Below are 115343 nucleotides of genomic sequence, written 5' to 3' on the forward strand. Positions count from 1 at the left end.
CCACGTCGGATGGGACGGTGTTCGACCGGTTCGACGGCGACAACCGGCCCATTCACGGGATCGTTGATGGTCAGTTGGTGTCGATCAGTTACGGCACCGACGGTGAGAGCACCTGGACCTTTGGTGACGGGTCTGGCCTCGTGCGGAACGCCGATGGCGATCTGGTGCGGCAGACCACCGCGGATGGGACGGTGTTCGACCGGTTCGACGGTGACAACCGGCCGGTCCACGGGCTGGTCGATGGTCAGCCGGTGTCGATCAGCTACGGCGGCAACGGTGAGAGCACCTGGACCTACAGCGACGGCTCCGCCCTGGTGCGCAACGCCGACGGGAACGCGGTCCGGCAGACCACCCCCGACGGGACGGTGTTCGACCAGTTCGACGGCGACAACCGGCCGACGCATGGCGTGCTCCCGGCCCGGGACGGCCAGCCGGCGCAGGATGTGTCGATAACCTACGGTCCGGACGGTTCGAACACATGGACGTACGGTGACGGCACGGTCATCAAGCGCGACGGTGCGGACAAGCTGACGTCGATGCAGTCAGATGGTTGGACATTCGAAACGTTCGACGACCAGGATCGGCCGACCGCGGGCACTGAGGCCGGCACCGGCAAAACGGTGAAGGTGGTCTACGCGAAGGACGGCAGCAGCGTCTGGACCTACAGCGACGGCAGCATCGTCACCCGTGACGCCAACGGCGAACTGCTGACCATGCAGACGAACGGGTGGACGTACGACGAGTTCGACAGCGAGGGCCGCCCGACGCACGGCTATGACCGCGACGGCAAGACCGTCGACATCAGATACACGGCGGACGGGCTGGTCGAGTCGACGTTCGGCGGCGGCAATGTGATGGTTACCGACTCCGACGGCAACCCGATCTACCAGATCGTCAACGGCGAGAAGGCGGAATACGCCGTCGAGATCCCGAAGCTCGGCGCCGCGATCAAGAAGATCGAGGGCGAGCGGGACCTGATCGAGGGGGAGCTGGACAAGCTGAAGTCGTGGTTCGAGAACGTGGTCGGGGGCGCCTGGATGAGCCCGTCCGGGACCAAATACCAGGAGCTCAGCAAGGACATGGTCAAGCTGACCACCGACACCAGGGCTCTACTGGACGACGCGATCCTCGCCATGCAGAAGTCCTACGACACCTATGTGGGCGCTGAGGGCACGAACCTCAAGAACCTGACGATCGCCAAATAGCGCTGTTGTCCCCCAAAGAGGTCTCTCGCGGCGAACGCGGAGCGCGGGGAGCCTGATGTGCAGGAATCGAGGAAGGAACGGCATGGACCATATTCTCGTAACACCGGAGATGATCTCCGATGCGGCGGCGAGCTGTGACACCACCGCGACGGACATCGACGGTGAATTGGCGGCGCTGCGCTCCTACGTCGTCAACCTTCAGGGGATCTGGCACGGGGTGGCGTCCGACCAGTTCAACATCCTGATGCATGACTTCGATGTGTTCGGCAAGATGCTGCACGACGCGCTCACCGACATCGCGTCCGGTCTGCGCGGCAACTTCGTGAACTACGTCGACGCGGAGCAGGCGAACGTCTCCAGCCTGGTCGCCGTCAACGGTGACATTCCCGGCGCCCGCCTCTAGCGGTCGTGGCACCCGCTTCCATCGTCAGGATCAGGAGTGAACCATGGCAGACCCCACCACCAGTAATCTGCGCGTACCCGCGGAGCTCGAGCTCGCCGGCCAGCAGCTCAACACGAAGGCGGCCGAGATCGTCGGTCAGCTGGATGCCCTGATCGCCAAGCTGGCACCGCTGCAGGACACCTGGGAAGGGCCCGCGCAGTCCTACTACCAGGGCCTGCAGAACGAGTGGAACATCGCCGCGGACGGCCTCTTCGGCCCGACCGGCGTTCTCGGCCGGATCGCCTCGGCGATGAACGTGTCGTGGAACAACTACGCCGACAGCGAGTGGGCGAACGTGCGTACCTGGAAGGTCTGACAGACCCGTGACAAGCCGCCGCCGGATCGCGGCGGCGGCTCCGCCACGTCCCTCTTCGGGGACGTGGCGGCCGATCCCGTGAGCCGTGGGAGCGTTGCGGGACATCTGTGGGAGGAGTGCGCGATGGAGTCGAACGACCTGGACCAGATGCTCGAGCAGGTGCGGCTGGTCTCGGACCAGATGACGGACATGCGGGACCGTCTGATCGCCAGCGAGGTCGTCGGCAGTTCCTACGACGGCGCGGTGACCGTGACGATGACCGCTGACGCCGAGTTCCGGAACTTCCGGCTCGACCCGGAGCTGCTCCGACGCGCCCGCCATGAGGAGATTGAGGACCTGGTGCTGGAGGCGCTGAAGGACGCCGGCGCGCAGCTGCGCCGGATGACCGAGGAGCGGATGAGCCAGGTTACCGAGGCGCTGTCAGCGTACCGTGGCTGAGGCCCGCTTACGCGTCGTCAGATCGTTCACGCTGGCCGGTGGGCCCGAAGTCGAAGCCGCGGCTGACGAGCGCCTCTCGCATGGCCCGCAGGGCATAGAAGGTGCGTGACTTGACGGTGCCGGCCGGCACGTCGAGAGCGTCGGCGGCCTCGGATACCGACCGTTCGCGGAAGAAGATCTCGACCAGCGTGATACGCAGCCGCTCGGGCAGGGAATCGAGCGCGGCCCGGACCTCACGTGCGTCGAGGAGGCGCTCGATGGCGTCGTCCGGCTGCGCGTGATCATCGATGTAATCGACCGGCAGCTCGGCCGGCCGGACGTCGGCGGAGCGCACCTGATCGATCAGGATGCGTTTGGCAACGGTGAACAGCCAGGCCCGGTTCCAGTGTCCCTCGGCGTTGCGGGCCTCTGGATTGCGCCACGCCCGCACCAGCGTCTCCTGCACGATGTCCTCGGCGCGGTGAACGTCACCCCTCGTCAGTCGGGTCAGGAAGCTCAGCAGCACGGGCGCGTGGACCTGCTGCAGATGCCGTAGGGCGGCGACGTCTTCGGGACGGTCCCTGCTCGGACTCAGGCCATCCGCAGGGGGCTGCGGGTCAGCCGCCGTGTCACGGGCACCGCTGACGTCTGGGGAGGGTCGCACGCGGCAAAGACTTACACCCGGGATCATCAATTGTCTACCCAGGACATTCGACGGGGGGCGGCGGGTCTCCGGGGCACCCGGAGCTGCCCATTGATGGCGATGCGGTCGGTGCGCGGTCAAACGGGACCACCGTGGTCCGGTTGAGACTGGACCACCTCAAGCCGCACCATCGCGCCTCAAGAGCCGAATCTCTGGCAAGGCCATGGACTGCTCGGCGACGACCAGGGTCCGCCGATCGCCGACGGTGGCTGGAACGGCTACCGTGTCGAGCAGTACGACAGGCAGGACCGCGCCCGCGACCAGCGTTGGATGCTCATCAAGTAGTCATGGGACCAGTGATGACCGACCACATCGGCGACACACACGTCGAGGAGGCGACCCTCGGGTCGCACTTCCTCGGTGAGCTCAGCCCGGCAGAGAGCGACGCCATCCATCGGCACCTGCGGGAATGCGACTCCTGCCGGACGCAGGCGGACGCCGTCGTCGACGCCATCGCCCTCCTGGAGCTGGCTGATCTGGCCGCGAAGCTCGGAGTCATCACCGAGCCTCCCACGCGAGACAGCCATCCGGCGCCTGTCCTCAGTAGCCGTCCCCCCGGACGGACCGATAAGACCGGGCCGGTCCGATCCCGTACGCGCGGCAAGCGCACCCGTCTCGTACGCCTGGGTTCCCTGCTGGCCATCGCCCTGGTCGTCGCCGGCCTCGGGCTCAGCGCGCTCGTGCGCGGGCCTGGCACGCCGGACGCCTCGGTCACCACAGTGACCGTGAACGCCACCGCGAAGGACGACAGGTCGGGCGCCACCGTCTCGGTCTTCCTGACCGGGCTGGACGACGGCGGCACGCGGGTGCGCGCCACCGTCGCCGGCCTCAAGGAAGGTGACAAGTACGTCCTCTACGCGGTGACGGCCAGTGGCACGACCCACCGCGTCGTGCAATGGCTCGGGCAGCGAGGTGTGCAGGACGTCACCGGCGGCCTCGCGGGGGTGCCCGTTGGCGACCTGTCCTACTTCACCGTCTCGCGCGATCCTTCCGGCACGGTCGTCTCGGTGCACCTGACGAGCACGGCCGGCACACCGCGCAGATAGCGCTGGCCCACGTCCGAGGCGCCGGCCCAGCCGGCTGTCCCTGCGGGCGTGGGGCGCCGCGCACTGCGCTGAGCCGGCGATCCCTTCAGCTCGTCAGGCGGCCGAGGCGGACCGCCAGCCCTTCGAGTAGTGACCAAGCTCGATCGCCACGCGGGTCAGGTCAGCCTTGTTGTTGACGTTGAGCTTCGCCCGGATCCGCTTCGCGTACGTGTTCACGGTCGCCTGCGACAGGCCCATCCGGGTCGCGATCTGCGAGTGGGTGAACCCCGACGCGATCAGGCGCAGCGTCTCGATCTCCCGCGGCGCCAGGCTGGCGGTGTCCTCGTCTTCGGCGTTGGTCAACTCCAGTTGGAACCGACCGACCATCTTCGGGCACACGTAGAAGCCGCCCTGCACGATCACCCGCATCGCCTCACGCACGTCGGCCTGCTCCGCGAACCGGCTGATACAGCCGCGCGCGCCGGCCCGGATCGTGGCCAGCAACGTCGCCGAGCCGGTCCACGCCGAGCTGACCAGCGGCCGCCCCACAGCGGCCACCTTCGCGATCTGCGCCACCGTCGCCACGTCGATCTGCGGAAGATCCAACACCACCACGTCGTACGAGTCGGCTGTCGGGTCGAGTTCCGCCACCGACCCGACAGCGGCCGCCACCCGCATGCTGGCGTCGTCGGACGCCAACTTCTCCATGCCCGCGCGGGAGATCGGATGCTCCGCGACGATCGCAACTGTGAACACGTGCTCCTCCAGGCTTCTGCTACCACCCCGGCAAGGTGAGGGCAGCCATCAAACGGCGTGCGGCCGTCCCCCGTTCACGGTTTCGCGGAAATCTACGATTTCCGTCGAGGACCTACCCCCTCGAAGAGGGGGTCGCGCCCGGCACCTGCGAGGGTGACCTGGGTAGCGAGCCCTCGGGCGGCCCGGAGGTGGTGCGTCGGCGCAGCATGCGGGGGACATGGTCGCGAGCCCCTTCTGTAGGACTACAGCGTCTTGAGCGCCCGGTGGCAGGCTGACCCGTGGGGACGCACGCGAAGGAATGAGGGGTGCGGGGGCCGGCGGGGAAGAGCTCGAGGACGCGGTGCCGGTGGCGCTACGCGACGTGACGGTGCGACTCGGTGGGATCGGGGAACGCCGCCTGTTCGACCTGCAGGATCACGTCAACAGCAGTGCTCTGGGGCGTGTTGCCGCCCACGTGAACGGTGCCGGCAGGGCGTACCTTGAGCGATGATCGTCGAAAAGTCGGTAAACTGAGGGTCTGATGCGGGTGGAAGACGTCGTTGCTACGGGCGCCCATGTGGTGGACCTGCTGGCCCTCTATCACCTCGACGCGCTCGACCGGCGTAGTAGGGAGCAGGTCGGCGACCATCTCCAGTCGTGCCAGCTGTGCCGGGCGGCGGCGACCGAGGTGTGCGAGACGCTCGCCGCGCTGGCCCTGCTCAGCGACGACGGGGATGACCTGCTCAACCACTACGGAGCGCTCGGGACTGCGGTGCCGCCGGCCTTTCCGGCGCGGTTCGCGCCGCAGGAGTTGGCAGGCCCGGCGGGACAAGACACACCGGAGACCGACATACGCCGGTTCCGGCATCGGCGCGGCCGCACGGGTCCAGCGGCGGCAGCCCGGGAGGCGCCTGCCGCCGCTGGACCCGACCTCGGGCGGAGGAAGCCCCCGCGGCAGAGGGTGGCGCCCCCGCCGGTCGCACCGGTCCTGGAGCCTCCGCGGGAGCGGGTGGCACCCGCGCCGGTCGCACCGGTCCCAAAGCACCCGCCCATCCAGGAGCGGGCCGCGCTGCCGGCCGTACCGGTGCAGGAGCCGGCGGCTCGACGGCCCGTTGCGCACCCCACCCGACCCGGCGTCGACCGTCCGGCGGACATCCCACATTCGGGCGGCGGCCAGCGTGTCGAGCCCCCACGGGGGAAGCGCTTCTTCTCCGGGCGTTCCGCTACCCTCGTGGGCCTGAGCGCCCTGCTCCTGCTCACCCTCACGGTGGCCGGGATCTCCGCGCGGGCCCTGCTCGATCCGCCGACCCTGCAAGGGCAGCCGGTCACCGTCCCTACCGCCGTCGCCTCCGCGACGGACCGGAACTCCGGCGCGAACCTGTCGGTCCTGCTCACCGAGGGACGCGACAGGGTCACGGTGCAGGCCACACTGAGCGGACTGGACGAGGGCACCGGCTACCGGCTCTACGGTTACACCTTCGACGGCCGGCAGTGGCCGCTGGTCAACTGGACCGGCCGGACCGGCGTGCAGGAGGTCGCCGGTGAACTGCCGGTCGGCATCGCCGATCTTTCCCACATCGCCGTCACCCACGGCCCCCGGGCCGTCGTCACGGTGTTCCTGGCCCGCGACGCGGGTACGACGCCCACTCCCGGTCGATGAGCCGGGCCGCGTGCTGCTTCCCGGCCGGGCTGTGGGACGAGGACACCATCGACTGGTCTTCGTTCGGCCGAGGTGGCAGGACGCGGTCTAGTAACGGTGGGCAGCCCTCAACTCCCGGCCCCGGTCCCATCGGTTGCCATGGGCGGATCATCACACCGCCGGGCGAGAGAGATGAAGGTCCCCGTTCTGGGGACAGGCACCATTGTCTTGTCCTGGCTTAATCTTCAACCTGCGCGTCGTGGCCGCGGGCTACTCGAGGCTACTGACCAGGATCGCCGGAAACACCGTTGGTGAGACAGCCCTATTCCGCTCATCTACACGGCGACGACCCTGGTGCTGAAGGCCCTGAACAACGCCGGAGCGCACCCGTACAGCTGACCGACGAGCGCATGAGTCACGTCGCGGAGGCACTGTAGACATTCGGCGACTGACGCCGGAGGTGTGGGTCGGAGGGGAATGGATGGGTCTGCTCGAGAATTGTCTTGAATTCCTGAGCCTCGCCGGAGCGGGCAAGGTGGAGTTCCGGACCGGTTCGGCGGCCGAGCCGCTCGACGAGCGGTTGTCGATTCTGATCGAGACGACGAACGTCCCTGCCGACGTGGCTGTTTTCGTGCTCACCCCGGACGCCGCGTCCGAGGGCCTGCGCGACCATCTGCGTAGCCTGACCGAACAGGGCCTGGACCTGGTCGTCAACCTGGTCGATCCCGCGACGATGCGACTCGTCGAGGGCCTCGGGACGCTCAAGGCCGCACAGCTGTCACTGGGCGGGGTGCCCGTCACGGTCCCGACCAGTCAGCATGACCCGCGGGTCGTCGCGGTGCCGGACCGGGCCTCGGGCGGGTCGGAGCGCAGGCCCGACGCCTACCGTCTGCTCCCCGCCGCCCAGCTCGCCAACCGTGACCATCTGCGGGCGCTCCCGACCAAGGACCTCGGGGAGTGGTTGAAGTTCGCGCCCGAGCCCGTTCCCGATCAGCCCGTCACCGACCTCTCGCTGCTGCTCGGCGTCCCCCATGCCCTGTTCGGCCGCCTGCCGGCGGGTGACCTCGGGACGCTGCGCGACAGCCCGGTGCCGCTGTCCCTGCGGCTGGTAGAGGAGGCGCTCGACGGCACCCTCACCCACGTCGGGATCGACGTCCTCGGCACCGAGCTGACCTCCGGGAACGCGTCCGCCGCACTGGTGCGCGGCTGGGCGACGGGCTCCGCGGAGCCACGCACGTTCTGGCTGCTGCGGGACCCGGAGGTGGGTCTGCGATGGGCCGACCCCCTGGCGTCGGGCGAGCGGACGCGGGCCGCCGAGCTCGACGGCGCGGTCGACGAGCGTGCCGCGATCGCCGAGCAGCAGCGCAGCACATCGCTGCTGCTGGACGCCCACGGCCGGCCCTACGCACCGGTCGCGGATCCCGTTCAATCGGACGAGTCCGCCGAAGTCACGAGGGTCGGCCAGTGGTCGGAAGCCGGCCGTACCGCCGCTCTGCGGCAGCTGATCCTCGACGTCGCCGAAGCCGCCGGCGTGCCCGTCGTCGTGGTGGACGTACGCCGGGGTCCGCTTGTCGCCGGGACGTCCACACTCGATCCTGTCCTCTCCGTCGAGCTGGCCCAGGCGCTGCGCGCACAACCCGGTCGCCCCCTGGTCGTGGCGACCGAACGCAACGACCAGCTGGAATGGCTGGTGCGCGAGCAGTTCAGCGGCGCTACGGTCGTACCCGAATTCACCGGCCTGGACGACACGCCTGGCTGGCTCGCGCAGTCCGGCACCGGCCTGGCCGAGCCCTTCAAGCAGTTGACCGTCGACTCGTTGGTCCGGGTCGCGCCCGCCCCCGCCGCGAACCCGCTGCCGGCGGTGCTGGGGAAGTGGTTACGATCGCCGACCTGGGCGGCCGCCGACACGTACTTCCAGGAGAACGCCGCGGCTTTGCAGGCCCCGGAGGTCGTAACGGCGCTCGGCGAGCGGGCCGACCTGATCGCCGGCCAGGGCGAGGCGCTCGCCGCCGACGGCACGCAGATCAAGGACAGTCCGTTCTTCCAACCGGACCGGACGCTGCCGGCCTTCCGCAGCATCCTCGACGTCGCGGCCCGCGCCGCTGACGGGCCGGGGGCCAGGTCGTACGCGCCGAGCACCCAGCTGCTGATCGACGAGATCCCGCGGCACACCGCGCAGTCCGACGAGAACCTGCTGCTGGGCTACCTCGCCGCCCGGCCGCTGACCCACCTGGATCCGGCACCGCCGCCGTACACCACGGGTCTGCTGTGGATGCGCGAGCTCATGCAGGCGCTGGTCGACAAGCAGGTCACCGGGCTACGCGTCGTCGAGATCCTCGCCGTGATGGCGGCCCGGGGCGAACTCTTCAAGGAGCGCGCCGGACGCACACCGAACGCCAAGGAGGTCTTCCGTAGCAACGCGACGTTGGCCCAGGCGCTCATCAACATCATCTTCTCGGAGCACAGCAGCGGCCTGGCCGCCCGCTCGGCGTACGACGTCGACTTCCTGAAGAAGATCGGTACGGCGATCGACTGCCTTCCCGGCGCGGACCGTACCGCGTGGAACTACATCTACGAGTACACGGTCCTGCCGCGCTTCACCGCCGAGCGGGAGCCGCTCAATCTGCTCCTCGAGCGCATCGCGAGCTGTTGAACCCGTTGCGGAGAAAGGCCCTGTGATGGCTTCCACGGTCAATTTGGCGCTCTGCCTCGAAGGCCTCGTGCCGGTCCCCTCCGGGCTCGCGGTGACGCTCGACGGGGGCCCCGTCCCCAGGCACGTCCGCGACTCGCGGGCCCCTGAGGGCGTGGTCCACATCCACCTGGGCAGCGGCACGTTGGGCGCGTCGCGGGTGACCGAGGCGCTGCTGCGGCAGCACCCGGCGACGATCTCGCGCATGGTCGAGATCCTGTCGCCCGAGCGGACGCGGAGCATCACCCGCGGCGAGGTCGACGACCGAGGCAGGGCGCACGGCCTGCCTGTCGACCTGCCCGGCCGAGCGGACCTGCTCGTGCCCGGCGACGACCGGATCCTGCCCATGGACGATGCCGGCCGGGTCACCACGGCCGGAGCGGCGACCGGCGTTCGGGTGCTGCCCGAGCGCCACCTCCTCGACAGCTCGCCTCTGCTCACGACCACCTCCGCAGCCCCGCGTCTGCCCGCGATGCACGGCCAGGTCCGGCTGTCGGGCGACACGATGGCGATCGGTCTGCCCTCGGCGCTCGTGGCCGCCCGGCACGGCGATCTCGTCGACGTCCGGCCGACGGGCGGCGGCACCGTCACCGTGACCGGCCCGGCCGAACTGATCAGGCAGCTGGACCTGTTGACGCCGGGCCAGCGCGCGGTCGTCGACGTCCGGCGCACCGAGGGCGCCCAGTCCGAGACGTTCCACATCCTTCGGGACCCGGACGGACTCGGCGTGCTCACGTTCGCCGGTGGGACCCCGACGGCGGTGACCCTGCCCCGCGCCGCCTTCTCGATCGAGGTGTCCTTGCCGCCGATGCCGGCCGAGGTCGCGGCGAACGCCACCATCCAGGAGCTGGACCCCGCCTTCGTGGCGGAGGATGCGGATTACGTGGGTGCGCCTCAGCCGGGGCAGGTGGCGGTGGGGGTGGAGCCGGTTGCGTGGGGCGATTTGGATGTGGTGAAAGAGGTGGTGGGGGAGAAGCTGAGGCCGGAGTCTCGGTGGCTACCGGTGAAGAACGCGGTGCGGGCCTATGGGAGTATCCCTGCGTCGAAGGTCGGTGACCGGGAGATGCAGCTGAATGTGATCGCCGGTTCGTTGCGTAACTGGCGTGAGCACCATCGTTGGTCGGCAACGAACTTAACGAATTATCGGACGGCCAATTGGCCCCGGATCAGCCGGCTGCGTGGTCTCGCTGACGCTCTCGATGGTCTGATAGGGGTCGAACGAACCGATATCGAGGCGCGGCGGGCGGCGGCTCCGGCTGTCCGTGGGGCGGTGCCGATGACGATCGCGGCGAGGTCGGGGCAGGGGTCGAGGGAGGTGTTCACCCCGTTCGGGACGCCGTCGCCGGTGAACCTGCCGCGGTTGGGGCGACATTTCGAAGAGTCGCCGCGGCTGCCGAATGGCGTGCAGGTGCAGATGCACACGACCACCAGATCGAATTATCCCGCGATTGCCCAGCAGGGCCTCCATCCGGGTCGGGGCACCGGGGTGGGCCTGCCGACGGGTGGGTCCGACCGCACCTATGTCTACACGTTGACGGGGTCGGTTCCACAGACGACGACCTACGTGATGCAGGATGCCCGAGCCTCGGCGCCGGTCGGGGTGCTGACCACGGGCCGGGATTCCGTCCGGGACGTGAACTACCGTTCGGGTGGCGCGCGCATGTACGGGGGTGCCATCGCACCGGTGCGCGACTTCTCGGCGGAGGACGTCGCGGCATCGTACAGTTTCACGTTTCCAGTCAGTCCGCCCACGGCGCGGGGTATGACGGATTTCGTCAATTATCAGCGGTCCGCGCAGGGGGAGGCGCCGTTGACGCAGGCTGACGTGCTGCAACGGGTCCGGGGAGACATGTTCCGTCTCTTCGGCATCTACGTCGCGGACTACCTTTTCTTGGAGGAGGTTCCGAGGCCGGCGCAGGTGAGGGCCGCCGCGCCGCTCGCCCGGTACGCCCCGAGCACACCTGCCGCGCCGGTCGGCTACCCGGTGTCCTACGCCCCGTCCAGGTACGGTTCGTCCAGTCGGCAGTCCGCATCCGACGTGGCCCCGGCACCGCAACGGGTGCCCTCATCTCAGGACCGACCGTCGTCCGGCCGGCGGCACCGGTCGGCGCGTACCTCCCCTCCCTCACGTCGCGGTCGCCACGGCGGTTCCTACCTCGCCGACGAGGACCTGTTCGACTTCGACGACTACGGTCGCGCGCCCGCCTCCGGCGAGGGCAAGGCCCCCCGTACCGATGGACGGTCCGGGGCACGGGAGACGCCGCGGGTGTCCCGGCAGGACATCGACGGGCTTCGCGAGCAGGTGTCGCCGCGGGTTCTCAAGGCGACGACGGTCATTGACGTGGCGGAGCGGATGCGTCCGCCGGAGCCGGTGATCCCGTGGACCGTGGCCGACTCCTACCGCCGGGCGGGTCTGGAGCTGGCGGCCTTCGTTCCGGTGAAGCCGAATCTCAAGGCCCGGCTGCGTGACATGGCCTACGACCATCGGACGCTGGTGACCGCCGACGGCGGACGCGTCCAGGACTTCGTGTTGCGACTGCATCCGCGGCCGAGCAACCTCGAGGCGGCGGCAGCGTTTCCGCCGGACCGGCTGCGCCGCATCGAGCAGGCCGTCGACGACTTCTACAACCAGAAGTACCGGATCGGTCCGGACGATGACCAGTTCAACGTCACGCTGCGGTTCGCCGCGACCGCCGCCGACGCGCACCGGCAGATCGCGTTGGTCGGTGACGCCCGGGGCACGACGCAGGTCGTCTGGTCGCCGGAGACCTCGGACCTCGACATCGTCCACGAGGTCGCGCACTTCCTGGGACTGTTCGACGAGTATTCCCTGACGGGCGCGAACAGTTTCGTGGACCACGACGGTGTTTCGCTGAGGTGGGTGTTGCGGCGACACGACGCCGCCCACGACAACTCGATCATGCGGACCACCGATCCGGCGGACCGCCCGGAGCTGAAACCGCGAAACCTCGATCACATCGCGGCGGTGCCCGCCGCGGCCTTCCAGCCGGATCGCGACGGACCCGCCACCGCCGGAACGGCACAGGTTGCCCAGGCGCCGAGGCCCCGGTTCAGGCCGTCCAGGGAAACCGCGGAAGGCATCGAGCTCGGCGACAGGATCTATGAGCGTCCTGAGGCCGCGCCGTCCTGGCGGGGATCCGACCGCCGGCTGGCCGTCGACAGCGGTCATGATCTCGCCGATCCGGCGGACGCCACCGGGGTCGGGGCAACTCCGCAGAACGATGCGCCTGGTCGCACGGTCGACGCGCTGCTGGGCTCGGTGGACCCGGACGCCGGGGCGCATCTGTTCGTCATCTCCACGGCCGCGGACGGCGCCGTCGACCACGGCGGCGCGCCGGCCCTGGACGACGGTCTGGTCGATCAGCTCATCAGCGGTCTCCGCCAGCAGTATCCCGATGCGGAGATCCAGCTGATGGGCCCGGATCCGGACGGGCGACTCAGCCGGGTCCACCCGGAGGCGATGGTGTTCACCGACGCGTTGCGGGTCGGGGCCGTCACCGATCGGGATGCCTTGCTCGACCGGCTCGGCGCGGCGGGCGCGACGGTGATCGGCGTGACCCCGGACGTGCTCTCGCTGCCCGCCGCCCACGGGCTGCGGACGCTGTGGCTGGGTGGTCAGGCCCAGCCCGACGATCCTGTCGAAACCGGTAACGCCCGCTCGCAGCGGCTCGATCTGCCGGTCGGTTGGGATGCGCTACGTGACGCGGCGGACCGGGCGAGTGCCGGGCTTCCCCAGGCGCCGGATGTCCTGCGGGACGCGTTGGACAGGTGGCGAGAGTCGGTGCGGCGGTATCAGCGGTCGATGGCCGGTGATCAGTCCCGTCCCGGTGAGGTCGGATGGCAGCGGTCGTACCGACACGACATCGCCCGCCGGCTCGGCGACCTGCTGGACCAACAGCTCGCCGGTCTGGACCGCGACCCGCGCGGGGCAGCCGCTCGCTGGAACGAGTTCCGGCCGCGGGCGGACGTCCACGTGGCGGATCTCTCGGTGCTCACCTCGACCGAGATGTTCGGGTTCCTGCGCCGCGCCGTGGACGACCACGCGGCCTTCGGGGCGCCCGTCGTGCCGGAGAAGATCAAGAACGTGGAGATCTTCCCGCCCGGCCAGGAGGACGTGGTGAGTCCCGGAACGATCGGCAGGCCGACGCGGATGAATCCGCTGTGGACGTCGCTGGCCGACCTGACCGCCGAGCACTTCACTCTGCGGTCGGGCGCCACCTGGCAGTTCATCGTCACTCCCGGAAACGCGCTACCCCGATTCGGTAGCGAGTCGGTCTCCAAGGTGGTCTCCGAGCGGCAATGGGCACAGCTGAGGGACTTCCGGGCCGAGGCCGCACGTCGGGCGGTCACCGCCGAGTTGACCGGAGCACCCCGGCCGGTCAACCTGGCCGGCGTCGGTGAGCTGGGCGGGCCCACCACACCGGCTCCGCTCGACGACGCGCAGATCGCCCAGCTTTCGCAGCAGCTGGACATCGCCGGGCTCGCCCGGGACAACGGCGTGCCGGTCCCGTCACCGGCCAGAGCGCGGCAGATCCTGGAGTTGCCGGAAGTGCGGCGCGTCCTTACGAGCCCCGAGTCGGCCTACGACGGGCTGGGGCATCCCACCGACGGTGGCGCCTTCGCCGAGGACGGCGCGTTCGTGTCCCAGGAGCTGCAGGTCGGCGGCGAAGTCACCTGGAACGCTGAAGCCGGTCTCCTGGTCTTCAACGACATGTCCGGCCGATCGATGAGCCCGAAGGTCCGCCCGACGGAACCGGAGAGATTCAAGATCTGGGTCGGTAATGTCGCCCGCATGGTGCAGGCACAGACCGGCCTGGCCTGGGACTTCGGGCTTTCCAAGCAGGCGGCGAAGGGCGCGCTCAAGACGAATCCGAGGGACATCGAAGCGCTCGCCAAGGTGTCGATCGTCAAGGCCGGACTTCCCGATCGCGCCGTCGTCGAACGATTCCGCCAGGAGGCGGACCGACTGCGGTCGAGAGTGGACGCGTTTCTCACCCGCGTACCGCCGTCGGAGGTCAGGACCGCGGCGACGAGCGCCTGGCATCGTCTGCTGGAGGGACTCGGCCAGGCCGGCGGATCACCCATCACGACCGCCGAGGAAGCCGTCAGGGCATACGCGGACGCGGTCCAGACGACAAGAGCCGCCGCTGGTCGCCGCGTGTTGCCCGACCCGGCGTACTTCTTCCCCACCCGGAGGGAGGATCTGCCCTCCGGCTGGTGGATCGGCCCCAAGGCCGCGCCGGACACCGCGAGATCAGCTGCGGCCCGCGCGGGAGTCGTCGAGGTTCGCTTCCGCGACAGGCCGGACACCGGAGACCTCGGTCTGCTTCGCGTCGCCCTGCTCAACCAGCCGCTGGACGAACTACGGCGCGCGGTGTACGTCCCCGCTGACCGGGACCTGGGGGAGCGGGACTTCGACGCGCAGCGGCGGGCCGACGAGGTCGGTCTGCCCGTCGACATCCCCGTCACCAAGGAACGTCTGCTTGCCGCGCCGCCCGACGTCAAGGTGTGGCTCGATCGCCACGGCCGCGAGGTGCCTGACCGCGACCGGGCGCACCACCTTCGCGTCAGGCCGAGAACGCACCTCGCCGAAGAGCATCTCGACCGCGGCGTGGTCGAGCCCGGCCCGGTGGATGCCCCGGTCGCCGCGCCGCTCTCGACGAGGGACGCACCGCCGGTGCGGCTACTACGCTCGGATCTCACCGAGGACGAACGTGAGACGATCCTCAGCAGCCTGAGGAACCTGGGCTCTCGCCACGACACCCCTGTGCACGACTGGCTGCAACGGCTTAACCCACCGGCCGACCTCCTGAACGACACCACCCAGCTGTGGGAACACTTCGTCCGACCGGGCGATCTGGCCCGCCCGACCACCGTGCAGGACCTCGTCCTCACCTACGAACGGGTTCACCACCGGATCGGCCTGGTGGCACAGACCTCCCGACCCGGGAGCAGCCACCCACTGCCGTCCCTGCGGGAAATCCTCCCCGATGCGCTGTTCCGAACCGAACCGGTGACCCGCCCCGACATCACCGCGTTCCCCCTTCGACTGGGCATCCCGGACCGGCTCGCGGCAGCGGCTTCCGTCCTGCGCGCGACGAAGGCACGCGAGAGCAGGTTGTCCGACCATCTCGGGGTGCGAATCGGTTCCGTCGCCGAGGGGTCGAAGGCGTTCGATCATTCCGTACTGGACCGCGTCGAGGGGACCCTGGCCGCGCTTCCTTCCGCACACGTCCGGGATAATCCTCAGCTCGCAGGGGTGCGCCGGGTCGACGGCTCGCAGGAGAACAGCGCCAGCGAGTACTCGCGGGCCGACCAGTTCATCGACATCGTGTATCCGGCCGTGGGCGGCGTGCCGATGCCCGGAGCGCTCTACTCCCGGTTGGACCGGGGCGTTTCCTGGCAGCGCCGCAGGATGGACGCTGCCGTGCTGGCCTCCCTTCCCGGGGTCAGCCCGGACGGCGACCGGTCGCTCGGTGTCGACCCGCATGGTCGCGAGGTGATGGCCGGTGTCTCGGCGGTGCTGGCCCACGGCAACCTGGTGGAGTGGACGGTCCGGCACGAGACCGGGCACGCTGTGGACGCGCGCGCCGGATGGCTGGAGCGATTCTCCGGTGAGCAGCGGTTCGGCGGCTGGCGGCGGCACGGCAACAGCGATGGCTTCCGGGTCGTCGCCACCGCGATGCTGGCCCAGCTGAACGTCGACCCCACCGCCCACGGACACGATGACCTGCTCATCGTGCTCGCCGACATGCTGGACCTCCCGCACTACAGCCCCCGCTACGATGACCTTTCCAGGGACCTGGACTGGTCGCTGGGCCTCGAACGCCGGATGGCGGCGCTCAGCACCTGGTTCCCGATCCTCGATCCGGCCCGGGCACACCAGCTCGGTGAGTTCATCAGGCAGGCGCTGACACCGGATCTGGTCACCCTGAACGGCCGCAGGTACGGCTTCGGGCCGTACTCCGGATGGTTCAGCTACCGCGTCCGGCCGAACGACGTCCTCGATTCCCGGACGAACTACCGCACCAACACCGTTCCGGACCTCGCACGTGACCTGGTGGCGGCGGCCGGCGTCGCGCAGGCCCCGTACGCCGCGAACCTGCGGGAGTATCTCGACGGCTGGCTGTGGCGGGCGGCCCGCACCCACGACGTGTCCTTCCTCGACGCCCTGCGCGAGCGGTTCCCAGACCTGCCTGCGGCAGCCCGTCGACGGATCGACGACTTCGTCAGGCTCGGCCTGGCACAACCCTGGACCCTGCGGGACGCCGGCGGCGACGTCCTGCGCCTCGGCGACCGCATGTACCACGTGAGCCCGAGTGGCGGCTGGGTCAGCTACCTGGAGACCGAACGAACCCGCCACGGCCTCTCGAACTATCAGTTCTCCGACCCCGGAGAGTGGTTCGCCGAGGCGTACGCGGCCATGTACGACACCGTCGACGCGCCTCGGGAGCGGCTCAACCCGGCGGTGCGCGAGTGGTTCACCGGCGAGCTGCCGCGCCTTCTGGAAGGAATCGGTGGTGGGCCCGAGCCGGAGTGGCTGCGGACAGCGCTGGAGCGGCAGCTCAACCGGCCCGCGCCGAACCTGGTGACGAACGCCGGGACGACGGCCGGGGTGCCGGAGACGCTCATCAAGGCGGCGAAGGGGGCGAAGGATAAGCCGGGTGTGAGGATCTACTTCCACGAGGCGAAGCGCGGCGCTGCGCTGGGTGCGGGAGACCGTGCGGCCATCCACCAGCGCCTGGAGCAGTTCGCGCAGGCCGGAATCCGGCTCCTGGTGGTCACGCCGGGCCGGCCGTCGCTCGACGTGCTGTCGGTGCTGGACACCTACGGCGCCACGCTGGTCAGCGAGGTCCCCGCCGGGCTGGGATTCGCCTGGAGGGCGACGGCTCGCAACCGTACCGGCGCGGCGATCGAGTCCCCGGAGATCACCTCGGACCTGCTGCGCTCGGCGGCGGAGGCGAGCGGTGCGGCCCCGAAGGTCAACCGGGTGTTGGAGTCCTTCGGCTCACTCGTGTGGGCCAGCGCCGGCCTGTGGGACCAACATCGCAAGATCGCGGACGCGCCGTCGGAGTACCACACCGACGAGAACCTGCGAGCCGCCGACGAGATGGCCGAACGGATGCCGGACAGTGCCGAGGCGCACCTGATCAAATCACTGCTGCAATTCGGGCGCAGCGACATCGTGCCCCGTTTCGTGGAGGCACCCAAAGAAGATCGCCCGAGCCTGCTCCTGAAGGAGTTGCGGAAGCTCGAACTGTCCGGGCACCCCGTCTACGAGACCGGGAAGAACACCACGGCCCTGGTATCCCTGGTCGAGGCGACCGGCAAGGGCATCAACGACAAGGCGGCACTCAATGAGATCCGATTCACCACCGCCATCCTCAAAACCCTGAACGCGATCAGCGCAGGCCAGTGGGACGACGCGGAAAAATTCATCAGCGAACACACGGGCCTGACCGACGCCCGACAGAGGAAGAAGTGGGCCGAGGCGATCGAAGCCAGGCAGAAGAACATCACTGATCACGGCGAACGCCTTCACCTGCAGAACCTGATCATCGCGGTCTTCAAGTGTTGACCGGCGACGGCCGACGAGGGCGGCCCCACCTCCGGGGCCGCCCTCGCCCCGTCACTACCGTGTGTGGCGTGGCGTCGCACTGCGGCCGGTTGGCCCCGGGGTAAGTGCCGGCCCCGTCTTTCGGGTACGCCACCAGATGATCGCGGTGATGACGACGACCGCGAAGGCGGGGACGAGCTGGTACGGCGTGCCCACTCCGGCTGAGCGGTCCTGCAGTGCGGTACCGAGGTTCACCCGCATCACCTCGGCCAGGATGAGGCTGAACGTGTTGAGCACGGCGTGCAGCATGATGGGGATCTCGAGGCCGCCGGTGCGCCAGGTGATGATGGCCAGTCCGGTCCAGAGCACGAAGTACCAGATGATGATGTACGGATCCGTCGAACCGTGGATGGCCGTAAACAGTGCGCTGGAGACCAGCACCCCGGCGATCAGTCCCGCCCGTGGGCTGCGGGTCCAGCTTCCGATCACGCGGAAGATCAGCCCACGCACGCCGTATTCCTCGCCGGCTGACTGGAGTGGGGTGAGGAGCATCGTGGCGAGGAAGATGGCGATGAGGTCGGTCTGCGACCAGGGGAACTCCTCGACGGGCGTGAGGGCTCCGAGGGCGTTGACCACCAGCCAGGCGGGACCGAAGACGAGCAGCGACTTGCCGAGCAGGTCGAAGCGGAACCGCGACGTCACGGAGTGCAGGGACGCACCGGGCACCCCGTAGAGCCACCGCTGGATGAGCATGCTCCAGGGAATGAGCAGGCCGAGGGCGAGCATCGAACCGGCGTGGTAGAGCGGGGTGTAGTCGGTGCCGCCCAGGATCGGCGGGGTGTTGCCATTCCGTACGTCGATCGGCGCAAGCGCTCTGCCGATGACCGTCGGGAAGACGACGAGTCCTGCCAGCAGGAGGATGATGGCGAGAACGCCGCGACCGATCCGGCGTTTGTCGCCGGCGAGTACCCGGTGGTACTCCACGCCGGTGGGGACTGACGGCCCGTTGCGGGGCTCGGCCGGAGTGAGTAGTGAGTTCGGTCTGTTCATGGTGGTCATGGTTTCCTCCGGTGGATGTGGTTACTTCCCGGCCTGGTCGAGCACGCTGTGACGCACGCGGAGCGCCCGCTCGGTGCTGGCCAGGATGGCCCCGACGGCGAGGGCGAAGTTGAGCCAGATCGGTAGGTGCAGGGGCGATTCGAAGGTTCCGACGCGTTCGGCGACCGGGGGGATCCGGGAGATCGGTTCGGCGAGTTGCAGCAGGTTCAGGCCCACACCGACGAGGAGGACCAGCACCGACAGGAAGCTGATCGCGCGGCTCAGCGTCGGGTGTTCGCGTTCGACGCGGGCGCGGCGTCCTTCGGCGGACCTCGGATCCGGAATGAGCCGGTGCTCCGCGCCGGACGTGGTGACGTAGTGGCAGCGCTTGAGCCCGAACGCACTGATCGCCACGTCGATTCTGCCGCCCTCGACGGGAAAGGCCGCCGGGAGCTTGGACTCGGCGTGGTGTCTGCCGTCCAGATACAGGTGCGCTCTCGCCTTGCCGCCACCCGAGTCGGTCCGGCGTGGGATGTCGACGGCGTACACCGTCTGCCGACCGTTCCCGGTGGGTAGCGGCAGGTAGAACAGTGCCCGGAAGGGCAGCTGCCACCAGCGCAGGCGGGTCAACGCCCGCCCGTCTCCGCTTCTGATGCGTTTGGCTGCCCGCCGTTGCCGCCAGTCCTCGATCACGTTTCTTCCCTCGCCGTCGACCGCCGCTTTCCACTAACACGCTGTACTAGTGGCAACGCTAGCATGGTGTGCTAGTACGCTGTACCAGGAGGTGGCGGATGGCACTGGACGACGGCAGCGGCGGCTCACGGGAACGGATCCTCGCCGCTGCGGCGGCGATGATCGCGGAGGACCTGACCACCCGGTTGAGCGTGCGCGCGGTCGCGGCGCGGGCCGGGGTGAGCACAGGCTCCCTCAGGTTCCACTTCCCGACCCAGCGCGCGCTGCAGGACGCCGTGCTCGCCAGGATCTACGACCACATGGTCCCGGAGGACCCGATCCACGACCGGTCGCTACCCGCCCGGGATCGACTGGTCAGCTGTCTGCGGCAGGTGCTCGCCCCCACCGGCGTAGGGGAGCAGGCGCGTGCGGCGTGGGGCGCGGCGTACCGGACATTCATCGCCCCCGAACCCACCGAGGACGTACGCGCGGCGTATCGCGCCGTGGAGCGGCAAGGGTGGCGCCGGATCGAGTACTGGCTGACGGTTCTCACTGACGAAGGCGCGCTCCCCAGGGAGGACCACGCACGCCAAGTGAGATTCCTGCTCACCGTCCTGCAGGGACTCTCCATCGATCGAGCCCTACCCGCCGAGGACTCGATCCTGAAATCCGAGACCGAAACCCTCTACCTGGCCGCTGACTGCGTCCTCAACGCCCCAACCGCCTAGAGGGGTGTCACCCCGTCTCGCGATTGAAGCGGTCCCGGCTGGCCAGGACCGTGTCGAGATGCCGGCGACTCCAGTCACACAGTTGGTACACGGTGCCGTGCGCGGCCCGGCCGGCTTCGGTCAGGGCGTAGTCCACCTGCGGTGGCACGGTGGCGTGCACCCGCCGGGTAACCAGGCCGTCCCGCTCCAGGGCGCGGAGTGTCTGCGTGAGAACCTTGTGGCTCACGCCGGGTACGGCCGCCCGCACCGCGGTGAAGCGCAGCGTCCGGTCGCCGATCGCGTCGAGCACCGGCAGCACCCACTTACCGCCGAGCGTGGTGAACACCTCACGGGCGATGTCGTGCACGCGCGCCGTGGCGTCGGCCTCCTGGGTCACCTTGAGGTTCCTTCCGATCTTTGAGGTGCGTTCTTACGCTATCCGGCGGAGCTGCCTACCGTCGTTGGGCGTGACCATTCTCAAGACGTACGCCCGGCTCTGGGCCGACGACCTCGATGCCACCCTTCCGCTGCTGCGCCGGCTGACCGGACGGGAGCCCGATCTGCGCTTCGCCTTCGAGTCGGTGGAGCTGGCCGCCATCGGCGACTTCCTGGTCATCGCGGGATCCCCGACGGCCCGGGCACCGTACGCGCACGCCTCAGCCACCGTGGTGGTCTCCGACCTCGACGAGGCCCGCCGCCTGATCGTGACCGACGGGGGAGTGGTCACCACGGATGAAGCGGTCAGCGAGACCGGTCGGTTCCTGTACGCCCGGCACGCCGGCGGAGCGGAGGTCGAGTACGTGCAGTGGAATTCCGACCTGCTCGATCGCGTGCTCGGCGCGTGAGCGGAACCGGAATCCGTACCACCAGGGTCCCGCCGCAGAGTCTCGATGGAGTCTGCGGCGCGAGGCGTGCGGCAGACTCCGGTGCTGGCCCCACTCGGCGGGATGGTGGTCCTCGCTCCGGCCAGGGCAGCCGGCGAACCACCGGGACCACGCCCGCATCAGGGTGTGAACCGTGGCACCACATCGGCGAGCGCACGGTCGAGGATTTCCAGGCCCAGGTCCAGCTCGGCGTGGGTGGAGGTGAGCGCCGGCGCGATGCGCAAGACGCCGCCCATGCCGGGCAGCTGCACCACGTTCATGTGCAGGCCCAGCTCCAGGCAACGCCCGGTCACCGCGGCGCCCAGCGCGTCGGCCGGTCGTTTCGACTCCCGGTCGCCGACCAGCTCGAGCCCGACCAGCAGCCCGCGGCCGCGCACGTCGCCGACCACCGGGTGTCGCCGGCCGATCTCCAGCAGACCCTTGCGCAGGTACGCGCCCAGGTGCGTCGCCTGGTCGTCGAGCCGGTCGGCCTCCAGCACGTCCAGGACCGTGTTGCCGACCGCGGCCACCAGCGGGTCCGAGACGTGCGTGGTGAAGAAGAGGAAACCACGCTCGTGCGCCGTCTGCTCGATCTCCGGGCTGGTCACCACGGCAGCCAGCGGCAGGCCGGCGCCGAGCGTCTTGGACAGGGTCAGGATGTCCGGCACGACGCCGTCACGCTGGAACGCGTACCACTCGCCGGTGCGGCACAGACCGGTCTGCGCCTCGTCGAGGATCAACAACCCGCCGCGCTCGTGCACCTTGTCGCGCAGTGCGGCGAGGTATCCCGGCGGCAGGTCGATCACCCCGCCGGAGCTGAGGATCGGCTCGACGACGCACGCCGCCAGGCTGCCCACCGACTGGGCGTCGAACAGCTCGAACGAGAACTCCAGCTGCCGCCGCCAGTCCAGCTCGCCGCCGGGAAGGGTGAAGTCGGGCCGGTACGCGTTCGGCGTGGGGATCGCGAAGTTGCCGGGCGCCGCGGGCCCGTACCCCTTGCGCCCCGAGCTGTAGGTGGCGCTCGCCGCGGCCTGTGTCATTCCGTGCCACGACCGGGCGAACGAGATGATCTCGTGCCGGCCGGTGACCAGCTTCGCCATCCGAATCGCCGCCTCGTTGGACTCCGCGCCGGTGGTGAGCAGCAGGACCTTCTCCAGCGGCGCGGGCAGCGAGCCGGCGAGGCGGCGGGCCAGCTCCACCACGGGCCGGCTCAGCATGCCGCTGAACAGGTGGTCGAGAGTGGCTGCCTGCCGTTGGATCGTGGCTACGACGGCCGGGTGGGAATGGCCGAGGATCGCGCTCATCTGCCCCGACGTGAAGTCGAGCAGGCGGCGGCCGTCGGCGGTGAAGACGAAGCTGCCCTCGGCGCGGTCGATGATCTCACGTACGAAGCTGCCCGCGCCGATGTATCGCACCAGGTGGCGGTCGGCGTCGGACCAGAACGAATCAGCCATGGACCGACGCTAGGCAGTCCCGGACAGGCACGTCCATCGCAGATCTCCGCTGTCGCTGTTAAGCAGAGCCGTACAGTCCGGGGCATGACGCTGAATCCGTGGCGGCTGCGCCTGCTCGCCGACCTGGCGACCCTGGGCACCGTCCGGGCCGTCGCGCAGCGCGGCAACCTGAGCCCGTCGGCGGTGTCGCAGCAGCTGACCACGCTGGAACGGGAGACCCGGACCGCGCTGCTGGAACGCGCCGGACGGCGGGTGCGCCTCACCCCGGCCGGAATGCTGCTCGCCGGCCGGGCTCGGGAGATCCTCGCGGCCATGGACGCGGCCGAGGCGGAGCTGCGCCGCCTCGCCGACGAGCCGGCCGGCACGGTCACCGTGGCCGCGTTCCAGAGTGCCGTGCAGGCCCTCGTCGAACCGGCGCTCGCCCGTCTCGCGGTGCGGCACCCGGACGTCAGCGTCGTGCTGCTGGAGCTGGAGCCGCACGACAGCATGCCGGCGCTGCGTCGCGGCGACGTCGATCTGATCATCACGACGACCGACTTCGCCGGCGCCGAGCTCTCCCCGGAGATCCACCTGGTGCCGCTCGCCACCGACCCGGTCGTGCTCGTGCTGCCCCCGGACCATCCGCTGACCAGCGCCGAGTCGGTCGCGCTGGAGGCGTGCGCGCAGCAGCGCTGGACGTTCGACGTCGCCGGCTCGTACATGTCCGAGCTGGCCACCCGGCTGTGCCGGGAGGCCAGCTTCGAGCCCATGGTGATCAGTCGGTTCAACAACTACATGCTGGCGCTCCAGCAGGTGGAGAACGGCCGCTCGATCACCATGCTGCCGAAGCTGGCGGTGGACCCGCGGTACCGGGTGGTGACCCGACCGCTTGATCCGCCGCTGACCCGGCGCATCACCGCCGGGGCCCGGCGACCGGCCGCGTCACGCCCCGAGGTGACGGCCGTGCTCGATGCCCTGAGAACAGGTGACTGACGGCCCGGCGCACCCGCTCCGCGTCGTCGCGGTTCGGTCCGCACGCCGGGCCTGCCCTGAGCGTTACACCCGGGCCGGGGCGAGCTCACCGCCGGTAGTGGCCCGAACGGTTCGCGGCCAGGTCCACGCGGCGCGCAGGATGAAGGCCAGGAGCAGCAGCTCGAGCCCGATGGACAAGCCGTAGAAGTAGCCGTAGCTCCAGGGCTCGCCGTCGGCGTTGTACACCGAGACGGGGATGTAGAGCGTCGCCACGACGAGGTTGGCGGCGCGGTTGACCCGGGCGGGAAGGGTCGTGGAGAGCAGGATCATCAGGATCGGGACGGCCATGAGCGTGAGCGCCAGGGCGACGAAGGTGGGGCCGGTGTCGAACTCGTGCACGACGCCGGCCCTGATGTCGTCGATGAAGCCGGGCTTGTACAGGGCGAGGTAGTCGACGTAGATGTAGAGGAACATGAAGCTGGCCCAGGCCGCGGCGAGCTTCGCCCGGACCGGGACGGGCGACTGCTGGAGCGCGTCGGCTGGTTTGTCGGTTCTGGTCATCACGTCTCCCGTGTGCTGGTGTCAGCCAGGTCGGCTCACTCGATGTCCTCACTATGAGCAGCGCTGACGGGGTGCCACATCCGCTCGCGGGCTCGCGCTGTCCCGGTCCCCGGCACGGGAAAGCCGCCGTACTTTCGGCTGATTCGCCCGAGCGGCGGCCCCCCTACCTTGTCGGGGAGGGGAGGGGGAAGCATGGTTTCTGGGATCTGGGCCGAGCCCCGCCCCGCCCGCCCGCCGGTGCGGGTCTGGCGGGACTGGGCGCTGTCCTCGGCTCTTGTCGCGATCTCGCTCGTCGAGCTGCTGCTGCGCGACGATCGGTCATGGGCGCCGCTGCTGGTCGGGGTCAGCGTCGTGGTCGCGGCGAGCCTGCTGTGGCGACGCACGCGGCCGCTGGTCGCGGTCACCGTTGCCTTCGGCACCGTTCTCGCGTTCGACCTGGCGCGAATCGCGGTCATCGATGCCACAGGCCTGCTGGGCATCGCGGGGCTGCTGGTGCTGCCCTACGCCCTGCTGCGCTGGGGGTCAGGTCGAGAGGCTGCCATCGGACTCGGCGTCATCCTCGTCTGGCTTCCCGTCACCCTCGTCGCGGAACCGACCTCACCCGCGGAGAAGGTCGCCGGTTACGGGTTCTTCCTGTTCTCGGCCGCGCTCGGCGCGGCGGTGCGCTACCGCACCAGGAGCCGCGACCGCGACATCGAGCAGGTACGGCTTCGCCAGCGCAACGACCTCGCCCGCGAGCTGCACGACACGGTAGGCCACCGCGTCCTTGCCATCGCCGTCCAGGCACAGGCAGGCCGTGCGCTGTCCGCCGCGGATCCGGAGCGCGCGCTGGCCACCCTGGTCACCATCGAGGAAGAGGCGTCCCGGACGCTCAAGGAGATGCGAGCCCTCGTGGGCGTGCTACGCGACGGCACGGACGCCGACCTCGCCCCCCGGCGCGGGGTGGGGGACGTCGCACGACTCGCTCGTCCCGGCGGCGAGGTGCCGGGCGTCCGCGTGCGGGTCTGCGGTGACGTCGAGGCCGTCGACCCGGCAGTCGGCACCGCCCTCTACCTGATCGCCGCCGAGGCGGTCACCAACGCGACCCGCCACGCCCGCGGCGCCACCGGAGTCACCGTCGACGTCACCGCATCCCGCAGCCGGGTGCGCCTGCGGGTGCGCGACGACGGCGAGGCGAGCACGACCAGCTCCCCGCACACCGGCTACGGGCTGCGCGGCATGGCCGAGCGGGCGAGCCTGCTCGGCGGCATCCTGCGGGCGGGGCCCGACCCGGACGGTGGCTGGAGCGTCGACGCCTCGCTGCCGCTGACCGTGCGGGCGTCATGACCATCCGCGTGCTGGTCGCCGACGACCAGGACATCGTCCGGGCCGGGCTCTGCATGATCCTGGACGCCCAACCGGGCATCACGGTCGTCGGCGAGGCCGCCGACGGGCGCCGGGCTATCACCATGGCCCGTTCGCTGCGTCCCGATGTGTGCCTGCTGGACATCCGGATGCCCGAGGTCGACGGGATCGAAGCCACCCGCCAACTCGCCGGGGCCGACGTGCCCGATCCGCTTGCGGTCGTCGTCATCACCACCTTCGACCTCGACGAGTACGTCCACGGCGCGCTGAAGGCGGGCGCCCGAGGTTTCCTCCTCAAGGACGCCGGCGCCGAGATGCTCACCCAGGCCGTCCACGCCGCCGCCCGCGGCGACGCCCTGATCGCACCGAACATCACCGCCAGGCTCCTGTCCTCCTTCGCGAACAGCCGCTCGCGCCCGGTGCCACCCGAGCCCGTCGAGCCGCTGACCGCGCGCGAGGAACAGGTCCTGCTGGCCGCCGCTCGCGGGCGGACCAACAGCGAGATCGGCGACGAACTGTCCATCAGCCTCAGCACCGTCAAGACCCACATCGCCGCCCTGATGCGCAAACTCAACGCCCGCAACCGCGTCGAGATCGTCATGTGGGCGTACGAGACACGCCGCGTCGGCACCTGACGACGATCAGCAGCCGGCCCGGCGTAGGCGTTGGTCCGCCCTGGCGCGGCTTAGGCCCGGGTAACCGTCGCGGTGCCACTTCTTGACGTTGAAGGCCCGTGTCCACAGCCCGGCGGCCCAGGCCACCTCGCTCTCCTGCGTGCTGAACCGCCGTCCGGCCGCGTGCTGGTACGCGTCCAGGAAGTCCTGGGAACGGACGACGTCCGGCTCACCGGCATCCGAACCGATGCTCCAGACCGCGGCGGCGTGGCCGACCAGGGCCGCCTCTGGCAGGGTGGCGACGCTGTCCCAGTCGTGCACCGCCCACGGTCGCCCGTCGCGCCATCGCATGTAGCGGACCGGTGTGGCCCCTCGGACGCGACCCATAGGCAGACGGTGTGCGCTGAGATCGGTTACAGCGTGAACCGTTGGCGCTTCCGGGTGGAATGTGAGCCGCAGGTCGAGCTGGCGGTAGACCTCGGCTTCGTCCTCGGGGTCCGCGTCGCGGAGCGCGGTGATGATGTTCCCGATGGCCTGGACCCGCCGTGGTGATCCCCGACCAGGTCATCCGGCGTGGCGCGGCCGAGGCCCGGGCCTGTAGCTCGCTCTCTGCTCGAATCCGTTCGGTTGTCAGGTCGATTGGTGGCCTTGGAGGCGGGAGCACGCGAATGGTGACGCAGCTTGCTACGTGTCCGGGTGGACAACCTGCCCGGAAGAGCACTCTCTTCACACAACTGCACTCAACGGCACCGAACAGCAGTCAACAGCACTCTATGTCGCTTGGTAGGGGTATATCCGCAGGTCAGGGCGGTAAGGACTCTACGAGCGTCCATGCCTTGCAGGTGGGTGCATATTGGGTGCGGCGTGGCAAACGGCGCGGAGCGGGCTGTTCAGGCTGCGTTGCGGACCGCCGGTGCCGGTCGGATGCAGGCCTTGCGGTGCGCACTAGGTGTCAAGAGTACGTTGACGGACTGCCACCCTGGACCACCTCAGATACCGTCGATATATCTATCCTCGTGTGGCGGGAGGCGGCAGGTCGACATGGACGAACAACTGGTGATGTTGGCCGATGTGGCGGGGTCCACGGTCGTCGCGCTGCTCGCCACCGACGCATGGCAGACTGCCCGGTCCGCCATGGGAAGCCTATGGCGGCGGGTGCATCCGGACCGTGGCGACGCGACCGAGGCAGAGCTCACCGAGGCGCGTGCCGAACTCGTTGATGCCCACCGGCACAGCGAAAAGGCACTGGCAGACGCCCTCACGATCGAGTGGCAGCAACGGATTCGCCGGTTGCTGGCCACGGAGCCGGGCATCGAGGCCGAACTGCGCCGGCTTCTGCGAGACGAATTGGAGCCCGCGCTGGGGCCGGGCGCGGGCACCTGGCACGGCTCGGTGACCCAGCGGGCCAGCGCCCACGACCAGGGACGCATCTACCAGGTCGCTCAGGGCGAGATGACCATCCGGCACGATGACTGACGAGAACGCGGTCCGGCCGACCGGCGCCGTTGAGATGACTGCTGCCGCCAGCGGCGACGCTGCGGTGTACCAGGTCGGACAGGGCACCATGTACGTGACCGTCGGTCAGGTCCGGTCGGCGGCCGCGCGCCTGTCTGCGATGCCGGTGCGTGCGGCCGGTGCGGAGCTCATCTCGATGCACGCCGAGGACGCCCGTTCCGTCTTGGCGGAGATGGGGGTTCTAGCTGCTGCACGCCGGCTCGCCGCCATGCCCGTGCACGTCTGCGCCGACCTGCTGGCAGAGATGGACGAGCAGATGGTCCTCGACCGGATGCGGCAGCTGACCGCTCCGTTCGCCGCCGCCATCCTGCTGCACATGCCACCGGAGCGCGCCGGGCAGCTCATCGCCGAACTGGAGACGGAGCGGGCGCACGCCCTCGTCGCCGTCATGCCGCTCGACGATCGGGCCACGGCGATACTCGGGCGTCTGCCAGACGAGAGGCTCACGGCCCTGCTGCACGCGTTCGCGCCGCCGCACAGCTCCGAGCTGTTGAGGCGTTTACCGCCGGACAGGGCGGCGGTGACGGTTGTCGAGGGGCAGCTGCACCTGACCGCTGGGGCGATGAAGTCGATGACTGTGGACGAGGTGGCAGCGGTGTTGGCCGAGGTGACGGAGCCCAGCTGCAGAGCGGTCGTCGCGCGGCTGGGACAAGAGCAAGGGGTGGCGGTGCTCTCGGCGCTGCCCATCGGCCGACTGGGTGTCGCATTCACGTCCGGACTGAACCAGGTAGACGAGCCACCGGTCGAGGTGGCAACCGCCTATTTTAGGATGTGGTTCGCGGCAATGCTGTGTGCGCTACCGCGTGACCGGGCCGCGGCGGTGCTGACGGAGTGCTCACCGGCGGAGGCGGCGGAGCTCGTCTGTCGCATGCAGCTTGAGCAAGCGGTGTACGTTTTGGCGCAGGTGCCACCCATCGCCCTGGCGGCGATCCTGGCGCAGCCCGTCAAGATGGAATTCGGCCGATCAACCCTGCTCCTTCGCCTGCCCGCCGAGCAGACCGCGCTGGTTCAGACAGCGATGCCCGATACCTATCCTCAGTGGGCAATGGTTGAGGGGATGCGGTTAGCGTCCATGCCGGCCGCGCAGGCGGCCACGCGTTTGAGCGAATTCTCGCCCGTTGAAGCGTTGGCGGTCGTCAGGGAATTGGGCTCGGACGACGCGCTTGCGGTGCAGCGTGCGATGGAACCGGCGCCCTTGGCGACACTGCTGACGATCCAAGACGCGGGCAGTGCGGCTCTTGTGCTGCATCGCCTGCCCATCGCCCGACAGGCAGTCGTGCTGGCCTGGATGCATCCTGTGAACGCAGCAGCCGTGGTAGCCCAGATGGCGGACGAGGACGTCGTCAAGCTGCTACTCGAGATGCCGCAGAGGTGGGGTGCGCCGCTCGCGGCCAGCCTGCCGGCGCAACGTCAACTGGCCGTGCTCGCGATCATGCCGCTCGCAGCGGTAGCGCACCTGCTGCGCTGGATGAGCCCCGAACAGGCGGCGCCGCTAGCCGACGCCGCTATCGAAGAAATGCCTCGATTCCTGATCGCGGTGCTGTCTCAACTGCCCCCTCGCCATGCAGCCGCCATCCTGGCTCTGAGTGCAAGTCGACGCGGCGTCTCCTACCTTGAGGCGCGGACGATGGCGCACGTCGCTGACGACCTGGCCTCCGGGCGCTTCCTCGACACCGAGGGGCTCTCGCCATCGTTGGGTGAACGAGCTAAGGCTCTTGGGGACTTCTGGCCATAGACGGATCTCGAACTACGACACGAGCCGGACCACCCGCACCGACCCACGCCGTCGCCAACCTGTCCTCGATGCCTACGTCCAGGCTCTCGCCGACCGCGACGTCAGCCAACCGTCCCCGCTGAGAAAACGTCGGCCTCGGTGCTGTTCCTTGAAGACGTGCCGAAGCGGAGCGCCAGGGCGGCGGGCGATGCTGCGGTCGCGCGGGTCGGGGAGCACGTGAGGAGCAGTTGGGTGCCCCTAACGGCGTTGAACTGGATCCAACAGCGCGTAACGGCGCTCAACTGCACCCGCCCCATGTGCGGCTTCTCGTTTTTGCAGGTCAGAGCCGGTGCGGCGTCCGCATTCACACAACTGCACTCAACGGCACTGAACAGCAGTCAACGGGACTCTATGTCGCCTGGTAGGGGAGTGTCCGCAAGTCAGGGCAGTAAGGACCATGCGAGTGTTCATGCCTTGCAGGTGGGTGCAGATTGGGTGCAGCTTGGCGAAGTGGTCACCGCGTCCGAAGTGCTCACTTGCGGTGGGCGGAGAGGGGTGCCGTGACCTGCGACGATGCTGGCGAGCGAGTGGGTGTGGCCTCCCAGAGAACGCCGAACTGGTCAGATCCCCGAGACGATCGGCTTTACACGGCTAGATAGGTACAGAGGCACCAGCGTCCCGTAGGTGGAGGCTCGGTACCCCAGGGGCCACGGCGAACTGAGCTTTGACGTTCCCCGACGCGGCTTGCTCTGGCAGGGCCCCCAGGTTGGACTCTGACGGCGAGGGGAAGATCGTCGTGACGGGTCCACCGAAAGGCGGCGGCCAGCGCGCGGGGATCCAGATTCAGGGCCTCGGCTATCGCCCAGTGCTGCTGTTCCGCGAGCCCCCGGCCAGTTCCGTTCAGCTCGCCTTGCAGGATGGCACCAAGGCGCTCCAGGTCGACCTCGCCGGCGCCGAGGGGCGCGAACACCCGCGGGTCGGCTCCCAGGGCCCGTCTGGGTAGTCGGCGTCAGCGGGATAGGTGACGCCGTTGACCTGGAATTTGGTCTCACCGTCGTCATCGATGAACCAGTCAACGAATACCGACTGCTCGATAGGTGCGCTCCAGGATGGTCCTCGGGATACCGGCCGGCGCCTCGCCCAGAACGAGTCAGCGGCCCGGCGCCGCGTAACGAGTCCGCCAGCCCGTAACACGCCATGCACGGGTCGACATAAGTCGATACAATGAGTCGCCGAGAGTGACGAGGGAGTTGCCGTGCAGGGTGCCGACTTCTACGACGAGACCTACTTCGATCGGCCGGGCAAGAGCCACTACGACGAGTACACCCCGCTGACAGCCCCCTTCGACGAACACGCCGAGGGCATCATCGACCTGATGCGCGGCAACGGCGTCGAGGGTCGGGTGCTCGACATCGGTTGCGCCAAGGGATACCTCGTCGCCGCGCTCCGCCGACGCGGGATCGAGGCCTACGGTGTTGACTGGTCGGAATACGCGGTCTCGAAGGCCGATCCGGAGATCCGCACGTACCTCACCCTGGCACCCGCCTGGGAACTGCCGTTCAGCGACGGCTGGTTCGCCGCCTCGGCCTCCTTCGACGTGCTCGAACACATGGACCACGAGCACGCGGTGCGCGCGCTGCGTGAGAGCGCCCGTGTCTCGACCGTGCAGCTGCACCAGGTGAACACTGGACGCGTTCCCGAGTTGCAGTACGAAGGCGACGACAGCCACTGTCTGAAGTACCCGATCGATCGATGGCGGGAGATCGCGGGTGACATGGGCCTGACCGGCATGGACCTGCGCGAGGTCGTGGCCCGCTGACGCGGCTACCCGGTGACCGGCCCCTCCCATGGGCGGGAGACGAACGAGAACAGATAGGAACCCCGCTCTCCCACCGCGAGCAGCCGCTCGCCGCCGGGAAGCCAGCAGCAGCGCCACAGGCCGTACTCCACGCGCATGGCGGTCGCCGGTTCCGGATCCGGAGCCTCAGCCGACCAGACGCGCAGTACACCGTCGACCCCGGTGGAGGCCAGCCAGCGACCGTCCGGCGAGATCGCGCAGTCGGTAACCGGCCCGTCGTGGCCACGTAGCACGCGACGGACGGCGCGGGCGGCCACATCCCACACCCGGATCGTGCCGTCCGCACCGCAGGAGGCCAGCCAGGTCCCGTCGGGGGCGATCGCGCATCCGGCGACCGCCGACTCGTGTCCCCGAAGGACCTGGCTCGGCGCACCGGACTCGACGTCCCAGATCCGCAACGTACGGTCGTCGGCCGCGGAGACCAACCAGGCACCGTCCGGGGCGATCGCACACGCCCGCACCGGCCCGTCGTGCCCGCGCAGGACGGCCCGGACCCGTCCGGTCCCGGCATCCCAGATCCGCACCGTCCGGTCGTGCGAACCCGACGCGACCGACCCGCCGTCCGGGCTGATCGCGCAGGCATTGACCAGGCTGTCGTGACCGACGAGAACGCGGTGGACGCTACCGGTCTGCGCGTCCCAGAGCCGCACGGTCCGATCGTGGCTGGCGGAGACGACGCGCGTACCGTCCGCAGCGACGGCGACGGCGTGTACCCGCCGGCGATGGCCGTCGAACACCCGTCGCCGGTACGGGTCGGCGACGTCGCGGAGCACCACCGACGTGCCCTCGGCCGAGACCACGAACGCGCCGTCGGATGCGGCGGCGCAGGCCAGCGCCTGCCGATCGTGCGACAGCGTCCTCGACCCCGCGGCGCCACCGCCGGTCTCCCAGAGTCGCACCGTGCCGTCGGCCGACGCGGACAGCATCAGATCCGACGACGGCGCGGTCGCGCACGCCCGGACCGCCTCCGCATGCCCCTCGAAGTCACCGAGGAGCTCGCCGTCCACGGTCGCGTACATCCGAAGCCGGTGGTCGGCGTCGGCGGTCACCAACCACGACCCGTCCGTCGACACCGCGCAGCCGCGGATAGGGCCGGCACGTCCACCGAGGACCGCCCGGCTGACGCCGGTGCCCAGGTCCCACAGTCGGGCGGTCTGGTCGCCGCTGGTCGTCACCATCGCGCTCGCGCCGACGAAGATCGCGGCAGACACCCAGTCGGTGTGGCCCTCGAGGATCCGTTGAGTCGTGCCGGTAGCGACGTCCCAGATCCGAGCGGTGCGGTCGTGGCTCGCGGTCGCCAGCCTGGTGCCGTCCGCGGAGATCGAACACGAGTTGACCCAGCGGGTGTGGCCCCGCAGCGTCGTCCGGTGCGCGCCGGTGCGCGAGTCCCAGATCCCGACGTCGCCGTCCTCTCCCGTCGTTGCGAACCAGGTGCCGTCCGGGTCGATCGCGCAACCGCGCAGGGCGCTCGCGTGGCCCACCACGACGAGAATCGTCTGACCGGTACGCGAGTCCCACATCCGACAGGTGTGGTCGTCACTGGCACTGAGGATCCACGTGCCATCCGGGGCGATGGCACAGCCTCGGACCGCTGCCGAGTGACCGTCCAGCGTGTTGTCGCAGCGCCCGGTACGCAGGTCCCACACCCGGACCGTGCCGTCGTCACCGCCGGAGACCGCCCAGGTGCCGTCCGGCGCGACCGCGCAGCTGTGCACCGGCCCGTGGTGGCCGGTGAGCACCCGGCGCAGGGCCTGGCTGCGTTGGTCGGGAAGCGGCCAGTCGTTGAGCAGCCGCGGATACTCACCCCAGTCCGCCAGGAAGGCGTCCACCATGGCCCGGGCCTGCGGAGTCTCGGACAGCCGGCTGAGCAGGACGCCGGTCAGGGCCCGCTCCGGACGCAGCGGAGCGAGAAGGTGGGCGACCTGACCCAGGGTCGTCTTCACGGCCGCTACGCCGGCGTCTCCGCTGAGCGCCAGATCAGGTTCCACCGAGACCGGGCCGAAGAGCCGGATCTTGGCGTCCAGCCATTTGAGGTTGCGTACCAGCGTGGTGATCTCCGCGCTGCGGCCGGCCTCCGCCAGGTGGTAGCAGAGCCGCAGCCAGAGGTATTCCGCCGACGGCGGCAGCAGCCACCAGGCCGCGGGCGTGTCCCGGCCGACCAGCGTCGCCGCCGCGTCGACCAGCGTGCCGTTGAGTTCGGCGATGCGCCGCTCACCCAGGTCCATGCGAAGGTAGGAACGCAGCACATCGTGGATCTGGCAGCCGGGCTGCCCACGGCGGGTGGACACCAGCGAGAGGCCGGTGAGCTCCTTGGTCAACCGATCGGCTGCGCGCCGGTCGAGGCCGGCGGTGTGGTGCCACAGCAGCCGAACGACGTCCTGGGGTATGACCGCGTCCTCGGGGAAGATGCCGAGTTGCCGGTAGCAGTCCCGCTCGACCTCAGTGAGCTGCGCGAGGCTCACCGTCAGGGTGGCATGAACGGCCTTGGCCCGATCCTGGTCACTGCCGATGTCGAGCGTGGTCGGTCCCTCCTCGCGCAGGCGCGCGATGATCTCTACCGCGGCCTCGTCGGCGGGTGCCCCGTCGCGAACCGCTCGGCGGATGGCCCCGTTGGTCAGCGCCATGAGCAGCGGCCACCGTCCGGTGAGGTCGAGAAGCTGGCCGACGACCGGCACGCCGAGCGGTGGCAGTCCGTTCGTGACCAGTTCCCGGGCCTCCGCCTGCCCCATCTCGTCCACCAGGATCAGCGAGGCCTCGTCGGGCAGCAGGGTCGGCACCCGGGTGGTGACCAGCCTGCGGCAGCCAACACCCCCCAGCAGGAACGGGCGTAGCTGGGCCCGCTTCCAGACGTCGTCGACGACGAGCAGGGTGGCCGGCCGCTCGTCGAGCAACGCACCCAACCGGTAACCCGCCTGGTCCACGCCGGACAGCGTCGGCCGCTGCCCCGACAACTGCTCCGAGAGGTCGTTGACGATGCCCGCGAGCTGCTCGTCCCCCGCTTCCTCGCCGATCGTCGCCCACAGCAGTCCGCCCGGATAACGACTCCTGATCTCCGGCAGCAGACACACCTCCGCCGCGAGCGTCGTCTTGCCGAAGCCACCCGTGCCGTGCAAAGCGGTGGTCAGCGCGATCGGGCCGTGCGGCTCCGCCTCGTCGAGCAGCAGCGTAGTCACCGCCCGCACCAGATCCGGCCGCGAGACGATCGCGTTCTCGGGAGTGGGCACGTTCCACGGAACGGCGGAGACACGCCTGCCCCCACCCGCCCCGCGCAGCTCCGCCAGCGCCTGGTAGACGCTGGTCTCCAGGTCGTGGGGTGTTCGGAAGCCGACGGTGACGAGCCCGTCCTGCTTCAGCCGCCGTCGAAAGGACTGCTGCCGATCCCAGAACCGGAAGTCGGCGAAGGCGATGACGGGCAACTCAGCGTCCTCGTCCAGCAGGAAGACCAGGCGGGGCTTCCCGCTGCGGCTCGCGGCCTCGTACTCCAGTTCGGTGTAGGACACCTCAGGCCGGTCGCGCACCGGTGAGCCGTACCGCAGCCCGATCAGCCCCACATACACGTCGGCCTGGTCAATGACCTCCACACAGAACGCCGCAGGCCGAACGTCCCGCGCGGCAAAGTAGGACATGTCCACGATCGCGTGACCGGCTCGGGAGATGGCGCGCTCGGCAGCGGCAACGAACGACCCGGCCACCGGATAGGTGCGCAGCTCGGTGGTGTGCGACAGGAAGACGCGCCACGGCGAGTTGGAAGACATGGGTACGATCCTCCATCCATTGCCATGATGGTTTCATACTGCGGCGATCGGGAGACGTCCGTTCGACGCTACGGCGTTCGGGAGGTGTGGTGGCTACCTGGAAGTCCCTCGGCGGGACATGGATCGAGGGCCCCCAGTCGGTGCGGTTGCGCGACGGCTCGCTCGGCGTCTTCGTCCGTGGCGCGGACCACGCTATCCACGTGCGCTGGCTTAGTGGAGCAGACTGGGAGCCGTGGCACTCCCTCGGGGGCCGGATGCTGTACGGACCCACGGTGGTCGAGGACCACGGCCGGGTCGACGTTTTCGCGGTCAACCAGGAACTCTTCGTCTGCCACTCGGCGCTGGAGGACGGCCGGTGGTCGCCGTGGCTGTCCCTGCACCACCAAGACGTGGGCAGCAGCATGGCGGCGCCGGCGGCCGTCCGCTCCGCTCAGGGCCAGCTCGATCTCCTGGTACAGGGGCTGGACCGGCTGATCTACCGTCGCTCCCAGCGCGACGGCCGTTGGGGGCCCTGGGCCCCTCCGCTCCCAGGGCTGTCGCTCGGCATGCCTCATGTGATCGCTGCCGGGAACGGCGGGCTGGAACTGTTCGCGCTGGGCGCCGACCGGCGACTGCAGCACCTCGCGTGCGGTGCTCCGGAGGCGACCGACTGGCAGTGCCTCGACGACGGCCTCGCCGCCGCCGTCCCCCACCTCGCGGCCGGACCGGGCCGGCGCCTGGACCTCGTGGCGCTCGCGCCGGATCGAACGCTCCTGCACATGAGACGCCAGGACGGGGAGTGGACGGACCCCACCCCACTGGGCGGCAAGATCGCCCATCCGCCGCGGGTGGCGGCGCTTCCCGACGGTTCCATCTGCGCCCTGGTCGTCGGAGACGAGGGTGCGGTGTGGTACCGCACCCTACGCCGGGACGACTGGAGTTGGTGGGAGTGCCTCGGCGGCAGCCTCGTCGGGTCGATCAGCGCGGTGCCCGGCTCGGACGGCACGCTGGACCTGCTGCTGATCGGCGAGGACAGTGCGCTCTGGCACACCACCATGACAGTCTCCTGATCAGGTCTCCTCCCCAGCCATCTTCGCCATCCACCCGTCGTTCTGGATGGAGATGAGACGTTCGCAATCCGCCACGAACGCATCGTCCCGGGCAGGACCCGGTGGCGTGACCTCGTACTGGTCGAGCAGGTGCTGCAGACCGGCGGCCGTCCTCGCGAACTCGACCTGCTGGTACTCGTAACGCTCGGCGGCCGCGTGCGCCACCAGGGCGGTCCCGATCGTGGTCACCACGCCGACCCAGCCGGCGACACCGATGCCGGGGACGACCCCGGACACAGCGGCGAGCCCGGCGGCGAGATAGGAGAGCGCAGCCTCGGCCCTCCGCGTCCTGGCCGAGTAGCGCCGCATCGCGGCGGCGTTCCGTCGGTAGTAGTCGTTCTTCTGCCCCTCCACCCGCAGATCGATGTACGTGGCCACGTCCCGCACCGCCGGAAGCTCACGCGATTCAGCGGCGATGCCGGCCGTGTGCCCTGCGAGGTCCCGCGCGGCCTCGACGATCTCCCCCACCCGGTCCAGGAGGATTCGAGCGCGATCGTCACCCCGGAACGGGGAGACGCCCGCCAGATAGGCGTAGACCTCGGCCTTCAACGACTCGGAGACCGACCTGAGCCGGGTCCAGTCCGAGGTTGCGGCCGCCGAGGCGGCCCGCCCCACCAGCGGCACCAATACCAACGCGACCGCGGCGGCCAGCCCGACCGCCACCGCGAGACGGTGTGCGGCCGAAGTGATCTGCGCGGCGACCGCCGTCAGGACCGCCCCGGCGATGGTCAGCCCCAGAACGCGCCGCCGGGCCCGCCGTATCAGGGCCTTCACCTCGTTGGCCGCCTGGGACCAGACGCTCTGCTCGTCCCACTTCGAAGACAGCACTTTCGATTCTACGGTGGATGCCATGCCGGAATTCTCGCCGCAACTTCTCGAGGCTCTCGCCGCAGGCTTCCGTCCGAAGCCGGCTGAGCCTTCCCACCGCCCGACTGGGTGAGTGATGGAAGGGGCCGAAGCTGTGGAGACCGACCTCGCTGTGCTCGGCACGAGGCTGGCGTACGTGCCGGACCTCATCGCCGCGAAACGGGAACCCGAGCACGGGACCGCTCCCCGCAGGTGCCGTGGAGCGACTCGCCGTCGATGTGCTGCGGCTGCGCGCCGAACTGGAGACCGCCCGGGACACCTCGACGCTGCCGGAACGCGCCGACCCGATGGCCGTGGACGCGCTGCACGACCTGGCGGTGCGCGCCCGACTGAGCTGACGCGCTTGCATTCCGGCCGAATCTGACCCAGACGATGAACAGGTCCTGCAGGGTCATGAAGGGAGGCGGAAGACATGGCCGGGTGCAGCGCCGACGACCTGAGAGGAATCATGAACGCCCTCGAGGCTCAGCCTGGCAATTGGCGTTGCGTAGCCGCTGGCCCCCGCGGTTAAACTGTGGGCATGATCAGCTCGCACGCGTTCCCGACGACGTCCTCCGACGTCTTGGTCGGCGCGCTGCGACGCCGACGGTCCACCGACCGCCTGCGCTGAGCGACCTTCTCTGCGACCGGCGGATCGAGCCGCCGGTCATCGCCGATCGTCCTCGGTCCGCCCGCATTCTCATCCGATAATCCGCGCTGCGGATCCGAGCGAGATCGGCGTACCCATGGATCTGGAGAAGCTTCTGACCGACCGGCTGGCGCCAGCGTTCGCGACGGTGGCGAGCGAGCCGGTGGATCCGGCCGTGCGTCGTTCCCACAGGGCTGACTTCCAGTCCGAGGCGGCCCTGGCGCTGGCCCGGCGGCTCGGCCGGTCGCCGCACGCCATCGCCACCGAGGTGCTGCAGCACGCCGAGCTGGCCGACCTGTGCAGCGTGGCGGAGGTGTCCGGTCCAGGCTTCCTCAATCTGACCGTCGCTGACGACGCCCTGGCCGGCCTGGTATCCGCGCTGGCCGCCAGCCGGCGGCTGGGTGTGCCGGTGGTCGCCGCGCCGGAGACCGTAGTGGTCGACTACTCGGCGCCCAACGTGGCGAAGGAGATGCACGTCGGGCACCTACGGTCGACGGTGATCGGCGACGCGGCGGCCCGGCTGCTGGAGTGGCTGGGGCACCGGGTGCTGCGGGCCAACCACCTGGGCGACTGGGGCACCCCCTTCGGCATGCTGATCGAGCACCTGGTCGACCTGGGCGAGGCCGAGGCGACGCACGATCTGTCGATGGGCGACCTCGACGCGTTCTACAAGGCAGCCCGGGCCAAGTTCGACGCCGACGAGGCGTTCCGGGAACGGTCCCGGCGGCGGGTGGTGGCGTTGCAGAGCGGCGACGAGGCAACCCTGCGGCTGTGGCGGTTGCTGGTGAAGCAATCCGAGCGGTACTTCCTGACCGTGTACGACCTGCTCGACGTGACCCTCACCGAGCAGGACTTCCACGGTGAGAGCAGCTACAACGACCTGCTCGGCCCGGTGGTCGAGGACTTGGACCGCCTCGGGCTGGTGCGGGAGAGCGAGGGAGCGACCTGCGTGTTCCCGCCCGGCTTCGTCGGGCGAGACGGGGCACCGCTGCCCTTGATCGTGCGTAAGTCCGACGGCGGATACGGCTACCCGGCGACCGACCTGGCGGCGACCCGGCACCGGACCGGCACGCTGGGCGCGACCCGGCTGCTCTACGTGGTCGGGCTACCCCAGCGGCAGCACTTCGAGATGGTGTACGCCGCCGCCGCGCAGGCCGGATGGCTGGCCCCGCCGGCCCGGGCCGAGCACCTCGGGTTCGGCTCGATCCTCGGGTCGGACGGCCGGATGCTGCGCAGCCGGGCCGGCGGGTCGGTGAAGCTGGTCGGGCTCCTGGAGGAGGCAATCGCTCGGGCCACCGCAATGGCTCGGCAGCGCAACCCTCAGTTGAGCAAGGCCGAGGCGGCCGAGGTGGGCCGGGCGGTCGGCATCGGCGCGGTCAAGTACGCCGACCTGTCCAGTGACCGGCACAAGGACTACGTGCTCGACTGGGAGCGGATGCTCTCGCTCGACGGCAACACCGCGCCCTACCTTCAGTACGCGTACGCGCGGATCCGGTCCATCTTCCGGCGGGCCGGGGCAGCGGCCCGGCCCGAAGCGGGAATCTCACTGGCCGAACCCGCCGAACGCGCACTCGCCTTCGAACTCGTCGGCTTCGGCAAAGTGATCGACGAGGTGGCGGTGAACCTGGAATTTCACCACCTCACCGGGTACCTGTACCGGCTGGCCGCCACGTTCAGCGCGTTCTACGAGCGGTGCCCCGTGCTGCGGGCCGACGCACCGGTCCGCGACAGCCGGCTGGTGCTGTGCGACCTGACCGCCCGAGTGCTGCAGCAAGGCCTCCACGTACTCGGCATCCGGACTCTCGAACAGATGTGATCGGGGCTGTCTCGCTAACGGTGTTTCCGGCGATCTTGGTAAGCAGCGCTTCCTGCGCGGTGACCTCTTCGGCGAATTCGAAGAGGTCACCGATGCGACTACCCTTGCGAGAGGTTCAACGTCTTGCTCATGGTCATCGGCCGTGGGGTTCTGGTTCGTGTCATCCCACCGACACGAACCCCCACGCCTGCGGTAGGTGGGCGGCGATGGGTACGGGCACTTCGTTCTCTTAGTCATCGCTGAACGAAGTGCCGCCCACGGCCATAGCTTGGTCGGCTCCACGGGCAAGCGACCCTGTGCCGACCAGGTCCAGAGGAGCCGGCGAGTCACCCGACCCGTCGACAAACTACGCCGACGGGTCGGGTGACTCGAGCCGGTGGAGTCGTTCCTGGCTTTCCCGGGCCCCGGCCTCGTCGCCGATCTCCTGTTGAATGACCGTCGCGCGACGCAGGTCTTCGGCGGCGGCCGCCCGGTCGGCGAGACCGACGAATGCCTCGGCGCGGTTGACCAGGACGTCGATCTCGATCTTCTTGTGCGCGAGCTGCTGGCTGAGCGCCAACGCGTCGTCGAGCAGCGCCTTCATCGGTCCCCACTGCCCGCGCCGACGGTGCAGCTTCGCGATCGAGCGGGTGGCCGACAGATCCGCCATCCGCGCGATGCGCTCCGGCGGTGCGGTTTCCGGGTCCCGGACGACGGTGCTGACCGCGCCGAACGCGGCGACGGCCTCCTCGTAGCGGTCCAACCCCCCGAGACACTGACCGACAGCGATGAGGGCCTGGGGGAGCCCTTCCCTGTCCCGGGCTCGCTGGAAGTTGTCGGCGGCCTCACGGGCGTACCGGAGTGCTTCCGCGTAGCGTTCCGCGTTCAGCAGCGCCCAGGTGCAGTAGAAGCGTGCCCAGCCCTGCTGGCCGAGGTCCGCCGCGCGGATGGCGAATTCGACGGCCCGTTCGGCGTGCTGGAACCCCGTGTCGGGCTCGTCCAGGCAGTAGATGTAGGCCCAGGCGAGATAGCCGAGATGGACGGCCCGGAGACGATCGTCGTCGAGTTGGTCTGCTGCCGCCACGGAGAGCGCGAACACGTCATGCCACCGGCCCCAGTGTGCCCACATGTCGGAGAACCAGTGCAGCGACTCGGCGACGTCGATCACTCGCTGGTGCTCGCCGTCCGCAGCGGCGCCCATCAGTGCGGGCAGCCAGTTCTCGGCCTCGGTCTGCAGCCACTCGCGGGCCGTGTCGGCGGTGTCGAGGTCGACGTACCGGGTGGCGCCGGGGGGCGGGGCGCCGTAGCCGGGTTCGTACCAGCGCCCGGCGACGATGGCGGTGTCCAGCAGCCAGTCGACGGCGCGGCGTTGCACGGCGCGCCGGTCCGCGGCGGATTCCTCCTGGCGCAGCTCCAGGTCGGCGTAGAGCCGCAGCAGGTCGTGGAACGAGTACCGGTCGTCGGAACCGTGCTGGAGCAGGCCGAGGTCGATCAGCTCGGCCAGGGCGTCCTCGGCGCCGTACAGCGGCTCGTCGGCCAGCACGGCGGCCAGTTCGGCCCCGGTGGAGGGGCCCGGGACGAGGGCGAGCCGGCGGAACAGCCGCCGGCCGACCCCGGACAACTGGTCGTACGACAGCTGGAATGCCGCCTTGACCTGCAGGTCTCCGATGGTCAGGGCATCCAGCCGACGCTCCTCGGTGCTGAGTCGGTCGGCCAGGTCGGCCGCCGTCCAACCGGGTCGGCTGGCCAGCCGGTTGCCGGCGATGCGCAGGGCGAGCGGCACGTTCGCACAGAGCTGGGCGAGCCGGTCCAGCCCGGCGGCCTGGCCGGGGTGGTCGACGACGAGTCCGGCGAGCAGGTCGACGGCAGCCGCGTCAGGCAAGGGCGCCAACAGCAGCCGATCCACCCCCTCCAACCCGCTGAGGGCTCGGCGGCTGGTCACCAGCACCGTGGCCGGTCCCTCGGCGGGCAGGACGGGCCGCACCTGGCCCTCGTTGGCGGCGTTGTCGAGCACCACGGCTATCCGGCGACCCTGGACGAGGGTGCGCCACAGCGCGGACGCCTCGTCGAGGTCGCGGGGGGTCGTCCCGGTGGCCGGGTCGACGGCGTGGATCAGGCGATCGAGCACGGCTGTCGGGCTCAGCGGTGCGCTGTCCAGGCCCCGCAGGTCGACGAAGTACTGCCCGTCCGGGAACGATGCGGTCAGCCCGGTGACCGCCCGTACCGCGAGGGAGGTCTTGCCGATCCCCGGCGGCCCGCTGATCACCACCACCGGTGCCGGCTGCCCGGAGCGGGCGGCGCCGGCACGGGCGTCGATCAGGTCGAGCTCGTCGCCGCGACCGGCGAAATCGGTGAGCCGCCGGGGCAGCGGGGCTCGACCTCGGGCCACAGGCTGGCCGCGCCGCCGCCCGGCGCGGGCGGCGGAGACCAACCCGTCCCGGTCGTCCGGGTCGAGCCGCAGGGCGTCGGCGATCGCGGCGACGGTACGGGCCTGCGGCCCCTGGCTGACGCCGCGTTCCATGTCGCTGATCGCCCGGTCGCTGACCCCGGAACGCTCGGCGAGCTGTTCCAGGGTCAGATCGGCGGCCAGCCGTAACCGTCGCAGCAGCGGTCCGAACGCGATGTCCTCCGGCATCGGAAACCCCCTGTGACCTGGTCTGTCCGGCCCAGTCTTTCACGGGCGGGCGGCATCGGGTTCGGCGTCGGGCACCGATCACCCTGCCGCCGACGGTCGGCATGCACCGACTGCGGCGACCGGGCCGCCGCGGACCGCCAGGACGGCGAGGTCGTCCCGATTGGTTCCGCCGCCGAAGGCGAGCACCGCTCGCTGAATATGACCCGGCACGGTGGTCACGTCCGATCCGCCCACCCGGGCGAGCAGGTGGGGAAGCCTGCCCGCGTACTCCTCGTCGCCCCGGCGGGCCTCGGTCACTCCGTCGGTGTAGAGCAGCAGGGTGTCACCGGCGCCGAGCAGCACCCGGCTCGCGGCCAACTGGGGCTCGCTGATCACGCCCAACATCGTCCCGCCGCCACCGACCGGATCCACCCGGCTGTCGTGGTGGCGGAGCAGGACCGGCGGATGCCCGGCGGAGCAGAGGGTGATCTCGACGCCCCGCACGGCGGGCCGCAGCAGCAGACAGACCACGGTGAGGAACCGCGTGGTGGCCAGTCCGTCCCGCATGAGCAGCCCGTTCAGCCGGGACAGGATCTGCGCCGGGCGATCGTCCCGGGCCGCGGCGCAGCGGATCATCGCTCGCACGCCGTCGGCGACCGCCGCGGCTGCCGATCCCTTGCCGCAGACGTCCCCGAGCACCGCGACCCAGCGGTCGTCCCCGGTCGGGAACACGTCGACGAAGTCGCCGGACAGGATGGCCCCGCCGGCGGGGAAGCTGCCGGCGGCGACCTGGAAGTACGACGGCGGGATCACATCCAGCAGGACGTCCGGTGGCGGCGGAACCGGGCAGGGGACCGCGCACATCTGTGGGTGCGCGGTCGGTGACGGTCGGGTGGAGATGGTCGAACTCATGAGACTGGGGTGCTTCTTCCTGCCTGGTCGCTACGTGCCCAGCCAATGAACCGCGTCGGCCGCCGCAGCACCATGAAGAAAGCACGCAGAAGCACCTCGTTCTTGGTCGCCGCGCTGCTGGAGGCGTACTTCTGCGTGCTTTCTTCGTGGTGGCCGGCCGTCGCGGCGGGTTGACTCGGTGGTGCGGTGAGGCCGGCTGGTCCGGGGGGCGGTCGGCCTCACCCGATTCCATCGTTCCCAGCTCAGGAGTGCTACCACATGCCCTACGTCAAGGTCGGCGAAGAGAACAGCGGCGACATCGACATCTACTACGAGGACCACGGCACAGGCCAGCCCGTGGTGCTGATCCACGGGTACCCGCTGAACGGGGCGTCCTGGGAGAAGCAGACCCGCGAGCTGCTCGCCGCCGGTCACCGGGTGATCACGTACGACCGGCGCGGGTTCGGCAAGTCGAGCCAGCCGACGGTCGGCTACGACTACGACACCTTCACCGCCGACCTGAACACCCTGCTGGAGCACCTCGACCTGCGCGACATCATCCTGGTCGGCTTCTCGATGGGCACCGGTGAGGTGACCCGCTACCTGGGCCGCTACGGCTCCGACCGGGTCCGCAAGGCGGTGCTGATGGGCGCCATCCAGCCGTTCCTGCTCAAGACCGACGACAACCCGGACGGCGTCGACAAGCAGGTGTTCGAGGACATCAAGGCGGCCGTCGTCGCCGACCGGCCGGCGTACTTCAAGGACTTCCTCGACAACTTCTACAACGTCGACGTGCTGGGCGGCACCCGGATCAGCGAGCAGGCCTGGCAGAACAGCTTCACCACCGCGATCGGCGCCTCGGCGCACGCCGCCTACGCCTGCGTCGACACCTGGCTGACCGACTTCCGCGAGGACGTCGCCAAGATCGACGTGCCGACCCTGCTGCTGCACGGCGACGCCGACCGGATCCTGCCGATCGACGCCACCGCCAACCGGCTGCCCGGCCTGATCGCCGACCTGCGCTACGAGGTCATCCCGGACGGCCCGCACAACATCGCCTGGACCCACCCGGAGCTGGTCAACCGCTACCTGCTGGAATTCATCGCCGCCTGAGCCGGTGATCGACCGGACCGCCGGCTGACCAGGTCCCCTCAGCCGGTACGCGACGCGGCCGGTCCGGCGATCCCGCCGGGCCGGCCGCGTCGATCCCCCCGATCAGCTAGGAGCAATCACCATGGCCGTCGTCGAAGGCATCCTCACCCCGCAGGACCGCGCCACCACCGGCGCAGCCCTGCAACAGGTCCTGACCGACCTGATCAACCTGGGCCTGCAGGCCAAGCAGGCCCACTGGAACCTCACCGGCCCGAACTTCCGCAGCCTGCACCTGCACCTGGACGAGCTCGTCGACCTGGCCCGCGGGCACGCCGACGAGGTCGCCGAACGGGCGGTCAGCATCGGGGTCAACCCCGACGGCCGGCCGCGTACGGTGGCTGACCAGTCCACCCTGCCGACCCTCGACCAGGGCGACGTCGAGGACGGCACCGCCGTCGAGCTGATCACCGACAGCCTGTACGCCCTGATCCGTACGCTGCGGCAGGCCGTCACCGACACCGCGGACAGTGACCCGATCACCCAGGACCTGCTGATCGGCGTCACCGCCGCCGTCGAGAAGCAGCACTGGATGTTCCGCGCCCAACACTGACCCACGCCGAGGAATCCGCGACGCCGCGCAGCAGGGCGAAGGCGTCGGCTCACGTCGACCTGGAGGCGTTCGGCGAGGATCGAGGCAGCGACGTCGGATGGATCGGAGCCCCGAAGGTCGTGTTCAGCCACGTCTGACGCCGCAACCGTCGCCCCGCGGCCACCGCCCAGGTCGACAGCCACGTCAGCCGGCAGCTCGTCACCCGGTCACGGCCCGACCGGATACACCGGTCGGGCCGTGACCATCTCCGGATCAGCGCGCTGCGCCCCCCAGCACGGCATGCGCCCGGTCGCCGTACCTCGCCGCGACGAGAACCTCGAATCGGCGTGGCACGGAGGCATTGCGGGAGACGACGTCGCGACGCCCTCCGGTCAGGCGGTGCCCGGCGGCGATGAACGCTGCCCCGACAGCCTCGGCGTAGCTGGGTGACTGCCCAGGGACACCTGCTCGGTGGCCCTCCGGTCGGGTGTCTCCCCGCCCGCAACCGCCCCGCCGGCCCACCGCCTCATCCCCGGCTCCCGATCTCGTCCTGTTCGGGTCCGACCGACGGCACCACCACGACCGGGCAGGGCGCGTGCTGAACGCAGTGCTGGCTGACCGAACCGAGCAGCATCCCGGCGAAAGCGCCGTGCCCTCGGCTGCCCACCACCAGCAGCTGCGCCCCGTGGGCGACGTCGAGCAGCGCCTGGGACGGATGGCCGTGCACGACCCGGGTCAGGATCTCCGCCGGTGGGCGCCCGGCGGCCTCGTCGCCGACCGCCTCCGCGAGCATCTTCCCGGTGATGGCGGCGAGGTCGACGTCCTCGAACACCGATGGCGACCACCCGTACGCGAACCCGTACACGGGCGGGCCCTGCCACACGCTGACGGCTTCGACCGCCGCGCCGGTCAACTGGCCGTGGCTCAGCGCCCAGCGCAGTGCCGCTCTGGACCCTGTCGACCCGTCGACGCCGACGACGATGCGTCGACCCTGCTCCTCGGCCTGGTTCACCATGTCGTCATCCGCCCGGCCTCTCGAATCGTCGGCACCGCCCGGTCCTACCTGAGCCATGCGGAACGTCGTACCAACGGGACCTCGGCCCATCGCGCGCCCAGGCCCAGGGTGTGGCCGGCGCCCAGGAGGGCGAGGACGACCAGCGCGGCGGCGTAGACGAGGTGGTCGTCCATGAACGGGTTGCTGGCCGGCGGCAGGACCACGGTCCACATCATCACGGTCAGCAGCGCCCCGGCCCCGGCGGCCAGTCGCATGGCCACCCCGAGGACCAGTGCGACACCCACCGCGAGCAGGGCGCCCATGAACAAGGTGTCGGTCAGCCAGCCGCCGGCGATCGAGTGGTAGAAGCCGGTGAACGGGCCGGTGGCCGCCGATCCCAGGAAACCCTTGGTCGGGCTGCCGCCGTTGACCCACGACCTCGCCGCGGTCGTCTCGTGTCCCAGGCCGAACATCTTGTCCAGGAAGGCCCAGAGGAATATCCAGCCCAGCGCGAGTCGGATCCCGGCGAGCAGGTAATGCACCGGTGCACTCAACTGCGGACCGACTCCGGCCCCGGCGGTCGGCGTCGTTCCGCGGTGTACCGCGGTGGGTGCGCCGACCGGTTCCCTCTGCCCGGGTAGGCGTCCGGCGCCATCGGTCGCCGGTCGCGCCAGCCTGACGGTTGGTACGGCGCCGCGCGCCGCGCCGTTGTGGTCCTTGGCGATGTAGGCCATCGCGCTCACATTCCCTCACTGCTCAACTACGGGCCCGCGGCCTGAATGACCATGGGTGGTGCCGGTTGCCAGGAAGGCGATCCAGAGGCCGCGCCGACATGCTCCGCCACGGGTGTGGCGTGGTCGGCGGTGGCGGGGACCGGTCAGCTCCTGGGCGGATCGACGACGGCGGGCGATCAGCCACCGGGGGCCCGAGCGACGCCCTCACTCTACGCCCGGTCGATGGAGAAGGCGCCGCACGCAGCGAGGGTTAATTGCTGAGTGGTACGGCAGGCGTGGCCGTGCTGGTACTTGTCGCTCGGCGTGCGGCGGGGTGGCGATGCCGCCTCGCCCAGCGGGCGAGCTCGTCGACGCCCCAGACCACGATCGGGAAGGGGGCGACGACGGCGAGTTGGGCCCAGCTCAGTGCGGCGGTGCCGAAGATGTGCTGCAGGGCCGGGACGTAGATGACGGCGGCGGTGAAGACGAGCTCGAACAGGATGCCCCAGAGCAGCAGTGGGTTGCTGAGCAGTCCGACGGTGAACAGCGACTCCCGGTCGGTGCGGGCGGCGAAGGCGGTGCCGATCTGACAGGCCACGATCCCGGCGAAGGTGACCGTGGTGGCCTGGAGGTAGGCGTGGTGCAGCGCGGTTCCGGGCCCGGTGGGGTCACCGGGCGACCACCCGGCGCGGCTGAGGGTGTAGAGGTAGCCGCCCATGACCAGGCCCGCGGAGACCCCGCCGAGCAGCAGCCAGGCGCGCAGCAGCAGGGCCCGGTCGATGACCCCGGTGGTACGAGGTCGAGGCGCGCGGTCCATGAGACCGGGTTCGGCGGGTTCGCGGCCGAGGGCCAGGGCGGGCAGGGTCTCCGTGCCGAGGTCGATCGCGAGGATCTGCAGCACCGTGAGCGGTAGCGGGATCGCCCCACCGGAGAGGGCGAAGATCAGGAACGGGACGACCTCGGGTACGGCGTGCGCGAAGATGTAGAGGACGAACTTGCGGACGTTGTCGAAGACCCGCCGACCGGCGGCGACGGCGGTGACGATGGTGGCGAAGTTGTCGTCGGTGAGCACCATGGTGGCGGCCTCGCGGGCGACGTCGGTGCCGGAGCGGCCCATCGCGACGCCGATGTCGGCGTGCCGCAGGGCGGGGGCGTCGTTGACGCCGTCGCCGGTCATCGCGACGACCTGTCCGCCGGCGCGCAGCGCCTCGCAGATCCGGAGCTTCGCCTCGGGTGCCGCCCGGGCGAACACGATCTCCTCGTCCCCGGCGAGTAGTGCGTCGAGGTCGGCGTCGCTGAGCCGGTCCAGGTCGTCGCCGGCGACGATGCGGGCACCGGCGCGGCCGACGCCGACCTGGTGGGCGATCGCGGCCGCGGTGGGGCCGTAGTCGCCGGTGATGACGTGGACGCGGATGCCGGCGCGGTGGGCGCTGGCGACCGCGTCGGCGACGCCGGGTCGGGCCGGGTCGACCATCGCGGCCAGCCCCAGCAGCGTCAGCCCGGTTTCGGCGTCCTCGCGTCGGGTGGGGGCCACCTGCCCGTCGGGAAGGGGCCGCTGGGCGACTGCGAGGACGCGTAGCCCGCCGGCCGCGTACCGGTCCAGGGTGTGTTGCAGCTCGACGCGGGTCTGATCGTCAAGCGGTCGGACGCTGCCGCCGGGGTCGATGAGCCGGGTGCAGCACGGCAGCACCGTCTCCGGTGCCCCCTTGGTGTGGACGGCCAGCGCCCCGGCGGTGTCGTCCACGACGGACATGCGTTTGAGGTGGGCATCGAAGTGGAACACGGCGCGGCGGCCGGCGTCCCGCGCGGCGGGTGTGACGGCCACGCCGAGGCTCGTCGCCAGGCGCAGCAGGGCCAGCTCGGTGGGATCCCCGCTACCGGCCGGCTGGGTGTGGGTCGGCGGCTGGGCGGTGGTGCAGGCCGCGGCGGCGGTGGCGAGAGCGCGGGCGCGGGGGTCGCCGACGCCGGCGGTGGGGTCGAACTCCGCGCCGGGCAGCCACAGGCGGGTGACCGTCATCCGGTTCTCGGTGAGGGTGCCGGTCTTGTCGGTGCAGATGACGGTGGTCGAACCGAGGGTCTCCACGGCGGAGAGCCGCTTGACGACGGCGCCCTTGCGGGCGAGTTCCCGGACGCCGACCGCCAGGGCGAGCGTGATGATCGGCAGCAGCCCTTCGGGGACGTTCGCCACGATCAGGCCGATGGAGAAGTTGATCGCGGCGCTCCAGCCGAGGCCGGCCCACACGCCGACGGGTAGGAACGCCACCCCGACCGCGACGGCGACGACCGCGATGATCCAGGTGGCCCGGCGGACCTGCGTCTCCAGCGGACTTCGTTGGACGGCTCCGCGTTGGGACAGGGCGGCGATGCGGCCCAACTCGGTGTGCATGCCGGTGCGGGTGACGACGGTGGTGGCCGCGCCGCCGGTGCAGGTGGTGCCGCTGAAGACGAGGTCGTGGGCGTCCAGCACCGAGCCGGTGGTCCCGGTGCGGTCGGCCGAGCGGGTGACGGGCATCGATTCGCCGGTCAGCGCGGACAGGTCCACCGTGACGGCGCCGTCGATGATGCGGGCGTCGGCGCAGACCCGGTCGCCCTCGGCGACGAGCAGGATGTCGCCGGGCACCAGGTTCGCGGCGGGAATCTCGGCGTGGGTGTCGTCGCGGACCACCGCGGCGGTCGCCGGCAGGAAAGCGGCGAGGGCGTCGACGGCGTGTTCGGCCTGCATCTCCTGCACGAACGCGAACCCGGCGTTGAGCAGGATCACCGCGGCCACCGCCACCGCCAGCGCCGGGGTGCCACCGGCCCAGGCCAGGACGGCGGCGAGCGTCAGCAGGATCGCCAGCGGCTGGGTGAACTGGGACAGCAGCTCGCCCGGCCAGCGTCTACCGGCCCGCCGGGCCAGCCCGTTCGGCCCGTACACGACCAGCCGGCGGGCGGCCTCGCGGCCGGCCAGTCCGTACGGTGAGGTGCGCAGGTCGCGGAACAACTCGGCGAGCGGCTGCCGGGCGTCCACCTCGCCGCCGGCGGGTCGACCGTCCGATCCGGTGCCCTCGGCCAAGGGAGTGGTGCCTCGCGGCGTGGTCGGTGTCGGTGCGGTCATCGTGGCGTCCTTCAGGTGTCGAGGACAGGCGAGGCAGGGCGGCTGCGGCGCGAAGCGGCCTGGGTGGACAAAGTCGCGCGGCGCTACACACCCTGCGCGAGCCGGTGGTGCGCGAGCGCGCACAGACCTGGCCGAAGGCTGTCAACGGGTGGGCTCCACATCCGCGCCCATGCCGGGTCGAGCGGAGAGGGCCACCGGGGTCCTGAGCGGCGACCTAACCGTACGCGCCATTCGACCGCCCGGCGTTGTCGAACCGTGCCGCGGCTGCGCGGGACGACGGTCGCCGCCGACAGGCGTATGGTCAGGGTGTCGCCCTGGACCCCGGTGGCCGGTAGTTGGCCGTTGCGGGCACGTCGACGTTCTTCGCCTCCGCAGCGATCGGGTGCGTTTCTCGCTGGGCACGGTCTCTCGGGCACGAAGATCCGGCTACGGCCGAAGTCAGGAACCTGTCATGTCGTACGTGTGGCTCGTCGTCGTTCTGGTACTGGTTCTCTTCCTCTTGTCGCTGGCGTTGAAGGTGGTCAAGCAGTACGAGCAGGGTGTGCTGTTCCGGCTCGGCAGGGTGATCGGGGTCCGCCGTGCGGGCCTGACCGTGATCATTCCGTTCATCGACGTGCTGAACCGCGTCAGCCTGCGGATCATCACCATGCCGATCCAGTCGCAGGGCATCATCACCAGGGACAACGTCAGCGTCGACGTCTCCGCGGTCGCGTACTTCCGGGTCGTCGACGCGGTGAAGTCCGTCGTCGCGATCGAGAACGTCGGGGCCGCCATCAACCAGATCGCGCAGACCACCCTGCGCAAGGTCGTCGGGCAGCACACCCTCGACGAGACGCTGTCCGAGACGGACCGGATCAACATCGACATCAAGACGATCCTGGACGTGGCCACCGAGGACTGGGGCGTCGAGGTGACGCTCGTCGAGCTGAAGGACATTCAGTTGCCGGACAGCATGAAGCGCGCCATGGCCCGCCAGGCCGAGGCGGAGCGGGAGAAGCGCGCGAAGATCATCGCGGCGGAGGGTGAGGCGCTCGCCGCGGACGCGCTCGGTGCCGCCGCGGACATCATGATGGCCCACCCCCTGGCGTTGCAGCTGCGTAACCTGCAGAGCCTGGTCGAGCTCGGAGTGGACAAGAACACCACCGTGGTGTTCCCGGCGCCGCTGATGAGCACGATCGGCGAGCTCGGTGCCTTCCTCGCCCGGGAGGCCGGTGCGGCGAGCGTCGTTCCGGCGCCGCGCGGCTCCGTCGTGGACGCCGCCCCGCCGGTCAACGGCGCGGCCCGACCGGTGCCCGCCGCCTGAGGCTGACCGCCGTAGCTGCCGACCCGTCTGCCCTGCCGCCGCTGCTGCCGGAGCACGGCAAGCCACGGCTGCTCAGACACTGGGGTACGACGCCCGGCCTGAACCTGCTCCACGCGCACCTGTCGCGGATCGTCGCGGCCCGGTCCCAGGAGGTCGTCCACCTGACCGGACCGGGTCACGGCGGCCCCGGCTGGTCACGAACCCTTGGTTGGAGGGCACATACTCCGAGGCGGTAACCGTACCGACGGTCTCCGCATGGGGCCGTCGGGGTTGGGTGACGTGATAACCACGTCGATGGCGTACCCGCTCAGCTCGGTCAGCGGCGCACCCGGTAGCGCAGGTGAAGCACCCGATCGGCCTGGATCGCCACGTCGGGACCCGCCAACAGCTGCTGCGCCCGGACCGACCCGAAGTAACGCTTGCCCGACCCGAACACCACGGGTACGACGTCCATGCGTACCTCGTCGACCAGGCCGGCGGCGAGCACCTGGCCGCCGACGTCGCCAGCGGCGACCTCGACCACGCGGTCACCCGCGAGCTCCTGCGCCCTGGCCACGGCCGCCTTGACGCCGTCGACGAAGTGGAATGGCGCCTCCGGGTCCCAGCCCTCGGGCGCCGGCCGGTGCGTCACGACGACCACGTGGTCGATCCCGCTCGGCGGCTTGCCGTCCCAGCCGTCCGTCAGGTCGAAGACGTGGCGGCCGACGATCGTCACCCCGATCTGGTCCCAGTACGGGCGGGTGTAGTCGTAGGACGTCTGCGACACCGTGACGAAGCCGTCGGTGTCCAACGGGACGTCACCGCTGGACAACCACTCGAACAGCGGCCCGGGCTGGTCGTTCTCGTCGGCGATGAAGCCGTCCACCGACACCGAGGCGTACATGACGACCGTGCCCACTGCGCTCTCCTCTGCTCCGGGATCGGCTCAAACTAGCGTGTCGTGAGCTGTCGTTCTTGTAGGAAATCAATCGGTCGGCAGCGGCCAGCCGTCCAGCGTGTGGCCGGGATGTTCGCGCAGGAACCGCCGCCGGACCTCGACGTACCGGGTCGGTGTGAGGCCGGTGAACGCCCGGAACTCGTGGCCGAAGTGGGATTGGTCGAAGTAGCCCGCGCGGCTGGCGAGGTCGCCCCAGTCGATCGGCTCGGCGGGGTCGATCGACAACACGGTGGCGGCGAAGCGGTGGGTGCGGGCCAGCCGCTTCGGCGTGACGCCGACGAGCTCCTTGAACCGCTGTGCCAGATGGGTGCCGCTGACACCGGCTGCCGCGCTCAGGTCGCCGATCGCCACCGCGCCGCTGGTCGCCGCGATGACGCTGCTCGTGTGGCGGACCAGCCCCAGGCCGGTGGTCTCACGCAGCCGTCGCATCAGCTCCTCCTCGAGCAGCGTCAGCATCTCGTGCGGCCCGTCCGCCGTGGCCAGCCGGTCGCGCAGCTCGGCGACGGCGGGTCGGCCCCACACCTGCTCCACCGTCACCGGCCGGTCGCGCAGCTCGGACGCGGGCATCGGCAGGAACGGCGCCAGCCCCCACGGCTTGACGTGCACGCCGACGGACCGGGTCCAGGGTGGGTAGCCGAACTCCACCGCCCGGGTGGGCGTGGTGAGCACGCAGCCGTCGGTGTACTCGGCCGTCTCGATGTCGGTGCCGGCGCGGATGCGGAACGGCGCCCCGAGGTTGACGATGAGCAGCGCCGCCGGCATCGGCGGCAGCGTCAGCCGGGCGTACGGCGACGAACCCTCCAGGTAGTAAAGGTCGTCGATCAGCCCGTCCAGCGGCGGTCGCGGCACTCTCGACACGTACTCCACGCCCACAGCATCGCCGACACCCCGCCGGCGCCGCGCGCCGAAACACCACGGAGCGACGACCGACATCCCGCTACGCCCCGCCGGGCACCTCCCTCAACCGGCCGCCGTCGGTCCCGTCGGGGCGGTGGCGGCCTCCTGTGACGCGGCCCAGGTGGCGAGCAGTTCGAGGCCGTCGCCGGAGGGCGTGCCCGGTTCGGCGGAGTAGGTCAGGACCGTCAGCGTCTCCTCGCCGGCCAGCTCAAGTGCCTCGTAGGCCAGTTCCAGCTGGCCGACGGCGGGATGGCGGAAATGCTTCGTGCCGTGCCGGTGCACGTAGACGTCCTGGGCGGCCCACCAGCCGCGGAAGGGCTCGCTGCGCATGGAGAGCTCGCCGATCAGCCGCATCAGCTGCTGGTCGTCCGGGTTCCGGGCGGCGGTGAACTGCAGCGCGGCGACCGCGGAGCGGGCGACCTGCGCCCAGTCCGGGTAGAACGCCTGGGCGTGCGGGTCGAGGAAGGTGAACCGTATCGAGTTCGCCGGCGCGGTGGCGCCGGCGGCGAACATCGGTGCGTACAGGGCCGTGCCCAAGGGGTTCGCGGCCAGGATGTCGAACCGGTGGTTACGCAGGAAAGCGGGCACCCCGGTCATCGAGTCGAGGACCCGGCGGATCGCCGGGCGGATCTCGGGCGCCCGGTCGCGGCGGGCGCGGACGCGGGCCGGCCGGGGCCCCGCCGCGCGGGCCAGGTGGTGCAGGTGCGCGGTCTCCGTCTCGTCGAGCCGCAGCGCGCGGGCGATGGCCTCCAGGACGCTGTCGGACACCCCGCCGAGGTTGCCGCGCTCCAGGCGGGTGTAGTACTCGACGCTGACCCCGGCGAGTGCGGCGACCTCACCGCGACGCAGTCCGGCGACCCGGCGGCTGCCGTACGCGGGGATGCCGGCCTGCTCGGGGCTGACCTTCGCCCGGCGGGAGGTGAGGAACGCGCGTACCTCGTCACGGTTGTCCACAAACCCAGGCTAAGCCCCTCTTCCGGCCGGAAGGGTGCCCTGCTGGTACCCCTCACAGCGGTGACTCCCCGGCACGCGTCGACCGATGTTTGCTGGTGGTGGACCGGGTAGGACTTCCGGACGGCCCGCGGTCGAGCCGGAAGGAGAGCCCGCGCGAATCGTCGCTTCCCGGAACTGAGAGGAAACCCTTTCCATGCCCACCGTTCCGCACCTGACACTGAACAACGGCGTCGAGATTCCCGCCCTCGGCCTGGGCGTCTTCCAGACACCGCCGGACGAGACCCGCTCGGCCGTCGAGGCGGCCCTGTCCGCCGGCTACCGGCACATCGACACCGCCGCCGCCTACGGCAACGAGCGGGAGGTCGGCCAGGCCGTCGCCGGGTCGGGCATCGACCGCTCGCAGGTGTTCGTCGAAACCAAGATCTGGATCAACGACTACGGGTACGACGAGACCCTGCACGGCTTCGCCAAGAGCGCCGCCAAGCTGGGCGTCGACCAGATCGACCTGTTGATCCTGCACCAGGCCCTGCCGTCGCAGTTCGACCGGACCCGGGGCGCCTACCGCGCGCTGGAAACCCTGCTGAACGACGGCAGGGTCCGCGCCATCGGCGTCAGCAACTTCATGGTCGACCACCTGACCGCGCTGCTGGACCACGCGACGGTGGTGCCCGCGGTGAACCAGATCGAGGTGCACCCGTACTTCCAGCAGCGTGAGGTGCAGGCCTTCGGCGCGCGGCACGGCATCCTCTCGCAGGCGTGGGCGCCGATCGGCGGCATCACCTTCTACCGCGACAGCGGACACACCAGCACGCTGGAGGATCCGGTGATCGGCGGCATCGCCGAGGCGCACGGCAGGTCACCGGCGCAGGTGATGCTGCGCTGGCACCTGCAGCAGGGCCGCCAGGTGATCCCGAAGTCCACCAGGCCGGCGCGGATCGCGGAGAATGTCGACGTGTTCGACTTCGAGCTCACCGGCGAGCAGCTCGCCGCGATCGACGGGCTGGAGACCGGCAAGCGCGGCGGCCCGGAGCCCGCCGAGATCACCATGGAGACCTTCGGCCGCGACATCCCCGAGGCCTGATCCGCTCGGCCCCGGTTGTCCCACCCGGGACAGCGGGCACAACGATCACGTGGAGGAAACAACATGCGTACCGCGAAGCTCGGTCAACTCGAGGTAGGTCGGATCGGCCTGGGTGCGATGGGGATGTCGCACGGCTACAGCGGGGCGGGCAGCGACGACGCCGAGTCGATCCGCACCATCCACCGGGCCATCGAGCTCGGCGTCACCCTGATCGACACCGCGGAGATCTACGGCCCGTACGTCAACGAGGAGCTGGTCGGCAAGGCGCTGAAGGGCCGGCGCGACCAGGTGGTGCTGGCGACCAAGTTCGGCCTGATCTCGCACACCGGCCGTGGTGCGGGCAAGCCCGACAGCAGCCCGGACAGCATCCGCACCGCGGTCGACGGCTCGCTGAAGCGGCTCGGCACCGACCACATCGACCTGTACTACCAGCACCGCGTCGACCCGGACACGCCGATCGAGGAGACCATGGGCGCCCTCGCCCAGCTGGTGCGGGACGGCAAGATCCGCCACGTCGGTCTCTCCGAGGCCTGGGTCGACACCATCCGCCGCGCCCACGCCGTGCACCCGGTCACCGCGCTGCAGTCGGAGTACTCGCTGTGGACCCGCGACCAGGAGGAGATCCTGCCGCTGCTGCGCGAGCTCGGCATCGGCCTGGTCGCGTACTCCCCGCTCGGCCGGGGTTTCCTCACCGGCGCCCTGCGCACCCAGGCCGACATCGCGGCGCTGGACGACAGCGACTTCCGCAAGACCAGTCCGCGTTTCACCGGCGAGAACCTGCAGCGCAACCTGCGCCTCGCCGAGCAGGTCCAGGCGGCCGCCGCCCAGGTGGGCGCCACCCCGGCGCAGGTGGCGCTGGCCTGGTTGCTCGCCCACGGCGACGACATCGTGCCGATCCCCGGCACCAAGCAGGTCAGCCGGGTCGAGGAGAACGTCGCCGCGGACGCCGTCACGCTCACCCCCGAGCAGCTCTCCACCCTCACCGCGTTGCCCGTCGCCGAGGGCGGCCACCACACCGACGAGCAGATGCAGATGATCGAGCGCTGAGGCCGGTGGCCGGCTGGCCGTGCCCGACCGGCGTCGGCCCGGTGACCCACCCGGTCACCGGGCCGAGCGGCCGGCCTCGCCGGGTCACCCCACCGGCACCGCGGCGGTGGTGCCACCCTCGTTGTCCCACACCGCGTCCGCGTCCGAGCGGGTCGCCGGAGCGGCCCGGCGCCCGACCGGCGCGTCGGCCAGGATGTCGGGCGCGTGCCTGAGGTTGGTCGGGTCGGCGGCGGTCGTCATCGCCCACTCGGCTGCCGCCCGGGGCGTGGCGGGCGGGACCACCAGGAGATCGACCTGGAGGTCGCGGCCGGTCGTGGCGACCAGGAGGGCGGGGTCGAGGGTGTCGAACCAGCCGATCCGGACCACGTCCGGTCCGACGACCAGCCGGTGGATTCGGCCCTCCCAGGCGTGGAGGTTGAGCATGAGGTGCCGGATCCGGCCGTGGCGTTCGGTCAGCGCGAGGACGAGACCGGGGAGTTCGGCGGCCGGGTCCCGGGACCGTGGCCACCATCCGCCGTCCAGGACCGCCCGGTCCCGGGCGGGGGCGAGGACGAGCCGGGGCGCGGACGGCGCCGACGCGGGGGTCGGGGGAGCGTGTCGCGGAGGGACGGTCACGGCTCATCCGTCCTCGCGGGGCGGCAGCGGGACGTCGGTCGTCGATGGGGGAGTGGGGGCGGACCCGGGCCGGCCGCCCGGCCGCGGGCCGGGACGGCGGTCGAGCATCCTCAGCTGCACGATCCGGGCGGTGCCGGGCAGGGCGACGAGCAGGACCCCGACAACCGCGGCCAGCAGCAGCGCCACCCCCATCGGCAGGGCGCCGTGCGCGCCGAGGAACGACACCTCGGCCCGTTGCCCGTTCTGCAGCACGAAGATCAGGAGCAGCAGGAGCACGAACGCGAACACCACGGCGGCGACCCACACGCCGCCGACCCGCGAGCGCCCGACCGCCTGCCTCCGGGGCGCCGGGCGGGAAGCATCGGACCCCACCCGGCCATGGCGTGGGAGGGATCGAACCTGGCTGTTACGGGGTGCGGTCATCGCGAACCGCCGCCTTTCCGGTGGAGGGCGTCCGCCAACGGCGAACTGTCGGCCACCGGGGTCTTGAGCGACACCGCAAGCGTACGCGTCCGCGCCCTCCGCGGCGACCGGCTCGTCAGCCGCCGGAACCGTTACCATCCGGCGAGCCCTCGTCGCGCGGTGGCGACCCACCTGGGTGAACAATCGATCGGCGCCAGGACGGTGCGGGACGGGACCATCGCGTCGGGCGACCGGCGGGACCACTGATTGACGAGGCGACCGACATGGCCGAGACCCAGCTTGCCGATGTATTCGTGGAGATGGCCGACACTCTCGTCGACGACTTCGACGTGATCGAGTTCCTGCACGTGCTGACCGTGAGGTGCGTCGAGCTGCTGGGTGTGTCGGCGGCCGGGCTGCTCCTGACCGACCAGCGGGGCACGCTGCAGGTGGTCGCCGCCTCCTCCGAACGTACCCGACTGCTGGAGCTGTTCCAGCTGCAGACCGACCAGGGGCCCTGCCTCGACTGCTTCCGTTCCGGCCAACCGGTGTCGGTCGCCGATCTGACCCGGACCACCACCCGGTGGCCGAGGTTCACCGCCGCGGCGGCGGAGGTCGGCTTCGCCGCGGTGCACGCGCTGCCCATGCGCCTGCGCTCGGAGGTCGTGGGCGCGCTGAACCTCTTCGACGTCCGGCCGGGGGCGCTCGACGAGGACAAGCTCCGGATCGGTCAGGCGCTCGCCGACGTGGCGACCATCGGACTGCTGCAGCACCGCGCCATCCACCGGCGTGACATCCTCGCCGAACAGCTGCAGAACGCGCTGAACAGCCGGGTCCTGATCGAGCAGGCCAAGGGCGTCCTGGCCGAACGCCTCCAGGTGGACGTGGGCCAAGCCTTCGCGATGCTGCGCGACGGCGCGCGCAGCCGCAACCGACGGCTGTCCGAGCTGGCCCAGGCGATCGTCGACGGCTCCGAGCAGCTCGCGCCGGGACCGGTGGCCAACCGGCCCGGCTGACGACCGGCTCGGTGATTGACCGTTCCGGCACGTCAGGGCGTATGGTGACCGTGTCGCCCGGGCCCCCGGTGGCCGCCGCTTCCGCCGCCACCTGCCCGTGAGGGGCGTTGACCAATGGTCACTCCATCGTGACACCGCCGGCCGATTCGTCCCCCTCTTCAGTCAACCCGGCGATGATGAACAGCGAACGGCTGTTGCGCCGAGGCCGCGGAGAGCCTTCCTCGGCCCTGGGTCAGGTCGGCGCGCTCGGCCTGAGCGCGGCGGTCGCCGAACGTGACCGCATCGGGGCCCACCGCGCGCCGGTGACGCCATCCGCCCTCTCGACGCTCGAAGGGCGGCTCAGGCGGGCCCTGGCCGTCCGCGCACCTCGCCTGCGGGTGTTCCTCCTGGCGGCCGTCCTGCTGCTGCCACTGATGCTCGTCACCACGTTCGCCGACCGCTGACCGCCCGCTCGGGTCTCCACCGCATCGGCGCGGCACGGCGTCGTTCGCCGGCCGCCCGACGGCGGTGACGGGATTCGGGCGGCCCCCACACCGCCACCGATGACCATGATCGTCCCGAACGGCCAATCGAGGGGGTAGACGATGAGGATCGCCAGACACCGGATCGTCACGGCTCTGCGCGAGCGCGGGCAGCAGGCCAGGGCCGACTGGGTCGAGCGGGAACTTCCGGAGCAGGTGGACCCCGGCAAGCACGTCGGACTGCTCGCCACCCTGCGTCTCGACCCGGCCGACCTGGCCGACGCGCCGTCACCGTGAGGGTCGCCCTGCTCGGACCGGTCGCCTGGCGGACACCCCCGCACCATTACGGCCCCTGGGAACAGGTGACCGGGCTGCTCGCCGAGGGGCTGGTCACCCGTGGCGTCGACGTGACCCTCTTCGCGACGCTGGACTCGGTCACCTCCGCCGGTCTCGACGGCGTGTGCCCCCGCGGGTACGCCGACGACCCCAGCATGGACGGCCGGGTGTGGGAGGCGCTGCACGTCTCCCACGCGATGGCCCGCTCCGCGCAGTTCGACCTGGTGCACAACCACCTCGACTGGCTGCCGCTGGCCTTCGCCGAGCACTGCCGCGCTCCGCTGCTCACCACCGTGCACGGCTTCTCCGGCGCGGGGATCGTCCCCGCGTACGCCCGGGCCCGATCGTCCTACGTGTCGATCTCCGACGCGGACCGCAGCGCCGACCTCGACTACGTCGCCACGGTGCACCACGGCGTCGATCTCACCGGCCTGCCGTTCACCCGCGACGCCGGCCCCGGACTGGCCGCCTTCGGCCGGATCCACCCGGACAAGGGCACCCACACCGCCATCGAGATCGCCCGCCGCGCCGGCCGGCCGCTGACCATCTGCGGCATCGTGCAGGACGAGCGGTACTTCGCCGAACAGGTGGCCCCGCACATCGACGGCGACCAGGTCGTGTTCCTCGGATCGGTGGGCCCACGACGGCGTGCGGAGGTGCTGGGCGCCAGCACCGCCCTGCTGCACCCGATCGCCTTCGACGAGCCGTTCGGCCTGTCGGTGGTGGAGGCGATGGTCTGCGGCACGCCGGTCGTCGCCTACGCGCGGGGGTCCATGCCGGAAGTCGTCGACGACGGGGTGACGGGCTTCGTCGTACACGGCGTCGAGCAGGCCGTCGACGCCGTCACCCGCGTCAAGGGCCTCGACCGGGCCGGCTGTCGGACGCGGGCCCGACAGCGCTTCGGCGCGGACCGGATGGTCACCGACTACCTGGCCGTCTACGAACGCCTCGCCGGCCGGCCGCAGCGTTGAGCTCGGTGAACGACCGCCGATTCCCGACGGACGGGGACCCGCTCGATCCCGACAACCGGAAGGCCCGACCCGCATGCCCAGCTACGGATTCCTCAGCACCCACCCGCCGACCCGGTGCGGCCTGGCCACCTTCAACTCCGCCCTCGCCGCCAACCTGACCGCCGACGGCACCCCCGGCGGCATCGTCCGGGTCACCGACCGCGGGGACGACCTGCACGCCGGACCGGAGGTCGTGCACACCTGGTCGACGCGTACCCAGGCCGGGTGGCGGGACGCCGCGACGGCCCTGAACGCCTTCGACGTGGCCGTGGTGCAGCACGAGTACGGCATCTATCCCGGCACCGACGGCGAGGACGTGTTACCGCTGCTGCGCCGGCTCACCGTGCCGAGCATCGTGGTCCTGCACACCGTGCTCCGTCGGCCCACCGCCCGGCAGAAGTCCCTGCTGGAACAGATCGTCACCGCCGCCGGGGCGGTCGTCACGATGACCGACACGGCGCGCGACCGGCTGCTCGTCGGGTACGCCGTGCGGCCGGAGAAGGTGTCGGTCATCCCGCACGGCGCCGTCGAACACGTCCGCGTACCCGCCGACCGCCGGACCCGCCCACACCTGCTGACCTGGGGCCTGCTCGGCCCGGGCAAGGGGATCGAGTGGTCGCTGCGGGCCCTCGCGCGGTTGCAGGACCTCGAGCCCACCCCCACCTACACCGTCGCCGGCCGCACCCACCCGAAGGTGATCGAGCACCAGGGGGAGGCGTACCGGTCGGGGCTGCACCGGCTCGGCGCGCAGCTGGGCGTCGCCCACGCCGTGGACTACCAGGACGGCTACCTGGATCAGCAGACCCTCGGCCGGTTGATCCGCTCCGCCGACGTGGTCGTGCTGCCCTACGACTCCCGCGAACAGGTCACCTCCGGCGTGCTGATCGAGGCGGTGGCCGCCGGAGTGCCGGTCGTGGCCACCGCGTTCCCGCACGCCGTCGAGCTGCTCACCGGCGGGCCCGGTCTGGTCGTACCCCATCAGGATCCGGCGGCGCTGGCCGCGGCGATCCGGCGGATCCTGACCGAACCGGGCCTGGCGGCCCGGCTGGCCGGCCGCGTCCGGCCGCTGGCCGCGGACCTTCGCTGGCCGGCGGTGGCGGCCCGGTACGGCGCCCTCGCCGGCCGGCTCGTCGCCGCCCGCACCTCCGTGGTGAGCGCGGGGTCGGCGTGACCGCGACCACCGGCCGCCCCACCAGGCCGGACCACGATCGTCGTGGGACCGTGCCCGAACCGAACTTCGCCCACCTGGCCCGGTTGAGCGACGACACCGGCCTGTTCGAGCACGCCCGGCACGCCATCGTCCGCCGCGAGCACGGCTACTGCACCGACGACGTCGCGCGCGGCCTGGTCGTCACCAGCCGCGAACCGGCGCCGACCGAGCAGGTGCTCCGGCTCGCCGAGCGCTACCTCGCCTTCCTGACCCACGCGCAGGACGCCGGCGGCGCCTTCCACAACCGGCTCGGGCACGACCGGCGCTGGACCGACCAGCCCGGCGTCGGCGACTGGTGGGGCCGGGCGCTGTGGGGGCTGGGCACCGCCGCCGCGCGCAGCCCCGCAGCCTGGATCCGGGAGGAGGCGCTGGTCGCGTTCAGCCGGGGCGCCGCGCGACGCTCCCCGGCCCCGCACGCGATGGCCTTCGCCGGGCTCGGCGCGGTCGAGGTGCTGCGCCGCCACCCGACCCACGCTGCGGCGGCCGCGCTGCTGACCGACGCCGCCACGACGATCGGCGGCCCCGGACCGGACCCGCGCTGGCCGTGGCCGCAGCAGCGGCTGAGCTACGCCAACGCGGCCCTCGCCGAGGTTGTCATCGCCGCCAGCCAGTTACGCCACGGCGGTCCACCCCTCGCCGACGGGCTGCGGATGCTGGCCTGGCTGCGTGACGTCCAGCTTCGCGACGGGCAGCTGTCGGTCGTACCCGCCGGCGGGTGGCAGCGTGGCGCGGCGCGGCCGCGCCACGACCAGCAACCGATCGAGGTCGCCGCCTTCGCCGACGCCTGCGCCACCGCCGCCACCGTCACCGGCGACCCCGGCTGGGAGACCGGAGTGCGGCAGGCGGTCGGCTGGTTCCTCGGCGACAACGACGTCGGCACGGCGATGTGGGATCCGGCGACCGGCGGCGGCTACGACGGGTTGACCGCGCACGGACCGAACCTCAACCAGGGCGCCGAGTCCACCCTCGCCCTCATCTCCACCCTGCAGCACGCTCGGCGATGGCCGTGACCGGCACCCTGGCCGTTCGGCATGACCTCACCCTCGCGCCGGATCCACGCCGGGTCGTCGTCAAGCTCTTCGTCCCGGGTGAGGACGGCCCCCTGGTACGCACCCGCGCGCAGTCGCTCATCGACCGCGTCGCCCACCTCGACGACGAGGAGACCGGCCGGCTGCTGCGGGACACCTTCGACCGCTTCGGCGACCGGCACCGCGATCTGGAAGGCACGTTCCACCACCACTACGACCTCGTCCGGCACCGCATCACCCGGCGCCGGGACCTTTCCCCCACCACCCGGCTGCTGGTCGGCGCCTTTTTCAGCCACGAGTACGCGGTCGAGGCCGCCGCGCTGTGCAACCCGTCGATGGTGGCCCACCCCGACCAGAACGGGCTGGCCGCCGGGCAGTTGCGCGTCGCGGTCAGCCTGCGCCAGATCGGCGAGGGCCACCTGTCATCCATCGGGTTCGCCACCGCCGTTCTCGGACCGGGACGCCGGCTCGCCGTCGCCGACCGGTCCGGCCCTCTGGTCCTCGGGCAGCGGATGGGCGTACGGCACCGTCGGGACCTGCTCGCCGCCGGCCTGGCGGAGGAGCACTGCGACAACGAGATCACCGCCACCGTGCTGGACGCCCTGCCCGACCGGTACGACGAGACCGCGTTCGAGCTGGCGCTCGGCACCCTGCCCCCGGATCTGCTTTCCCGCAGCACCGGTCCGCGCACCCTCGAACAGCTGCGCCGCACCGACGCCGCCAGCTACGCCACCACCTTCCCCGCCGCCACCGCCCTGCACCAACGGGTGCTCTGGCCCGCCACCCCGGCGGAGAGCAACGGCCTGGAGGACGCCCGCTTCGTCAGGTTCACCGACGAGACCGGATCCGTGTACCGGGCCACCTACACCGCCTTCGACGGACGGCGCATCGCCACCCGCGCGCTGGCCAGCGGCGACCTGCGCCGTTTCGAGATCACCCCGATGCGCGGACCGGGCGCCCGCAACAAGGGCGTCGCGCTCTTCCCCCGTACGGTCGGCGGCCGGCACCTCGCCCTGTGCCGCACCGACGGTGAGACCATCGGCCTGACCTGCCTGGACGGCGAGAACCGGTGGCAGGAACCGCTGCCGCTGCACCGCCCCCGCGACAGCTGGGAGCTGATCCAGGTCGGCAACTGCGGATCACCGATCGAGACCGACGACGGCTGGCTCGTCCTCACCCACGGGGTCGGCCCGATGCGCCGGTACGCGATCGGCGCGCTCCTGCTCGACCTGCACCGGCCGGAACGGGTCGTCGCCACGCTGCCCGGCGCCCTCCTGTCACCCGACGACGCCGACCGGGACGGATACGTCCCCAACGTCGTCTACTCCTGCGGCGGACTCGTGCACGACGGAGAGCTGTGGCTGCCGTACGGGGCCAGCGACGCCCGGGTCCGGTTCGCCACCGTGCCGATGGCCGCCCTCATCGCCGCCATGGTGGAATAGCATCCGCCCGTGGCGATCAACCTCGACGATCTATCCGGTTACGTCGAGCGCGACCTCGATGCCGATCTCGCCCGATGGTTCTCCGACCGGTCGCGTGCCCCGGTGCCCGAGGAGACCCGGCCGGTGGCGCCGATGCTCGACCGCCTGCCGCCAACGAGCGCGGCCGCGCTGGCGGCGGTCGAGGCGGACTTCCGCTCGCTGGGCCAGGCCGGTGCGCTCGCGCCGGATCTCGGCCCACTCGCCGCCATGAACCGGCGATCGAACGCCTGAGCTGCCCGACGGGGCCCGTGAACCGGGCCGGCCGGTCCGGCGCGTCGCCGGGCCCGGGTCGGGCCCGGTCCGCAATCCGGCCGCGATCACCGTTGAACCGACGGCGGCTCGGTCCGTAGTGAGCCGGGACGGCAGGATGACGGTGGCGAAGGACAGGGAGGGCGAAGCGTGCGGATGCGGCTGGCCGTTCAGGCGGTGCTGGTGCTGGTCGGGATCTGCCTGCTGCCAACCGGTCCGGCGCACGCCGCGCCGGCGGAGACCGGCCGGTACTACGTGGTCGGTCCACCGGTGGACGGGCAGCGGGAATACCTTTACGCCATCGCGCTGCGCACGCTCGGCAACGGCAACCGGTACCGGGAGATCGTCGACCTGAACACCGGCCGGGCCCAGCCGGACGGCGAGACCTTCACCGACGGGCTGGTGCTGAACCCGGGCTGGATGCTCGTCCTGCCCCCGGACGCGAAGGGGCAGGGGGTACGCATCGGCCCGCTGCCCCGGACCCGGGCACGCTCCGCCCCTGCGGTGACCCGTACGCCGGCCGCCGAACGACCCGCACCGGCCCGCACCACCGCCGCGCCGACCCCACCGGCCCGGGCGCCGGCGACCACCCGGGCGGCGGGGCGGCCCCCGGCCACCACGGAGGTGGTCGCCCCGCCGCCCGGGGGGCTCGCGACCCCGGGTGGCGGCATCGACCCGCTGGTGATCCGCGTCGGCGCGGGCGTGCTGTCGGTGCTGCTCGCGGTGGTGGCGATCGTGCTGCTGCGCCCGGGTCGCTCCGGTCGTGGCCTGTCCCTGGCGGGCGACGACGGGCCGTGGCCACCACAGCGGCACCACACGCCCGCTCCCGGCGACGGTGAGCGGGTCGAGCGGAGCCGGCCGGAAGCGCCGGAGGACGACACCCCGCCCCGGCCCGCCCCGTCGGGCGACCCGGCGCCGGCCCCGGGCCCCTCCTCCGCGCCCGCCCGGCCCGCCCCGCCGGCGCCACCCGCCGCATCGGCCGCGGGCGAAGGCTCCGCGCCGGCACCCTCGTCCGGGCCGGGGCCGTCGTCGGGGTCGGGGCCGTCGTCCGGGTCCGGGCCGGCACCGGGACCAGACCGGCCCGCTACGCCGCCGGAGACCGGCGCCAAGGCCACGCCGGTCGTGCCGCGTCCGCCGCTGCCGGCCGGAGACGAAGTGCCGTACCTCGTCGCCGACCTGGACACCGACGTCGGCCCGGCCAGGGTCCGGCTGGTCGGCGTGGCGGCCGGGCGCGGCGCGCCGCCGTACGCCTGGTTGGGCCCCGGGGAGACGGCGCCGCCGGCGGTGCTGCCGCTGGTGCTGGGGCGCAGCGGGCCGTGGCGTCTGCACGTGGATCTCGCCCGGGTGCCCGACGTGCTCACCCTCGTCGGGCCGCTGGACGTCTGTGGTCGGGCCGCCGCCACCCTCGCCGGGCGGCTGTCCGCCGCGGGCGTCGGCGTGGCGGTCGTGGGGGAGACGCTGGGGGCCGAGCCGCCGGACGGGTGCCGCCGGCTGCCCGCCCTGCCCGAGCCGCCGAGGGCGGGCGAGGAGCTGCCGGCGCCGTACGTGGTGTTCCTCGAGGGCCCGTCCCCGGCCGGGGCGCGTGGCCTCGCCGCCGCCACCGCGGGGCGGTGCGTGCCGGTCGTGCTCGGTCCGGTCCCGGCCGGCCGCTGGTCGCTTCAGCTGGACGTGGACGAGGTGGCGGCCGGCGGGGACTGAACGCCGCGCAGCACCAGGGGGAGCGGTCCCGCCGCCACCCCGGGCACCGCCTCCCACACCCCGTCCCGCGCCCGGTGGACCCGGTCCACCTGGATCCGGTCGTAGGAGCGGCTGGTGAGGATCAGCTCCACCCCCGCCAGCCGCAGCCGCTCCGCCCGGCTGTGGGCCAGCGGGAGGGCGGCGAGGTCGTCGGCGGTGGCCTCGACGTCGACCGTACGGCCGCGGGGCACTCGTACCTCCACGAGCAGCCGGCCGGCCCGCGCTGTCGGCCGCTGCCGGGACAGCGGCAACCAGCCCGGCGCCAGGCCGCGGGACCGGGCCGGCAGCAGCGCGTACGCCCGCCGGGTGCCGTGCGCCGGCCACCGGCTGACGTCGTGCGGCAGCCCGCCGCTCGACGCGCCGGCCGGCGCGGAGCGGATCCGCAGCGCCCCGCCGTCGAGCCCGTCGACGGGCCGGAGCCCGCCGTCGTCCGTGGCCCGGAAGCCGTCCCGCACCCGCGCCCGGTCCAGCCGCCCGGCCGGCAGCAGGTAGGTGTCCGGGGCGCCGAGCAGGTACTGCAGGCGTGCCGGGACGTGGGAACGCAGCACCTGCACCGGGATCGCGCCGCCCGGCTCGACCCGGACGCGGAGCAGGTCGGCCCGGTGCGGCGCGGACCGCGGGTCGAGGTAGGCGACCAGGAACAGCTCCGCGCTGGGTACGCCCTCGGTCGCGGCCCGGTCCAGGTCGCCGGTGACCGCGACGAACGCCTCGAAGGTGCTGTCGTTGACCTGCTGGCCGGGGCGCAGCCAGGGCGGCCCGTACCGGCCCGCCCGGCGGTGCTCGACGGCCAGCGTGGGGCGGGCCGTGGGTGCCGGGACGGCGGCCCCGCGCTCGGGTGGCCCGGTGTCCTCCCGTGCGGCGTCGGCCGGAGCGTCGGCCGCCGGGTTCCCCTCGTCGACATCCGCGGCCACCATGATCCGCTGCCGCGTCGAGCGGGGCGTCAGCAGGCCGTCGGGGGTCGCGTCGACGGCCGGCGGGGCATCGGCGTACCGGGGGCGGTGGGCCCGCCACGGCGCCACGCCGCCGGCCGCGTCGAGCGCGCGCAGGTGGCGTTGGTCGCCGACGAGTTCCGCTCGCCCGCCCGGCGGCGGGGTCCAGACCGTGGCGCCGGTGATCTCGGCCAGCTCGGCGGCCTGGGTGGTGAGCTTCGCCTGCTCGTCCGGTTCGGACGGCCAGGTGAGCCACAGTCGCAGTTCGGCGCCGTAGAGCGGCAGCTCGCCGAGGAGCGCGGCCAGGTGACTGGCGTCACGTACCTGCTGGGTGCCGCTGTAGTCGCCGATCAGGAATCCGCCGGAGCGGGCCGTGACGGAGACCGTGACCAGATCCGCCGCGGTGGCGCCGAGCCGGTGTGCGGTGGCCCGGCGCGCCACGAAGTCCGCGCGGGTGGCCAACGCCACACCGGTGGCCAGCGGCAGGTTGACCACCCCGGTCCGGGGCCGGACCAGCCCGTCCTCCATCGCGAACCAGCCGGGCAGCGGCGTGGCCAGGTCGGGCGGTTGCAGCACCAGCCAGTCCATCGGCTGGCGGGTGATCCGGTCCAGCGGCAGCGCGTGCAGCGGGCCACCGGCGGCCCCGGCGACCTCACCGGTCAGCACCTGCCGGATGTCCGCGCCGTCCGGGCTGACCAGCACGTCGTGCCCCAGTAGGCCGGCCACCTCGGTGAACAGCTCGGTGTGGCGGGCGCCGTCGTCGGCGAGGATCCGCACGTCGTCCGCGGCGTCCCCGGTGCGTTGCACCAGGTCCGCCACGGCGGGCGCGTCCAGCGGGCGGTCCGGTTCGGACGGCAGCGCCGGCCGCCCCCGGGGGCCGCACACCAGCCAGAGATCCAGCAGGCCGGGCACCCGCCGGTGCCGGCGCGGGTCGAAGCGGCGGGTGGTCGGCACCCGCTCGATTCCCCGGCCGTCCACGGCGGCGGCCTGTGCCAGCTCTGTCACCGCCGCCCCCGCCCTCGTTCCACCGACGTCACACCGCCGGTCGGAGCTGTCCGACATCGAGGGCCGGTACCCTCGGCGGTCTCCATGACGAGCGCCATGGAAATCTGGTTCAGATTGATTTGAACGAAGTCGGCGCTGATCCGCAATAGACAGTGACGGCCGAACGGTCTGGGCCGCGGTGACGGAAGGGGACCTCGGTGCTGACGAAGCACTCCATCCTTGCTCGACTGCTCGTGGTGGTGATGGTCGGCTGTGCGTTCCTGACCGTGCCACGCGCCTCGGCCGCCGGGTCCGCACCGGACACCGAGCCGTACGTGAAGTACTACGTGGTGACGGCGGCGTACCAGGGCCAGCCGGAGAATCTCACCGAGATCGCCCGGCGCTTCCTCGGCAGTGGCGAGCGGTCCGCCGAGATCTACCAGCTCAACACCGGTCGGGTCCAGCCGGACGGGGGTCGGCTGACCGACCCGGCCGCGCTGCGGGCCGGGTGGCACCTGGTGCTGCCGTGGGACGCCGCCGGCCAGGGCGTCGAGTACGGACAGTTGCCGGCCCCCCGCCGGCCGTCTGCCCGCCCCACTCCGGCCGGCACCCCGGCCGGCACGCCGAGCGCGCGGCCGGACAGCAGCCCGACGCCGAGCGCGAACCCCACCCCCTCCCGTACGCCCGGCGGGGCCGGCCCCGCCGTCCGGTGCACCGCCACGACCGCGTCGAGCGGCCGGTCGGAGTGGGCGCAGCTGCGCATGGCGGCGGACAGCGCGTGGACCCTGACCCGCGGCAACGGGGTCAAGGTCGCGGTCGTCGACTCCGGCGTCGACGCCGGAGTCCAGCAGCTCAGCGGCCGGGTCGCGGTGGGCGCGGACGTCACCGTCGGCAACGGGCGGGGCGACGAGGACTGCCTCGGTTCCGGTACGGCGATGGCGGGCATCATCGCCGCGGACGACAGCGTCGACGGCAGCCCGGTGGGGCTCGCGCCGGACGCGACCATCGTGCCGGTCCGGATGGCCCGGTCCTCGGGCGACGCCCGCGCGGCCGACGCCGCCACGGCCATCGAGGTGGCGGTCAGCACGGGCGCCTCGGTGCTCGCGCTCGGCTCCCGGGTCGACCTGGCCGACCCGGCGGTGGTGGCCTCCCTGACCACCGCGCTGGAGCACGACGTGCTGGTGGTGGCGGGGGCGCCGGTGAAGCCGACCACGCTGCCGTCGCCGCGCGGCGGATCCGGCGGGGCGCTGGTGCTCACCGGCGGGGTCGGCGCCGGCGGCCAGCTCGCGGAGAAGTATCTCGACGGGTCGGTCGAGGTGGTCGCGCCCGGCATCGAGGTGGCGACGCTCGGGGTCGGCGGCGGCAAGGTGGTCGGCAACACCGGCACCGAGTTCGCGGTGGCGTTCGTGGCCGGCGAGGCCGCGCTGATCCGGGCCGCCCAGCCCGACCTCACCGCCGCCCAGGTCGAGGAGCGCATCCGCGGCACCGCCGAGCCGGTCGGTGGGCAGGTGGCCGAGGGCGACCCGCGGTACGGCGCCGGCATGATCAACCCGGCGGCGTCGGTGGCCCCGTCGGTGGACGGCCAGGCCCCGGCCGCCGCGCAGGCGGGGCGCGGCGGGGGCACGCTACTCGCCGTGCTCCTGGGGTTCGCCCTGGTGTGCGGCGTGGGCGGCTTCCTGGTCTTCTGGCTGCGTCGCCGCCGGGTTGCCGGCTGACCGGCACGGCCGTCGGGTCGGCTGGCCGGTGTGCCGGTGTGCCGGCAGAGCCGGACTGCGGCGCCCCGGTCACCCCGAGCGGGTGACCGGGGCGCCCGGCTAGCGCAGCGACCAGGTCTGCTTCGGGTTGAACACACACGTCCAGGCGTTCAACGGAGCGCCCGTGCCGTGCCCGTCCACATCCAGGCAGCGGGCGGTCTCCGGGTTGTGCAGGGACCGCCGGCCGTCGCGCTCGATCCACTCCCACTTCTGGGCCGGGTTGCCGCTGCAGGTGGCGGTCTGCACGGGCGCGCCGTCACGCTTCTCGCCCCACGCCACGTCCAGGCAGAGGCCGTTCGCCCGGACGCTGCCGTCGGACCGGAACGACCACCACTGGAGCCGATCCTCTCGGCAGGGTTGCAGGACGACCGGGATGCCGTCCCCGCTGCCGCCGGTTGCGCACAGCCCGGTCTCCTTGCCGACGAGCTGCTTCGCGCCGCTCGGGCGCTTCGGCGGGGCCGGCTTCTCCGGCTCGGCCGGCGGGCGGGTCGACGGCGGCGCGCTGGGCCGAGGGATGGGTGGAGCCGGTGTGGGCGTCGGCGTGGGTGTCGGCGCCGACGTGGTCGTGGGCTTCGGTCTCGGCGCCGGGGGCGTGGGCGACGGGCTCGCGCTCGCCGCCGGGACCCGGAGCCGGTCGTCGAGGGCGTAGAAGTCGGTGAACTCCCGCACCTGCCGCAGGAACGCCTGCGTCGCGTCGTCGAGCTCGCCGCCGGTCTGCCGCACCGCGGTGGGGCCGTTGCGGTATGCGGCCAGCGCCAGCAGGCCCGGGTCGCCGTCGAGGCCGACGAGGTCCCGCCGCAGCGCGCAGAGCGCGGCGCCGACCGCCGGCACGGCCACCTGCGGATCCCACGGCGACGCCCCGGCCGGCCCGTGTGCCCGCCACACCTCGGGCAGGAACTGGGCGATCCCGCGCCGGCCGTCGTCACCGAGCAGGTTCGGGTCGAAGCCGGACAACGCCATGAGCTGGGCGGCCACCGCCGCGGGCGGCACCTCCGGGCACACCGAGCCGGCCCGCACCACGAGGCGTACGTAGCTCGCCGGCACCGCCTTCGGCTGCCGGCGCCCGGCGTCCGGGCGGGTGGTGCCGGAGCCGCCGAACGCGGCCAACTCCCCGTAGTACGCCGCGTAGCGGCTGACGTCGTCGACGTAGGTGACCGCGTCGGACGGTACGCCCTTGGCCTCGCGTACCCGGTCGAGCCCGGCGTGGAACGCGGCCAGGGACAGTCGCCACGGGTCGCCGGGGATCACGGCCAGCCGCAGTTGCCCGCTGAGGTCGCACATCTGGTGGGCCAGCGCGAGGATGTTCGCGGCCGGGTCGGTGCGGTCCGCCCCGGGCCAGGGCGCCCAGGACTTCCACCGGTCGTCGTCCAGGCCGGCGAAGCCGCGACCGCCCGAGGTGGTCTTCTTGACCCGCCCGTCCAGGCCGGACTCGGTCATCAGCTGTCCGGCCAGGCGGGCCGGGGTCAGCGTGGGGCAGGAGCGGGCCGCGGCCCGGATGGCGGTCAGGTTCTCGGCGGAGACCGTACGACCGGTCAGCTTGTCGTCGCGGGCCGTGGCGATGCCCCAGCTCACGGAGGCGATCACCATGCACAACACCGCGAGTCCGGCTGCGATGGCAGCGACGACACGACGCGGTGTCCGGGCGAGCCGGGATCGGATGCCAGGAAGATCGGGTGTCACGGGGCTTCCCTTCCGGTGATGACGTCGTCTGGCGTGACGGATGCGCGACGTCCTCGGTTCACCCGACCGGAATCGGATCCGATTCCAGTCCGGTCGCCATTGAACCGACCCGCACGCCGGGCCGTCAATGTGACCGCCGCCGGACGGACCGCCCCGCGGCTGCCGAACCGTCGATCGGAGTGTTCGATGTCGACTCGCCGCCGCCCACCCAGTGCGGTCACGACCAGCGCAGTCGTGGGCGGGGCAGCCCCGGGCCGCATCCGATGAGCGCCGGGACGCTGGTCGCCGTGCGCCGGCCGGCGGCACCGTCCGATCAGTACGGTTATCCTTCTTCCCCAGAGGGGTTCGGCGTCGAGGCGCCAGGCCGACCGTGCGGGTACGCCCCACACGTCAGGGGGAGGCGTTCTGTGTCGGCGGTGCCCAACGAGGCGGTGGATCCCGGAGCGCCGGGCGAGGCCGTCGGGCAGGGTTCCCCCGAGAGCCTCATGCGATGGATCCACGAGCAGTACCGGGAGCCACTGCTGCGGTTCGTCACCCGCCTCGTCCTCGGCCGGCAGGAACTCGCCGAGGACCTGGTGCAGGAGACCTTCCTGCGGGCCTGGCGCAACCTGGGGACGCTGGCCGCGGAGCCGCGCCGGATCGCCCCCTGGCTCTACACCGTCGCCCGGCACGTGGCCGTCGACGCCGGCCGGGCCCGGCAGGCCCGGCCGCCGGAGGTGGCCGTGCCCGACCTCAACCTGCTCACCACGGCCGAGGACGAGATGGAGCGGGTGGTCAGTGTCCACGCCGTCCGCCTGGCTCTGCGACAGATCAAGCCGGAGCACCGGGAGGTCCTGATCGAGATGTACTACCGGCAGGCCTCGGTCGCGGAGGCGGCGGAGCGACTCGGCATACCCGAGGGTACGGTAAAGTCCCGGACGTACTACGCGGTGCGGGCGCTGCACGCGGCGATCGGCCCGATCGAGTCGGCCTGATGTCACGTTCCTGCGACTCCTCGTCAGATCCCGGCACCGGCGCGGTGACCAGGGTCGTCGCTCCGGCGCACCCTTTGTCGGGTCGGGAAGGGGGGCGTGATGCGCAGCGACGGTGAACACCCGACGTCCGAGCACGAAGCCCTCGCGCTCTACCTGCTCGACGCGCTCGACGAGACCGACCGGGTCGCCTTCGAGGACCATCTCGCCGGGTGCGACGAGTGCCTCTCCGCCGCGGCCGACCTGGGCGGCGTGACCAGCGGGCTCGGTGGCCTCAGCGCGGCCGACTGGGACGGGTTCGCCCTCCCACCGGCCTCCGTCCTCCCACCGGCTGCCGTCCCGCGACCGAGCGCCGCTCCCGACTCCGCGACAGCTGTCGTCCGCGAGCCCGCCACGCCTGCCGCTGGTGAGGCCGCCATACCCGCCGGTCCGGACTCCGCGCCGGGCGTCGCTGTGGCGGAGGCGCCACCCGTCGTACCCCGGTCCACACCGGATTCCGACGGCACGGCCGGGCCGGACGGCGGCCCGGTGACGACGGGTCGGCGGCTCGTGCGACCTGGTCGTGGGCCTGACGGCGGCACGACCGGGCCGGCGCGGGCGTCCGGCGGCGGCAGCCGGCCCGGCGGTGGCCGATCCCGGGTCCTGTCGGCGCGTCGCCGGTTGCTGCTCTGGGCCGGGGCGGTGGCGCTGGCCGCGGTGGTGCTCACCGGCGGGATCGTGGCCACGGTCGGCGGCGGCGGTGGTCGCGACGACCTGGTGCTGACCGCGACCGGGGAGGCCCCCGGCGCGGGGGTGGGCCTCTCCGTGTCGATCACCACCCACGAGGGCCAGGGCTCCACGATCAGGATCACCGCGACCGGGCTGCGTCCCGGCCTGCGCTACCGGCTCTTCGCGGTGACCCGCGACGGCGTCACCCACCCGGTGCGGGACTGGACCGCCGCGACCGGCCCGCAGGTGGTGACCGGCGAGCTGTCGCCCCCGGTCGACCAGCTCTCCTTCGTCGGCGTGGGCCTGCCCGACGGCACCTCGGTGGTCACCGCGCCGATCTCGCGCTGACCGGAAGCCTTCGATCCGCACCACCTCCGGTTGAACCGGACGTCCTCCCCGGCCGTCGTGTGGCCGTGCGCCAGCCGCACTCGTCGGGGGACGTGGCGCGTCCCCGCCAGGCCAAGGGAGGGCTACATGGCAGTGAACACCGGATCGTCGTCGACCCGCGCGACGCGGACGAGCAGGAGGGCCGCTCTGCTCGCCGTCGTGCTGCTCGCGCTCGGTCTGACCGTGGGAATGCCGGGCGGTGCGGCGACCGCCGCCACCGGGGAACGGGTGACGTTCGTCAACGGCACCGCGGAGACGCTGTGGATCGGTGCGGGGGAGAGCGGGGACGGCTCCCGGCCGATCACCGGCCTGCCCACCCTGCGCCCCGGCGAACGGAGCACCATCGTCATCCCGGACGGCGGCGAGCCGGGCCACTGGCGCGGCCGGTTCTTCGCCCGCCAGCGCTGCGACGGCGACCCGAACGGCGGCTTCCGCTGCCTCGTCGGTGACTGCGGCGCCTTCGCCGACCGGTGCGAGCGGGGTGCGGAGCCGGTGAGCCTGGCCGAGTTCAACTTCGACCGGAACAACCCGGCCGCGCCCTGGTACAACGTGAGCTACGTCGACGCGGTGTCCACCACGGTCACCATCGACGCGCCCGGCGCCCCCCGGCCGGAGAGTGCGGGCAGCTGCGCGCGGCAGGACTGTTCCGGCGGTCAGCTGCTCGCCGCCTGCCCGGACGCGCACGCCGTCCGCGACCCGGCCCGGGGCGACCGGATGAACTGCGTCAACCCGAACCGGGACGCGGAGAGCGCCTACACCGCCGCGCTGCTGCCGTTCGCCCCGCGTGCCTACCTGTGGTCCACCCACGACCGGGTCGCCGGCAACGAGACCGTCTACAACTGCCCGGGCTGCGGGGAGATCGTGGTGACGTTCCACAGCGGCGGGGCACCTGCTGCCCCGGCGGGCGAGCGCAAGGCCGTCACGTCCGGCGGCGGCTTCGCGCTGCGCGGGTACGCGGACAAGTGCGTCGACGTGCCGAACGGCGAGTCCGCCGACGGCGTGCGGTTGCAGCTCTGGCAGTGCAACGGCTCCCCGGCCCAGCGGTTCACCCGTGGTCCCGGCGACACCCTGAAGGTGCTGGACAAGTGCATGGACGTCGCCTGGGCGTCCCGGGACAACGGGGCCAAGGTGCAGCTCGTCTGGTGCACCGGCGGCCCGGCGCAGGTCTGGGTCGCCGAGGACGGCCTGCTGCGTAACCCGAACTCCGGCAAGTGCCTCGACGTGCGCGACTGGAACTCCGACGACGGCGCGCCGCTGCAGATCTGGGACTGCGAGACGGGCAAGGGCAACCAGAGCTGGCGCGAGGCCCGCTGACCGGCGGGGACGACGACGGGCCCGGGTGCGGATCACCCGGGCCCGTCAGGTTGTGCGGATCCGGTCAGCGGCCGCGCGCCGGCGCCTGCTGCTGCCCTCGGCCCGCCGGAGGGGCGGCGGCGTTCGACTGACGGCGGTTCTGCCCACTCTCCAGGTCGATGTTCTGCGACTGCTGCTGGATCGCGGCCCGCCGCTGGTCGACCGTCGCGTTGGTGAGCGTGGCCGCCCCCACGACGATCCCGCCGGCCGCGGTGAGCTGGGTGATGTTCGCCGCCGTGCCGGCGATGCTCATGCCCATGCCGGTGAGGTTCCCGGCGTGGACCGCGGCCTTCGTCCAGTCGCCGGTCCGCGCGGCGTCGATGAACTCCACGCCGGACTTCAGGGCGGTGACGCTGGCCGCGCCGATCTGGGTGCCCCGCGCGGCCCACCCCTCCAGGACGCCGGAGATGGCGCTCAGCGAGCTGGCCGTGAACTCCGTCCCCGGCGGCAGGTAGTGGTTCATGAACGCCTTGAAGTCGGTCAGGCCCTTGAAACCGGCGTTCTGGGCGCCCTGCCGTGCCTCACTGTTGGTCGGCCGGCTCGGATTGGCCGGGCTCACCTGACTGTCCCGCCGGGGCTCGACCGGCCTGGTCGTGCTCACCGCCCGCACCTGCACCGCCATGTTCACCAGCGCGTCGGGATCGTTGACCACGTAGGTGGACCGGCGGCGCAGCTCGGCCAACTGCCCGCTGGCGGCGGAGGAGTGGCGGGAGTCCTGCTGGCTGGACCGCGACGGGACGGTGGGCGGGGACACCCGCCGCCCGCCGTTGAACGAGTCGGTGAACTGCGGTGCCGCGGCGGTGGACGACGACGCGTACGCGTACTGGCTGTACTGGTTGACCGGCACGCTGTAGTGCCGCTCGCCGGGCTGCGACGGCGCGGGCGTCGTCGCGTAGGTCTGGGCGCGTCGCGGCGGTTGCTGCCGCGGGTCCGGCTCGTAGCCGTAATAGCTGGGGTCGGTCATGGTCACTCCTTCGAGCGCTGTTCCTGGCTGGATAGACCGGCGGTCCGCCGCCGGCTCGGAGTGCCTCCTCCTTCCACGGTTCGCGATGCACCGACTACGGGCCGCCGCGGTCCGTGGTTCAGCGCCGGGCCCGGATTTTTCCGCCGGGCGGTCGGGCGAGAAAAACCTGTGATCCCGGTCGAACCGAGCGGGCGGTCGCGTCGTAGTGCGGCCGTCGACCGCTCCGGCCGGGACACCCGGCGGCGGTCGGCGCGCACGACGGACGACCGGGACAGGAGGTGGGACGGGCGATGAGCCGACAGATGGTGCTGGGGCGGCCCCGGGAGCGGGACGAGGGTCCGGTCCGCGGCCGCGACGTGCTCTCCGACGAGGGCATCGGCTGGATCGGCGCGCACGGCGGCGCCGGCGCCAGCACCCTGACCCGCCTGCTCGGCGGCGTCGACATCGGCTGCCGCTGGCCCGACCCGGCGCTCGGCGAGCCGGCCCGGGTCGCGGTGGTCGGGCGGACCAACCTGGACGGGCTACGCGCGGTGTCCCGGGCGCTCAACACGATGCGCGAGGGCCGGCATCCGGCCGGGATGCGGCTGGTCGGTGTGGTGCTGATCGCCGACGCCCCGGGCCGGCTGCCGGCGCCGCTGCTGGGCCGGATCCGGCTGCTGCGCGCGATCGCCCCGGTGCACCGGGTGCCGTGGATCCCGTCGTACCGGATCGGGGTGGAGCCGCAGCGGCCGCCGCGCCAACTGGCGCGGCTGGCCGACCTGGTCGACGCCCGGCCCGGGCGGGGGTCGCGGTGAGCCGGCCGGTCAGGTCCGGCGCGGCCGTCGTCGCCCTGGTCCTGGCGTTGCTCGCGCTCGCTCCGCCGGGCCCGGCGGAGGCGGCCGGCAGCTACACGGTGACGGTGGACGGCGGCGGCGCCGGGTTCCTCTACAAGATCTGCCTGAAGACCACCACCACGGTGAACACCTACCCGGCCGGTCACGGCGACCGGGTCTGCTCCGGCAAGAAGGGCTCGACCAACGGTTCGTTCGACCTGACCGCCGAGTTCACCGACGGCGACACGGTCTGGATGGACGTCGAGATGCTGGTCGACCTGAGCGGCCACTCGCGGACCAAGGACAACGTGGACATCACCGGGTCGCACTCGTGCACGCTCAACGGCGCCCTCTACGCGGGCAAGTTCAAGTGCGACAACGCGATCAACAAGAAGAGCTTCGAGGCGCCGTCGATCGAGCCGTACCAGGTGGCGGTCGACGACCCGAACGCCCCGATCGTGCAGCTGCTCACGCTGATGGCCTGGTGCGTGAGCGCCGCCGCCGTGATCGGCCTGCTGCTGACCGGCATGACCCTGGCCTCGCAGCTGCGGCGCGGCGCGCTGGAGGAGCGGACCGAGTACACCAGGCAGATCGCGTTCGTGATGGCCGCGTGCATGCTCGCGACCACCGCCGGGCCGCTCGTCGAGGCGCTCGGCTTCAGCCAGTGACCACCCCACTCTCGACCCCCTCCACTATCGAAGGAGCACCCATGGCCCTCTCCGATCTCTACTACAGCGGTCTGGTGCGGATCCCGTTCGGCATCCGCCTCGAGCCCGTCCAGGGCCTCTCGGGCGGCGCCGAGGTGCCGAAGCCGAGCACCGGCGAGAACGCGGTGCCCACCGAGCTCGCCGCGAAGGTCGAGCAGGCGCTCGGCCTGGTCGCCTGGGCGGGCACCGCGGCGGGCGTGCTCGGCGTCCTGATCACCGGCGCGGTGATGGCCATCTCGCACAAGCGGGGCGAGAGTTCCGAGCACATGAGCCGGCTGGGCATGGTGCTGGGCGGCTGCATCCTGGTCGCCACCGCCGGCCCGATCGTGACCTGGGTCTTCGGCACGGGCGGCCAGACGGGGGGGAACTGACGCATGCGCGCGCGACACGCATCCGAGCCGGCCGAGGAGGGGCCGTTCTGGCGGCAGCGCCGGTGGCAGGTGTCGGCGGCCTTCGTGGTGCTGGCGCTCTGCACCGGCGTCGGCGCGGCGTTCTACGGGGGCGGGGAGAGCGGCTCCCGGGCCGCGCCCCCGTCCGGGCCGGTGATCGGCGGTCTCGCGCCGGACGGGTCGCGGCCGCAGGGCTGCCGTACGGTGGACGCCGCGCAGCGGATCCCGGAGGCGGCACCGCCCGACGTCACCTGGCTTCCGCTCAACGGCGCGCAGACGCCGTTCTCCGCCTCCGCCGGGCCGCTCAAGGTCACCGGGCCGCTGCGCTGGTGCTTCGCGCACACCCCGATGGGGGCGGTGTTGGCGGCGCACACCATCTCCCGCCAGATGAGCGGCCCGGACTGGCGTACGGTCAGCCGGCAGCAGCTCGTGCCCGGGCTCGGGCGGGACTACTTCGACGCGATGCGCGAGTCGTTGGAGGAGGACGGCCCGCCGCAGACCTCCAACCGGCTCGCCGGGTTCCTCGTGGTGCGCTACACGCCGCGTACGGCCGTGGTCCGGGTGCTGGTCCGACAGGCGACGGCGCGCTACTTCTCGGTCGACTACACGGTGGACTGGAGCGGGGTGGACTGGCGGCTGCGCCCGCTGAACTCCGGCGGCCTCTACGGCCCGGTCACCCCGGTTCTCTCGCTGGCCGGCTTCGTGCTGTGGAACGAGGGCTGAGATGGCCGAGTGCGCGACCGGCGACGCCGTCTACATCGGCGAGATCGGGCAGGTCGTCGGCTTCTTCGAGCGGGGCATCGACGGCATCCTCAGCGACATCGCCGGCGCCATCATGGGCGCGGCCGTGGAGCTGTTCGCCAACCTCGGCGACGTGCCGACGCTCGGCGACGAGAAGATCAATGACCAGATCCACCTGCAGACCGACTGGCTCGTGGTGACCATCGCGGTGGCGTCGTTGCTGGCCGCGGCGTTCCGGATGGCGTTGCTGCGCCGGGGACAGGCGTTGTGGACCGCGCTGCTGGGCCTGGTCCGGATGGTCCTCACCGTGGGGGCCGCGTGGACCGTGCTCAACCTGCTCGCCACCGAGGCCGACCACTACAGCGACCACCTCTACGACCAGGGCATCAAGGCGCAGCTCAAACTGATCGCCAACTGCGGGACCGACGGGCTCACCGCCTTCCTGCTGATCATCATCGGGCTGCTGCTGCTGGTCGCCGGCTGCATCCACGTGATCCTGATGTACCTGCGGCTCGGCGCGATGGTGCTGCTCACCGGCACGCTGCCGCTGGCCGCCGCGGCGTCGATGACCGAGTCGGGCGGCGGGTGGTGGCGCAAGCACATCGCCTGGATGGTGGCGTGGCTGGCGTTCAAACCGGTGGTCGGGCTGATCATGTATTCCGGGGCGGCGATGATCGGCTCGGTCGACGGCGACGCCAAGCACTACAAACTGGCCGGCGCCGCCATCCTGTTGATGGCCGCAGTCGCGCTGCCCGCGCTGATGCGGCTGGTCGTGCCGGCCATGGCGGCGCTCGGCTCGTCCGACGGGGTGGGCGCGGGCGTCGCCGGCGGCGCGGCCGCGGCGGGCGCGATGGCGAGCGGGGCCAAGCGGATCGCCGGCGGCGGTCACGGCGGGGGCGGCGGCGGGGCCCGGGCGTCGGGCGGCGGTGGCGGGTCACCCTCCGGCGCCGTGTCCAAGGGCGGCGGCGCCTCGAAGGCCGACGGCGCGTCGAAGGCCGACGGCGCGTCGAAGGCCGAGGGCGGTTCCACGGCGGACGGCGCGTCGAAGGCCGAGGGCGGTGGTTCCACGGCGGACGGCGCGTCCACGGGCGCGTCGGACAGCGCGTCCACGTCCGGCGGCGCGTCCACCTCCGGCGGCGGCGGGGGGCAGCAGGCATCCGGGAGCACGCCACCGGCCGGCGGCGAGCCGGCGTCCGGGGGCGAACCGGCGTCCGGCAGCACGCCGACGCCCGCGAGCGAACCCGAGCCCGCCAGCACCCCGCCCGCCAGCACCCCGTCCGGCAGCGCCCCGGCACCGGCGAGCGAGCCGGCGCCGGCGAGCAGCCCACCGTCGGGCGGCGACTCGGCGGGCGGCGGCGGGTCGGCCGGTGGCGGCGGGCGTCGCGTCGTGTCGACCGCCGGGCGAGCGGTCAGCGGCGCGGTCGGGGCCGCCGCCTGGACCGTGCAGAAGGGTGCCGGCGCGGTCGCCGGCACCCACCGGCACGCCGCCGGCATCGCCCGCGGCGCGCTGCCGGACCCCGACCGAGACTAGGCCGCCCAGGAGGACGACCATGAGCAGCGCAATCGAACAGATCAAGACACCCACGTACGGCAACTGGCGCCGCCCCCGCAAGGCCGGCCTCGGCTCGCTGGGGCTGATCGGGACCTTCGGGCTCTTCGGCGGTCTCGTGCTGGTCCTGCTCGCGTCCATGGTCTCGCTGGACGCGGCCCTGGTGGTGGGGCTCCCGTTCGCGATGGTGCTGGCGCCGCTGGCGATCCGCACCCAGGACGGCCGCAACGTCTTCCAGATGGCCGGCGTCCGCGTCGGCTGGCTGCGCCGCAGGTCCAAGCGGCAGCACCTCTACGTCTCCGGGCCGCTGTCGGCGCGGCCCGGTGGGCGGTTCCGGCCGCCAGGCCTGCTGAGCCGGGTGACCATGCTGGAGGGGCGTGACCCGTACGACCGGCCGTTCGGCGTGCTGCACCACCGCAACCGGCACCAGTACACGATCGTGCTGAGCTGCGAGCCCGACGGCGGCTCGCTGGTCGACCCGGACCAGGTCGACACCTGGGTGGCGCTGTGGGGGGAGTGGCTGTCCCGGCTGGCCCACGAGCCGGGGCTGCGCGGCGCGTCGGTGGTGGTGGAGACCGCGCCGGACCCCGGCACCCGGCTCGCCACCGAGGTGCTGGGCCGGCTCTCCCCGAACGCGCCGCCCGCCGCGCGGGCGGTGATGGAGGAGGTCGTGCGGTCCTACCCGGACGCGTCGTCGGAGATGAACACCTACCTGACGCTCACCTACTCGGCGCCCGGGGGCGCCCGGCGCGACGACGACGCCATGCTCGCCGACCTGGCGCTGCGGTTGCAGGGCCTGCTCAACGGCCTGGTGGCAGCCGGCGGAGGGTCGGCGGAGCCGCTGTCGGCGGAGCGGATCGCCGAGGTCGTCCGGGTGGCGTACGACCCGGCCGCCGCGGCCGAGGTGCTCGACGTCCGCGCCCAGCACGGCCGGACCGGGCTGGAGTGGGACGACGCCGGGCCGGCCGCCGCGGTGGAGACGGTCACCTCCTACCAGCACGACTCCGGGGTGTCCCGCAGTTGGCTGCTGACCATGGCGCCCCGCGGGGTGGTGCGCTCCGGGATCCTGCGCAGCGTGCTCGACCCGGCCGCCGGCATCCGCCGTAAGCGGGTGGCGTTGGTCTACCGCCCGATCGACCCGGCCACCTCCGCCCGGATCGTCGAGTCGGATCGCCGGTCCGCCCAGTTCATGGCGAACTCGACGAAGGGCCTGGTCCGGGCCCGCGCGGTCGCGGAGATCCAGGCGGCCGAGCAGACCGCGGCGGAGGAGGCCTCCGGCGCCGGTCTGGTGGAGTTCTCGATGCTGGTGACGTTGACCGTCGACTCGGCCGCCGAGGTGCGGGACGCGAACGTGACGATGCGTAACCTGCTGGGCGCGACCCGGGTCGCCATGCGGCCGGCGGACCGGATGCAGGCCGCGGCGTTCACCTGCGCCCTGCCGGTCGGCATCCTGCCCTGGGAGCAGTCGATCGTCCCGCAGGACCTCCAGGAGGCGCTGTGACCGCCGGGGTGGGCGCGGACGGCGCCCGGGTGCTGGACCTCGGCGCGGGCTGGCCCCGGCTGACGTCCGGGCCGGTCACCGCCATGTCCGGGCTGGTGGTGCCGGCCGTGGACGCGCAGGACCGGGAGCCCGACGAGACGGGCGAGCAGACGCCGCGGGCGTTGCGGCGGGCGCGCCGGCGGCGGGCCGCCCAGGAGGCGGCCGAGCGGCGGTACCGGCAGCGGCTGGCCCGGGCCGACCGCGCCGAGGACGTGCCGCACCGCGGCTCGCCCGGGGTGGGCGGCGGCCGGGTGGCCACGTTGGACCCGCCGACCATGTGGCGGGCCACCACGGTGCAGGCGTGCGGGCTCTGGCCGTTCGCCTCCGGCTCGGGCGCCCCGATGACCGGGGTGCCGCTCGGCCAGCACATCAGCACCGGCGCCACGGTCTGCGGGGACCCGCTCAACTGGTTCACCCGGGCCCGCTACATCTCCAACCCGTCGCTGTTCATGCTCGGCATGCCCGGTCTCGGCAAGTCCACGCTGATCAACCGGATGCTGATCGGCCTGGCCGGGCAGGGCGTCGTTCCGCTGGTGCTCGGCGACCTCAAGCCCGACTACGCGGACACCGTCCGCGCGCTCGGCGGGCAGGTCATCTCCATCGCCCGGGGCGTCGGCGGGCTCAACGTGCTGGACCCCGGCGCGATGGGGGCGGCGGCCGCGCGGATCGGCGGGCAGGCCGGCGAGGCGCTGGCCGCCGAGTCCCACGGCCGGGTGCTGAACATGGTGGCGGCGTTGCTCACCATCGTGCGGGGCGCGCCGATCAGCGACCACGAGCAGTCGGTGCTCTCCGCCTGCCTGCGGCACCTGCGCGAGCGCGTCGCGCCGGGCCGGACGTACCGGTTGCCGGACCTGCTCGCGGTGCTGGAGGAGGGGCCGCCGCAGGTCCGGCAGGTCACCCTGGACCGGGGGCAGGAGTCCCGGTACCGGGACGCCGTCGACCCGCTGCACCGGTCGCTGTTCGGCATCGTGGACGGCCCGCTGGGCGACACGTTCGCCGCGGAGACCGCCACCCGGATCGACCCGGACGCCACCGCCGTCTGCATCGACATCTCCCGCATCGGTGAGGCGGACGGCCAGTTGACCGCCGCCGCGATGCTCGCCGCCTGGTCGGACGGGTTGGGTACGGTGTCCGCCTCGCACGCCCTGGCGGACGCGGGGCTGGCGCCCCGGCGCTGGTTCTTCACCGTCCTGGACGAGTTGTGGCGCCCGTTGCGCGCGGCCTCCGGCATCGTCGACCGGATCGACGCGCTCACCCGGTTGAACCGCTCGCTCGGTCTGGCCGACGCGAAGATCACCCACACCCTGAAGGACGCCGAGGCGCTGGGCAACGAGGCGGACAAGGCCAAGGCGCGGGGTTTCGTCGAGCGCGCCGGCATGGTCGCCTGCGCCGGCCTGCCGAAAGCGGAGATGGAGGAGCTGGGCCGGGTGGTGGGCCTGTCCCGGCGGGAGATCGACCTGGTCTCGTCCTGGTCCTCGCCGGCCGGCTGGGCGCAGGACGGCGGCAACGAGGAGCCACCCGGCCGGGGCCGCTTCCTGATCAAGGTCGGTGGGCGGCCGGGCATCCCGATCCGGGTCGCCATCACCGACGCCGAGCGGCACCTGCACGACACGAACACGCGGTGGATCGCCAACGGCGACGCCGAGCGGATGCTGGCCGAACGAGCCGCGGTGGTGCGCGCCGTCACGGCCGGCGACCTGCCCGGCACGGCCGCACCGGGGTCCCGGTGAAGCGCGGCGGCGCCGGCGGCGACCTGCTGGCCTGGCTGATCCCCGCGCTCGCGCTGGTCAACCTCGCCGTCTTCGTGCTGCTGTGGCTCGGCGGCACGCTCGCCACCACGCTGGGCGGGTACGGCTGGCGCCCGCCGCCGTTCAGCATCGACGTCTATCTCAGCCTGATCGGCGGCGGCACCGATGCGGTCTGGCCGGGGGTGCCGCCGGCCCTGGTGTACGGCGGCGCGGCCGGGCTGGTGCCGCTCGCCGCCGTCCCGGTGGTCGTGGCGACCCGCGCCGTGACCCGCCGGCTGGGCCAGCAGCCGTCGAACCTCGCCGGCGCGGCCGACCTGCGGGCCATGACCGGCAAGGCGGCGCAGGCCCGGGCCCGGGAACTGCGCCCGTCCCTGCGCGACGTCGGCCACCTGCACCCCGACGACACCGGCAACCTGCTCGGCGACCTGCTGCCGTCGGGGCCCGAGCTGCGCTCCTCGTACGAGGACGTGGAACTCGACCTGATGGCACCGCGGGCCGGCAAGTCCACCGGCATCGCCATCCCCCGGGTACTGCGCGCCCCGGGCGCGGTGCTGCTCACCTCGAACAAGTCGGACGTCTACCTGGTCACCCGGCAGGAGCGGGCCCGGGTCGGCCGGGTGTGGACGTTCGACCCGCAGGGCATCGCGTACACCGAGCGGGACATGTGGTGGGACATGCTCGGCGGCTGCCGCAGCCTGGAGGGCGCGCGGCGGCTCGCCGGCCACTTCGTCAGCTCGGTCAACGACGACGCGTCCAAGAAGGACTTCTGGATCGCCGCCGCGCAGAACACGCTGACCGCGCTGCTCCTGGCCGCCGCGCACGGCGGCGCGAGTGTCGGCGAGATGCTGGCCTGGCTCGCGGACCCGGGCGACCGCACCCCGGTCGACCTGCTCCGCGACGCCGGCCTGGACGCGATGGCCGATCAGCTCCAGGGCACCGTACGCGGCGCGGTGCAGACCCGCGACGGCATCTACGAGACGACCCGGCAGTGCGTCGCCTGCCTGCTCGACCCGCAGATCCTGGCCTGGGTCAGCCCCGACCCGGACCGCCCGGAGTTCGTCCCGGAGGAGCACGTGCTCGGCCGGGACACGCTCTACCTGCTGTCCAAGGACGGCGGCGGGTCCGCCGCCGGGGTGATCGCCGGGCTGGCGGACGCCGTGGTCCGGGCCGGCGTGGTGGCCGCCGAACGGATGGGCGGCCGGCTGGACCCGCCGATGACCGCCGTGCTGGACGAGGCGGCCAACGTGTGCCGCATCGCCGACCTGCCCGACCTGTACAGCCACCTCGGCTCGCGCGGCATCAGCGTGGTGACGCTGTTGCAGAGCTACCGGCAGGGGGCGCGGGTCTGGGGCGAGGCGGGGATGGACGCGCTGTGGAGCGCGGCCACGGTGAAGCTGCTGGGCGCCGGGCTGGACGACGCCGACTTCGTGGACAAGGTCGCCCGCCTGATCGGCCAGCACGACGTGCGCACCCCGACCTACTCCCGCTCCCGCGACGGCGCCACCCGCTCGGTGTCGTACCGGCAGGAGCAGGTGCTGCCGGCGGACCGGATCCGGGCGCTGCCCAAGGGCACGGCGCTGCTGCTGGCGACCGGTGTGCGGCCGGCGGTGATCCGGCTGCGGCCCTGGTACAAGGAGCCGGACGCGGCGCCGATCGCGGCGGCGGCGAAGGCCGAGGCGCGGGCCGTGACCGAACGGGCGGCGGCCGCCTGGCACCAGCGGGCCGGGTGACGACCGGTGTCGAAGTTGGCGGCCGCCCGGGCCGCGCACCAGACGGCGACGAACCGGTTCGGCGCCACCCAGCTCACCTGGCTGCTCATCTCGGTGGTCGGGATGCTCCCGCTGGCCGCGATGGCGGCGCTGGCCCTGATCGTCCTGGTGGTCATCATCCTGCTCAGCGGGTCGCAGCTGACCTCGTACTCGCCGGACCCGGACAGCACGCTCGGCCCGGGGGCCGGCGGCAGCGTCCTCACCCAGCTGGCCGGGGGCGACGGCCGCGGCGGGTTCGACTCCTCGGGCGTGCCCGATGCGGACCTGGTCGAGCCGATCCGGTCCGCCGCCCGCGAGTGCGACCTGCTCACGCCCGTGATCCTCGCGGCGCAGATCGAGTACGCCTCCGACTTCGACGCCGACAAGGAGGGGCAGCAGGGGCGCAAGGGGTTGTCCCAGCTGACGCCCGAGGTCTTCGAGCGGTACGGCAAGGACGACGACGACAGCGGCGAGGCCTCGGCGCTGGACCCGGAGGACTCGATCCACGCCCATGCCCGGTACTTCTGCCACCTGGCCGAGGAAACCCAGCGGATGCTGGACGACAAGAAGGTCGTCGGCGACCACCTCACGCTGACGCTGATGGCCTGGGACCAGGGCACGGCGGCGGTCGAGGCGCAGGGCGGCATGCCGGTCATCCTGCTGGACAGCTACCCGTTGCAGGTGCGTGGCCTGTTCGCCCGCTACACGATCGGTGGGACGGACACGTCCACCGCGACGCCGACGGCGTCGCCGGCACCGACACCGACGGCGTCGCCGGGACCCGGGGGCAGGAAGCAGGTGGTGCCGGAGGACGAGGGCACGCCGCTCAGCGGGACCACGTTCGACACCATGTTCCCCGGCCGCAACTCCTTCTACACGTACGCCGGGCTCACCGACGCGATGGCCGCGTTCCCCGACTTCGCCACCACCGGCGACGAGCAGACCCGCAAGCGGGAACTGGCGGCGTTCCTGGCCAACGTCGACCACGAGACCGAGGGGCTGATCCACGTCGACGAGATCGACCGGGCCGCCTGGGGCACCTACTGCGACGGCGGCAAGCCCTACGGGTGCCCCGCCGGCCGGAGCGCCTACCACGGGCGCGGGCCGCTCCAACTGAGCTGGAACGGCAACTACAAGGCGGCCGGTGACGCGCTCGGGGTGGACCTGCTCGGCAACCCGGACCTGGTGTCGACCGACCCGTCGGTGGCGTGGCGTACCGCGCTCTGGTTCTGGATGACCCAGCCCGGAGCGGGCACGACCACCCCGCACACCGCGATCACCGGCGGCGGGGGTTTCGGGGCGACGGTCCGCAGCATCAACGGGGCGTTGGAGTGCGGCGGCGGAAACCCCGGGCAGGTGCGGGGACGAATCGACGCGTACCGCCGGTTCACCGAGGTCCTGGGCGTCGACCCGGGTGACGAAGGGACCTTGTCGTGCTGACCGACGAGCCGGCGCCGAAGCCGTTCTTCATCCTCTACCTGGACGGCCCCGAGTACGCCGAGGAGCTGCGCCGGCTGGCCGCCTGGGTGGAGGGCCTGCTGCTGCCGGTCTACGGCGGTGAGGTCACCTCCGGCGCGCCCTGGTGCCCCCGCTGGTGGGAGCATCCGGAGGCGATCGCCTACCTGCACGGGCTCTGGCTCGCCTGGCAGGAGCGGACCAGCCCGCGGGCGGCGCCGTCCGACCCGGCCGGGTGGCACCAGAACCACCTCTGGCCGACCATGGACGCGCTGCGCAATCCCGGTGGCCCGTTCGCCGGTTGCAAACCGGGGGGCCACCGGCCGAAGGACCGACCCTGGGCCGAGCGGTACGACGACCGGTGAGCGATGCGGGAACCGGCCCGGCCTCCCTGCTCGGCTCAGGACCGTTCGGGGCGACAAGCCGACCTGGCTCTCCGGGTGCGACCGGAACCGAATTCGGTGGCGGCCGCCGGAGCGGGCGTGCGAGCCTGCACACGGCTCACCGCTGCGCCCCGGGCAGTGGCTCGGCCACCACGACGATGACGAGGAGTGACAATGCGAGCAACTTCCACGCTCCGGACCCTGGACCGTCCCACCGTGGAGTTCTGCCTTGGCGTTGTTGAATCTCGGAATCGTCGCCCATGTTGACGCCGGAAAGACCAGCCTGACCGAACGCCTGCTCTACGAGGCCGGCGCCGTCTCCCAATTGGGAAGCGTCGACGCCGGCACGACGCGGACCGACTCGATGGAGCTGGAACGCCGGCGCGGCATCACCATCCGGGCGGCCGTCACCTCGATCACGCTCGGTGGACTGAGCGTCAACCTGCTCGACACCCCCGGCCACCCCGACTTCATCGCCGAGGTCGAGCGGTCGCTCGCGGTGCTGGACGCCGCCGTGCTCGTGGTGTCGAGCGTGGAGGGGGTCCAGCCGCAGACCGTCGCGATCTGGCGGGCGCTGCGCCGCATCGGCGTGCCGACAGTGTTCTTCGTGAACAAGGTGGACCGCCGCGGTGCCGACGTCGACCGGGTGCTGACCCAGGTGCGTCAGCGGCTCGGGGCGCGGCCGGTCCCGCTCACCACGGTCAGCGGCCAGGGCGGGCGTGACGCCCGGGTGCGGGCCGTGGGACTGGACGCCGAACCGGTGGTGGCGGCGGTGGCGGAGGTCGACGACGCGGTGGCGGCACGGTGGCTGACGGACCAGGCGGTACGCCCCCGCGACGTCCGGCGGGCGATCCGGCACGCGGTGCGCCGCGCCGAGATCGCGCCGGTGGCGTGCGGCTCGGCGATCACCGGCGCCGGGGTACGTCAGCTGTGCCACCTCCTCGCCGACCTGCTGCCGTACGGGAAGCAGCCGGACGGCCCGCTGGCCGGTACGGTCTTCGCCGTCGACCGGGACGGCCACGGTCGGCGGGCCTGGCTGCGGGTGTGGTCCGGGCGGCTGCGCGTGCGGGATCGGGTGCAGCTCGCCGGATCACGCCCCGAGACGGTGACCCGGATCGAGGTCACCGAGCCCGACGGCGTGCTGGTGCGCCCCGAGGTGTCCGCCGGGCAGATCGCCGCGGTGCGCGGGCTGTCGGCCCGGATCGGGCAGCACATCGGGCAGCCGCCGCGGCGGCACGGCTACCGGTTCCCGCCGCCGACCCGACAGGCGATCGTCGAGCCCGTCGACCCCGCCCAGCGGTTGGCGATGTTCGCCGGCCTGGCCGAGCTGGCCGACGAGGACCCGCTGGTGGACCTGCGGCTCGACGAGCAGCAGGCGGAGGCGGTGATCCGGCTGCACGGCGAGGTGCAGAAGGAGGTGCTGGCCGCCCTCCTGGCGGACCGGTACGGCGTGCGGGTGCGGTTCTCCGGCACGCTCACCGCCTGCATCGAACGGGTCGCCGGCAGCGGCGCCGCCGAGGAGCGGGTGCGGGAGCGTGGCAACCCGTACCTGGCCGGGCTGGGGTTGCGGATCGACGCCGCCCCGGTGGGGCACGGCATCGAGTTCCGCCCCGGCGTCGAACCGGGTCGGCTGCCGCCGGCCTTCGTCGCCGCCACCGAGGAGGGCGTACGGGCCGCGCTGCGGCAGGGCCGGTACGGCTGGCCGGTCACCGACTGCGTGGTCACCATGACGGCGTCCCGGTACTGGCCCCGACAGAGCAGGCCGCACCAGAAGTTCGACAAGTCGATCTCGACGGTGGCGGCGGACTTCCGCAACCTCGCCCCGGTCGTGGTGGCCGCGGCGCTGCGCCGGGCCGGCACCCGGGTGTGCCAACCGGTCGAGCGGTTCGACGTCAACCTTCCCGGGCATGCGGTGGAGAAGGTGCTGGCGCTGCTGGGCCGGCTCGGCGCCGTCGTCCACGACACGGCCGTCGCCGGCGGCTACCTCGAGGTCAGCGGCACGCTGCCGTCGGCACGGGTTCCGCGGGTCGTCGCCGCCCTGCCCGACCTCACCGGCGGCGAGGCCGTCCTGACCACCACCTTCGACCACCACGCTCCGGTCACCGCCGAGGCGCCTCCGACGTCGCCCCGGCGCGGACCCGATCCGGGCGACCGGGAGGCGTGGTTCCGGGCCGTACCGCGGTAGGTTGCCGGCCGCGACCGGGCCGACGCCGGTCATGCTCGGGACGAGGACCGCCGACCGCCCGCCCGATCGCCTCCTCCACCGGCGGGCGGCCCGCGTGGCGTTGGTGATCGGCGAGCTCGCGGCGGTGATCGCCGGCGCGGTGGTCGTGACGCCGCTGGCCTAGCTTCGAGGAAGCACGCTGATAGCCACGATGGTGCTGTTGACGACCGTGGCCGTCACGGTACGGGTCACGGCTTCGGCCGCGGCGTTGGCGCCCCAGTCGCCCTTCTCGAACTCCTTGGCCCGGGTGATGACCGGTGACGTCCACGGGATCTCGCGGTGGAACTGCGGGAGCGTGCCGCTGGCCGAGAGCAGGGCCGTGAGCGCGGCGACGCGGGCCGGTGGTTCGACGCCGTCCACGAGGACCTCCCGGACGTCGGCGAGCAGGCGCGCCCGTCGTCCGGTCCCGCCGTCCCGCAGGGCTGTCGTACGGAACAGGCCGAGCACCTTGCGCGGTTCCTGGTCGATGTCGCCTCGCACGATGAGCCGTTCCAGCACCGGCTCACGCAGGGCGGGGCCGACCGCCGCCAGGGCCGTCTGCACGCCTCTCGGCTTCTCGGCGAGGTAGTCCCACGCCGGGCGGAGCAGGCCGTCGGCAGGTGGATGGCCCGCCACGCCACTGACCCGGCCCCGGGCCGCCGCCATCAGGTGGTCGCCGAGGGCGAGGTCCGCCAGGACGGCCCCGCCCAGGACGTAGAAGAGCGTGTTCTCGCCCGCGATGGTCCCGGATGCGGGCTGGAACAGCAGCAGCAGAAGATCTTCCGCCAGGGTCGGGGGGTTCGAGTACGGTCGGGCATCGGTGGTCATCGGCGGGGCTCCCAGCGGAAGAGTCGGGTGGCCAGGGCGACGGCGATGACGACCCAGCCAAGGGTGGGCGCGAGCAGGAGTAGCGAGTCGGTGACGGCGACGCCGCCGTTCCAGGCGTTCATGATCAGTTCGGTGGCTGCCCCGCCGGGCAGCAGCCGCTTGAGCCAGGCGAGGTTCGCGGTGCCGGAGATGCCCACCCAACTGGCCACGGCGATCACGCCGAGGGTGACGGGCAGCGTGGTGACCTGGGCGTGCTCGGGGGAGTTGGTCAACCCCGCGGTGGCCAACGCCAGCCCGACCATCATGGCCAGGGCCGCGATGGTCGCCACCACGAGCAGGACGACGTCGGCCGGCGCGGCGGCGACCATGGCCAGGGCGATCAGGATCGCGGTCACCTGCACGACGGCGAGGCCGACCGCGGGCAGCAGCAGGCCGACGAGGATGCCGGTGTCGCTCTCGGCGGTGGAGCGCAGCCGCTTGAGGAAGAGGTTCTGGCGCCGGGAGGCCAGGGTGGTGACCGCGGTGGCGTAGAGGCCGAACGCGGCCACGGTGAACATCACGATGGCGGCGATGTAGCCGAGGCTGCCGACGGCGGCGAAGGTCTTGTGCTGGCGGACGAAGAACATGCAGACCGCGATCGGGACGATGAGGCTGGTGACCAGCACCAGCCGGTTGCGGAAGATCTGGATCAGTTCGCTGGACGCGATGGACAACACGGTGACACCCCTTGGGGAGAGAACGGATCAGCTGCTGATGGCGCGGAACACGTCGTCGAGCCGGGTCGGCCCGGCCGCCAGCTCCCGCAACTCCACCGCGTGGTCCTGCGCCCACCCCAGCAGGAGGTGCAGGTCCCGCTGCAGCTCGAAGGTCTCGACCACGACCTTCCCGTCGGCGTCGACGACGGCCGGCACCGGCAGCGTCGGCGCCGACGCCGGGAGGCAGAAGCGGATGACCGCCGGTAGGGTCCGGGTCAACTCGGCCACGGTGCCCTCCCGGTGGAAGGTGCCCTCGTGCATCAACCCGATCCGGTCCGCGCGCTGCTGCGCCTCCTCCAGGTAGTGGGTGGTGAGCACAATGGTCGCGCCGTTCTCGCGCAGCCGGTCCACCGTCGCCCAGACGGCGTCGCGGGAGGAGATGTCCAGGCCGGTGGTGGGCTCGTCCAGGAAGATCAGCTCCGGGGCGCCGTAGACGGCGGTGGCGAAGTCCAACCGCCGCTTCTCCCCGCCGGAGAGCTGTGCCACCTTTCGGCCGGCCCGGTCGGTGAGGTCGACCAGGTCGAGCACTCGGTCGACGTCGTCGGTGCGCCGGGTGAGCCGGCCGACCAGACGGACGGACTCGCGGACGGTGAGGTCCGGGGAGAAGCCGCTCTCCTGGAGCATGACGCCCATGCGTGGACGAACCAGTCGCCGGTCGCGGGGGCTGTGCCCGAAGACGCGTACGGAGCCCGAGGTCGGCGTCCGATGCCCCTCGATGGTCTCCAACGTCGAGGTCTTGCCCGCTCCGTTGGTGCCCAGCAACGCGTAGAGCTCCCCGGGGCGTACCTCGAAGGAAAGGTCCTTCACGGCGTGGAAGTCGCCGTAGGTCAGGTTCAGCCGGTCGACTTCGATGACGGGTGTGGTGGACATGCACCCAGCACAGCGCGGGCGCGACCGGCGCGTCAGTGGCGCGGTGTCACGAACACAGGTGACGTGGTGTCACTGGTCGTGGCCGCTGGCCGACGGATACTGGAGCGGTGACCGCCCCACCGCCGCGCTTCACCGAGTCGACGCAGCGACGACTGCGCCGGCTCAACCTGGCGACGTCGCTGCCGCCGGTCGTGATCGCCGCGCTGGTCCTGCTCTACCTCGACACGCGGACCTGGTGGCACGCCGTCGTCCTGTTGCCGGGCGTCGTCGCGGCCGTGGTGGCCTTCGAACGGTGGACGGCCAACGACCTGGCACGGGTGGCGCTGCCCTGCGTGACCGTCGCGGCCGCGGTGTGGCCGGTGGGGGTGCTGGTGACCGGCAGTTCCAACGCCTACTGGGGGATCTGCGCGGTGGGCTCCCTCACTCTGCGCGAGGTTCGGCGGCATCGGGGGCTGATCGTGGCCGGCCTGTTCGGTTACGTCGCCGCTGTCGGCGCGGCGCGGCTGTTGGTGGAGCGGGGCGACGTCCGCCCGCTCCTGGTCGCCTACGTCCTCCTCCCGACGGGACTCACCGTGCTCGTGACGGTCATGACGGTGGTGGGTGAGCGGTTCTACGACCTCATCCGGGAGCTCGAACAGACCCGCGAGCGCGAGGCGGAGCTTGCCGTGGTGCGGGAACGCGTCCGGTTCGCCAGCGACCTGCACGACATCCAGGGCCACACTCTGCACGTGGTGAAGTTGAAAATCGCCCTGGCGCAGAAACTGCTGCTCCGCGACGCCGGACGGGCGGAGAAGGAGCTGCGGGAGACCTACGCGCTGGTCAGTGACACGATCACGCAGACCAAGGAGCTCGCGTACGCGCAGCGGCGGCTCAACCTCACGGTGGAGATCGAGAACGCGAAGAACCTGTTCGAGGCCGCCGGCATCCGGGTCCGGGTGACCCGGGAGGCCGAGGTCGACTCGCGCGTCGGTGAACTGCTCGGTCAGGTGCTGCGCGAGACGACCACCAACATCCTGCGGCACGCGCAGGCCACCCAGGTGCAGATCACGCTTGCCGAGTCGGGCATCACCATCGCCAACGACGGCGTGACCGCCACCACGCTCCCCGAGCTCAGAGGGCTGGCGGCGTTGCGCCAGCGGGTGGCGGGTGACGGAGGTGAGCTGACCGTGCAGCAGCAGGGCGAGCGGTTCCTGACGGCCGCGGTCTTTCCGCCCGTCCGGGTAGGTGTGGGCCCGAGGGAGGACGGCCGATGACGAGCGTCGTACTCGCCGACGACGAGGTCCTGCTGCGCACGGCCCTGGCCGCGCTGCTGCCGCTGGAGGGCGACGTCACCGTGCTGGCCGAGGCGTCCGACGGCCGGACGGCGATCGCCGCCACCCTCCGGCACCGGCCCGACGTGCTGGTCATCGACCTGGAGATGCCGGGCCTGGACGGGCTCGGCGCGGTCGCCGAGATCCGCCGCGAGCGACCCGAGCAGGTGATCCTCATGCTGACCCGGCACGCCCGCCCCGGTGTGCTGCGCAAGGCGTTGCGGCTCGGCGTCCAGGGCTTCGTCAGCAAGTCCGCCGAGCCGGCCCACATCACCTCGGTCATCGCCACCCTGCACGCGGGTAAACGCTGGATCGACCCGGATGTGTCCGCGCTCGCGGTCACCGAGGACTGCCCCCTGACCGATCGTGAGGTCGACGTGCTGCGGGTCACCGGCGAGGGCTACTCGGTCGTCGACATCGCCGCCCGGCTCCACCTCGCCCCGGGCACCGTCCGCAACTACCTCTCCAACGCCATGCGCAAGACCCAGACCCACACCCGCCACGAAGCGGCCCGCTACGCCCGCGAACACGACTGGCTGTAGTGGGCGGGCCCGCGAGCAGACGCACCGGGCGAGCCTGGCCCGCCACCGCTGCGACGTCGCCGGCGGAGCACGCCCGACACCGTCCCGACGAGCCGTCGGCAAGCGTCGCCTATCCGCCCGGGCAGCGGTCGGGATCGCGATAATTTCGTGCTCCCACCGGCGGATTCCGGCCCGTATGGTGTCCACCATGTGTGGGGGGAATCACCGGTGACGGCCGCCCTGGTGCGGCGGATCGAGTCGTGGGTCCGCCGGTCTCCGGGCCGGCCGGCGGTGGCGCACGGCGCGCTGACCTGGACGTACGCCGAGCTGTACGACCGGGCCACCGCCGTCGCCGACCGGCTGGCGGCGGCCGGGATGCGCCCCGGTGACGTCGTCGCCGTGGTGGGCGCCCGAGGGCCGGAGACGATCGCCGCGCTGCTCGGCACGATGCTCGCCGACGGCGCGTACCTGGCCGTGGATCCGGCGACTCCGCCGGCCCGGGTCGCGGCGATGCTCGACGTGGCCGGGGCGGCCTGGGTGCTCGACGGGCCGGCACCGTCGGCCCGCCGGGACGGCGCCGAGCCGGCCCCCGACGTGGCGTACCTGGCGTTCACGTCCGGCACGACCGGGGTGCCGAAGGCGATCGAGGTGGGCCGGGACGCCCTCGACTGGCACGTGCAGACGGTCGGCGCGGCCTTCGGGCTCGGCCAGGATGACCGGGTCGCGCACGTCGCGTCGCTCGCCTTCGACGTCTCGGCCGAGGAGATCTGGCCGACCCTGGCGCACGGTGGCACGGTCGTCGTGCTCGCCGACCCGTTGGGCGTCACCGGGTACGCCGCGTTCACGGCCGCTGTCGACGCGGCCGGGGTGACGGTGGTGAATCTGCCCGCGTCCTACTTCGCGGGCTGGGCCGGTCAGCTCGCCGCCGACCGGGTCGGTCGGCCGACGGCGCTGCGGCTGGCGGTGGCCGGCAGCGAGCCGTTGCCCGCCACCGCCGTCACCGCGTGGTTCGGCCTGCCGCGCCCGCCGCGGCTGTTCAACGCGTACGGGGTCACCGAGGCGACGATCACCTCGCTGGTGCACGAACTCCGCGGCCCGGTCGACGGGCCGGTGCCGATCGGCCGGCCGCTGCCGGGAGTGGTCGCGGCGCTCGACGACGGTGAACTGCTGCTCGGCGGGGACGGCCTCGCCGACGGCTATCGTGGCCAGCCCGGGCTGACCGCCGAGCGGTTCGTGACCCTCGACCTCGACGGCGCACCCCGGCGGTGGTACCGCACCGGCGACCTGGTCACCACCACGCCGGACGGGTACGCCTTCGTCGGCCGCGCCGACGACCAGCTCTCCGTGAACGGTTACCGGGTGGAGCCGGGCGACGTCGAGGCCGCCGCCCGCGCCGCCCTGCCCGGCACCGACGCGCGGGTCTTCCCGCTCGACGCCGACCTGGTGCTCTGCGTCCGTGCGGCCCGGCCGGTCGACGCGGAGTCGGCCCGCGCGGCGCTGGCCGAGATCCTGCCGTCGCACATGGTGCCGACGGCCGTGGTCACGGTCGCGGAGTTCCCGCTTCGCCCCGGCGGCAAGGTCGACGTGGCGGCCCTGCGGGCGGCGGTGGCCGCGGATCTGGCCACGACGGCCCCGGCGCGCGCGGTGACCGCCGGCGACCTGGCCAACCTGTGTGGACGGATCGTCGGGCGGCCCGTCCCGACCGACGGCGACTTCTTCGACTCCGGCGGCGACTCGCTCACCGCCGCCCGGCTGGTCACCGCGGTGCGGCGGCGGTTCGGCGCGACCCTCACCGTCGGGCAGGTGTTCGCCACGCCCCGCTTCACCGACCTCGCGGCGGCGCTCACCCCGGCCGGCGCCGACCTCGCCGGAAACGCCGACGACGGTGCCACCACCGGCCCACGACCGCTGACCGAGCAGCAGGAGCGGGTCTGGTTCCTGGAGCAGATGGTCCCGGGCACCGCGCGGTACCACGTACCGCTGCTGTTCACCGTGGAGGGCCCGGTCGACCCGGCGGCGCTGGCCCGCGCGCTGGACGCCGTGGTGGCCCGGCACGCGGTGCTGCGTACCCGCTACGGGGTGACCGGCGGCCAGGTGTGGCAGCGGGTGGACCCGCCGCGGCCGGTGCCGTTCGCGACGGTGGACGCGCGCGGCGGCACCCCCGACGCGGCCGCGCGTCGCGTCGCCGCGCTCGACGCGGCCGCCCGCGAGCCGTTCGACCTGACCACCGGGCCGGTGCTGCGGGCGGTGCTGGTGCGGGTCGCCGACCAGCGGTACGACCTGGCCGTCACCGTGCACCACATCGCCTTCGACGGCTGGTCGGTGGGCGTGCTGCTGGACGAGCTGGCCGCGCTGTACGACGGGAGCGCCGCGCTGCCCCCGCTGCGCCGCCAGTACGCCGCCGTCGCCACCCGCACCGATGAGGCACACGTCGACTACTGGCGGACGGTGTGCCGGGAGGCGCCCGAGCCGCCCGAGTTGCCAGCCGTCCGGCGGCCGACCGGCGCACCGGAACGGCACGGCGCCAAGGTCCGGCGGGTCCTGCCGCCGGAGGTCGTGCAGCGGGTGGCGGCGCTGGCCGCGGCGCACCGGGCGAGCCCGTTCATGGTGCTCTTCGCGGGGTTCCAGGCGCTGCTGCACCGCTACACCGGGGCCGAGGACATCGTCACCGGTGTGCCGGTGGCCGGCCGCGACCACCCGGACGCCGAGCCGCTGATCGGGTTCTTCACCAACACGCTGCCGCTGCGCACCGACCTGGCCGGTGACCCGTCGTTCACCGAGCTGCTGGCCCGGGTGCGCGCGGTGGCGCTCGGCGCGGCGGCGCACGCCAGCGTCCCGCTGGAACGGATCGTGGAGGAGGCCCGGCTCACCCGGGTCACCGACCGCAACCCGCTGTTCGAGACGCTGTTCGTGATGATGAACGTGCCGACGCCGGCCGTGACGCTCGGCGACGGCGGCCCGCGGGTGCGCTTCGCCGAGGAGCTGGACAACGGCTTCGCCCGGTTCGAGCTGGTGCTCTTCGTCGACCGGATCGGCGACGACACGGTGCTCACCGCCGAGTACCCGACCGGGTTGTTCGACGCCGACACCGTGCACCGGTTGCTCGGCCACTACGAGACCCTGGTGGCCGGCGCCACCGCCGACCCGACCACCCGGCTGTCCCGACTGCCGCTGCTCACCCCGCCGGAGCTGGCCCGGTTCGCGGCCGGCCCGGTCACCGCGCCGTGGGCACCGGTCTGCGTGCACGAGCAGATCAGCGAGCGGGCCCGCGCCGTACCCGACGCGGTGGCGGTCGAGTTCGGTGACGAGGCGCTGACGTACGCCGCGCTGGACCGGCGGACCAACCAGCTCGCGCACCACCTGCAGGCCCTCGGGGTCGGCCCGGAGGCCCTGGTGGGGCTCTACCTCGACCGGTCGCTGGACGTGCCGGTGGCGATCCTCGCCGCGCTCAAGGCCGGCGGGGCGTACCTGCCGATCGACCCGGCCTACCCGCCGGCGCGGGTCGCGCTGATGCTCGGCGAGGCCCGGCCGCCGGTGGTGGTGACTCAGCGGCACCTGGCGGACCGGCTCGACGCCGGGGACGCCCGGGTGGTCGTCCTCGACGACGAGTGGCCGGCGATCGAGCGGCTGCCCGACGGGCCGGTGCCGGTCACCGTCGGCCTGGACAACCTCGCCTACGTGCTGTTCACCTCCGGCTCCACCGGGCGGCCCAAGGCCGTGGCGCAGCCGCACCGGATGCTGGCGCACCTGGTCGCGGTGCACGTCACCGGCTGCCAGCTCGGCCACCCGGCCCGGGTGCTGCAGTTCGCCGCGCTCAGCTTCGACGTGTCGGTGCAGGAGTTCTTCGTGACCCTGGCCACCGGCGGGACGCTGGTGCTGGTCAGCGAGGACGACCGGCGGGACATGACCGCGCTGCTGACGCTGCTGGACAAGGCCGCCGTGGAACGGATCTTCATCCCGTTCGCGGTGCTCACCCACCTGGCGCTGGCCGCCCGCCGCGGCCCGGTGCCGCACGCGCTGCGCGACGTGGTGGCGGCCGGCGAGCAGTTGCAGGTGACCCCGCTGGTGGCCGAGTTCCTGGCCGCGCTGCCGGAGGCCGCGCTGCACAACCACTACGGGCCGACCGAGACGCACCTGTCCAACTTCCACATCCTGCGCGGCGATCCGGCCGACTGGCCGGCCGTGGCGCCGGTCGGCCCGGCGATCACCAACGCCGTGCTGCGGGTGCTCGACCGGGCCGGGGAGCCGGTGCCGGTCGGCCTCCCCGGCGAGCTGTACGTCGGCGGCGTCGGGCTGGCCCGCGGCTACTACGGCCGTCCCGGCCTCACCGCCGACCGGTTCCAGCCCGACCCGTGGACGTCGGGCGGCCGCCTCTACCGCACCGGCGACCTGGTGCGGGAGCGGGCCGACGGGGTCTTCGAGTTCATCAGCCGGGCCGACCACCAGGTGAAGATCCGGGGCAACCGGGTCGAGCCGGGCGAGGTCGAGGCCGTGCTCGCGCGGCACCCGGGCGTCCGGGAGGTGGTGGTCGTCCCGCACACCCCGCGCGGCGGGGACCGCCGGCTGGTGGCGTACGTGGTCGCCGAGCCCGGGGTCGACCTGGCGGACGTCCGCGCGTTCGTCGCCGCCGAACTGCCCGACCCGATGGTGCCGTCGGTCTTCGTGCCGCTGGAACGGCTGCCACTGAGCCCCAACGGCAAGGCGGACCGGCGCGCGCTGCCCGATCCCGGTGACGCGGCCCCGCCCGCCCGGGTGGCCAGCCGCCCGCTCACCGTGCTGGAGCAGGCCGTCGCGCTGGTCTGGGCCGAGGTGCTCGGGGTGGGCGAGCTGGCCCCCGAGGACGACTTCTTCGCGCTCGGCGGGCACTCGCTGGTCGCCACCCGGGCCGTGTCGTACCTGCGCGAGGCGCTGGACGCGGACATCGCGCTGCGGCTGCTCTTCGCCCACCCGACGCTGGCCGGCTTCGCCGCCGCCCTGCGCGCCGAGCAGGGCCCGATGATCGACACCTCGGCGGCCGAGTTCGTCGCCGTGGCCGCCTACACCGATGCCGACGTCGAGGCGTTCCTCGGCGACCCCTCGGCCTGACCGCGACGGGATCAACGGCATGGGTATCGACGCTCGCCCCCCGGTGCTGGGTGCGGACCGGATGGCGGTGCTGCGGGCGATGCGCGCCGCCCGCGCCGGCGCGACGACGGCCGACGCCGTCACCCGTACGGTCACCGGCCGGCGGGCGCCGCTGACCTCGGCGCAGCACCGGATGTGGTACCTGGAACAGGTCGTGGCCACCCGCAACACGTACCTGCTGCCGCTGGCCTACCGGCTCGCCGGCCCGCTCGACCCGGCCGCGCTGCGCCGGGCGCTGGACGCCCTGCTGGTGCGGCACGAGGCGCTGCGGGTGACGTTCACCGTCGACGACGCCGGCCAGCCGGTGCAGGAGACCGCCGATCCGACGCCGTGGCCGCTGGAGGTCGTCGACCTCGCCGGGCTGCCGGCGGCCGAGCGCGCCGTGCAGGTGGCGGCCCGGACGGCCGCCGAGGCCGGTGACCCGATGGACCTGGCCACCGGCCCGCTGGTCCGCGGCCAGCTGCTCCGGCTCGCCGCCGACGACCACCTGCTGCTGCTGACCCTGCACCACATCGTCGCCGACGAGTGGTCCCTCGGGATCCTCGTCCGCGAGCTGGGCGCGCTGTACCGCGGCGACCCGGAGCCGCTGCCCGATCCGCCGGTCCGGTACGCCGACGTCGCGGCCTGGCAGCAGCACTGGCTCGACGGGCCGCGGTACGCCGCGCAGCTGGCCCACTGGCGCTCCACGCTCGACGACCCGCCCCCGCCGCTGGAGCTGCCGACGGCCCGCCCGCGCCCGGCCGAGCGCAGCTACGCCGGGGCGGCCGTCCCGGTCCGGATGCCGCTGCCGGTGGCCGGGCTGCGGGAGGTGTGCCGCCGGCTCGGCGCCACCCCGCACATGCTGCTGATGACGGTGTTCATGCTGCTGCTGGCCCGCTACGGCCGCCACGACGAGCTGGTGATCGGCACCCCGATCGCCAACCGCAACCGCGTTGAGGTGGAGAACCTGGTCGGGCTCTTCGTCAACACCCTCCCGGTCCGGGCCGATCTCGGCGGGGGACCGTCGTTCGCCGAGGCGGTCGACCGGGTGCGCGAGGCCATGCTCGTCCTGCACGCCAACCAGGACGTGCCGCTGGAGCGACTCGTCGCCGAGCTGCGACCCGACCGCGACCCGGGGCGCAGCCCGCTGTTCCAGGTGATGTTCAGCTACGAGCAGGGCGCCGCGGAGCTGGCCCTGCCCGGCGTCCTCGCGACGCCCGTCGAGCCGCCGGCCACCAGCGCGAAGTTCGACCTGACCCTGGCGCTCAGCCTCGGCGACGACGGGCTGGACGGCGCGCTGCAGTACAGCACCGAACTGTTCGACGAGGCCCCGATCCGCCGGATGCTCGACCACTTCGGGGTGCTGCTGCACGCCGCGCTCGCCGACCCGGACGCGCCCGCCCACCGGCTGCCGATGCTCACCCCCGACGAGCGGGACGCGCTGGTCGGCGGCGCCCCGACCGGCACCGACCCGACCACCGTCCTGGACCTGTTCGCCGCCGCGGTCGCCGCCGGCCCGGACGCGCCGGCCGCCGTCAACGGCACGGGCACGCTGACGTACGCCGGTCTGGACCGGGCCGCCGGGCAGGTGACCGCCGCGCTGCGCGACGTCGGCGTCGTCCCCGGTGACCTGGTGGGGGTCTGCCTCGACCGGACGGTCGAGCTGGTCGCCGTGCTGATCGGTGTGCTGCGGGCCGGGGCGGCGTACGTGCCGCTGGACCCGGCCCACCCGACCGCCCGGCTGACCGCGGTGCTGCACGACACCGGCGCCCGGGTGCTGGTCACCTCGGCGGCGCACGCCGACCGGTTCGGGGACTTCCCGGGGCGGGTGCTCGACGTGTCGACGGGCCTGCCCGACCCTGACGGTCGACCCGCCGCGCCGCGCCCCGGCGACCTCGCGTACGTGGTGCACACCTCCGGCTCCACCGGTACGCCGAAGGGCGTCATGGTCACCCACGGCGGGCTGGCCAACATCGCCCGCTGGGCCGCCGAGGCGTACCGGGCCGCCGAGGGGGACGGCGCGGCCGCGCACTCGTCCGTCGCCTTCGACCTCGGCCTGACGAACGTCTTCGTGCCGCTGGTCGCCGGCCGACCGGTGCACCTGGTCGACGGCGGCGCCGGGGCCGCCGCGCTCGGCGAGGCGCTGCGCGGCCGCGAGGGTCCCCTGAGCTTCGTCAAGCTCACCCCGTCGCACCTGGCCATCCTGACCGGCCAGCTGTCCGCCGCCGAGCTCGGCGCCGGCACCCGGGCACTGGTCGTCGGCGGCGAGAGCCTACGCGGCGAGCACCTGACCGGGCTGCGCGACGAGGTGCGGGTCTACTCGTCGTACGGGCCGACGGAGACCGTGGTCACCGCGCTGCACCACGAGGTGACCGAGCTGACGCCGGCGACCGGCCCGGTGCCGATCGGGCGGCCGATCGCGAACACCCGGTGCTACGTGCTCGACGCCGGCCTGGAGCCGGTGCCGGTGGGCGTCGTCGGCGAGCTGCACCTCGCCGGCGCCGGTGTGGCGCGCGGCTACCTGGGCCGGCCCGGCCTCACCGCCGACCGGTTCCTGCCCGACCCGTTCGTCGGGTCCGGCGAGCGGATGTACCGCACCGGCGACCTGGTCCGGCGGCGGGAGGACGGCACGCTGGAGTACGTCGGCCGGGCCGACCTCCAGGTCAAGATCCGGGGGACGCGGGTCGAACCGGGCGAGGTCGAGGCCGCGCTCACCGCCCTGCCCGGGATCGGTGCCGCCGCGGTCGTCGCCCGGGACGACGGCCCCGAGGGCACCCGGCTGGTCGCGTTCGTCGTCGGCGCCGCCGCGGGCGCCCGCGAAGCCCTGCGCGCCCGGCTGCCCGAGCAGCTGGTGCCGGCCGTGGTGGTCCCGCTGCCCGAGCTGCCGCTGACTCCGAACGGCAAGGTCGACCGGGCCGCGCTGCGCACCCGACCGCTGCCCGGCCCGGACACCGACCCGGCCCCCGCCGTGGTGACGGCCCGGACCGGCGGTACGGCCCGGACCGGGACGGCGCAACCCGGCGGTACGGCCGGCGCGGACGACAGGTTGGAGCGTGCCGCCGCTGGTCCGCGGGTGCCCGCCCAGCGTGGCGTGTCGACGGCCGCCGACGATGCGCCGGATCCGGGCGACCCGACCACCGGGTGGACCGCGCCGGTGCCCGACGACGTGCGGGACGCCGTGGTCGAGGCGTGGCGGACAGTGCTCGGCATCGACGAGATCGGGCCGCGCGACTCCTTCTTCGACCTCGGCGGGCACTCCCTGCTGCTGCTGCGGGTGCACCGGCTGCTCGCCGGGCGGTTCGGCGACGCCGTCTCCGTCACCGACCTGTTCCGCTACCCGACCGTCGAGGCACTGGCCGGTCACCTGGCCGGCGGGCGTACCGCCGAGCGGCCCGCACCCGCCACCACCGCCGGGCCGGCCGTCCACAGCGGGATGGTGGCGATCGTCGGGATGTCGTGCCGGTTCCCGGACGCCCGCGACCCGGACGAGTTCTGGCGCAACATCGTCGCCGGCCACGACGCGGTGCGGCCCTTCACCGAGGCCGAGGCGCTCGCCGACGGCGCCGACCCGGACGAGCTGGCCGACCCGAACTACGTACGGGCCGGCACCGTGCTCGACGACATCGAGCTGTTCGACGCCGGGCTGTTCCACCTGGCGCCGCGCGAGGCCGAGGTGCTCGACCCGCAGCACCGGATGTTCCTGGAGTGCTCGTGGGAGGCGCTCGAACAGGCCGGGTACGACCCGGAGCGGCAGCCCGGCCAGGTGGGCGTGTTCGCCGGCAGCCGGCGCAGCACCTACCTCACCGAGCACCTGCTCGGCGCGCCGGAGATCGTCCGGTCGGTGGGGGAGTACCAGCTCGGCCTGAGCACCGACAAGGACTTCCTGCCCACCCAGACGTCGTACCGGCTGCACCTGGACGGCCCGAGCGTGAGCGTCAACACCGCCTGCTCGACCTCGCTGGTCGCCGTGCACCTGGCCCGGCAGAGCCTGCTCGCCGGGGACTGCGACGTCGCGCTGGCCGGCGGCGCGAGCATCAGCGTCGGGCAGCGCCGCGGCTACCTCTACCAGCCCGGCGACGTCACCTCGCCGGACGGCCTGACCCGCACCTTCGACGCGGAGGCCAGGGGCACCATCCGGTCCAACGGCGTCGGCGTGGTGGTGCTCAAGCGGCTCGAGGACGCCCTCGCCGCGGGGGACACCGTGCACGCGGTGATCCGCGGCTCGGCCGTCACCAACGACGGCGCCCGCCGGGTCGGCTACACCGCGCCCGGCGTGGACGGCCAGGTGCGGGCGGTGTCCCGGGCGCTGGCCGCCGCGGGGGCCGAGCCGTCGACGATCGGGCTGGTCGAGGCGCACGGCACCGCCACCGCACTCGGCGACCCGATCGAGGTGGCCGCGCTCACCGAGGCGTTCGGCTCCGCCCCGGCGCCGTACTGCGCGATCGGCTCGGTGAAGTCCAACATCGGGCACGCCGACGCGGCCGCGGGCGTCGCCGGCCTGATCAAGGCGGTGCAGGCGCTCCGGCACCGGACGCTGCCGCCGACGCTGCACCACGACACCCCGAACCCGGCGATCGACTTCGGGCCGTTCTACGTCAACACCCGCAGCCGGCCGTGGCCGGACGGGCCGACGCCGCGCCGCGCCGGGGTCAGCTCGTTCGGTATGGGCGGCACCAACGCGCACGTGGTGCTCGAGGAGGCGCCGGCCCCGAGCGCCCCGCCGGCGGCCGACGGCCCGCAGCTGGTCCTGCTCTCCGCGCGTACGCCCGCCGCGCTGGACGCGGCGACCACCCGGCTGGGCGCGTTCCTCGCCGACCACCCGCAGACCCGGCTGGCCGACGTGGCGGCGACCCTGCAGGACGGCCGGCGGCAGCTGCGGCACCGGCGGGCGTTCGTCGCCACCGACCTCGCGGAGGCGGCGCACCCGGCGCGGCCGGTCACCGCCGAGGCCGACCCCGACGGGCACCGGGTGACGTTCGTGTTCCCCGGGCAGGGCGCCCAGCACCCGGGCCTGGGCCGCGACCTCTACCGGCACGTGGCGGCGTTCCGGTCCGTGGTGGACGAGTGCGCCGAGCTGCTGCGCCCGCGCCTGGGCGCCGACATCCGCGCCGTGCTGTACGGCGGCCGGCCCGAGGACCTGCGGCAGACCCGGTACGCCCAACCGGCCCTGTTCGTCACCGAGTACGCGCTCGCCCGCACGCTGATCGACGCCGGCGTACGCCCGGCCGGGATGCTCGGGCACAGCATCGGCGAGTACGTCGCGGCCTGCCTGGCCGGCGTCTTCACCCTGGCCGACGCGCTGCGCCTGGTCGCCGCGCGGGGCGCCGTCATGTCTCGGATGCCGGCCGGCGCGATGCTCGCGGTGCCGCTGTCGGAGGCCGAGGTCACGCCGCTGCTCACCGACTGCCTGTCGATCGCGGCCGTCAACGCCCCCGGGGTGTGCGTGCTGTCCGGCACCGAGGCGGCCGTCGCCACCGTCCGGGACACCCTGGCCGAGCGGCGGGTGGCCAGCACCCGGCTGCACACCTCACACGCGTTCCACTCCGCGATGATGGACGGCGCGCTGGCCGACTTCGTGGCCGAGGTCCGCACGGTCGCGCTCCGACCGCCGACCGCCCGCTACCTGTCCAACGTCACCGGCACCTGGGCCACCGCGGCCGAGGCCACCGACCCGGCGTACTGGGCGCGGCACCTGCGTACCACCGTCCGGTTCGCCGACGGGGTACGGGAGCTGACCGCCGGCGGCGGCTCGGTGGTCGAGGTCGGGCCGCGTACGCTGGCCGGCCTGCTCGGCCGGGGCGCGGTCGCGCTCATGCCGGCCGCCCGGGACGGCGCCGACGGCCGCCGGGTGTTCCTGCAGGGTGTCGGTCGACTGTGGACGCTCGGGGTGCCGGTCGACGTGTCCCGGCTCGGCGACGGCGGCCCGCGCCGCCGGGTGCCGCTGCCCACGTACCCGTTCGAACGGCGGCGGTACTGGGTGGACCGGCACGCGGCCGCCCCGGTGCGCCACGCGCCGGCGGCCCTGGACGCGCCGGTGAGCGAGCCGCGGTACGACCGCCCGGACGCCGCCGGTGACCTGCTCGCGCCGCGCACCGAGGTGGAGGCGTCGGTGGTGGCGATCTGGCAGGACCTGCTGGGCATCGCCCCGATCGGGGTGCAGGACGACTTCCTGGCCCTCGGCGGCCACTCGCTGCTCGCCACCCAGGTGATGGCCCGGCTGCGCGCCCGGTACGACACCGAGGTGACCCTCGCCGACTTCCTGCGTACCCCGACCCCGGCCGCCCTGGCGGAGCTGGTCGCGGCCACGCCCCGCGCGGCCCTGCCCGCGACGCCCGACGTGACCCAATCCGCCCCGCCAGCGCCCGACGCGGCCGGGCCGGACGCCGATGGTCCCGTCAGCCACCCCGCCTCGTTCGGGCAGCGGCGGCTGTGGTTCCTGGAGCAGGCGCACGACCTCGGGTCCGCGTACGCGATGGCGCTCGTGCTCGACCTCGACGGCGCGCTGGACGAGGCGGCGCTGCGACGCGCCCTCGACGGGCTGGCCCGCCGGCACGAGGCGCTGCGCACGGTCCTGCCGGCGCCGGACGGCGAGCCGACGCAGGTGGTCCTTCCGCCGTCCGCCGTCGACCTCACCGTGACCGACGCCGCCGAGCCCGACCTGGCCGCGGAGCTGCAGCGCCCGTTCGACCTGGCCGACGGCCCGCTGTTCCGGGCGACGCTGTTCCGCCGCGGCCCGGGCCGGCACACCCTGATGCTCTGCCTGCACCACGCCGTCTGCGACGGCTGGTCGCTCGGCGTCCTCCGCCGGGACCTGGGCCGGCTCTACGACGCCGCCGTCACCGGCGCCCCGGCGCAGCTGCCGGCCCTGCCGGAGAGCTACGCCGACCACTCCGCCTGGCAGCGGGCCCGCGACGCCAGGGCCGAGCTGGCCTACTGGCGGGCGACGCTCGCCGGGGCGCCGGACAGCCTGGCGCTGCCCACCGACCGGCCGCGCCCGCCGGTGCAGACGTTCGACGGCGGCACCGCGACCCTCCGGCTGCCCGCCGACCTCACCGAGCGGCTGCGCGCGGTCGGCCGGGCGCACGGCGCGACGCTCTACATGACGTTGCTCGCCGCGTTCCAGACGTTGCTGCACCGCTACACCGGTCAGGACGACATCTGCGTCGGCACACCGGTCGCCGGCCGGACCCGGGCCGAGACGGAGGACCTGGTCGGATTCTTCGTCAACACGCTGGTGATCCGCGGCCGGCTCGACGGTGGCACCCGCTTCGCCGACCTGCTCGGCGCGGTGCGGGAGGCCGCCCTGGGCGCGTTCGCGCACCAGGAGGTGCCGTTCGAGCAGCTCGTCGACGAGCTGGACCTGCCCCGCGACCCCAGCCGCAACCCGCTGTTCCAGGTGATGGTCAACCTGCTCAACGTGCCGGCCGAGGACGCCGACATGACCGGCCTGCGGGTGCGCCGCCACCCGGTGGACTCCGGCGCCGCCCAGGTTGACCTCGCCCTGACCGGCTACGAGACCGGCGACGGGCTGGACTGCGTGCTGGAGTACAACACCGCCCTGTTCGACCCGGCCACCGGCGAGCGGATCCTCGGCCACCTCGCAGCCGTGCTGGCCGGCTTCGCCACCGACCCGACGACCCGGGTGGGCGACGTCGACCTGCTCACCCCCGCCGAGCGCGAACGGGTCGTGACCACGTTCAACGACACCGCCGCCGACCTCGACGCGCAAGCCGTGGTGCCGGCCTTCCAGGCCCGGGTGACGGAAGCGCCGGCCGCGCCGGCGGTGACGATCGGCGACGTCACCGTGTCGTACCGGGAGCTGAACGCCCGCGCCAACCGGGTCGCGCACGTGCTGCGCGGCCACGGGGTCGGCCCGGGGACGCTGGTGGCGGTCTGCGCCGAGCGCTCCGTCGAGCTGGTCACCGGCCTGCTCGGCGTGCTCAAGGCCGGCGGCGCCTACGTCCCGCTGGACCCGGAGTACCCGGTCGAACGGCTCGCGTTCATGCTCGCCGACACCGCCGCGCCGGTGCTGCTCACCACCGGCGCGCCGCCGGCCGGGCTGGACACCGCCGGGCTCCGGGTGCTGCCGCTCGACGACCCGGCCCCGTGGCGGGACGCCCCGACCGTCAACCCCCAGCCGGCCGCCACCCTGGACGACGTCGCGTACCTCATCTACACCTCCGGCTCGACGGGCCGGCCCAAGGGCGTGCCGAACACCCACCGGGGCATCGCCAACCGGCTCGCCTGGATGCAACGTGACCACCAGCTGACCGCCGTCGACGTGGTGCTGCAGAAGACCCCGGCCAGCTTCGACGTGTCGGTGTGGGAGTTCTTCTGGCCGCTGATGACCGGCGCGCGGCTGGCGCTCGCCGTGCCGGGTGGGCACCGCGACCCGGCGTACCTGCGGGACCTGATCGCCGGGCAGGGGGTGACCGTCCTGCACTTCGTGCCGTCGATGCTCGCCCAGTTCCTCGGCCAGGACGACCTCGGCCGGCTCGACTCACTCCGGTTGGTGATCTGCTCCGGCGAGGAGCTGCCGGTCGACCTGGCCCGGCGCTGCCTGGCGATGCTCCCCGCCGAGCTGCACAACCTGTACGGGCCGACCGAGGCCGCGGTCGACGTGACCTCCTGGGCCTGCACGGCCGACCGGCTCGCCGGGCTCACCCGGGTGCCGATCGGCGGCCCGGTGCCGAACACGACGCTGTACGTGCGCGACCCGGCCGGCAACCCGTGCCCGGTCGGCGTTCCCGGTGAGCTGCACATCGGCGGTGTGCAGGTGGCGCTCGGCTACCACGCCCGTCCCGCGCTCACCGCCGACCGCTTCGTCCCCGACCCGTACGCCGGGCGGCCCGGCGCCCGGTTGTACCGCACCGGCGACCTGGCCCGGTGGCGCCCGGACGGCACGATCGAGTTCCTCGGCCGGATCGACAACCAGGTCAAGCTGCGTGGCCTGCGGATCGAGCTGGGCGAGATCGAGGCCCGGCTGGTGGCGCACCCGGCGGTCCGCGAGGCGGTGGTGGTGGTCCGGCAGGACGACCAGGACGGTCAGCGCCTGGTCGGGTACGTGGTGCCGGCCGCCGCGGCCGAGCGCGACCTGCGCGGGCACCTGCGCGCCGCCCTGCCCGAGTACATGGCGCCGACGGCGCTGGTCGGCCTCGACGCGCTGCCGCTGAGCCCGAACGGCAAGCTCGACCGGCGTGCCCTGCCCGCCCCGGAACGCGCCGCGGCGCCGTCCGCCGCGTTCGCCGCCCCGCGTACGCCGCTCGAGGCCGAGCTGGTCACGCGCTGGACGGAGGTGCTCGGCGTCGAGACGATCGGGATCGACGACGACTTCTTCGCCGTCGGTGGCGACTCGTTCCGGGCGATCCGGGCCGTCGGCGGGCTGAGCGTGCCGGTCGGCGTGCTGGACCTGTTCGGCCACCCGACGATCCGGTCGCTCGCCGCGCACCTCGGTGACCGGGCCGACGCCACCGGCCCGGCCCGGCTGCTGCACGAGATGACCCCGCCGCGCCCGGCCGGCAGTACCACGCTGACGGTGATCTGCGTGCCGTTCGCCGGCGCCGGGGCGATCACCTACCAGGCGCTCGGCGCCGCGATGCCGGCGCACGTACGGCTGCTCGCCCTGGAACCGCCGGGCCACGACCTGAGCCGCCCGGACGAGCCGCCGCTGCCGATCCAGGACCTGGTGGCCGCGTGCGTTGCCGAGGCGGCCGAGGTGGTCACCGGGCCGGTGGTGATCTACGGGCACTGCCTCGGCGGCGCGACCACGGTCGAGCTGGCCCGGCAGCTGGAGTCGGTGGTGGACCTGCGGGCCGTCCACATCGGCGGGCACTTCCCGGTGCCGCAGCTGCCCGGCCGGTTCTTCCGCATGCTGCGTCGGATGTTCCCGCAGCAGCGGTGGACGTCGAAGCGTTCCGCGCTGGAGTTCCTGCGCGCCATGGGCTTCTTCACCGAGGTGCTCGACCCCCGCGAGCGGGACTTCGTGATCCGCGCGTTCCTGCACGACGCGACGGCGGGGGAGGAGTACTACACCGAGGTCTACGCCGACCCGGAGCACCGCCGGCTCGGGGTGCCGATCGTCTGCGTGGTGGGCTCCAGCGACCGGGCCACCGACCTCTACGAGGAGCGGTACACCGAGTGGTACCACTTCTCCGACCAGGTGTCGCTGCGGGTGATCCCCGACGCCGGCCACTACTTCCAGAAGTACCAGGCCACCGAGCTGGCGCAGATCATCACCGAGCAGACCATCACCGAACAGCCCGACGCCGCCTGCGACGCCGTACCGGCGCAGGCCGTACCGGCGGAGGAGGCCGCGCGGCCGGGGCCGGCGGAACCGGCCGTACGGCCCGGACCGGCCGTACCGGTGCCGGACGCCGGGCCGCAGCCGAGCCTGCGCACCTTCGCGCTGGTGGCGACCGGGCAGTTCGTCTCGCTGATCGGCACCGGCCTGACCACGTTCGCCATGGGGGTGTGGACCTACCAGCGGACCGGGTCGGTGACCCTGTTCGGGCTGCTGTCGGTGATGGCGCTGCTGCCCGCGGTGGCGCTCGCCCCGATCGCCGGGGCGGTGGCCGACCGGTTCGACCGGCGGCGGGTGATGATCCTCGCGGACACCTTCGCCGCGTGCGGCACGGTGTCGCTGGCGGTCCTGCTGTTCACCGGCACCACCCAGTTGTGGCAGCTGTTCGTCGTCGCGGCGATGGGGGCGACCGCCACCGCCTTCCAGCAGCCGGCCTACCTGGCGGCGGTCACCCAGCTCGTGCCGAAGCGCTACTACGGGCGGGCCAACGGCATCACCCAGCTCGGCACCGCGGCGGGCGCGGTGTTGGCCCCGGTGGTCGGCGGTGGTCTCGCGCTGGCCATCGGGCTGCCCGGGATCCTGATCATCGACCTGACCACGTTCCTGTTCGCGGTGACGGTGACGCTGTCGATCCAGTTCCCCAACCGGCTGTTCCTGCGCCGGGAGGAGACGTTCCTGCGCGAGCTGACCGGCGGTTTCCGGTTCCTGGCGCGCCGGCCCGGGCTGATGCTGCTCACCGGCTTCACCACGCTGCTGAACTTCTTCTTCGGGCTGATCGAGGTTTTGACGCTGCCGCTGGCGCTGTCCCTCGGCGACGCGCGGGTGCTGGGGCTGGTGCTCGGCGCGATGGGCGTGGGCCTGCTGGTAGGGAGCGTGACGATGGCGGTGTGGGGCGGCACGCAGCGGCGGACCACCGGCATCCTGTCGTCGTTCCTGCTGATCGGCGTCTCGATGGTGGTCATCGGGCTGTACCCGCACCCGGTGTTCCCGGCGATCGGCCTGTTCGGCCTCGGGTTCGCCACCGCGATCCTCAACGCGCACTGGCTCGCGATCGTGCAGGCGAAGGTCGGGCTGGAGCTGCAGGGTCGGGTGCTGGCGACCGGCATCATGCTGAGCTGGCTGATGGTGCCCGCCGGGTTCCTGGCCGCCGGGCCGCTCGCGTCCGGCCTGTTCGAGCCGGCCATGCGCGCCGGCGGGCCGTTGGCCACGACGGTCGGGGCGCTGCTCGGCACCGGCCCCGGCCGGGGCATCGCGCTGCTGGTGGTGCTGGCCGGGTTGGCCTCGACGGTGCTCGGCGCGGCCGCGTTCGCCACCCGCCGGGTCCGCCGGCTGGAGGACGACCTGCCGGACGTGATCCCGGCCGGCACCGTGACGAGGGACAAGGACGCGCTGCAGGAGGCCGCCGACCGGCGGCTGGCGACCGGAAAGGGGACGCGATGACGACGCGGTTCAGCGTGGTGGTCAACGACGAGGAGCAGTACTCGGTGTGGCCGGCCGACCGGCCGGTGCCGGACGGCTGGCGGGAGACCGGGCACACCGGCACCCGCGAGGAGTGCCTGGCCCACATCGACGAGGTGTGGACGGACATGCGCCCGGCCAGCCTCCGCGACTGAGCCCGCCGGCCCCGTCGCGGGGGTCACCCCACGGCGGCGCCGGCCAGCACGTCGACGGCGTACGGGTTCAACGCGTCGACCGGCAGGTGCTCCAACCGGAGCTGCCGACCCAGCCCGTGCTCGACCGCGAGCTCGAGGAAGACGTCCAACGCGACGTGGTCCTCCAGGGCGAAGCCGGTCGAGTCGAAGACCGTACGGCCATCCGCCCGCCCGGCCACCGCCGCCGGGTCGGCGAGCAGCGCCGGCAGCTCCGGCCCGATCTCGGCGGCGGCGAGCTGCTGGCACTCGCCCTCGCGGCGGGCCTGGCCCAGGTGGTCCGGCACCACGAAGGCCGAGCGCAGCAGGGCCAGCGGCAGCTCCACCTTGCCGGGCAGGTCCGCGCCGACGGCGTTGACGTGCACGTGCGGGCGCAGCCCCGCGCCGGTCAGCACCGGGCCGGCGTCGACGCCCACCGAGGTGGCGGTGCAGATGATGTCGGCCGTCGACTCCAGCTCGGCCAGGTCGGCCACCCGTACGTCCAGCCCCAGGAACGCGACCCGCTCGGCGAAGCTGCGGCTGTGCTCGGGCAGCACGTCGTGCACCAGGACCCGGCGGATGTCGAAGACCCGGCTGAGCCCGTGCAACTGGGTGACCGCCTGCGCGCCGGCGCCGACCAGCCCCACCACGGCGCTGTTCGGTCGGGCCAGCAGCCGGCTGGCCACCGCGGAGGCCGCGCCGGTGCGGATCGCGGTCGGCAGCACGCCGTCGCAGATCGCGGTGAGGTGCCCGGTGACATCGTCGAAGCGAGTGATCGTGCCCAGAATGGTGGGCAGCCCGACCGCCTCCGGATTGGTCGGCGTGTAGGCCACCGTCTTGATGGTGATCGAGCGCCCGGCCTCGTGGTGCGGCATCCACTCCAGTACGCCTGACTCGCCCGGGCACCGCCGGAACCCGTCCCGCGCCGGCGTGCCGGCCCCCGACCGGTACGCCAGCGGCAGGGCCTCCTGCAACCGGGCGATCATCAGGTCCATCACCCGGTCACGCCCGCAGATCCGCAGCACCCCGCCGACGTCGTCCTGGGTGAGGACCAGGGTGTGGCGGTTCACGACGGCCTCGGCTGACGAACGGATCACCTGCTGCTCCTTCCGGACAGCTGGGCGTCATTGCCCAGACTGTGTGGCGGCCGTCGAGGGTCACCCGGAGCGGGCCGCACCCACCACGCGGCTGAGGTGTCAGCGGGGTGGTGGGTGCGGTGACCGGCGGCTGAGGGGTCGGCGACGTCGCAGGCAACTATAGAGCCCCTTGACTCCGTGCAGCAGTCGGGAATCCGCCGCCGGGCGAGGTCGCGAGGATTCTGCTGACGTCGGGCTGGCCGGTGCGGGACCGGCCAGCCCGCTGCCCAACGCACCCGTCACCCAGCGGCGGGTGGTCAGGGCCGTGGCACGGTCACGCGAAACCGGGAGCGGCCTGCGGCCGCTCCTTCGGGTTGGCGCCGAACCGGTTGGTGCCGGGGGTGCTGTCGGCCACGAAGAACACCAGCAGGATGATGGCGCCCACGATCGGGATCAGTCCGATCAGGATCCACCACCCGGACTTGTCGGTGTCGTGCAGGCGACGCACGCCGACGGCCAGCGACGGCAGCAGCAGCGCCAGGTTGACGATGAGGCCGAGGATGCCGGTCGACCGGCCCGAGCCCAGATCCGTGCCCAGCACGCTGTCCAGGATGGCGGCGACCAGGCTGACGAGAACGGTGAACAGGGCGAACCACCAGTACTCGGACCGGCGGGCCCGACCGGTGAAGCCGACGTACTGGCTGAGGACCGACCTGATGGCGGCTGTGAAGGACATCCGTGTCTCCGATGGTGAGGGGATTCGCGAGATGATCGCCGACGCAGCCAAACAGACCGCCCTGGCCCGGTCAACGGCCGAACAGCCAGCGCCGTGCGGGTGGCCGTCCCGCATCGGGACGAAACCGCGCATCCGCAGCCCGATCAGGGGACGCCGATCCGTCCGGCGGACGGGTGACATCCTTCGGTCCGAACAGGATGGTCGGCGGTATGCCGTGCGGCCGGCGGCCGGTTCGTCGCAAGCAGATCGTCCGCGGACGCTCGCCGGGACGTGCCGGCGAGCAGATCGGCGACCTGCACCCGCGGATCGTCCCGCGAATCCGCCATGACCAGCCCGACCAGCACCTGGTCCGGCGCCGCCCGGTCGTCGGCCAGGGCCCGCTGGAGCCGGCGCAACCTGCCGGCCGTCAGAGCGCTCTGCTCGTCGTGGACCACCAGCACCCCGCGCCACCCGCCGCTCCAGAACAGCACGGTGTCGGCCAGCGCCGGCAGCAGCGGCTCCAGCGGCGGCGGAATCGTCGGATCGTCGTCGAACAACAGGTTCGGCACGGCCCACACCCGGTCGCGGCGCAACCCGCGCAGGATGTCGTCGCCGGCACCCAGGCCGTGCCGGAGCAGCCCGTCCCGGGACCGGAAGAACCGTTCCAGGGCGTCCCGGTCGGGCCGGTGCCGGCGTCTGGTCCGGACCAGGTCGACGAAGGCGGTGAGGAAGCCGGCCCAGTCGGCGCCGACCGGGCGTCCGGCCCCGAGCAGGGCGCGGGCGGCCGGTCGCTGCCCGTCGGTACGGCGGGCGCCGGCCGCGTACGACGGTTCGGCCAGGAACAGGTCGACGATCCGGCTGACCAGGAAGAGTTCCTTGTCGAGCAGCTCGACGTGGGCCCGCCCGCGCAGCGAGTCCAGGAACCAGCCCCGCACCCGGTCCGCCTCCGGGCCGCGGCGGAACTGTCCCGACTTGACCTCCTCGGGCGAGCACCGCAGGCGGGACCGCAGCGCGGTCACCAGCTCGGCCGCCTCGTCGACGGACAGGTCCACGCTGGCGTGGGCGATCACCGGGGTGGCCGGATCGAGCAGGTTCGTGCCGGAGAACCCGGACTCGTCGCAGGCGATCTCCACGACCGGGCCGACCACCGTACCCGTCGGGGGCAGGCCGCCCTGCAGCGGCGGCCTCACGTCCGGTTCCTCGCCACGCCCGCCATGCTCGTCCGCCGGGGCGTGCGGGACAAGCGGATTGCGGGCCTCGCGTCGATCTGTCCGGCTGGCCCGCCGTGCGGACGGCTGACAGCATGCCCCCATGGCGGGGGACGTGGTGCGGCAGGCCGGTAGGGGTACGGATCGGCTCCGAAGTGGGCAGTTCTGGTGGCAGGTGCTGCGGGTCGTACTCGTGCTGGGGTGGGTGGCCTGGGCGGCGTCGACCTGGTGGTCGGCGCCGCGACCGGCGAGCTCCGCCCAGGCCGGAGCCGACCTCGACGCGGGCCGGATGGTGTCTTACCAGTGGGCCGAGGGCTGGAACAGCGACGGGGACTGGGGCTGGACCGAGAAGCGGACGGCGCGGTCCAACGGTCGCTCGGGACCGCTGTTCGTCTGGCGTACCGGCGACTGGCGGGTGCACTACGCCGACTTCGACCGCGACCCGACCTACCCGGTCTCCCCCGAACCCGACGCCGCCACGCCGGACCCGGCCACGCCGGACCCGGCCACGCCGGATTCCGATGACGGGACGACGTACTCCGGCCCGCAGGCCGCCGCCTTCGACGAACGCCTGCGGACGGCCGACCCGGAGGCGTTCTGGCAGGGTCCGCAGGAACCGGCGCTGGTCCGAGGGTTACCGACCCTGTTGCTGCTCGGCGTCCTGGTGACCCTCGTGCTGGGGCCTGCTCCGGTCCGGGGCACCCGGTGGTTCTGGTTCTGGGTGCTGACCGGGGGTCCGCTCGGCCTCGGCGTGCTGTGGTGGCTCGCCCGGGAACGTCCGTGGACCGCGGCCCAGCCACCGCCCCCGACCCCGAACGGCCGCGAGCCGCGCGACCGGTGGTATGTCGGCCTGCTCGGCGCGGTCGCGGCCTCGCTCGTGGCGAGCCTGCTGCTGTACGGACTGCGACAACTCGTCGGCGACGGGCTGGTGCCACCCGCCGCCGGCTCGTCCTGACGCCCTGCGGTACACCTCAGTGAGGTAACGCCCTGTCCTCGATGCCCAGGGTTCGCAGCCTCGTCCGGATCGCGGCGACCTGGGCGGCGCGGCCTCTGTCCTCGGCGACGCGCAGCAGCGTGGACAGCGGCAGTACCGGCAGCTTCAGCCCCAGGGACGGCAGCCACAAGCGGTCCGCCGGAGTCGCGGCGGCGGACCAGGTGCCATCCGGCCGCCGGTTACGCACCCGGACGAGGATGTCGAACGCCGTCCGGTTGACGGCGAGCCGGAGCCGGGCGTCCGCCGCGACGTCGGACGTCTCGAAGGGGCCCTGGACGAGGCCTGCGTCGACGCTGCCACGAAGCTCCTCGATGCCCGCGAGGTCGGTGATCACGTCGACGTCCTTCGGGGTGACTGCGACGCCGTGGAGCGCGAGCGCCGCGCTGCCGGTGAGCGCCCAGGTGACCCGCGGTCCCGCCAGGTCGGCGAACCGGTGCAGCGCGCGGACCCAGGACGCGCCGTGATCGGCCGACCCAGGGCGAGGAGCGGCGGGGATGATCCCGGGCAGCTCGGTCGGCCGGGCGATCCGGTCCAGCACGAGCTCCACCGCTGCCCGCAGCGTCTCCACCACCGGCACTCCCACGTCGGCGAAGTGGTCCCGGGCGTGCAGCGCGTCCGGTCCGGGGTGGTAGAGCAGGCAGTGCGTCCCGCACTCGCGCGCCGCCCGCGCGTCGTCCACGCTGTCCCCGATCAGCACGACCCGATCGGGCCGTAGCCCCTGCACTCGCAGGTGACGGGCCAGGTGCGGCGCCTTCCGGGGCATCCCCTGCGGCTGCGTGCCGTCGATCCGGGTGAAGAACCGGTCGATACCGGCGGCGGTCACCAGCGGTACCAGCCGGTCGTGCGGATACATCGACAACAGCGACTGGCTCCGCCCGCCCTCGTTCCAGCGGCTCAGGGCCGCCACGGCGTCCGTGGTGACCCTCGCGAGCTCCCGGTGCCGGGCGTACGCGGCATGGAAGCATCGATCGAGTTCCTGCTGCTCGCGATCGGTCAGCTCCCGACCGGCGAGCCGCTCGTAGAAGTCGGTGATCGGTTGGGTGTGGTGGCGCTGGTAGTCGGCCCGGCAGACGGCGGGCAGGCCGCAGGCGGCGAACGCGTCGATGGTCGCGTCGATCAGCGCGCGGCTGTCCCCGAAGATCGTGCCGTTCCAGTCCCAGACGATGTGGTCGACCGCCACCGTGGTCATCGCTCATCTCCCGTCGCTGTCGAGGTTGAGGTCGAGGTCGTGCGCAGGGTGAGGGCCGCCAGCACGGCGGCGCCGAGCAGCGCCGCCACGGGCGCGAGGGCCAGACCGTGGCGTACCCCGGTGGTCAGCAGTGGGCCGCTGAGCGCCGACCCGGCGGCGCTGCCCACGGCGAACGCGGTGGCCACCCAGGCGAAGGCCTCGGCCGCGGTCCCCGGTTCGGCCAACCGGTCCACCGCGATGAAGATCGCGGTCAACACCGGGGGCAGGGCCAGCCCGCTGACCGCCAGCAGCAGCGCCATCAGGACCGGCCGCGGCGTCCACAGCAGTGGTAGGAATCCCAGTGCCAGTCCGGCGGCGAGCAGCGGCAGCCGTCGGGCGCCGCCCGGGCCGGCCCGGGCGTAGAGCAGCCCGCCGGTCAGCGCGCCGGCCGCCTGCGCGGCGAGCAGCCAGCCGGCCATCCGGCGGGCGCCGGCCACCTCGGCGTAGGCGGTGACCGCCACCGCGATGCCGCCGATCGCCGCGCCGGTGCACACCACGGCGGCGAGCACGGCGGCGAACCGGGGCACCCGCAGCGGGCCGGCCCAGTGCCGTACCGCCCGGACCCCGCGCCAGTCCCGGACGGCCCGGGCCCGCGCGAACACGGCGGTGCCGGCGAGCTGCAGCAGCGCGGCCACCACCAGCCCGGCCGCCGGCCCACCGACGGTCACCGCGAGCAGGGTGGTGAGCGGACCGACGACGAAGATGACCTCCTGCACCGCGACGTCCAGGGCGTACGCGGCCGGCACGGCGGTCGGGGGCAGCAGGGCCGGCCAGAGCGAGCGCAGGCACGCCTCCAGCGGTGGCGTGCCGAGCCCGGCGACCGCGGCGCCGAGCACCGCGCCCGTCGTACCCAGGACGCCGCTTGCCACGGTGGT

At 72.6% G+C, this 115343-nt stretch carries 85 protein-coding genes and 2 pseudogenes (1 of these 87 running past the window's edge); 55 read left to right on the plus strand and 32 right to left on the minus strand.

The annotated features are described in order from the left end of the window. The 4 genes from ACFY3U_RS11580 to ACFY3U_RS11595 all read left to right on the plus strand — a co-directional run. The coding region (locus ACFY3U_RS11580) for a hypothetical protein (RefSeq protein ID WP_387198887.1) at positions 1 to 1205 on the plus strand (1205 nt) is incomplete at its 5' end. 82 nt (positions 1206 to 1287) lie between these two features. After that, a complete protein-coding gene (locus ACFY3U_RS11585) occupies positions 1288 to 1608 on the plus strand; it encodes a WXG100 family type VII secretion target (protein WP_387198890.1) in 321 nt (106 codons plus the stop codon). A gap of 43 nt (positions 1609 to 1651) precedes the next feature. Continuing rightward, a complete protein-coding gene (locus tag ACFY3U_RS11590) occupies positions 1652 to 1963 on the plus strand; it encodes a WXG100 family type VII secretion target (RefSeq protein ID WP_387198893.1) in 312 nt (103 codons plus the stop codon). A gap of 123 nt (positions 1964 to 2086) precedes the next feature. Continuing rightward, on the plus strand, positions 2087 to 2401 hold the full coding sequence (locus ACFY3U_RS11595) for a YbaB/EbfC family nucleoid-associated protein (protein ID WP_387198896.1): 315 nt from the start codon (positions 2087 to 2089) through the stop codon (positions 2399 to 2401). A gap of 7 nt (positions 2402 to 2408) precedes the next feature. Here the strand turns inward: ACFY3U_RS11595 and ACFY3U_RS11600 are convergent, their stop codons facing one another. Continuing rightward, on the minus strand, positions 2409 to 2975 hold the full coding sequence (locus ACFY3U_RS11600; protein WP_387199909.1) for a sigma-70 family RNA polymerase sigma factor: 567 nt from the start codon (positions 2973 to 2975) through the stop codon (positions 2409 to 2411). 407 nt (positions 2976 to 3382) lie between these two features. Between ACFY3U_RS11600 and ACFY3U_RS11605 the strand changes: the two genes are divergently transcribed. Next, positions 3383 to 4129: a zf-HC2 domain-containing protein gene (locus ACFY3U_RS11605; protein WP_387198899.1), complete on the plus strand. Its 747-nt coding sequence runs from the start codon at positions 3383 to 3385 to the stop codon at positions 4127 to 4129. A 93-nt stretch (positions 4130 to 4222) separates the two neighbouring features. Here ACFY3U_RS11605 and ACFY3U_RS11610 read toward each other — a convergent pair whose 3' ends face one another. Continuing rightward, positions 4223 to 4864: a LuxR C-terminal-related transcriptional regulator gene (locus tag ACFY3U_RS11610; protein WP_387198902.1), complete on the minus strand. Its 642-nt coding sequence runs from the start codon at positions 4862 to 4864 to the stop codon at positions 4223 to 4225. A 352-nt stretch (positions 4865 to 5216) separates the two neighbouring features. Further along, positions 5217 to 5594 carry a hypothetical protein gene (locus ACFY3U_RS11615; protein WP_387198905.1) on the minus strand — a complete coding sequence of 126 codons (378 nt, stop codon included), beginning with the start codon at positions 5592 to 5594 and terminating at the stop codon, positions 5217 to 5219. Between the two features lie 480 nt (positions 5595 to 6074). On the opposite strand from ACFY3U_RS11615, the gene ACFY3U_RS11620 reads away from it, so the two are divergent. From ACFY3U_RS11620 to ACFY3U_RS11630, 3 genes are all read left to right on the plus strand, one after another. After that, positions 6075 to 6503, plus strand: coding sequence for a hypothetical protein (locus ACFY3U_RS11620; RefSeq protein ID WP_387198908.1), 429 nt, complete (start codon positions 6075 to 6077; stop codon positions 6501 to 6503). 460 nt (positions 6504 to 6963) lie between these two features. Continuing rightward, a complete protein-coding gene (locus tag ACFY3U_RS11625; RefSeq protein WP_387198910.1) occupies positions 6964 to 9135 on the plus strand; it encodes a hypothetical protein in 2172 nt (723 codons plus the stop codon). A 25-nt stretch (positions 9136 to 9160) separates the two neighbouring features. After that, on the plus strand, positions 9161 to 17770 hold the full coding sequence (locus ACFY3U_RS11630) for a hypothetical protein (RefSeq protein WP_387198913.1): 8610 nt from the start codon (positions 9161 to 9163) through the stop codon (positions 17768 to 17770). Positions 17771 to 17824: 54 nt separating this feature from the next. On the opposite strand, the gene ACFY3U_RS11635 is transcribed toward ACFY3U_RS11630, so the two are convergent. After that, entirely contained in the window at positions 17825 to 18808 is a 984-nt protein-coding gene (locus tag ACFY3U_RS11635) for a CPBP family intramembrane glutamic endopeptidase (RefSeq protein WP_387198916.1), read from the minus strand. A 21-nt stretch (positions 18809 to 18829) separates the two neighbouring features. Beyond that, the gene (locus tag ACFY3U_RS11640) at positions 18830 to 19480 is read right to left on the minus strand and encodes a hypothetical protein (RefSeq protein WP_387198919.1); all 651 of its coding nucleotides are present in this window, start codon (positions 19478 to 19480) and stop codon (positions 18830 to 18832) included. A 98-nt stretch (positions 19481 to 19578) separates the two neighbouring features. On the opposite strand from ACFY3U_RS11640, the gene ACFY3U_RS11645 reads away from it, so the two are divergent. Beyond that, positions 19579 to 20187, plus strand: coding sequence for a TetR/AcrR family transcriptional regulator (locus ACFY3U_RS11645; protein WP_387198922.1), 609 nt, complete (start codon positions 19579 to 19581; stop codon positions 20185 to 20187). A gap of 7 nt (positions 20188 to 20194) precedes the next feature. On the opposite strand, the gene ACFY3U_RS11650 is transcribed toward ACFY3U_RS11645, so the two are convergent. Next, a complete protein-coding gene (locus ACFY3U_RS11650) occupies positions 20195 to 20563 on the minus strand; it encodes a winged helix-turn-helix transcriptional regulator (protein ID WP_387198925.1) in 369 nt (122 codons plus the stop codon). 70 nt (positions 20564 to 20633) lie between these two features. Here ACFY3U_RS11650 and ACFY3U_RS11655 point away from each other — a divergent pair, with 70 nt between their 5' ends. Beyond that, on the plus strand, positions 20634 to 21011 hold the full coding sequence (locus ACFY3U_RS11655; protein ID WP_387198928.1) for a hypothetical protein: 378 nt from the start codon (positions 20634 to 20636) through the stop codon (positions 21009 to 21011). Positions 21012 to 21169: 158 nt separating this feature from the next. Here the strand turns inward: ACFY3U_RS11655 and ACFY3U_RS11660 are convergent, their stop codons facing one another. Beyond that, positions 21170 to 22483: an aspartate aminotransferase family protein gene (locus ACFY3U_RS11660; RefSeq protein ID WP_387198931.1), complete on the minus strand. Its 1314-nt coding sequence runs from the start codon at positions 22481 to 22483 to the stop codon at positions 21170 to 21172. A gap of 84 nt (positions 22484 to 22567) precedes the next feature. Between ACFY3U_RS11660 and ACFY3U_RS11665 the strand changes: the two genes are divergently transcribed. Further along, positions 22568 to 23455 carry a LysR family transcriptional regulator gene (locus ACFY3U_RS11665; RefSeq protein WP_387198934.1) on the plus strand — a complete coding sequence of 296 codons (888 nt, stop codon included), beginning with the start codon at positions 22568 to 22570 and terminating at the stop codon, positions 23453 to 23455. Positions 23456 to 23518: 63 nt separating this feature from the next. Here ACFY3U_RS11665 and ACFY3U_RS11670 read toward each other — a convergent pair whose 3' ends face one another. Continuing rightward, the gene (locus ACFY3U_RS11670; RefSeq protein ID WP_387198937.1) at positions 23519 to 23995 is read right to left on the minus strand and encodes a DUF6326 family protein; all 477 of its coding nucleotides are present in this window, start codon (positions 23993 to 23995) and stop codon (positions 23519 to 23521) included. Between the two features lie 192 nt (positions 23996 to 24187). Between ACFY3U_RS11670 and ACFY3U_RS11675 the strand changes: the two genes are divergently transcribed. Together ACFY3U_RS11675 and ACFY3U_RS11680 are read left to right on the plus strand one after the other, a co-directional pair. Beyond that, positions 24188 to 25321, plus strand: coding sequence for a sensor histidine kinase (locus ACFY3U_RS11675; protein WP_387198940.1), 1134 nt, complete (start codon positions 24188 to 24190; stop codon positions 25319 to 25321). Beyond that, positions 25318 to 25974 (plus strand): response regulator, encoded by a 657-nt coding sequence (locus ACFY3U_RS11680; RefSeq protein WP_387198942.1) that lies wholly within the window; start codon positions 25318 to 25320, stop codon positions 25972 to 25974. The genes ACFY3U_RS11675 and ACFY3U_RS11680 overlap by 4 nt, the downstream gene beginning before the upstream one ends. A gap of 6 nt (positions 25975 to 25980) precedes the next feature. On the opposite strand, the gene ACFY3U_RS11685 is transcribed toward ACFY3U_RS11680, so the two are convergent. After that, positions 25981 to 26340 carry a hypothetical protein gene (locus tag ACFY3U_RS11685; protein WP_387198945.1) on the minus strand — a complete coding sequence of 120 codons (360 nt, stop codon included), beginning with the start codon at positions 26338 to 26340 and terminating at the stop codon, positions 25981 to 25983. 654 nt (positions 26341 to 26994) lie between these two features. Between ACFY3U_RS11685 and ACFY3U_RS11690 the strand changes: the two genes are divergently transcribed. From ACFY3U_RS11690 to ACFY3U_RS11700, 3 genes are all read left to right on the plus strand, one after another. Next, complete coding sequence (locus ACFY3U_RS11690; protein ID WP_387198948.1) at positions 26995 to 27429, plus strand: hypothetical protein; 435 nt, start codon at positions 26995 to 26997, stop codon at positions 27427 to 27429. Continuing rightward, positions 27422 to 29203, plus strand: a complete 1782-nt coding sequence (locus ACFY3U_RS11695) for a magnesium transporter MgtE N-terminal domain-containing protein (RefSeq protein WP_387198951.1) — start codon at positions 27422 to 27424, stop codon at positions 29201 to 29203. Before ACFY3U_RS11690 ends, ACFY3U_RS11695 begins: the two co-directional genes overlap by 8 nt. A 1234-nt stretch (positions 29204 to 30437) precedes the next feature. After that, positions 30438 to 31001, plus strand: a complete 564-nt coding sequence (locus ACFY3U_RS11700) for a class I SAM-dependent methyltransferase (protein ID WP_387198954.1) — start codon at positions 30438 to 30440, stop codon at positions 30999 to 31001. A 5-nt stretch (positions 31002 to 31006) separates the two neighbouring features. Here the strand turns inward: ACFY3U_RS11700 and ACFY3U_RS11705 are convergent, their stop codons facing one another. Continuing rightward, positions 31007 to 34795 (minus strand): DUF4062 domain-containing protein, encoded by a 3789-nt coding sequence (locus tag ACFY3U_RS11705; protein WP_387198957.1) that lies wholly within the window; start codon positions 34793 to 34795, stop codon positions 31007 to 31009. Positions 34796 to 34884: 89 nt separating this feature from the next. On the opposite strand from ACFY3U_RS11705, the gene ACFY3U_RS11710 reads away from it, so the two are divergent. Then, on the plus strand, positions 34885 to 35844 hold the full coding sequence (locus tag ACFY3U_RS11710) for a hypothetical protein (RefSeq protein ID WP_387198960.1): 960 nt from the start codon (positions 34885 to 34887) through the stop codon (positions 35842 to 35844). Here the strand turns inward: ACFY3U_RS11710 and ACFY3U_RS11715 are convergent, their stop codons facing one another. Continuing rightward, the gene (locus ACFY3U_RS11715; RefSeq protein ID WP_387198963.1) at positions 35845 to 36735 is read right to left on the minus strand and encodes a DUF4231 domain-containing protein; all 891 of its coding nucleotides are present in this window, start codon (positions 36733 to 36735) and stop codon (positions 35845 to 35847) included. Positions 36736 to 36844: 109 nt separating this feature from the next. Here ACFY3U_RS11715 and ACFY3U_RS11720 point away from each other — a divergent pair. Both ACFY3U_RS11720 and argS read left to right on the plus strand, forming a co-directional pair. Continuing rightward, a pseudogene (locus tag ACFY3U_RS11720) lies at positions 36845 to 37088 on the plus strand (nucleotidyltransferase domain-containing protein); the annotation flags it as partial. A gap of 387 nt (positions 37089 to 37475) precedes the next feature. Next, a complete protein-coding gene (argS, locus tag ACFY3U_RS11725) occupies positions 37476 to 39194 on the plus strand; it encodes an arginine--tRNA ligase (RefSeq protein WP_387198966.1) in 1719 nt (572 codons plus the stop codon). A 346-nt stretch (positions 39195 to 39540) separates the two neighbouring features. Here the strand turns inward: argS and ACFY3U_RS11730 are convergent, their stop codons facing one another. Both ACFY3U_RS11730 and ACFY3U_RS11735 read right to left on the minus strand, forming a co-directional pair. Then, the gene (locus tag ACFY3U_RS11730; protein WP_387198969.1) at positions 39541 to 41808 is read right to left on the minus strand and encodes an ATP-binding protein; all 2268 of its coding nucleotides are present in this window, start codon (positions 41806 to 41808) and stop codon (positions 39541 to 39543) included. A gap of 78 nt (positions 41809 to 41886) precedes the next feature. After that, on the minus strand, positions 41887 to 42699 hold the full coding sequence (locus ACFY3U_RS11735) for a PP2C family protein-serine/threonine phosphatase (protein WP_387198972.1): 813 nt from the start codon (positions 42697 to 42699) through the stop codon (positions 41887 to 41889). Positions 42700 to 42957: 258 nt separating this feature from the next. On the opposite strand from ACFY3U_RS11735, the gene ACFY3U_RS11740 reads away from it, so the two are divergent. After that, a complete protein-coding gene (locus ACFY3U_RS11740; protein ID WP_387198976.1) occupies positions 42958 to 43791 on the plus strand; it encodes an alpha/beta fold hydrolase in 834 nt (277 codons plus the stop codon). A gap of 121 nt (positions 43792 to 43912) precedes the next feature. After that, the gene (locus ACFY3U_RS11745) at positions 43913 to 44380 is read left to right on the plus strand and encodes a Dps family protein (protein WP_387198978.1); all 468 of its coding nucleotides are present in this window, start codon (positions 43913 to 43915) and stop codon (positions 44378 to 44380) included. Positions 44381 to 44885: 505 nt separating this feature from the next. On the opposite strand, the gene ACFY3U_RS11750 is transcribed toward ACFY3U_RS11745, so the two are convergent. The 3 genes from ACFY3U_RS11750 to ACFY3U_RS11760 form a co-directional block, all read right to left on the minus strand. Further along, positions 44886 to 45464, minus strand: a complete 579-nt coding sequence (locus ACFY3U_RS11750) for a universal stress protein (RefSeq protein ID WP_387198980.1) — start codon at positions 45462 to 45464, stop codon at positions 44886 to 44888. Further along, entirely contained in the window at positions 45419 to 45907 is a 489-nt protein-coding gene (locus ACFY3U_RS11755; protein ID WP_387198983.1) for a hypothetical protein, read from the minus strand. Before ACFY3U_RS11755 ends, ACFY3U_RS11750 begins: the two co-directional genes overlap by 46 nt. A 430-nt stretch (positions 45908 to 46337) precedes the next feature. Beyond that, positions 46338 to 49163 (minus strand): cation-translocating P-type ATPase, encoded by a 2826-nt coding sequence (locus ACFY3U_RS11760; RefSeq protein WP_387198985.1) that lies wholly within the window; start codon positions 49161 to 49163, stop codon positions 46338 to 46340. A gap of 451 nt (positions 49164 to 49614) precedes the next feature. Here ACFY3U_RS11760 and ACFY3U_RS11765 point away from each other — a divergent pair, with 451 nt between their 5' ends. Both ACFY3U_RS11765 and ACFY3U_RS11770 read left to right on the plus strand, forming a co-directional pair. Then, positions 49615 to 50466 (plus strand): slipin family protein, encoded by an 852-nt coding sequence (locus ACFY3U_RS11765; RefSeq protein WP_387198988.1) that lies wholly within the window; start codon positions 49615 to 49617, stop codon positions 50464 to 50466. A gap of 17 nt (positions 50467 to 50483) precedes the next feature. Further along, a pseudogene (locus ACFY3U_RS11770) lies at positions 50484 to 50695 on the plus strand (hypothetical protein); the annotation flags it as partial. A gap of 87 nt (positions 50696 to 50782) precedes the next feature. On the opposite strand, the gene ACFY3U_RS11775 reads toward ACFY3U_RS11770, so the two are convergent. From ACFY3U_RS11775 to ACFY3U_RS11785, 3 genes are all read right to left on the minus strand, one after another. Continuing rightward, a complete protein-coding gene (locus ACFY3U_RS11775) occupies positions 50783 to 51364 on the minus strand; it encodes a dihydrofolate reductase family protein (protein ID WP_387198991.1) in 582 nt (193 codons plus the stop codon). A gap of 66 nt (positions 51365 to 51430) precedes the next feature. Next, a complete protein-coding gene (locus tag ACFY3U_RS11780; protein WP_387198994.1) occupies positions 51431 to 52270 on the minus strand; it encodes an AraC family transcriptional regulator in 840 nt (279 codons plus the stop codon). A 93-nt stretch (positions 52271 to 52363) separates the two neighbouring features. Further along, positions 52364 to 53254, minus strand: coding sequence for a helix-turn-helix transcriptional regulator (locus tag ACFY3U_RS11785; protein WP_387198997.1), 891 nt, complete (start codon positions 53252 to 53254; stop codon positions 52364 to 52366). Between the two features lie 193 nt (positions 53255 to 53447). Between ACFY3U_RS11785 and ACFY3U_RS11790 the strand changes: the two genes are divergently transcribed. Together ACFY3U_RS11790 and ACFY3U_RS11795 are read left to right on the plus strand one after the other, a co-directional pair. After that, on the plus strand, positions 53448 to 54335 hold the full coding sequence (locus ACFY3U_RS11790; protein ID WP_387198999.1) for an aldo/keto reductase: 888 nt from the start codon (positions 53448 to 53450) through the stop codon (positions 54333 to 54335). 63 nt (positions 54336 to 54398) lie between these two features. Next, positions 54399 to 55382, plus strand: coding sequence for an aldo/keto reductase (locus ACFY3U_RS11795; RefSeq protein WP_387199002.1), 984 nt, complete (start codon positions 54399 to 54401; stop codon positions 55380 to 55382). A gap of 84 nt (positions 55383 to 55466) precedes the next feature. Here ACFY3U_RS11795 and ACFY3U_RS11800 read toward each other — a convergent pair whose 3' ends face one another. Both ACFY3U_RS11800 and ACFY3U_RS11805 read right to left on the minus strand, forming a co-directional pair. Further along, a complete protein-coding gene (locus ACFY3U_RS11800) occupies positions 55467 to 55997 on the minus strand; it encodes a DUF5994 family protein (RefSeq protein WP_387199005.1) in 531 nt (176 codons plus the stop codon). Between the two features lie 3 nt (positions 55998 to 56000). Beyond that, the gene (locus ACFY3U_RS11805) at positions 56001 to 56303 is read right to left on the minus strand and encodes a lipopolysaccharide assembly protein LapA domain-containing protein (protein WP_387199008.1); all 303 of its coding nucleotides are present in this window, start codon (positions 56301 to 56303) and stop codon (positions 56001 to 56003) included. Between the two features lie 380 nt (positions 56304 to 56683). Between ACFY3U_RS11805 and ACFY3U_RS11810 the strand changes: the two genes are divergently transcribed. The 9 genes from ACFY3U_RS11810 (at position 56684) to ACFY3U_RS11850 (ending at position 64888) form a co-directional block, all read left to right on the plus strand. Next, entirely contained in the window at positions 56684 to 57415 is a 732-nt protein-coding gene (locus tag ACFY3U_RS11810) for an ANTAR domain-containing protein (protein ID WP_387199011.1), read from the plus strand. 176 nt (positions 57416 to 57591) lie between these two features. Then, the gene (locus ACFY3U_RS11815) at positions 57592 to 57858 is read left to right on the plus strand and encodes a hypothetical protein (protein ID WP_387199014.1); all 267 of its coding nucleotides are present in this window, start codon (positions 57592 to 57594) and stop codon (positions 57856 to 57858) included. A 141-nt stretch (positions 57859 to 57999) separates the two neighbouring features. Beyond that, on the plus strand, positions 58000 to 58173 hold the full coding sequence (locus ACFY3U_RS11820; RefSeq protein WP_387199017.1) for a hypothetical protein: 174 nt from the start codon (positions 58000 to 58002) through the stop codon (positions 58171 to 58173). Then, positions 58170 to 59183: a glycosyltransferase family 4 protein gene (locus ACFY3U_RS11825; RefSeq protein WP_387199020.1), complete on the plus strand. Its 1014-nt coding sequence runs from the start codon at positions 58170 to 58172 to the stop codon at positions 59181 to 59183. Before ACFY3U_RS11820 ends, ACFY3U_RS11825 begins: the two co-directional genes overlap by 4 nt. Before the next feature lie 73 nt (positions 59184 to 59256). Next, the gene (locus ACFY3U_RS11830) at positions 59257 to 60393 is read left to right on the plus strand and encodes a glycosyltransferase (RefSeq protein WP_387199023.1); all 1137 of its coding nucleotides are present in this window, start codon (positions 59257 to 59259) and stop codon (positions 60391 to 60393) included. Between the two features lie 50 nt (positions 60394 to 60443). After that, positions 60444 to 61442 carry a glycosyltransferase gene (locus ACFY3U_RS11835; protein ID WP_387199026.1) on the plus strand — a complete coding sequence of 333 codons (999 nt, stop codon included), beginning with the start codon at positions 60444 to 60446 and terminating at the stop codon, positions 61440 to 61442. Next, entirely contained in the window at positions 61433 to 62902 is a 1470-nt protein-coding gene (locus ACFY3U_RS11840; RefSeq protein WP_387199029.1) for a glycoside hydrolase family 130 protein, read from the plus strand. Before ACFY3U_RS11835 ends, ACFY3U_RS11840 begins: the two co-directional genes overlap by 10 nt. Positions 62903 to 62911: 9 nt before the next feature. Next, on the plus strand, positions 62912 to 63172 hold the full coding sequence (locus ACFY3U_RS11845) for a hypothetical protein (RefSeq protein ID WP_387199032.1): 261 nt from the start codon (positions 62912 to 62914) through the stop codon (positions 63170 to 63172). A 168-nt stretch (positions 63173 to 63340) separates the two neighbouring features. Next, positions 63341 to 64888, plus strand: coding sequence for a hypothetical protein (locus ACFY3U_RS11850; RefSeq protein WP_387199036.1), 1548 nt, complete (start codon positions 63341 to 63343; stop codon positions 64886 to 64888). On the opposite strand, the gene ACFY3U_RS11855 is transcribed toward ACFY3U_RS11850, so the two are convergent. Continuing rightward, positions 64849 to 66861: a hypothetical protein gene (locus tag ACFY3U_RS11855; protein WP_387199039.1), complete on the minus strand. Its 2013-nt coding sequence runs from the start codon at positions 66859 to 66861 to the stop codon at positions 64849 to 64851. The genes ACFY3U_RS11850 and ACFY3U_RS11855 overlap by 40 nt on opposite strands. Before the next feature lie 197 nt (positions 66862 to 67058). Between ACFY3U_RS11855 and ACFY3U_RS11860 the strand changes: the two genes are divergently transcribed. Further along, a complete protein-coding gene (locus ACFY3U_RS11860; RefSeq protein WP_387199042.1) occupies positions 67059 to 68555 on the plus strand; it encodes a S8 family serine peptidase in 1497 nt (498 codons plus the stop codon). Positions 68556 to 68654: 99 nt separating this feature from the next. On the opposite strand, the gene ACFY3U_RS11865 is transcribed toward ACFY3U_RS11860, so the two are convergent. Next, positions 68655 to 70181 (minus strand): ricin-type beta-trefoil lectin domain protein, encoded by a 1527-nt coding sequence (locus ACFY3U_RS11865; protein WP_387199045.1) that lies wholly within the window; start codon positions 70179 to 70181, stop codon positions 68655 to 68657. 500 nt (positions 70182 to 70681) lie between these two features. Here ACFY3U_RS11865 and ACFY3U_RS11870 point away from each other — a divergent pair, with 500 nt between their 5' ends. From ACFY3U_RS11870 to ACFY3U_RS11880, 3 genes are all read left to right on the plus strand, one after another. Then, positions 70682 to 71248: a sigma-70 family RNA polymerase sigma factor gene (locus ACFY3U_RS11870; RefSeq protein ID WP_387199047.1), complete on the plus strand. Its 567-nt coding sequence runs from the start codon at positions 70682 to 70684 to the stop codon at positions 71246 to 71248. 99 nt (positions 71249 to 71347) lie between these two features. Continuing rightward, positions 71348 to 72301 carry a zf-HC2 domain-containing protein gene (locus tag ACFY3U_RS11875; protein ID WP_387199050.1) on the plus strand — a complete coding sequence of 318 codons (954 nt, stop codon included), beginning with the start codon at positions 71348 to 71350 and terminating at the stop codon, positions 72299 to 72301. Positions 72302 to 72427: 126 nt separating this feature from the next. Continuing rightward, entirely contained in the window at positions 72428 to 73654 is a 1227-nt protein-coding gene (locus ACFY3U_RS11880; RefSeq protein ID WP_387199053.1) for a ricin-type beta-trefoil lectin domain protein, read from the plus strand. 64 nt (positions 73655 to 73718) lie between these two features. Here the strand turns inward: ACFY3U_RS11880 and ACFY3U_RS11885 are convergent, their stop codons facing one another. Then, complete coding sequence (locus tag ACFY3U_RS11885; RefSeq protein ID WP_387199056.1) at positions 73719 to 74657, minus strand: hypothetical protein; 939 nt, start codon at positions 74655 to 74657, stop codon at positions 73719 to 73721. Positions 74658 to 74947: 290 nt separating this feature from the next. Between ACFY3U_RS11885 and ACFY3U_RS11890 the strand changes: the two genes are divergently transcribed. The 11 genes from ACFY3U_RS11890 to ACFY3U_RS11940 all read left to right on the plus strand — a co-directional run bounded on the left by ACFY3U_RS11890 (position 74948) and on the right by ACFY3U_RS11940 (position 87914). Beyond that, positions 74948 to 75451 (plus strand): hypothetical protein, encoded by a 504-nt coding sequence (locus tag ACFY3U_RS11890; RefSeq protein WP_387199059.1) that lies wholly within the window; start codon positions 74948 to 74950, stop codon positions 75449 to 75451. Then, the gene (locus ACFY3U_RS11895; protein ID WP_387199062.1) at positions 75448 to 76137 is read left to right on the plus strand and encodes a hypothetical protein; all 690 of its coding nucleotides are present in this window, start codon (positions 75448 to 75450) and stop codon (positions 76135 to 76137) included. Before ACFY3U_RS11890 ends, ACFY3U_RS11895 begins: the two co-directional genes overlap by 4 nt. 41 nt (positions 76138 to 76178) lie before the next feature. Beyond that, complete coding sequence (locus ACFY3U_RS11900) at positions 76179 to 76547, plus strand: hypothetical protein (protein WP_387199065.1); 369 nt, start codon at positions 76179 to 76181, stop codon at positions 76545 to 76547. A gap of 3 nt (positions 76548 to 76550) precedes the next feature. Next, the gene (locus ACFY3U_RS11905; protein ID WP_387199068.1) at positions 76551 to 77288 is read left to right on the plus strand and encodes a hypothetical protein; all 738 of its coding nucleotides are present in this window, start codon (positions 76551 to 76553) and stop codon (positions 77286 to 77288) included. Position 77289: 1 nt separating this feature from the next. Further along, positions 77290 to 78837, plus strand: a complete 1548-nt coding sequence (locus ACFY3U_RS11910) for a hypothetical protein (protein ID WP_387199071.1) — start codon at positions 77290 to 77292, stop codon at positions 78835 to 78837. Positions 78838 to 78856: 19 nt separating this feature from the next. Continuing rightward, the gene (locus tag ACFY3U_RS11915) at positions 78857 to 80356 is read left to right on the plus strand and encodes an SCO6880 family protein (RefSeq protein ID WP_387199074.1); all 1500 of its coding nucleotides are present in this window, start codon (positions 78857 to 78859) and stop codon (positions 80354 to 80356) included. Further along, positions 80353 to 82125 (plus strand): ATP/GTP-binding protein, encoded by a 1773-nt coding sequence (locus ACFY3U_RS11920; RefSeq protein WP_387199076.1) that lies wholly within the window; start codon positions 80353 to 80355, stop codon positions 82123 to 82125. The genes ACFY3U_RS11915 and ACFY3U_RS11920 overlap by 4 nt, the downstream gene beginning before the upstream one ends. Continuing rightward, positions 82122 to 83873, plus strand: a complete 1752-nt coding sequence (locus ACFY3U_RS11925) for a type IV secretory system conjugative DNA transfer family protein (protein WP_387199078.1) — start codon at positions 82122 to 82124, stop codon at positions 83871 to 83873. The genes ACFY3U_RS11920 and ACFY3U_RS11925 overlap by 4 nt, the downstream gene beginning before the upstream one ends. Positions 83874 to 83879: 6 nt before the next feature. After that, positions 83880 to 85331, plus strand: coding sequence for a glycoside hydrolase family 19 protein (locus tag ACFY3U_RS11930; protein ID WP_387199081.1), 1452 nt, complete (start codon positions 83880 to 83882; stop codon positions 85329 to 85331). Then, positions 85325 to 85711, plus strand: coding sequence for a DUF4913 domain-containing protein (locus tag ACFY3U_RS11935; protein WP_387199084.1), 387 nt, complete (start codon positions 85325 to 85327; stop codon positions 85709 to 85711). The genes ACFY3U_RS11930 and ACFY3U_RS11935 overlap by 7 nt, the downstream gene beginning before the upstream one ends. A 247-nt stretch (positions 85712 to 85958) precedes the next feature. Continuing rightward, on the plus strand, positions 85959 to 87914 hold the full coding sequence (locus ACFY3U_RS11940; protein ID WP_387199087.1) for a GTP-binding protein: 1956 nt from the start codon (positions 85959 to 85961) through the stop codon (positions 87912 to 87914). Between the two features lie 159 nt (positions 87915 to 88073). Here the strand turns inward: ACFY3U_RS11940 and ACFY3U_RS11945 are convergent, their stop codons facing one another. From ACFY3U_RS11945 to ACFY3U_RS11955, 3 genes are read right to left on the minus strand one after another with little or no spacing between them, the layout of a single operon-like run. Continuing rightward, positions 88074 to 88760: a GPP34 family phosphoprotein gene (locus tag ACFY3U_RS11945; protein ID WP_387199090.1), complete on the minus strand. Its 687-nt coding sequence runs from the start codon at positions 88758 to 88760 to the stop codon at positions 88074 to 88076. Further along, positions 88757 to 89476: an ABC transporter permease gene (locus tag ACFY3U_RS11950; RefSeq protein ID WP_387199093.1), complete on the minus strand. Its 720-nt coding sequence runs from the start codon at positions 89474 to 89476 to the stop codon at positions 88757 to 88759. The genes ACFY3U_RS11945 and ACFY3U_RS11950 overlap by 4 nt, the downstream gene beginning before the upstream one ends. Positions 89477 to 89503: 27 nt before the next feature. Continuing rightward, positions 89504 to 90385: an ABC transporter ATP-binding protein gene (locus tag ACFY3U_RS11955; protein ID WP_387199096.1), complete on the minus strand. Its 882-nt coding sequence runs from the start codon at positions 90383 to 90385 to the stop codon at positions 89504 to 89506. 107 nt (positions 90386 to 90492) lie between these two features. Here ACFY3U_RS11955 and ACFY3U_RS11960 point away from each other — a divergent pair, with 107 nt between their 5' ends. The 5 genes from ACFY3U_RS11960 (at position 90493) to ACFY3U_RS11980 (ending at position 109232) form a co-directional block, all read left to right on the plus strand. After that, on the plus strand, positions 90493 to 91638 hold the full coding sequence (locus tag ACFY3U_RS11960) for a sensor histidine kinase (RefSeq protein ID WP_387199098.1): 1146 nt from the start codon (positions 90493 to 90495) through the stop codon (positions 91636 to 91638). Then, positions 91635 to 92237 (plus strand): response regulator, encoded by a 603-nt coding sequence (locus tag ACFY3U_RS11965; protein ID WP_387199101.1) that lies wholly within the window; start codon positions 91635 to 91637, stop codon positions 92235 to 92237. Before ACFY3U_RS11960 ends, ACFY3U_RS11965 begins: the two co-directional genes overlap by 4 nt. A 207-nt stretch (positions 92238 to 92444) precedes the next feature. Beyond that, positions 92445 to 97301, plus strand: a complete 4857-nt coding sequence (locus tag ACFY3U_RS11970) for an amino acid adenylation domain-containing protein (RefSeq protein WP_387199104.1) — start codon at positions 92445 to 92447, stop codon at positions 97299 to 97301. Between the two features lie 19 nt (positions 97302 to 97320). After that, positions 97321 to 109059 (plus strand): amino acid adenylation domain-containing protein, encoded by an 11739-nt coding sequence (locus ACFY3U_RS11975; RefSeq protein ID WP_387199107.1) that lies wholly within the window; start codon positions 97321 to 97323, stop codon positions 109057 to 109059. Next, entirely contained in the window at positions 109056 to 109232 is a 177-nt protein-coding gene (locus ACFY3U_RS11980; RefSeq protein ID WP_387199110.1) for an MbtH family protein, read from the plus strand. Before ACFY3U_RS11975 ends, ACFY3U_RS11980 begins: the two co-directional genes overlap by 4 nt. Before the next feature lie 23 nt (positions 109233 to 109255). Here the strand turns inward: ACFY3U_RS11980 and ACFY3U_RS11985 are convergent, their stop codons facing one another. The 3 genes from ACFY3U_RS11985 to ACFY3U_RS11995 all read right to left on the minus strand — a co-directional run bounded on the left by ACFY3U_RS11985 (position 109256) and on the right by ACFY3U_RS11995 (position 112228). Continuing rightward, positions 109256 to 110344: an ornithine cyclodeaminase family protein gene (locus ACFY3U_RS11985; protein ID WP_387199113.1), complete on the minus strand. Its 1089-nt coding sequence runs from the start codon at positions 110342 to 110344 to the stop codon at positions 109256 to 109258. A gap of 313 nt (positions 110345 to 110657) precedes the next feature. Beyond that, positions 110658 to 111059, minus strand: coding sequence for a DUF805 domain-containing protein (locus tag ACFY3U_RS11990; RefSeq protein ID WP_387199117.1), 402 nt, complete (start codon positions 111057 to 111059; stop codon positions 110658 to 110660). 143 nt (positions 111060 to 111202) lie between these two features. Beyond that, positions 111203 to 112228: a hypothetical protein gene (locus tag ACFY3U_RS11995; RefSeq protein WP_387199119.1), complete on the minus strand. Its 1026-nt coding sequence runs from the start codon at positions 112226 to 112228 to the stop codon at positions 111203 to 111205. A 121-nt stretch (positions 112229 to 112349) separates the two neighbouring features. Here ACFY3U_RS11995 and ACFY3U_RS12000 point away from each other — a divergent pair, with 121 nt between their 5' ends. Further along, positions 112350 to 113201, plus strand: a complete 852-nt coding sequence (locus ACFY3U_RS12000; protein WP_387199122.1) for a hypothetical protein — start codon at positions 112350 to 112352, stop codon at positions 113199 to 113201. Between the two features lie 16 nt (positions 113202 to 113217). Here ACFY3U_RS12000 and ACFY3U_RS12005 read toward each other — a convergent pair whose 3' ends face one another. Then, positions 113218 to 114429, minus strand: coding sequence for an HAD family hydrolase (locus ACFY3U_RS12005; RefSeq protein ID WP_387199124.1), 1212 nt, complete (start codon positions 114427 to 114429; stop codon positions 113218 to 113220). Continuing rightward, positions 114426 to 115343: the 3' portion of an MFS transporter gene (locus ACFY3U_RS12010; protein WP_387199127.1), read on the minus strand. Its footprint extends 273 nt past the window's final position; 918 of the gene's 1191 nt are visible here — the last part of the coding sequence; the start codon falls outside the window, past its right edge; its stop codon occupies positions 114426 to 114428. The genes ACFY3U_RS12005 and ACFY3U_RS12010 overlap by 4 nt, the downstream gene beginning before the upstream one ends.

This window comes from Micromonospora sp. NPDC000089, from assembly GCF_042899365.1.
GTDB lineage: Bacteria > Actinomycetota > Actinomycetes > Mycobacteriales > Micromonosporaceae > Micromonospora.

What these genes read in the sequence shown, in the direction of transcription:
- ACFY3U_RS11670 (WP_387198937.1), bottom strand. Translation starts at nt 23,995, where the DNA reads ATGACCAGAACCGACAAACCAGCCGACGCGCTCCAGCAGTCGCCCGTC.
- ACFY3U_RS11740 (WP_387198976.1), top strand. Translation starts at nt 42,958, where the DNA reads ATGCCCTACGTCAAGGTCGGCGAAGAGAACAGCGGCGACATCGACATC.
- ACFY3U_RS11590 (WP_387198893.1), top strand. Translation starts at nt 1,652, where the DNA reads ATGGCAGACCCCACCACCAGTAATCTGCGCGTACCCGCGGAGCTCGAG.
- ACFY3U_RS11750 (WP_387198980.1), bottom strand. Translation starts at nt 45,464, where the DNA reads ATGGGCCGAGGTCCCGTTGGTACGACGTTCCGCATGGCTCAGGTAGGA.
- ACFY3U_RS11745 (WP_387198978.1), top strand. Translation starts at nt 43,913, where the DNA reads ATGGCCGTCGTCGAAGGCATCCTCACCCCGCAGGACCGCGCCACCACC.
- ACFY3U_RS11635 (WP_387198916.1), bottom strand. Translation starts at nt 18,808, where the DNA reads ATGACCACCATGAACAGACCGAACTCACTACTCACTCCGGCCGAGCCC.
- ACFY3U_RS11705 (WP_387198957.1), bottom strand. Translation starts at nt 34,795, where the DNA reads ATGTCTTCCAACTCGCCGTGGCGCGTCTTCCTGTCGCACACCACCGAG.
- ACFY3U_RS11880 (WP_387199053.1), top strand. Translation starts at nt 72,428, where the DNA reads ATGGCAGTGAACACCGGATCGTCGTCGACCCGCGCGACGCGGACGAGC.
- ACFY3U_RS11605 (WP_387198899.1), top strand. Translation starts at nt 3,383, where the DNA reads ATGACCGACCACATCGGCGACACACACGTCGAGGAGGCGACCCTCGGG.
- ACFY3U_RS11945 (WP_387199090.1), bottom strand. Translation starts at nt 88,760, where the DNA reads ATGACCACCGATGCCCGACCGTACTCGAACCCCCCGACCCTGGCGGAA.
- ACFY3U_RS11910 (WP_387199071.1), top strand. Translation starts at nt 77,290, where the DNA reads ATGGCCGAGTGCGCGACCGGCGACGCCGTCTACATCGGCGAGATCGGG.
- ACFY3U_RS11820 (WP_387199017.1), top strand. Translation starts at nt 58,000, where the DNA reads ATGAGGATCGCCAGACACCGGATCGTCACGGCTCTGCGCGAGCGCGGG.
- ACFY3U_RS11585 (WP_387198890.1), top strand. Translation starts at nt 1,288, where the DNA reads ATGGACCATATTCTCGTAACACCGGAGATGATCTCCGATGCGGCGGCG.
- ACFY3U_RS11955 (WP_387199096.1), bottom strand. Translation starts at nt 90,385, where the DNA reads ATGTCCACCACACCCGTCATCGAAGTCGACCGGCTGAACCTGACCTAC.
- ACFY3U_RS11980 (WP_387199110.1), top strand. Translation starts at nt 109,056, where the DNA reads ATGACGACGCGGTTCAGCGTGGTGGTCAACGACGAGGAGCAGTACTCG.
- argS (WP_387198966.1), top strand. Translation starts at nt 37,476, where the DNA reads ATGGATCTGGAGAAGCTTCTGACCGACCGGCTGGCGCCAGCGTTCGCG.
- ACFY3U_RS11810 (WP_387199011.1), top strand. Translation starts at nt 56,684, where the DNA reads ATGGCCGAGACCCAGCTTGCCGATGTATTCGTGGAGATGGCCGACACT.
- ACFY3U_RS11660 (WP_387198931.1), bottom strand. Translation starts at nt 22,483, where the DNA reads ATGGCTGATTCGTTCTGGTCCGACGCCGACCGCCACCTGGTGCGATAC.
- ACFY3U_RS11790 (WP_387198999.1), top strand. Translation starts at nt 53,448, where the DNA reads ATGCCCACCGTTCCGCACCTGACACTGAACAACGGCGTCGAGATTCCC.
- ACFY3U_RS11905 (WP_387199068.1), top strand. Translation starts at nt 76,551, where the DNA reads ATGCGCGCGCGACACGCATCCGAGCCGGCCGAGGAGGGGCCGTTCTGG.
- ACFY3U_RS11900 (WP_387199065.1), top strand. Translation starts at nt 76,179, where the DNA reads ATGGCCCTCTCCGATCTCTACTACAGCGGTCTGGTGCGGATCCCGTTC.
- ACFY3U_RS11715 (WP_387198963.1), bottom strand. Translation starts at nt 36,735, where the DNA reads ATGGCATCCACCGTAGAATCGAAAGTGCTGTCTTCGAAGTGGGACGAG.
- ACFY3U_RS11840 (WP_387199029.1), top strand. Translation starts at nt 61,433, where the DNA reads ATGGCCGTGACCGGCACCCTGGCCGTTCGGCATGACCTCACCCTCGCG.
- ACFY3U_RS11690 (WP_387198948.1), top strand. Translation starts at nt 26,995, where the DNA reads ATGGACGAACAACTGGTGATGTTGGCCGATGTGGCGGGGTCCACGGTC.
- ACFY3U_RS11730 (WP_387198969.1), bottom strand. Translation starts at nt 41,808, where the DNA reads ATGCCGGAGGACATCGCGTTCGGACCGCTGCTGCGACGGTTACGGCTG.
- ACFY3U_RS11990 (WP_387199117.1), bottom strand. Translation starts at nt 111,059, where the DNA reads ATGTCCTTCACAGCCGCCATCAGGTCGGTCCTCAGCCAGTACGTCGGC.
- ACFY3U_RS11695 (WP_387198951.1), top strand. Translation starts at nt 27,422, where the DNA reads ATGACTGACGAGAACGCGGTCCGGCCGACCGGCGCCGTTGAGATGACT.
- ACFY3U_RS11645 (WP_387198922.1), top strand. Translation starts at nt 19,579, where the DNA reads ATGGCACTGGACGACGGCAGCGGCGGCTCACGGGAACGGATCCTCGCC.
- ACFY3U_RS11915 (WP_387199074.1), top strand. Translation starts at nt 78,857, where the DNA reads ATGAGCAGCGCAATCGAACAGATCAAGACACCCACGTACGGCAACTGG.
- ACFY3U_RS12000 (WP_387199122.1), top strand. Translation starts at nt 112,350, where the DNA reads ATGGCGGGGGACGTGGTGCGGCAGGCCGGTAGGGGTACGGATCGGCTC.
- ACFY3U_RS11675 (WP_387198940.1), top strand. Translation starts at nt 24,188, where the DNA reads ATGGTTTCTGGGATCTGGGCCGAGCCCCGCCCCGCCCGCCCGCCGGTG.
- ACFY3U_RS11760 (WP_387198985.1), bottom strand. Translation starts at nt 49,163, where the DNA reads ATGACCGCACCGACACCGACCACGCCGCGAGGCACCACTCCCTTGGCC.
- ACFY3U_RS11885 (WP_387199056.1), bottom strand. Translation starts at nt 74,657, where the DNA reads ATGACCGACCCCAGCTATTACGGCTACGAGCCGGACCCGCGGCAGCAA.
- ACFY3U_RS11830 (WP_387199023.1), top strand. Translation starts at nt 59,257, where the DNA reads ATGCCCAGCTACGGATTCCTCAGCACCCACCCGCCGACCCGGTGCGGC.
- ACFY3U_RS11685 (WP_387198945.1), bottom strand. Translation starts at nt 26,340, where the DNA reads ATGGGTCGCGTCCGAGGGGCCACACCGGTCCGCTACATGCGATGGCGC.
- ACFY3U_RS11815 (WP_387199014.1), top strand. Translation starts at nt 57,592, where the DNA reads ATGAACAGCGAACGGCTGTTGCGCCGAGGCCGCGGAGAGCCTTCCTCG.
- ACFY3U_RS11735 (WP_387198972.1), bottom strand. Translation starts at nt 42,699, where the DNA reads ATGAGTTCGACCATCTCCACCCGACCGTCACCGACCGCGCACCCACAG.
- ACFY3U_RS11665 (WP_387198934.1), top strand. Translation starts at nt 22,568, where the DNA reads ATGACGCTGAATCCGTGGCGGCTGCGCCTGCTCGCCGACCTGGCGACC.
- ACFY3U_RS12005 (WP_387199124.1), bottom strand. Translation starts at nt 114,429, where the DNA reads ATGACCACGGTGGCGGTCGACCACATCGTCTGGGACTGGAACGGCACG.
- ACFY3U_RS11875 (WP_387199050.1), top strand. Translation starts at nt 71,348, where the DNA reads ATGCGCAGCGACGGTGAACACCCGACGTCCGAGCACGAAGCCCTCGCG.
- ACFY3U_RS11975 (WP_387199107.1), top strand. Translation starts at nt 97,321, where the DNA reads ATGGGTATCGACGCTCGCCCCCCGGTGCTGGGTGCGGACCGGATGGCG.
- ACFY3U_RS11795 (WP_387199002.1), top strand. Translation starts at nt 54,399, where the DNA reads ATGCGTACCGCGAAGCTCGGTCAACTCGAGGTAGGTCGGATCGGCCTG.
- ACFY3U_RS11865 (WP_387199045.1), bottom strand. Translation starts at nt 70,181, where the DNA reads ATGGTGATCGCCTCCGTGAGCTGGGGCATCGCCACGGCCCGCGACGAC.
- ACFY3U_RS11630 (WP_387198913.1), top strand. Translation starts at nt 9,161, where the DNA reads ATGGCTTCCACGGTCAATTTGGCGCTCTGCCTCGAAGGCCTCGTGCCG.
- ACFY3U_RS11595 (WP_387198896.1), top strand. Translation starts at nt 2,087, where the DNA reads ATGGAGTCGAACGACCTGGACCAGATGCTCGAGCAGGTGCGGCTGGTC.
- ACFY3U_RS11965 (WP_387199101.1), top strand. Translation starts at nt 91,635, where the DNA reads ATGACGAGCGTCGTACTCGCCGACGACGAGGTCCTGCTGCGCACGGCC.
- ACFY3U_RS11625 (WP_387198910.1), top strand. Translation starts at nt 6,964, where the DNA reads ATGGGTCTGCTCGAGAATTGTCTTGAATTCCTGAGCCTCGCCGGAGCG.
- ACFY3U_RS11765 (WP_387198988.1), top strand. Translation starts at nt 49,615, where the DNA reads ATGTCGTACGTGTGGCTCGTCGTCGTTCTGGTACTGGTTCTCTTCCTC.
- ACFY3U_RS11890 (WP_387199059.1), top strand. Translation starts at nt 74,948, where the DNA reads ATGAGCCGACAGATGGTGCTGGGGCGGCCCCGGGAGCGGGACGAGGGT.
- ACFY3U_RS11680 (WP_387198942.1), top strand. Translation starts at nt 25,318, where the DNA reads ATGACCATCCGCGTGCTGGTCGCCGACGACCAGGACATCGTCCGGGCC.